This is a genomic window from Sphingomonas corticis (genome assembly GCF_012035195.1).
Taxonomy (GTDB): domain Bacteria; phylum Pseudomonadota; class Alphaproteobacteria; order Sphingomonadales; family Sphingomonadaceae; genus Sphingomonas; species Sphingomonas corticis.
The window spans coordinates 165,079-277,471 of the sequence record NZ_JAAVJH010000002.1; the positions used below are offsets into that span (position 1 = coordinate 165,079).

Genomic DNA, 112,393 nt, shown 5'->3' on the forward strand with positions numbered 1-112,393 from the left:
GCGGATAGGCGGGCCGCGCCACCATATCGGGCAGGCGATCGAGCGTCGCCCGCGACAGTCGCATCCCCTGCGTGTCCGCCATCTCCATGCGCCCGTCGCCCTCCCTCGCGTTGCGCTCGCCTATCATTTGTGCCAGCGCTGGCACAAGCCACATAGGATCGACCATGCGCCCGTTGCAGCTCCATCCCGATCGCCTGTTCCCCGCCGATCCGGCGACGCGCGACATCGCCCGCGCGCTGTACGCGCAGGTCGCCCACCTGCCGATCGTCAGCCCGCACGGCCACACCGACCCGGCATGGTTCGCCACCGACGAGAAGTGGACCAACGCCACCGCGCTGCTGCTGCAACCCGACCATTACGTCTTCCGCATGCTGTACAGCCAGGGCGTGGACCTGGACGCGCTGGCGATCCCGACGCGTACCGGCGTGCCCGCCACCGATCCGCGCGCGGCATGGCGTCTGTTCGCCGAACATTATCACCTGTTCCGCGGCACGCCGTCGCAGCTGTGGCTCGACCACGTCTTCGCCGAGGTGCTCGGGTTCGACGTGGCGCTCGATGGCGACAGCGCCGACCATTATTACGACGCCATCGGCGAGAGACTGGCGAGCGACGCCTTCCGCCCGCGCGCCCTGTTCGAGCGGTTCCGCATCGATTTCCTGGCGACGACCGAGGGCGCGCACGACGACCTTTCGCATCACCGCGCGATCCGCGAGTCGGGCTGGCACGGCCGCGTCGTCACCACCTATCGGCCCGACGGTGTGATCGACGTGGAACACGAGGCGTTCGCCGGCGCGATGGAGCGCTTCGCCGCGCTGACCGGCGAAGACGTGCACAGCTGGCGCGGCTATCTCGCCGCGCACCGCCGCCGCCGCGCCGACTTCCGCGCGCTTGGCGCGACCGCGACCGACCACGGCCATGCCAGCGCGGCCACGGCAAACCTGTCCACCGCTGAATGCGAGACGCTGTTCGCGCGCATCGTCGGCGGCACGTGGGACGCCGCCGACGCGGAACTGTTCCGTGCGCAGATGCTGACCGAGATGGCGAAGATGAGCGTGGAGGACGGCATGGTGATGCAGCTGCATCCCGGCTCCTACCGCAACCACAACGCCCGCCTCTTCGCCAGCCACGGCCGCGACAAGGGTGCGGACATTCCGCTGCCGATCGACTTCGTGCGCGCGCTGAAGCCGATGCTGGACGTGGTCGGCAACGAGCGCGACCTGACGATCATCCTCTTCACGCTGGACGAGGATACGTACACGCGCGAACTGGCGCCGCTGGCGGGCCACTATCCCTGCCTGCGGCTTGGCCCGGCATGGTGGTTCCACGATTCGCCCGAGGGGATGCGCCGCTATCGCGAGATGACGACGGAGACGGCGGGCTTCTACAACACCGTCGGCTTCAACGACGACACGCGCGCGTTCCTGTCGATCCCGGCGCGCCACGACGTCGCGCGCCGCGTCGACTGCGCGTTCCTGGCACGGCTGGTGGCGGAGCATCGGCTGGCCGACTGGGAGGCGGCGGACCTGGCGCAGGAGCTGACCAGCGGGCTGGTGCGCCGCGCCTATCGCGTCGATGCCGCCGCCTGACGCACCGCGCGGCCTCGCCACCATCGGCAACGCGACGATCGGTGACGTCGCGGCGCGCGCGGGCGTGTCGATCCGCACGGTCTCGCGCGTCATCAACGGCTCGCCCAAGGTGAATGCGGAAACGCGCGCGGGGGTGCAGGCGGTGATCGACTCGCTCGGCTTCGCGCCCAGCGCGCGCGCGCAGGCGCTGGCGTCGGGCCGGTCGCGGCTGATCGGGGTGATCCAGGGCGACGCGAACGCTCACGTCCTGTTCCAGGTGCAGAACGGCATCGTCGCCGCATGCGCGCCGTCGCGGCACGAACTGATCGTGCACCCCGCGGCTCTGTCGGGCGAGGCGCTGGTGGCGGACCTGACCGGCTTCGTCCGCCGATCGCGCGTCGACGGCGTGATCGTGCTGTCGCCCACGTCGGAGGACGAGGCGGTCGCCCCCGCGCTGGCGCGGCTGGGCGTGCCCGCGGTCGCGCTCGCCTCCGCCGCGGTACCGGGCTTCGCCGCCACGCTGGTGCCGCGTGACCGCGCGGGCGCCGCGGCGGTGGCGGAGCACCTCCACGCGCTCGGCCATCGCCGCATCGCGCTGGTCGGCGGCCCCGCGGCGCGGCTCTCCTCGCGCGAGCGGGTGGAGGGGTTCCGCGACGCGCTGGGGCGGCGCGGCGCGGCGCTCGACCCGGCGCTGGCGATCGAGGGCGATTACGGCTTCGCGTCCGGCGTGGCGGCGGCGGAGCGGCTGCTGGCCCTGCCCGAGCCGCCGAGCGCGATCTTCTGCTGCAACGACCTGATGGCGGCGGGCGCGCTGAAGGCGGCGGCTCGACGCGGCGTGGCGGTGCCGCGCGACCTCTCGATCGTCGGCTTCGACGGCACCGACCTCGCCGCGATGCTGACGCCCGGCCTCACCACCGTAGACCGCCCCGTCACCGCGATCGCGCGCCGCGCCACCGAGCTGCTGCTGCGGCTGATCGCGGGGGACGAAGTGCCCGCGATCGAGCATTTCGACGTCGCGCTGGTGATGCGCGAATCGACCGGACCGTTGATGCAGCACGACAGTTAACGCTATCACCTCGGTCCTGAGGTGATGGGAGAGCGACATGACGGTAGCGGCGCGACGGATCGGCATCGCCCTGGCGGCGCTCGTCCTGCCTGCGCTGACCGAGGCGCAGACCGCGCGGTTCGAGCGCTTCAGCTATCGCGGCCGCTCGATCGAGCGGGTCGCCGTGCGGCCGGGCGAGTATCGCAACCCGATCCTGTCCGGCTATCACCCCGATCCGTCGGTGATCCGCGTCCGCGACACCTACTATCTCGTCAACTCCTCCTTCGCGCACTTCCCCGGCATCCCGGTCTTCCGCTCGCGCGACCTCGTCTCGTGGGAGCAGATCGGGAACGCGATCGACCGGCCCGAACAGCTCGACTTCGCCGGGCTGCGCACGTCGCAGGCGGTGTTCGCGCCCGCCATTTCGCACCACGACGGCACCTTCTACATCGTCACCACCTGCGTCGGCTGCCGCGGCAATTTCGTCATCACGGCGAAGGATCCGGCGGGGCCGTGGTCGCAGCCGGTGTGGCTGCCGTTCGAGGGCATCGATCCGTCGATCTACTGGGAGGGTGACCGCGCCTTCATCGTCAACAATCGCGCTCCTGCGCAGCCGCCGCGCTACGACGGGCATCGCGCGATCTGGTTGCAGGAATACGACTGGCGCGCCGGGCGGATGACCGGCGAGAGCACGCAGCTGGTCGACGGGGGCGTCGACCTGTCGAAGAAGCCGGTCTGGATCGAGGGGCCGCACCTGCTGCGCCGCGACGGCTTCTACTATCTGACCGCCGCCGAAGGGGGCACCAGCGTCGACCACAGCCAGGTCGTCTTCCGGTCGCGCGCGCTGCGCGGTCCCTACGTGCCTTACGCGGGCAATCCGATCCTGACGCAGCGCGACCTGCCGGCGGACCGACCCAACCCCGTCAGCGCCGCCGGCCACGCGCAACTGGTGGAGACGCAGCGCGGCGACTGGTGGGCCACGTTCCTGGCGACGCGGCCCTATGCCGGGGACGCCTATACGATCGGGCGGGAGACCTTCCTGCTGCCCGTCACCTGGCGCGACGGCTGGCCGCACATTCTGGAGCGCGGGCGCGCGATCCCCTTCGCCCATGCCCGTCCCGCGCTGCCCGCCGCTCCGGCGCCACGGGTGCCGAACGCGGGCGACTTCTCCTACGTCGACGAGTTCGACGGCGCGCGGCTGGCGCGGCAGTGGATCGGCATCCGCACGCCGCGGCGTCCCTTCCACCGGCTGGCGGACGGCGTGCTCGAGCTGACGCCGGGCGCGCCGCTGGGCGACCTGACGGGCGTGCCGGCGTATCTCGCGCGGCGCCAGCAGCACCATGTCGCCACCCTCTCCACCCGCCTGCGCTTCACCCCCGCGACGGAGGGTGCGCGTGCGGGGCTCGCGGCGGTGCAGAGCGACGAATCGTACCTCGTCTTCGGCATCGCGCGCCTTCGCGGGCGCACGATGGTGGCGCTTCACGCGCGTGACAAAGGCGCGGAGACGCTGGTCGCCGCCGCGCCGGTTGCGCCGGACCGGGCGGTGACGCTGACGATCCGCGCCGACGCGGGCCGCTGGAGCTTCGACTATGAGGTCGACGGCCGCCGTCGCACGCTGAAGGCCGGCTTCGACGCCGCGCTGCTGACCACCGGGCGCGCCGGCGGCTTCGTCGGCACGACGATCGGACCCTACGCCGACGGCGGTAGGCGGTGACGCACGGGCGCGGACGTCTTGCCGCGCGGGCCGGCGAGTCGGTGGCGCGCGGGACGGCTTCGACGGTCGCGGGCCGGTTCGAACCCGGTGAAACAAACGAAGCGACCGGTAGACCGGTGGGGGCCGGATGCCTGCACGACTTTGTCCTTCAACCAAGGCGAAGAAAGCGGCCGGTCTTCAGGGAGGCGCGGCTGATACGGGTCGACGCCGCCACACCTCGCGTGAAACTACGCGTCGCGAAAAGTTCCATTACCGCCCACGAAAATCGTGCTTATCTCGTCGTGTGGTGCAAACGACCCATCTTGGGACAAAGATTTACATTTTGTAAATGAGGATGGACTTTCCGGATGGTGCGGTGCAGAAAACGAGCACGTCGATTTGGGTTCAGATTCGAACAGGGGTAAACGATATGCGTATGGGTGTTCTTGCCGCGATGGCGGTTGCGGCGACTGCGGTGCCGGCTGCGGCGGCTCCGGTTATCACGTTCCAGGGCGGCGTTGGGGGCAACGCGGCGGGCACAAAGGTCATCCAGAACTTCGACAGCCTGAAGGCCGGCAGCTCGATCGGCAATTTTGCCTTCGCCTATGGCAGCACCAACGAGAGGGGCATCCGTCCGGCCTTCGGCAGCACGGGCAATTTCGGCGCAGCGCTGGGTGGGGGTACCTACTCGATCAACTTCAATCCGGCGACCAACTTCTCGTTCGTGCTGGGCTCGCTGGACCAGTACAACCTGCTGATCCTGAAGCTAGAAGGCAACAAGGAAGTGCGGCTTTGGGGCAACCAGATCATCGGTGGCGCTGCGTACGTGATGGGTAGCGCCACGTCGCCGCTCAGCAATGGTCTGGTCAGCTTCAACGCCGGCAACGGGCCGCTGTTCGTCGGTGCCACGTTCATGTCGGAGACCAACTCGTTCGAGTTCGACAACATCGCCGCGGGCGTGCCCGAGCCGGCGACTTGGGCGCTGATGATCCTGGGCTTCGGCGCGATCGGTGGCGCGATGCGTCGCCGCAAGGCGCAGGGCTCGCTCGCGACCGCCTGATCGCTGTCGCTTCGATGCGATGAAGAGCCGTCGGCCGAGAGGCCGGCGGCTCTTTCGCATTACGGACGCTGTGCGCGGACCGTCTTTCGATGAGGGCCGGTGCGTCGCAGCGAGCGGATCCAGGCGGTCCGAATCGCCTCGTCGCTCTTTCGGCGAACCTCGTGGCTGAGCCCGTGCCGCGCTGCGGAACGATCGCGAGGATGTCGCACTCCGTCGCCGGAGTCCCGTCGGCCCGGCCCCGGCCCACGCCGACGCGCTTCGGCCCGGCCGAACCGCGTCTAGCCCGGTTGCATCGTTGACGATGGCCCTGCCGCCCCGCGCGCCGCGACGCGCCGGGAGGTGAAATGGTCGCGGATCTCGGCTTCGGGCAGCGCGTCATTCTTGACCGCGTGGATGATGCCGTAGCCGCGCCGCTCCAGTTCGTCCGGGGGGAAGGGGAGGCCGATGTACTTCACGCCGAACACGCCGCCCTCATCGACGTCGTCGAGGAAGCCGTGGCCGACCGCGCGGACGTGCAGCCCGTTCATGACGTCCTCGGGCAGGTCGATCGTCTGCCACAAGGCGGCGTGGTCGAGCCAACCGTCCGCCGCCATCGCGCGCAGCGTCCGCCCGGCGATGGCATAGCCGCCGCCGAGGCAATGCTCCCCGGCGACGTAACCGTGGCGGCGCGCGGCGCGAACGAGCGCGCGAACGTGCCGCATGGCGTCGGCCGGGGCGGGGGCGGGGCGGCGCAGCAGTGCGTGCAGGGCGGGATGGCGCGCCAGCGCACGGATCGGCCGCCCGTGATGCGACCAGTCGCGCCGCCCGCCGCCCGGCGAGCGCGCATAGGCCCCCGCCATCCCCACGTCCGGATGCCGTTCGAACAGCGCGGCGACGCGATCGGAGAAGGGCGCGATGACCAGCGAATCGGTGTCGAACTTCAGCGCGAAGCTGACGTCCAGGTGGCGCGCGACCCAGGCGAATCCCGTCATCACCGGCGCGCAGACGCCGATCCCCTTGCGGAACGTGCGCACGGCCGTGCGGCGGTGGGGCAGGACGACCGCGCGCAGCGTGTCGGGAACGGGCAGGTCCTCGACCCCGCGCGGCTCCGGCACGTCGTCGACGATCACCAGCGTGCCGCGGTGCGGTTCGTGATGGGCGAGCGCGTCGATCATGTCGCGCAGCCGCGCCACCTCGCGGTCACCGGGCCCGACCGGCATCACGGCGGCGAAGAGAGGGGCGTCGCGCATGGTGGGAACCCTGGAAAGTAAGCCGACAATGGCTCGGCGTATCAGGTAAGCCGATCCCGCGGCAGGCCCTTTCGCGGCGCTGGCACTCGGGTGCCGCCGGCGTTAGGAGGCGGCTCTCCCGTCCACAATCCGGCGATCCGCATGCAGCAGGCCCGCGTCGCGTGGTTCATCATGGTGCACCACAAGCCCGATCAGCTCGCCTGGCTGCTCAACGCGCTGTCCGACCCCGCGGACACGATCATCGTCCACGTCGACCTGAAGTCGCGACTCGGGTTGAAGCGCGACCGCCGGGGGTTGATGAAGGCGGTGCGGGCCCTCTGCGCGGGCCGTCCCAACGTCCGCTTCCTGCGCTCTCGCTTCACCAACTGGGGTGGCTGGTCGCTGTCGCGCACCCTGCTCGACGCGATGCGGCTGGCGCTGCGCGTCGACGCGGGGTGGACGCATTTCGTCAACCTCAGCGGACAATGCTATCCGCTGAAGCCGCTGGAGCGGATCCGCCGCGAAATGGCGGAGGCGCAGGACGCCGTGATGGTGGAGATGCGGCCGTTCGACAGCCTGCCGCCGGACGACTGGCACCTCAACTGGCACCCGATGCTGGAACTCCCGGTGCGGGCGCTGAAACTGCCCGGACGGCGGCGTCCGCCGCGCGATTTCGCGCTGACGCACAAGGGATCGCAGTGGGTGGTGCTGCCGCGCGCGTTCTGCACCTGGGCAGTGGACGCGCCGCTGACCCGGCGGGTGTCGGCCTATCTGCGCCACCTGCTGCTCAGCGACGAGCTGGTCGTGCAGGCGCTCGCGCTCAACGGGCCGTTCCGCGATCGCATCCGCCCGTACCGGCGCCACATCGTGTGGCCGGGCCCCAGGACGCTGACGCTGGAGGACCTGCCCGCGATCGAGGAGGGCGATGCCTGGTTCGGCCGCAAGTTCGACCTGTCGGTCGACGTGGGCGTGCTCGACGCGCTGGCGGCGGAGATCGGCGCACCTCCCGGTCCGCGTCCTGTCCCGGAACGGGACGATTCGCGCTAATCGGTTGAACCTGTTGCGGTAACGATAAGCGGACTAGGACGTTCAGGCGTGGAAGCGGCGGACGGGAGACCGATCCGCCCCCGGAACGACGAACGACGCTCAAACAGCGACAAGTCGATGCTGCATTGCAAAATATCGACTGTTACCCCATAAGGGTTTCTCGCTAAAGTGTGACAACGCTGGGGTGCCTCCGCATGAGGGGGCGGCCGATACAAGGGGCTGGCGAATGATCCACAGTGCCACGCGACGATGGACGGTGCCGGGTACGGTGGCGACGGCTGCCTCGTTCCGGACGGCCGGCACGGGCGATGTCGTGGCCGATCGTGGGCGCGGCAAGCGCGTGCTGGACGTGACGATCGCGGTGATTGCGCTCGTCCTCGTCCTGCCCGCGATGGCGTGCATCGCGCTGCTGGTGTGGATGCACGACCGCCACTCCCCCTTCTTCGCCCAGCAGCGGATCGGTCGCGGCGGCGCGATGTTCGCGTGCCTGAAGTTCCGCACCATGGTCGCCGATTCGGAGCGCGTCCTGCAGGAGCATCTCGCCGCGCATCCCGAGGCGATGGCGGAGTGGGTCGAGACGCGCAAGCTGCGCGACGATCCCCGCATCACCCCCATCGGCCGCTTCCTGCGCAAGTCCAGTCTGGACGAGCTGCCGCAGTTGTTCAACGTGATCGCCGGCACGATGAGCGTGGTCGGCCCGCGTCCGATCGTGGTGGACGAGATCAGCCGCTACGGGCGCTATTTCCACCATTATTGCAGCCTGCGTCCCGGCATCACCGGCCTGTGGCAGGTGAGCGGTCGCAACGACGTCAGCTATCGCCGGCGGGTGGTGCTGGACTATGTCTACAGCCGCTCGAAGTCGGTGCCGCTGGACCTTCTCATCATGTCGCGCACCGTGCCCAGCGTCCTGCTGCGCCGAGGCTCCTATTGATACGGTTCCCGGGGCGTCCGGCCACGGCCTGAAGGCGCTGCTGCTCGACCCCGCGCTGTTCACGGCGCCCTACGATGCTGCGCTGTCGCGCGGGCTGGAAGCCGCGGGCGTGCAGCCGCGCTGGCTGACGCGGCCGTTGCGCCGCGACGAGGAGCCGGCACTGCCGCCCCGGGCGGTTCGCCCCCTCTTCTACCGCATGACCGACGGGCCGCGCCGCCGCGTCGGTCGTCTCGCCAAGGTGGCCAAGGGCGTGGAGCATTGGCTCGGCCTCGCCGCTGCGGGTCGTGAGGCGCGATCGTGGCGGCCGGACGTGATCCACCTCCAGTGGCTCGTCCTGCCGCTCTTGGACGCACGCGGGGTGCGCCGGCTGCGTCGCGTGGCGCCAGTGGTGATGACGGTGCACGACGTCACGCCCTTCAACGGCAAGGACGTGAGCGCGCTCCAGCGGCGCGGTTTCGCCGAGGCGCTGGCGCTGGCGGACCGGCTGATCGTCCACACCGCGGGCTCGCGCGCGCAACTGGTGGAGGCGGGGCTGCCCGCCGCGCACATCGACGTGGTGCCGCACGGCCTGCTGGAGACGCCCGTCGGCAGCGCGGCGCCGGCGGTGGACGAGGCCGGGGACGCGCGCTGGCGGATCGTCCAGTTCGGCCGCATCCAGCATTACAAGGGCGTGGACCTGCTGATCGAGGCGCTGGGCCGGATCGCACCGGCGGATCGCGCGCGGATCGAGGTGGTCGTGGCGGGCGAGCCGCAGGTGGATACCGCGCCGCTGCTCGCGCGGGCGCGGGCGCTGGGGCTGGAGGACACCATCGACTTCCGCTTCGGATTCCTGTCCGAGCGCGCGATGGGCGACCTGCTCGCCTCCGCCGACGCGTTCGTCTTCCCCTATCGCACGATCGAGGCGAGCGGGGTGCTGCACCTGGTGGCGGGGCTGGAGCGGCTGATCGTGGCCAGCGACACCGGCGCCTTTCCCGACCTGATCGGGCGCGACGGGGCGGCGGGGACGCTGGTCGACCCGGCCGACCCGGACCGGCTGGCCGCCGCGCTGGTCGACACGATCGGGCGGCGGCCGACGCGCGGCATCGGCGACGCGGTGCCCGGGTGGGACGAGATCGGCCGGCGCACCCGCGCGGTGTACGAGCGGGCGCGGCGGCAATGGGCCGGGCGCGGGGCCGCGGGGTCGTGACGCGGCGCCTGCTCGCGCTGCACGACAGCGCCGACTTCGGCGGGCACGAGCGCATCCTGCTCGACCTGCTGCCCGCGATCCTCGACGGTCGCCGGTTCGACGAGGTCGTCTTCATCGTGCCCGAGGCGAACCAGCGCCTGCGCGATGCGCTGGCGGCGCTCGGCAGCGCGCGGCTGAGGGTGGAGACCTGGCCGTTCGTGAAGCGACGCGCGGAGCCCTATCTCCACCCGCTGCGGCGGCGCTACGCCGCGCGGGTGCGCGCGGCGATGGCGCGCGAGCGGCCGCACCTCGTCCTCCTCGTCCAGGGACGGATCGAGCATCTCGCCGTGGCGGCCAGGGCGCTGCCACGCGACGTGCCGGTCGTCAGCTTCCTACCGATGGCGCACCGGATGGTCGACATGGGGCGCAGCGGGACGCTGGGCGATCGGGTGCGGCGCCGGCTGTATCGCCGGCCCGACCTGTTCGTCGTGCCCGACGCGGCGGTCGCGCGGCAGGTCGCGCGCGCCGGCGGCACCGCGCCGGTGCGCGTGGTGGACAACGTGGTCGCGCCGGTCACCGCCACCAGGGAGGCGGCGCGCGCCGCGCTGAGCCTGTCGGCGGACGCGCGGATCGCGCTGTCGCTGGGCCGGATGGAGGCGGGGCAGAAGGGCACCGACCTGCTGCTCGACGCCATCGTGCGCGACGCACCCGCGCTGTCGGACACCACCTTCCTGTTCGTCGGCGACGGGCCGGCCGCGGCGCGGCTGGCGGCGGTGGCCACGGCGCATCCCGGCGTCGACATCCGTCATGCCGGGTGGAGCGATCGCCCCGACCTGTACCTCGCCGCGGCCGACGTGCTGCTGATGCCGTCGCGCTGGGAGGGATTGCCGCTGGTGATGCTGGAGGCGATGACCGCCGAGGTTCCGCTGCTCGCCTCGCCCATCGACGTGTTCGCGACCTACCTCCCCCCCGACAATCTCGCCGACTTTGCCACGGTGACGCTGAGCGAGGCGATCGCGCGCGTCACCGCGCCGCCGGCGCGCGCCGCCTATGCCGCGCGCGCGCGCGAGGTGCTGGCGCCGCGCACGCTGACCGCCTCGCGCGCCGCCTTCGCCGCGGCGCTCGAAGAGGCGGCGCGATGACCGCCGCCGTCGTCATCCCCACGCTGGACGAGGAAGCGCACATCGCCGCACTGCTGGCGCAATGCGCCGCCCTGCCCGCCGCGGCGGTGCGCGAGATCGTGGTGGCGGACGGCGGCAGCCGCGACGCGACCCGCGCGCTGGTGGCGGAGGCGGCGGCGCGCGACCCGCGCATCCGGCTGGTCGACAATCCCCGCCGGATCCAGTCCGCCGGCATCAACGACGCGGTCGCCACGCTGGACCCCGCGGTGACCGCCTTCGTGCGGATCGACGCGCACGCGGACTATGCCGACGATTACGTGCCCCGCGTGCTGGCGGAGCTGGCGCGCACCGGCGCCGACGTGCTGGCGACGCGGCTGCGCACGGAAGGACGCACGCCGATGCAGCGCGCCATCGCGGCGGCGCAGAACAGCTCGTTCGGCGCGGGCGGATCCGCGCACCGCCAAGGCGGCTATTCCGGCTGGGTCGATCACGGCCACCACGCCGGATTCGCCCGGGCCATGTTCGCGCGCCTCGGCGGTTACGACGCGACGTTCGTCGCCAACGAGGACGGGGAGTACGACGCGCGCGTCCGCCGCGCCGGCGGGCGCATCTGGTTGGCGGGGGAGATCGAGGTCGGCTATTACCCGCGCCGTACGCTGGCGGCACTGGCGCGGCAGTACCGGCGCTACGGCACGGGCCGGGCGGCCAATTCGCTGAAGCACCGCGAGATCCGCGTGCGCCAGTTGCTGCCGCCCGCGGTGGTCGGCGCGTCGATCGCGGGGCTGGTCGCGGCGCCGTGGTGGCCCTGGGCGCTCGTTCTGCCGCTCGGCTATCTGCTCGGCCTGGCGGCGGCCACCGCCTTGCTGGTCCGTCGCACCGGCCGTGCCGAAACGATGCTGGCGCTGCCCGCGCTCGCCACCATGCATCTTGCGTGGGGAGCGGGATTCCTTACCGAAACGATCCGCCACACACTGGACAGGTTCCGGAGCACCCGTGTTCGTGCCAAAAGGGGCTCGGGCGTGGCGAACAAGGGGTAGAGCGTATGAAGCGGCGAGTGGTGTTGGGCTTCGCGATCGCGATGCTCGCAGGATGCGCGGGCAACCAGGGCGTGGCGCCCGACGCGCCGCTGCCCACGCGGGAGATCCCGGTGTACCGCCTCGCCGCGGACGACAAGCTGAAGATCAGCGTCTTCGGCGAGGAGGGACTGAGCGGCGACTATACGATCGGCAGCGACGGGAACCTGGCCTATCCCCTGCTCGGCTCGATCCCGGCCAAGGGCCTGACCCTGGCGGAGCTGACGCAGCGGATCACCGCCGGACTCGCCTCCTCGATCCAGGCGCCGCGCGTGTCGGTCGACGTCACGCAATACCGTCCCTTCTTCATCCTGGGCGAGGTGAACCGGCCGGGCCAATATCCCTATCGCACCGGCATGACGCTCAACAGCGCGGTCGCGACGGCCGGGGGCTTCACCTATCGCGCCAATCAGAAGCAGGTGCTGATCCAGCATTTCGGCGAGGCGGGCGAGCGCCGCTACGACCTGACCGCGGACCTGCCGGTGCTGCCGGGCGACACGGTGCGGGTGCGCGAGCGGTTCTTCTGATGCGCCACCTCCTCGTCGTGGCGGCCCTGCTGGCGGGAGCCGCGCCCGCGGCCGCGCAGCTGATGCCGAACGACCAGAGCCTGGTCACCTTCAACCGCTACATCGCGGTGCGGGAACGGCGGGTGCCCGGCTTCGACAGCCCGGGCATCCCGCTGGGGTCGTTCACGCTCCAGCCCACGCTCGACGCCAACGTGCTCTACAACGACAACGTGCTGGCAACGCAGGACGATCGCGACGGCGACGTGATCGCGCGGATCACCCCGGCGCTCACCGCCAACTCCAACTGGTCGGACAGCCTGCTCTCGCTCAGCGCGATCGCCGACATCGACCGCTATGGCCGGCTGGGCACGGAGAACACGGTCAACACGAACCTGTCCGCCTACGGCTGGCACGACCTGTCGCGCGCCACCCGGTTCCGCAGCCTGGTGCGGTTCCAGTCGCTGCGCGAATCGCGCGAGTCGCAGGACGTCTTCGTGCTGACGCGGCGGCCGATCCGCTTTCGCACGCTGGAACTGGGCGTGGGCGCGCGGCATCGTTTCGCCAACACGCAGGTGTCGGTCGACGGCGGCGTGGTGAAGAGCGACTTCGACGATGCGGTGCGGCGCAGCGATAACGTCCTGATCGATCAGGATTTTCGCGACAGCGTGCTGAAGCGCGGCCGTGCGCGCGTGGAGTTCGGCCAGTCGCCCGCGGTCGCCTATTTCGTGCAGGGCACCTACGACCGGCGCACCTACCGGCTGCGCGCGCGCGACCCGCTGGCGAGCGCGCGCGAATCGGAGATCGTGGAGGCGCTGGGCGGCGTGCGGTTCGAGCTGCCCATCCTGGCCCGCGGCGAGGTGGGCGTGGGCTATACCCGCGGCAGCTATCGCGGGGTGCAGTTCACGCCCGTGTCCGGCCTCGCCATCCGGACCCAGGTCACCTTCTTCCCCACCCAACTGACCAACGTGACCGTGTCCGCCGAGCGGCGCGTGAGCGACACCGGCGTCCCCTCGTCGGGCGGCTTCGCCACGCTGTCCGGCTCGATCCGCGTGGATCACGAACTGCTGCGCCAGCTGGTGCTGGGTGCCAGCGCCGGGTTCCGCCGGGATTCGTTCAATGGCGCGGACCGCGACGACGAGCGGTTCGAGCTGGGAGCATCGGCCGACTATCGCCTGAACCGTCGTCTGTCGGCCCGTCTGAACCTCAGCCGGCTCGACCTGACGTCCAGCGGGACCGGCGCCTTCAAGTCCTTCGTGGCGAACCGCCTGCTGTTCGGCGTAGGGGTGCGGCCATGACGGAGACTTCTGACCAGGCCGCCCGGATGCCGCTGCCACGCTCGCGCGCGGTGGTGGCCGTGCCGAAGAGCGCGACGGGAAATGCCACGGACGCCGCGCGCCGCGCGCTGGCGGTGCTGCGACGCCGCTGGCTGCCGGCGCTGGCGGTGTTCCTGGCCGTGATCGGCGGTGTGATCTACTACACCTGGCGCCAGCCGCTGGCCTATACGGCGAGTGCCAGCCTCGTCGTGAACGCGCGCATCCTCGACGTCGTCTCGCCCGACAAGGGCGTGGTCCCCAAGGCGTCGGACAGCGACGCGGCGGTGAACACCGAGGTGCAGATCCTGCAATCGCGCGAGGTGGCGCAGCGCGTCGCCGCCACGCTGTCACAGCAGGAGCCCGGCTTCGCCGAGCGCGTGACCGAGCAGGCGCAGCCGCGCGCCGACCGGATCGTGGCCAACGTGCTGCAGAGCAAGCTGTCGGTCCGCCGGCCGGGCGACACGAACGTGCTGAGCGTGAGCTACACCGCGGCCGATCCCGAGCTCGCCGCCAAGGTGGCGAACGCCTTCGGCGCCGAGTATCTCGCGGTGAAGTCCGGCACCCGGCTCGGCGCCGCGCGCTCCGCCGATGCGGACATCTCCACGCAGATCGAGAGCATGCGCTCGCAGGTGGAACAGGCCGAGGCGGCGGTGGCCCGCTACAAGGCCGCGAACAACCTGCTGTCCGCGGAAGGATCGACGCTGACCGAGCAGGAGGTATCGCTCTACCGCCAGCAGGAGGCGACCGCCAACACCACCCTTGCCGAGGACCGCGCCCGGTTGAACACCGCGCGCGCGCAGCTGCGCGGCGGCTCGACCGGCGAGGACGTGGGCGAGGCGCTGGGGTCCTCCGTCATCGCCGGCCTGCGTCAGCAGCAGGCGCAGGCGGGAGCCCGCGTCGCCGAGCTGCGCACCCGCTACAAGGACGGCTATCCCGAGCTGGAGAAAGCCAAGCAGCAGCTCGCCGAGGTCAACCAGGCGATCCAGGCCGAGATCCGGCGCGTGATCTCCAACCTGGAGGCGCGCGTTTCCGTCTCGCAGCAGCGCGCCGCGACCGCGAGCGGCATCCTGGGCGGGGCGCGCGGCGAGCTGGCGTCGAACAACGCCGCGTCGGTCCGCCTGGGCGAGCTGGTGCGCCGCGCGGACGCGCTGAAGGCGACCTACCAGGCGATGATGGAGCGTCGCAACGCGGTGACCAGCGAGGCGATGATCGGCACCGCCGACGCGCGCGTGTTCTCGCCCGCGCAGGTGCCCGAGACGCCGTCCTCGCCCAATCGCAAGCTGAACCTCGTGATCGGCACGATGCTGGGCGTGCTGCTGGCCGGGATCGTCGTCGCGCTGTTGCAGATGTTCGATCGCCGCATCACCACCTCGCATGATGCGGAACGGCTGCTGGGCCTGCGGCATCTCGCCAACTGGCCGCTGCTGCGATCCATCGCCACGCGCGAGGAGCGCGGCATCGCCCCCGCGGACTTCGCGATGGAACGCCCGCTGTCGATGGTGGCGGAGGCGGCGCGCAACGTGCTGGTCGCGGTGGAACGCAGCGACGAACTGGGCGGCGGGCGCACCATCGCGGTCACCTCGTCCCGTCCGGAAGAGGGCAAGACCACGCTGGCGATCAGCCTCGCCCGCCTGTCCGCGCTGGGCGGACGGCGAACGGTGCTGGTCGACGGCGATATCCGCCGCGGCCGGGTCTGCCCGACGCTCGGCCTCACCCCGGTGGCCGGCGTGGTCGAGGTGATGCAGGGCAAGGCGACGCTGCGCGACGCGCTGTTGAAGGACGAGGCGAGCGGCTGTTCGGTGCTCCCCGCGCTGGTGCAGCGCTACGACGCCGGACAATTCGGCGCGGCGGATCGATTCGACAAGCTGCTGGAGATGCTGTCCCCGCTGTTCGACACGATCATCATCGACACGCCTCCCGTGCTGGCGGCTGCCGAATCGCGCGCCATCCTGCAGGACGTGGACGCGGTGGTGTTCGCGGTGCGGTGGAATACCACGCTGCTGCCGGTGATCCGCGCCGCGCTGAAGCGGCTGCGCGACGTCGACGTGGAGCCGGTGGGCGTGGTGCTGACGCTGGCGGACATGCGAGCGATCGCACGCTACGGCATCGACGACGTCGACTACAGCTACAAGGCCTATACCAATTATGGCTACAGCTGACCGATGGCGCGGCCCGGCGCCGATCGCCGCGGGACTCACCGGCGGGGAGGCCGCCGGTCGGATCAGGGCCGGTCGGATCAGGGCCGGTCGGATCAGGGCCGGTCAGATCAGGCGCAGCAGGATCGTCCAGGCGACGATGCCGAACGTCGCGGCGCCGGCCCAGTAGACCGGCACGATGCGGTGGGCGGGCCCGTCCGGTCCCCTTCCATGCCAGGAGGGCTGGCCGCCGGTCCACGACGACCCGCTCCAGGGCCCTGCATCACCCGCGACAGGGAAGATCGACATGCTATCGGTGGCCAACATGGCATTGATGCCATTATGCTCTTTCATACGACCCCCTCCCGTAGCGCGGCTTTTCGCCGTCGCTGCGCCTTGACGAAGCCGGTCTTGCCGGCGCGACATCCATCCCCCGAAAGATGCCGATGAGCGAAGTATTTCACACCTCATCGAACGATACAATCGTTTGGGCGCGCCAAGGTACCTCCATGGTCCGAAACGAGTATTCCGGGCGGGCGCGGTGACGAAGGCTGGCTCCTTCAACCCCCACGTCCACGGCGCCCGCGGCCTGTTCGCGGCGATGGTGTTCGTGTTCCACGTCGCCAATTCCGGGCTTCCCACCTTCTCGCCCGTCGCCTCAGGCCTGCCGTATCAGGCGGCGATGAGCCTCCAGTTCGGTGTCGAGCTGTTCTTCGGCATCAGCGGCTTCGTGATCGTCGGCGCGATTGCGCGCGCGCCGTCGGTGCGGGCGTTCCTGTGGGACCGCGCCACCCGCATCTATCCCGTCTTGTGGATCTCGCTGGTGGCGATCAGCATCGCGGCGCTCGCGCTCGATCGCTGGCGCCCGCCGCCGGGCGAGTGGATCCTGAATTTCGTCGCGCCGCCGCCCTTCATCCACATCGGCCAGATCAATCCGGCCGCGTGGTCGCTCGGTTACGAACTCACCTTCTACGCGCTGGTGGCGCTCGCCTGGTGGCTGCGCCCGCGCCTGCCCGGAACGTGGCTGTGGATCGCGGGCGTGCTGGGCGCGGTGCTGATCGTGCTGTTCCCGCGCGCGCTGCTGATCCCGGCGGGCATCCTCATCGCGCTGGGACGGGGAGAGTCGCGGCCGTGGCGCGCGCTGTCGGCGGTCCCGGGATGCTGGCTGGTGCTGTTCCTCGCGCTGTGGCGGTGGAGCGACGTGGCGAGCGGCAGCGTGCAGACCGCCAGTCCGGTCGTGCTGCCGTCGGCCATCTGGCTGGGCGTGCTGCCCGCGATGCTGGTGGCGGGCGTGTGCGGCGGGCTGGCGCTGAACGGCATCGCGGCGGGGCGCGGCACGATCGGGCGGCTTCTCTCGACGCGGGTCTTCCAGTGGCTGGGATCGGTCAGCTACAGCTTCTATCTGTGGCATCCGGTGGCGATGGCGACGGTGAAGGCGGTGATGGAGAAGATGGACGTGCCGGCCGCGCTCGGCCCCTGGTCGCAGCTGGCGTTCGGGGCGCTCAGCCTGCCCCCAACGCTGGTGGCGGCGCACGTCAGCCAGCGCTGGCTGGAAGTGGGCCTGACACGGTGGCTGCGCCGGCACGGCCCGCGCGAGGACGCCGGCCACGCGCCCGTCACCGCGCGCGCGGCGGACGGGGCGGGGAACGGCCCGGCATGACGATGGCCCTGGCCCGCGGCCTGCCCCGGCACGGCGGCGGCGACCACGCCGTCGCCGACGATCCGGGGCTTGCCGCCGCCGTCCCGATCCGCACCGATCTCGCCGCCCGGCTGTTCGTGCACGCCGGCTTCATCGGCGCGATCGTGCTCCAGCGCTTCTGCCTCTACGTCGGCGGCGGCGCCTTCTTCCTGGCGCAGATCCTCTTCATGGCCGCGATCGCCGCCATGGTGCTCACCGGGCGCGCGCGGGTGCGGCCGGTGGTGTCGCTGCTGCTGGCGGGGTTCGCGGCGCTGGCGCTGGTCAGCACCTTCGTCGCGGTGAACATGCCCGATCCGCGGATCACCTTCAGCATCGGGTCGATGCTGGTGCTGCTGCTGCTGTATGCGCTGCTGGCGGTCGGGCCGGACGCGCGCTTCGACGGGACGCGCACCTTCGCCATCTTCGTCGGCTACGTCCGGCTGTGCGCGGTGCTGGGCATCGCGCAATACGTCCTCCAGTTCGCCGGCCTGCGCTTCTTCTCGTTCATGCAGATGGCGCCGGCGCTGAAGCCCGTCCTGCTGGAACAGCTGTACAACCATCAGCCCTGGGTATCCTACGGCTCCAGCATCATGCGCTCCAACGGCTTCTTCCTGGTGGAGCCCAGCGTCTTCTCGCAGCTGCTGGTGCTGGCCGCGCTGGTCGACATCTTCGTGCGGCGCAGCTGGTGGGCGCTGCCGCTGTACGTGGTGGCGCACCTGCTGTCCTACTCGGGCACCGGGCTGCTGGCGCTGGCGGTCACGCTGCCGATCCTGGCGCTTGCGGACACGCGCTCGTCGGGGCGGATCCTGGCGCTGGTGGCGGGGCTGGCGGTGGTGGGCGTGATCGGCGCGATCGCGCTGCCCGACCAGGTCGCGGCCATCGCCGGGCGCGCGGACGAGCTGCAGTACAGCGGCAGCAGCGGCTATGCCCGCTACGTCGCGCCGTTCCACGTGATCGGCGCGGTGTGGGGGGAGACGCGCACGCTGATCGGCTACGGCCCGGGCGCGATGGAGCGCGCCAGCTTCTTCATGGCGGGAAGCGGCAACGCGCTGCTGAAGCTGTTCATCGACTATGGCCTGCTCGGCCTCATCGGGTTCGTGACCTTCCTGATCGCGTCGGTGTGGCGGCGCGATCTGGCGATCGTGTCGGTGTACGGCCTGGTGAACTTCCAGCTCGGCGGGGGTTTCCTGCTGTTCCCGCCCTTCGTCGTCATCATGGCGATCCTGTGCATCTGGTCCTCGCCCGCCGACACTGCGCGCGTGGGCGAGGAAGCGGACGACGCTGCGGAGCGGGCGGATGGCGGATCGCAGGCGAGAGGACGCGCATGAGGATCGCCGGCATCATCGCGGCGGGCGCCCTGGCGGCGGTCGGCTGCTCCGCGCCCACTCCGGCCAACCCGGCCCCGACCCCCGCCACGACCCCCGCCACGACCCCCGCCACGACGGCGACCGCCAAGCCGCGCCCGGTGAGGGTGCCGATGTTCGTCTATCGCGGCGCCGGCTGCACCGGGAAGGGGCGCATGGCCGCCTTCGAGAAGATGCTCGGCCGCCCTGCCGACGGGGTGGTGGAATTCAGCGAGCGCAGCGACTGGTCGCATATGCTCAGCTCGATCAACTGGGCGCTGGGCTGCTGGGACGGCACCTCCTATCGCCTGGCGCAGTCGGTGCCGATGCTGATGGACAAGGGCACCTCGCTCGCCGCGGGGGCGGACGGCGCCTACGATCGCCACTTCCGCGCGCTGGGCGAGCTGCTGGTCCGCAAGGGGCACGCCGATGCCTATCTGCGCATCGGGTGGGAGTTCAACGGCGGCTGGTATCCCTGGGCCGCCAAGCGCGATCCCGCCGCGTTCGTGCGCCTCTTCCGGCGCATCGTCACCGTCATGCGCGCGGTGCCGGGGCAGCGCTTCGTGATCGTGTGGAATCCCGCCCAGGGGGAGCAGCAGATCGCGCCCGACCGGGTGTGGCCCGGTGCGGCCTATGTCGACGTGGTGGCGCTCGACCTCTACAATCAATCGTGGAACCCGCTCGACCGGCTCAGTCCGCAGCGCCGGTGGACGACGCTGGTGGAGCAGCCCTACGGACTTTCCTGGGCGGCGCGCTTCGCCCGGGCGCAGGGCAAGCCGCTCGCGCTGCCCGAATGGGGCACGGGCACGCGCCCCGACGGCCACGGCTTCGGCGACGATCCGGTGTTCATCGCGGGCGTCGCCGATTTCGTACGACGGCACCGCGTCGCGTTCACCGGCTATTGGGACTATAACGCGGGCGACTACAATGCGGAGCTGTCCAATGGCCGCCAGCCCCGCGCCGCCGCCGCCTTCCGCACCCATTTCGGGCGCTGAGCGCGCGCGGCACTAGCCGCGGCGTTGACGCACGTAGCGCAACGGGTCTCCCGCCGCGGACCACGGGTCACCGGCGCGGCGCTCGCACGTCGTCCCCGACAACAGCTATCGCGAGATCGGCAGTCGCCTGGATGGCGGGCGGTGGGTTGGTGCAGCAGACTGTGCCACCGCCGCCCCAAGGCTGAGCGGAGTCTATTTCACCGGCGCGCCGTGGCGTCGCGCCATGCGCGCGCGAAGGGCGCGGAACACCGGCGCGCGGATCGCCCAGCGCGCCGCCATCTGCGGCAGCAGCGCGGCCGGCACCAGCGCCAGCCCGTCGGCCACCCGACCCCCCGCGGCCAGCCGCGCCCCCGTGCCGGTCAGACGTCGCACCTGAACCCCGCGCGCCGGCGCGGGAAGGTGCGCGAAGCCGCGGTCCACCACGCGGCGCACGAAGTCCACGTCGCCGCGATCGAGCTCGTAGGGGCGATAGCCGGTCAGTTCGAGCAGCTTGCCCGCGACCGCCTCCTCGAACGCGACGCGCTCGTCCGCGGCCATGCCGGCGGCCGCGATCTCCACCATCGGCGCGATCGCACCTGCCGCCTCCAGCTCGCGCTGCTGCGTCCTGGCGAACACCAGGTCGGTCCGCCCGGCGGCGCGCCGACGCGCGGAGAAGGCGGCGAGCTGCGATCCGATCGCGGCGACGCGGCCGTTGACGATCGACTTGCTCGTCACGCTTTCCGCATGCATCCGATAGTCGCCGAGCACGTCGGGAAGGTTGTGCAGCCGCCCCTCGCCGAGCAGCCGCCAGTAGAGATCGGCGTCCTCCGCGTGGTGCGCGTGGCGATAGCCGCCCACCCGCTCCACCGCATCGCGCCGCACCATCAGGAAGGGGTGGATGATATAGGGCTCGCGCGCGGGCACCGCGAACAGGTCCGCCTGGTCGGGCTGGAGGAGCCGCGCGCTGGTGCCCAGCGGCCGGTCGTCCGCGTCGATGTGGCGCGCCGCGGAGCCGACCGCGACCGCGTCGGGATTCGCGTCCAGCCACGCCTTCTGCACGGCGAAGCGGTGCGGATAGGCGAGGTCGTCGGCGTCGTGCCGCGCGATCAGCGGCGCGGTGCAGAAGGACAGGCCATGGTTCAGCGCGTCGACGATGCCGCCGTTGGCCTTGTGGTGCACGCGCAGCCGCGGCTCCTCCTGCGCCATGCCGGCGAGGACCGACGCGGTGTCGTCGGTGGACCCGTCGTCGACGACGTGGATCGCGATGTCGCGCACCGTCTGCGCGCGGATGCTGTCCACTGCCGAGCGGATCGTGCGGGCGGCATTGTAGGCCGGGATGAGGACGTCGATGCTCGCGGTCATGGCCCTTCCTTCCGGCGCCGTGCGTAGAGGCGCGCGACCTCCTGCCACAACGGGTGGTCCGATGCACGCAGCGCCACGATCCAGCCCGCTCCCCCCGCCGCGATGGCGCCGAGCACGACCGGCAGCGGCACCGCGGGCGACCAGCGCCACGCCGCCATGACCGCCGCGGCGGGCAGGATCGCGGGCAGGCTGGTCAGCGCGCTGGTGCGATAGATGCGCAGCAGCTCGGCCGGCGTCGTCTCCGTCAGGCGGTGGAGGTGGCGGCGGTACAGCCACTGCGCCACCAGCGCGTCGCCGACCCGCGCCAGCGCGGCCGCGGCCAGGCTGTGGAGGCAGCCGGCGACGAACAGCGCGAGGCCGACCGTCGTGCGTATCGCCTCCAGCCGCGCTTGGCGCTTCGTCTCGCCGGTGACCACAAAGACCTCGAACGTCATCGTGATCGAGGTCAGCAGTACGCCGGCGAGGCACAAGAAGCTGAGCGGGACCGCTGCTCCGTCCCATCGTGCGCCGTATACGATGCGAACCAACGGGCCCGCCAGGATGGCGAGACCAAGAAAGGCGGGCCACAACAGGCCGGTGATGGTGCTTACCACTTGAAGGTAGCGGTCGCGCAACGGAAGCCCGTCGCGACGACGGTTCGCAAAATCGACGAACAGCACGCGCGTCGCGATCATGTGAACGTTGTCCCACAGCATGTTGAAGTTGCCGGAGGCGCGTGTGTAGAGCCCGAGCGCTCCCAGGCCGACGAGCTTGCCCAGCGCGATGTCGGACAGGCGCTGCGCCATGCGGGTGATGCCCGACACGGCGAAGATCTGCGCGGCGAAGCGCGACACCGCCGGCCAGTGTTCCAGCGACAGGCGGAAGCGGACGTGGCGCCGCGCGACCGCCATCACCGTCAGGTTGGTGAGGAGCGTGGTCGCGATCTGGCTGTAGGCCAGGCTCATGTAGCGGAACCCGGCGAGCGCCAGCCCGACGGTCAGGATCAGCCCGGTCGCGGTGGAGCCGGTGCGGATCAGCGCCAGCGTGCGGAACTGCCCCTCGCGTTCCATCATGGCGTTGGGCAGGAACGACAGCGGGCCGAGCAGCGGCACGAGGGCGAGCACCAGCAGCACGTCGCGAACGCCGGGATCGCCGAAGAAAGCCCCGCCGAGCAGCGCAGCCAGCGCCACCAGCGCCGCCAGTACCAGCGACGCCAGCACGTTGACGGTGAAGGTTGTGGCGAGCAGGCCTGGCGACAGCGCGGGCTCGCGGATCAGGAAATTGTTGAGGCCCATTGCCTGGATGATGGCGAGCAGCCCGACCATCGCGGTGGCGATCGCGTATATGCCTGTGTCGTGGGGTGTGAGCAGGCGGGCAACCGCGACCGAGCCCAGGAAGGTGAGAATGAAATAGCTGACCTGCCCAAACCCGACCCAGGCGAGCGATCGGCGAATGGTTGGCGAGGGGGTGTCCGAAGCCACGGGCCTGCGATTATCCGATCTGCGAGAGAGATGCGCCGACTAGCAGGGTCGCGCTGCAGTGCAATATAAACTTGCCGCCACGGCAGGGCGTGGGTAGGTTGATGAAATGACTGATTTCGTAGCGGTTGTCACCATCAACTGGAACCGTTGGCGAATGACGCTCGATTGCGTCGAGGCGCTTCGTGCCACCCGAGGAGCGGCATGGCATCTCTACATCGTCGACAATGCGTCGAGCGACGACTCGGTGGATCGACTCCGCGGGATAGGCGGCGATGTGACGCTGATCGAGAACCCAGTGAACGAGGGTTGGACCGGCGGCAACAATCGCGGGATCGAGGCGGCCCTTGCCGATGGTCACGATCATGTCTTCATTTTGAATAATGACGCTTTGGTTGAGCCTGACACCCTGGCAACTCTGCTGAAGGCGAGGGGGGAAACGGGGACAGACGCCGTGCTCGGCCCGCTGCAGATCGGGGTCGATGATCCCGAAGCGGACTTCTTCGGTGCCTATCGGCACGAACGAACCGGGATGCCGGTCCAATACCGCAAGAACCCCGCGCCAAGCGATAGTACATACGCCAAGACCTATACGGTAAAGGGTGCAGCGATCTTCGCTCATCGTCGCCACTTCGACCGCGTCGGTCTTCTCGACGAGCGCTTCTACCTCAACTGCGACGACACCGACTGGTGCCTCCGTGCCGCAGCGGCCGGTTTTCCTCTCCTGATGGTCCAGCCGTCGAGCGTGCGGCACATCGGCTCAGCTTCGCTGGGCGATTACATGGCGCCTTTGCAAACCTACTTCCGCACACGCAACCGGCTTCTGCTTGCAGAAAAGCACGGCACGCGTCGCGAGCGACTGCGGCAATGGCGATCAACCGTCCGCCAAGTGATCGATCTCGCAGGGCAGAGTGCTCCAAAGAACAGCCGCGCCGCGGCTCGTCTCGGGGCTTTGCACTATCTTGTGCGGCGCTTCGGTGATTGCCCCGACATCGTTCGCAAATGGCACGCGGAAGCCCGCGCGCAGATTAGGCCATCCTGAAGGGTCAGCGGGAGCAGGTCCGTAGTCCAGGCCCCTTCGAAGAAGCCGTTCGTCAGCCAGCCAGGTGGGTCTGGTGTCGAGATGAGTCAAAGCTATGCTTCAGATCGCTTTCGATCAGCGACCAGAGGCGCCTCGTAGTGTGCGCCGCAGTCCGCTCGCGGCCGAATTCGCGAATGTGTTCCTCGCGAAACATGTGCCGGGTGTAGGCGAACCGACGAACACCGTCTGCGATGGTTTGCGGAGCCGGATCTGGAAGCAGGATACCCGTATGACCGTCCTCGATGGCGTCGCGGACGCCACCGGTGGCCACTGCGATTGATGGTACGCCGGCGCAGGCGGCCTCGACATAGACCATCCCGAAGCCTTCGACGTCGGTCGCCGTCGGCTTGACCGCAAGAACGAGCACGTTAGCCCGCGCAAGGTGGAGTCCGATCTCGCTGCGCGTGGCGTCACCGGTAAACGTGACCCGCCTGTCCAGGCCTTTCGCTTCTGCAAGCGCCCGCAGGCGCGGCAGATCGTCTCCGTCGCCGATCACGGTCAGGCTCACCGGAAGGTCGTCCATCAGAAGGGCCATGGCCTCGATCAGGCCGTCGACATTCTTGCGTCGTGCTGCTGGCTGCAGCCGCGCGATGGTCAGGATCTGCAAGCCTTCGGCGGGCTCACGCACGACCCTCAGATAGTCGGCATTCACGCCCGGATGCACGACATGCACCTTTGCCGGATCCACGGCTGCGAACTCGAGGGCAAGGTCGGCCGTGTAACGGCTGTTGGCGAATATCAATCGCGCTGATGCGAGCCCGTGGCGGACCTTGCGACGACGCCATGCGGGGGTGACCGATGTCGGCAAGCCCAGCCGCTTCAGCAGCCGATCCGCTTTATCGAGGGCGTCATTATACGGCATCCAGGGCTTAAGCGCATCGCTGCCGTGGACGTAGCCGTAAACGGGTGCATCGACATAGGGTGCCAGGGCGGTCAGCGGTGCGCTCAGCGCCAGCCAGGCGTCGACCTTCTCTGCCTGCATCATCTCGGCATCCCGGCGCAGTCGACCGGTAAGGCGATTGATGATGCGCCCGCGTCTCAGCGGGACATGCCGGTCCGGCCATGTCAGCACCGTGAGGTCCGCCATATCGTCGAGCGCTCGAACGAGTTCGCCCGCGTGCTCCTCCATGCCACCGCGTTGCGGCGGAAATTCGGACGCAAGAATTCCTAGGCGCAAGACGGTCCTCGAAACGGAGGTTGCCCAAACGCCCCTGGGTGACGGACGTCGTCCTGGGGCGAGCGATACTAACCATCGGCGCTTATCTCATTGCTGGTGCTGCGGCCAGCGCATTTGCCTTCCCTTGCGGTCCGGCCGCTGGACCTCCTAAGGACGCGAGCATCCGCCCCCACGCCGCGAAAGCGAATTGTGCGATCCTTGTTCGCGCTGGAGACTTGCAGATGAGATGGAAGGGTTCTGACGTCACCGTCGTCATTCCCACCTACAATCGCGCGGCGCTGCTGGAAAAGGCGATCGCCAGCGCGCTCGCGCAGACCGAGCCGGTGGGCGCGATCATCGTCGTCGACGACGGCTCCACCGACGACAGCCGGGAACGGGTGGCGGCGCTGGCCGCGCGCGATCCCCGCATCAGCCTGCGGACGCAGGCCAACGCCGGCGCCAACGTGGCGCGCAACACCGGCGTGGCGGCGGCCGCGACGGCGCTGGTCGGCTTCCTCGACTCGGACGATCGCTGGATGCCGGAGAAGATCGAGCGCCAGCTGGCGGCATGGCGGGCGCGTCCGGACGCGGTCGCCAGCTTCACCGGCATTCTGGCGGTGGACGGCGACCGGCCGCTCTACAGCTACGACATCCCCGTGGAGCTCACCATCGACGAGATCCGGCGCCACAACGTGCTGGGCAGCACCTCCTCGGCGCTGGTCCGCACGGACGTGCTGCGCGCCGTCGGCGGGTTCGATCCGGGGCTGCCCAGCTGCCAGGACTGGGACCTGTACCTGCGCCTTCGCCGTGCCGGCCCGTTCGCCACGGTGACGGACGACCTCGTCCTCTACGACGACGGGCCGCACGATCGCATCACGCACCAGTCCGGCAAGACCGTGGCCGGACACGAGGCGGTGTTCGCGCGCGCGCTGTCCGACGTGGACGACCCGCGCGAGCGGCGCCGCATCCGTGCCGCGCACGCCGAGGTGATGACGCGCCTCTACCTGCGCCATGGCGACTGGCGCGCCGCTCGCCGGCAGGCGATCCGCGCCGCGGTGCTCGATCCCAACCTGATCCATGTCAGGAAACTGGCGCGAATTGTCGTGCGGCGAGCGAAATCTTAACCCTTTAGTGACGCTTACGTACAAGCCACGGCACCAACGATGCTGTATTGCGTTCATCTTCGGGCAAGGTTTTCTTGTCGATCAAAAGGGAGAGACACATGCGATACGCGATCATGGCGGCCGTCGCGCTCGGCGCGGCGGCGGTCCCCGCCTCGGCGGCGCCGGTCATCACCTTCAACGGCGGACAGGGCGGCAACGCCGCCGGCACCACCGTATTCCAGAACTACGACTCGCTGACGAGCGGCAGCTCCATCGGCACGGATGCCTTCGTGTACAGCTCGTCGGGGAGCACGGCCTCGCGTCCCGGTTTCGGCAGCTCGGGCAATTTCGCCGCGGTCCTGGCGAACGGAAGCTACTCGGTGGCCTTCGCCGCCAGCAGCGTCTTCTCGTTCGTGCTGGGCTCGCTCGACACGTACAACACGCTCCTCCTGAGCTTCGAGGACGGCACGTCGCTCTCGCTCGCAGGCGGCGACATCAAGGGCGGCGGCGCCTTCACCAGCGGCAGCACCGGCTCCGCCACCAGCAACGGCCTCGTCACCTACAACGCGGGTACCGGTCCGCGCATGGTCGGCGCGACGTTCACCTCGACAGACAATTCGTTCGAGTTCGACAACCTGGCCGCCAACGGCGTGCCGGAGCCGGCCACCTGGGCGCTGATGATCCTGGGCTTCGGCGCGGTTGGCGGGGCGCTTCGCCGTCGCACCGGGCGTCTGGCTATTGCGACCGCCTGATGGTTTTCCCGACGGGACTGGGGGCCGCCGACCCTTGGTCGGCGGCCCCTTCTCTTTGTCCTTTTCCCTTTCCCGAAAGGAGTTTGTTCACCCTATTCCCGTATCCCTTTCCGAGTGGCGCTGCCGCGGCCCCGCAGTCCCGGCGTCCCGCACCCCTGCATCCAGCTCCTCGGAAACGTCATGCGCATGTCAGTTGATCTCGGAACCGGGACGGTCGATCGCGACCGCGGCTTCCCGCGCGATCCCTTTAACCCTATCGATGGGACTCCTGACCACGATCGGACGCGCGCGGCGCGCCGGAAAGGCCCGGCGCTGCTCCTCTCCCTCCTGTCCCTGGCGACCGCCGCGTGCGGCGCGGAGAGCGCGGAGAGCGCGGATGCGCCCGTCGCCGCGCCGCCGGTCGTGGTCGCCCCCACCGTGGCGCTCTCGCTCAACGCCGCCGAGGCGGTGACCGGCGCCCCCGCGACGCTGACTTGGACGTCCACCAACGCGAACTCCTGCACGGCGACGGGCGCGTGGAGCGGAAGCCGGGATGCCGCCGGCAGCGGCAGCGTGACGGCGGGCTCGCCGGGGAGCCACACCTACACCCTGACCTGCACCGGTGCGGGCGGCAGCGCGTCCGCGTCCGCGACGCTGCTGGTCAACGCGGTGGCCGCTTCGTCGCCCCTGCCCGGCAGCGGTGCGTGGCGCCCGCCCTACGGCCTGTACGTCGGCAACCCGCACGGCAACGATGCCACCGCCATGGCGCTGTTCCAGTCGCGCTGGGACGCGTCAGTGCGCCAGCTGCGCCGGCAGCCGCAGTTCTTCGGCACGTTCACCGATTTCAGCAAGGACTGGAAGGAATGGGCCGGCAACGCCAGCTGGTTCGCCTGGTCGTTCAACAAGTCGGAGCGGGTGGCGGGCATGAAGCCGGTGATCGGCATCAAGCTGTCGACCAACGCCTATTGGAACCGGCAGAACGACGCCTTCCGCGAGATCATCTCCGGCAAGCACGACCAGGTCTATCGCGACGTCGTCGCGGCGTGGCGCGACAACGGCTACAAGGAGCTTCGCTTCCGCATCTCCTACGAATTCAACGGCAATTTCATGCCCGATAATTTCGGCAAGGACGCGGAGACGCTGAACCTGTGGAAGCAGGCCTTCGCGCACGTCGCGGACGTCCTGCACGACGTGCCGGGCGTGAAGGTGCTGGTGGTGTGGAACCCCGCCAATATCAACTGGAACGGCAATTCGGTCATCGGGTCCTACCCGGGGGACGAGTATGTCGACGTGATCTCGTCGGACATCTACAGCACGATGTACCCGCTCAGCCTGGTCGACTGGTCGAACGGTCCAAAGGCCGCCAACCTGCTCGAATGGTCGAAGAACCCGGTCAACCGCATCCATTACTGGGATTTCCCCGGTGCGACCGAGTGGACCGCGCGGGGCAGCGGATGGGGCATGGTGCAGGCGCTCGAGTTCGCGCTGGCGCGGCGCAAGCCGTTCGCGATCAGCGAGACGGGCGTCGGCGGCGACAACGTGAAGACAGGGCCGGCCGACGATCCCGAATTCCCCGCCTACCTCGGCGCGCGGCTGGCCGATTTCGTTCGCCGCGGCGGGACGGTCGATCACGTCGTGATATGGGATTACGACGCAAGCGACGGCAAGTGGCGCTTCACCGACGTGCCCGCCAAGTCGGCGACCGCGGCGGCCTGGACCCGCTTCGTCAACCCCTGAGCCAGGGGGCCGCACCGGGGCAGGGGCGGCCCCCGCTCAGGAGCTGCGGCTCACCTGATAGGCGGGTGCCCCTTCCGGCTCGACGCGCAGTTGCGCGGTCCAGGCGCGGCGGCGGTCGCCGCCCAGGGTCGACGTCAGCAGGATCGTCGTCTCGCCCGGGCGCAGGCGGACGCTGCCGCGCTGGACGGTGCGGCTGCCCGCACTCGACACCTCCAGCGAGTAGCGCGCCGCTACGCCCGTGGCGGCACGCCCCACCACCTGCACCTTCACCCCCGTCGCGACCGCCTCCGTCACCAGCGTGATCGGCGCGTCGGGCGGCGGCGGGGGCGCCTGTTCCGCCGGGGCGGCGATGGCGCCCAGCGTGGCGGCGATCAATACCGACGGGTCCATGGCTCAGTCCTTCCGGTTGCGAACCCTCAGCGCGGGGGCGTCTGGTTCAGGATGGCGTCGATCACCACCAGCGCCTCGGGCGAGACCCCGGCGGGCAGCGCGCCCGGGGCGACGGCGGCCGCGGCGGCGGCATCGTCGTCGCGACGCACGATCGCGGCGACCGCCTGGGCCTGCGGACTGGCGGGATCCGCCTTCTCCGCGTCGTCCGGTCGCGGTGCGAAGGGACTGCCCGACGGCTGCCCGGCGCGCAGCCGCTGGTCGACCAGCAGCCGCTGCTCGGGCGACAGCACCAGCGGATCGGGTCGCGCATAGTCGCGGGCGCGGGTCTCGATCGGCCGGACGCAGACGGGGACGCCCGCGTTGCCGGCCGACGGATCGCAGCGGTCCTGTCCGACGACACGGGCGGTCGGCACGCCGCGCCCGTCCGCCGGGCGCGACAGCGGCTCGGACGCCTCGGCGCTGCGACCATCGCTCAGCTGACGGGTGGGCAGCGCGGAGCGCGGGCCGGTGCTGACTTGCGAGGCCGTCGTGGCGCGCGCGCCGGTGATGTCGGGAAGGATCTGGTCCGAGCGCACGTCGCGCGGCGCCGATGGCGGGGACAGTAGCGCGCGATCGACGTCGCGCTCGGCGGCCTGACCCGGCGCGGCGAGCAGCAGGAGAAGCGAAGCGAGCGTCACAGGCCGCCCGTCTGTGTGATCGACATGACCCCGGCGCCCTGCTGCACAATGCCCAGGTCGGGCAAGCCGTTGCCGTGCTGGGTCCAGATCAGACGGTTGCCGTTGCCCTCCTGCACCGGGTTCATCGTGTTGCGGTCGCCTTGCTGTGTCAGCACGGCGCGATTGTCGCTGCCCGTCTGCGCCAAGGACAGGCGATTGTCGGCGCCGGCCTGGGTGATGGCGGCGCCGTTGTAGAGCGCACCGGTCGTCGCCTGGTCGACCTTGGCGATATTGCCGGCGCCCGACTGGTCGAGCAGCAGCGTCGCGGGGGCGGTGCCGTCCTGCGCGATCGTCGCCTGCTGCGTCGTCCCCGTCTGCCGCACCCAGGCGTAGGCCGCGCCAGTGCCGCGTTGCGTCGCCTCGAGCACATGGCCGTGGCCGCGCTGCGTCGCGTCGACCCGCGCGCGCGCCGCCTGCTGCCGCACCGTGGCGGCGTTGTCGGTGCCGATCTGCGACACGTAGACGCTGCGCCCCTCGAAAGCAGGGGCAGGGACGGCGATATCGACGGGAAGAGATGCGCCGTGCTGCTGTGCGATGGCCGGCACGGCACCGGCGAGGGCGGCGGCCAGCGTGGCAAGGGCGGCGCCCGGGTTCAGGCGTTGGCGCATGGTGTCATGTCCCGCGAAAGAAAAAGGACGTGCCCGCATGTCGGACGATAGCATCGCGGCGCCGCGGCGTCACGATGGGTCGCGTCCCGAGATGCGGGCACGAGGCCGGGGGATCCCGTGAGGGACCGCCCCGGCACCGTCGCTTACTTGGTGCCCTGCGTCACGTTGGCGTAGTTGTTGTTGCCGTTCTGCGACACCCACGAGTTGTTGTTGCTGCTGCTCTGCAGCACCATCGCCTCGTTGCCGCGGCCGGCCTGCGAGACGCCGGAGATGTTGTCGCTGCCGGTCTGCTCGACCGACGCGTACTGACCGGTACCCAGCTGGACGATACCCGACTCGTTGCGGTCGCCGCTCTGGGAGACCTCGGCCTCGCTGTTGTTGCTCGTCTGCCCGACGTACGAGGTGTTGCGGAAGCCCTCCTGCGTGACGGTCGCCAGGTTGTTGGCGTTGGTGGCGCCGCCCTGCGACACGTCGGACGTGTTGCGATTGCCCGTTTGACGCACGTAGGCGGTCTGATAGGTCCCGATCTGCGCCACTACCGACTCGTTGTTGCGAGCGCCGTCCACCTGATCGACGAAGGCCCACTGGTCACGACCGGTCTGCTCGATCGTCGAGACGTTGCTGGTGCCGTCCTGGCGCACCTGCGCGTAGGTGCTGTCGTTGTCCGGATAGACGTCCGTGCTGCGGGCACCCTGGTTGACGTACGAGTCGTTGCTTGCTCCCGCCTGGCGCACGTCGGCGCGGACGTTGTTGCGGGTCTGGATGACCTGCGAGGACTGGCCCGAACCGCGCTGGTCGACGATGGCGCCGGTGTCGCTCGCGGTCTGCGCGATGTCGGAGGCGTTACCCGAGCCGATCTGATCGACGTCGGCGTCGTTGCGGGCGCCGGTCTGGACCACGTCCGACTGCTGGGAGTCGCCCGCCTGGTCGACGGCGGCCAGATTGTCGAAGCCGTTCTGCAGCAGCGCGCTGCGACCGAAGCGGCCGCCCTGCGTCACGTACGCCTGGTTGAAGCTGCTGCCCTGCTGCGTCACCGTGGAGGTATTGCCCCACGATCCGTCGGTCGCCGCCAGCGCCTTGTCGCCTTGCTTGACGACGGCAGTGTTGTCGCTGCTGGTCTGCAGGATGGTCGAGTTCTGGCCATCGTCATACTGCGTGGCGGACGCGAAGTTCCGCTCGCCCTGCTGCGTGATGGTCGAATTGGAGCGGAGCTGGAAGGTGGCGGTATCCTGCAGCACTTCCGCGTTGTTCTCGCTGCCGCCCTGATTCACCGTGGAGACGCTGATCGGTGCGCTGTCCAGGGCGCTGCCGTCGTCGGCCTGCTTGACCTGGACGTTGTTCTCGCTGCCGGTCTGCGACACGTCCGAACGCGAGCCGGTCTTGGCGCCGTTCTGGTCGATCGTGGCTTCGTTGCCGACCGCGCTCTGCGTGACGTTCGACACCGACTTGAAGCCGCCCTGCTCGACCGTGGCGTCGTTCGACGTGCCGGTCTGCGTCACGTTGGAGTTGTTGCGCTGCGCGGAGGCCGAGCCGGCGATCAGCAGCGCGGCTGCCGAGACGGAGGCGAAGAACGAAACATTTTTCATGGTTGTTAGTCCTAGCAAGAGGATTAGAAACCATGCCGCCCCTGCAAGGGCCAACATGGAACAGATGCACTCATTTCCTCGCGCCGGGCTCGCCCGGCGCGTCTTCTCTTCGCGGTCATTCCGATCGGCTCCGGCGCTGCAACGCCGCCTCCGACCGGGCTGGAACACTCACTTGCCGACTAGGCGCCCAGCCCGCCCGTCGATCTTCTTTCAGGATCCGCGCCCCGGGATGCGATCGTCCCGATGCGGTGCACGGAGCCTAATTCCCCTGTGTCACGTTCGCCGCCGACGGCGAGGCATCGCCGCCCCGGCCGCGGTCGGCGGCCAGCGCTAGGCGTGACGTGCTGCGCTCCGGCTTGGCCTCCGCCGCGCGGCGCATCGCCGCGACGACGTTCGCCGCCGGGACGCCGCCGTCCCGCTCGCGGTGATAGGCGTCGAGCAGCGCCTGGCCCCGCGCCGGGTCGGCGAAGTTCCACAGCTTCAGGTCGATCCCCTCCATGACGAGGCCGTAGAGCGCCTTCTCGATCGCCTGTTGCAGCGCGAGCTGGTCGGGTTCGTTGGTGGTGACGCCCAGTTCGGCCTCCAGGATCTCCTTGAAGGCGACGTAGGTGAAGGCGTTGGCGCCGAGCGAGCGCGAGGCGATCGTCTTCGACGCGGTGACGGTGGTCAGCACCTCGCCCGTGCGCACCGACACGGCGCGCAGGTACACGGTGACAGTGTCCTGGCGATATTGCGTACGCGCGCTGATTCCCAGCAGGCCGGCGCCCGCGCCCCCGGTGACGGTGTTGCTGTCGTAGCCGATCACGCCGCCTTCCAGCAGGACGCCGGCGAACAGCAGTGCAGGCAGCGCCTGGGCGTTCACCCCCGTCTCGCCCAGGTAGCGCTCGCGCATTTCGCGGATGATCTGGCGCTCCGACAACAGGTTCTTCAGCGATTCCCGCTCGATGATCGTGAACCATTGGCGCCGGCCGCTGTCCTGCAGCGCCTTGACGAGGATCGAGCCGCCGCCCTGCGACACCGCGCGGCTCAGCGTCTGTCCGGTCTCGCTGGGCTTGAACTGGCCGGTCTGGTCGGTGAAGCCGTAGACTGCCACCGCGACGGGACGCTGCGGCGCGGGCAGTGCCTCCAGCGCCAGCTGGGTCTGCGTCTTGCGCGGATAAACGGCGTTGGGCGAGGTCTCCGGCAGGTCCGCCAGACGCCCGACGGTGGTGCAGCCCGACAGCAGCAGCGCTCCGCCGAGAAGGAAAGCCAGCGCACGCACGTCAGTTCACCTTCAGGAAGATCGGCACGACGATCGTGGTGACCTGACCCGTCCCGTCGTTCGTGATCGTCAGCGTCACGTTCTCCAGGTCGCGGACGAAGTTGATCGTCTGCCCGCCGAAGCTGATCGTGCCGCTCTGCTGCGGGTTCTCGCCGAAGATCGCGTCGACGATCTGCGACGACAGGGCGGACAGGAGCCGCGACTGCAACTGGCGCGCGAAGACGTCCGCCTCGCTGTTGCTGCTGGTCGCGGTCGGATCCTTGCGATCGTTCTGCGCATTCGCCAGGCCCAGCAGGTGCGACGAGTTGAACGGATTGCCGCCGAACGTGGGATTGATCGGCTGGTACGTCATGTCCTGCGCCAGCGCGCCGACCGGAATGATGCCGACGGCGCATGGCGACATCGCCAGCATGGCGGCGCAGCATCGACGAAGTATGGACACGCTTCTCACGCCCGTCCGACCGTGTTCGCGCACGTTCTGAATCCCCCCCGGTGCGCGGACGTTGATTACCCCCCCCGGGCTGTCCGCGTTAACGCCCTATTCATGGCTTTCCACGGGCGGAGCAATCTGCTTTTTCTTACATAAATTGCTGGTTTCCCAAAAGGGTACATCGGAAACCTTCAGCTAACATCGTGCAAATACGGCCTTATCACAAAGGTTGGCGACGGCGCGTCGCAAAGGCGCCGGACCGAAACGGTGATAATGGCATGTCACACGCCCGTCACCGAAACCGCACGCCAGCGTAACAAACCCCCGCCAAGGCGCCGCAACGAACAGCCGGCGCCGCGAGCGTCGGCGTCACAGGGCTCACCGGGGGAGCACATCCATGAACGCCGCCACCTCATGCTTCCGCGCGCTCGCGGGGGCCTCGCTGATCGCACTCGCCGTCGCCACCGGCGCCGCCCCCGCGCGGGCCGACTCGGCGGATCCCGCCGACACGCCTGCGGCCGATGCGGCGCCCGTCACCGGACCCAGCGTCTCCGGCCGCCTGTACGACGCGACCGGCGCCGCGCTGCCCGGCGCGCGCATCGTCGTGGAGGCGACAGGGGCGAGCGCGACCACCAACCTGCAGGGCGAGTTCACCGTCGCCGCGCCGGACGCGGCGGGGGAGGTGGTGCTGACGATCGACTATCTCGGCCGCCCCCCGGCCACGCGCACCGTCGGCGCGGCGGAGCGCGGGCGCGCAGTGTCGATCACGCTGCCCGCCGCGGGCGCGTCCGACGGCGACATCGTCGTGACCGGTGCCTCGCTGCTCGACAACACCGCCCGCGCGCTGAATCAGCAGCGCCAGGCGGACAACACCGTCACCATCCTGTCGGCCGACGCGATCGGCCGCTTTCCCGATCCGAACATCGCCGAGGCGCTCCAGCGTGCGCCCGGCATCGCGATCGAGCGCGACCAGGGCGAGGGCCGCTACATCAACGTGCGCGGCGCGCCCGCGGAGTTCAGCGCGATCAGCGTGGACGGGGTGGAGATCGCGTCGGTCGACCCCACCACCCGCGCCGTCGATCTCGACACCCTGCCGTCGGACATCGTCGCCAACATCGAGGTGACGAAGTCGCTGCTGCCCTCGCAGGACGCCGATTCCATCTCCGGCGCGGTGAACATCACCACCCGCTCCGCCTTCGATCGCCGCGGGTTCGCGCTCACCGGCATGGCGGGGGCGAGCTACAACCAGTTCGGCGACACCAGCGACTATCGCGCCAGTGCCGCCGTCAGCGACCGCTTCGGCGCCGACCGCCAGTTCGGCCTGCTCCTCTCCGGCAGCTACTCGCGCACGCGGCGGATGCCCGACAACGTCGAGAACGGCTGGACCCGCGACGGCGACCGCTACCTCGTCGCCGAAACGCTGTTCAAGGATTACGACACCACGCGCGAGCGCATCGCCGGCACCGGCGCGGCGGAGTGGCGCCCGGCCGAGGGGCATCGCCTCTACGTCCGCGGCTCCTACGCGCGTTTTGAGGACGACGAGTATCGCAACCGCCTGGGCATCGTGTTCGAGGATGGCGCGGTGCGCGCTGGCGCGACCGACCGCGCCGCCACCTTCGATCGCGTCCGCCTGAACAAGCAGGTGCGCCACCGCACGCAGGTGAACGAGATCCTGTCCGTGGTCGGCGGAGGCGAGCATCGGCTTGGCGAGGGGCTGCTGAGCTACGACGTGGCCTACACGACTTCGGACCAGACCTATCCCAATCGCAACGAGCTGCTCTACCGCTCGACGCTTCGGCCGACCGTCTCGTACGATTTCGGCGGCGATGCGGACCTGCCGTCCTACTCGCTGTTCCAGACCGGCGAGCATCTTCAGGTCGACCGCTACGGCTTCTACGAGAACACCTTCCGCTCCAACACGACGCGGAACGACACGTTCATCGCGCAGCTGCGCGCCGACGTGCCGGCCGAGCTGGGCAGCGGCGAGGCGACGCTGAGCGTCGGCGGCAAGTATCGCGCCCGCACCGTCGACGCCGACGAGGAGCGCTTCCGCAACCGTGCCGCCGGCGCCGCGCCGGCGCAGCCGCTCTCCGCGCTGCTCAGCGGCGATCCCTCGCGCAACTTCGGCTACGACCTGGGCGAGACGATCGATCCCGACGCGGCCGACGCCTATTTCGACGCCGCCCGCCCCGGCTCCGCCCGGCGCCTGCCCGACAGCGTCATCGCCGACTATCGCGTGACGGAGAAGGTGCTGGCGACGTTCCTGCAGGGACGCTTCGTCTTCGATTCCACCACGATCGTCGCGGGCCTGCGCATGGAGAGCACCACCTTCCGCGGCACGACGCCCACCTACGACGCGGACGCCGACCGCTACGGCGAGGCGACGGCGAAGAGCGACTATGTCGAATTCTTCCCCAGCGTGACGCTGCGGCAGGCGTTCACGCCCAACCTGATCGGCCGGGTGGCGCTGACCCGCGGGCTGAACCGGCCCAATTTCGTCGACGTCGTGCCCCGCACCCTGGTCGAGGACGACGGCGTGCTGGTCGTCCAGTCCGGCAACCCCGCGCTGCGCCCCACGCTGTCGAACAACACCGACGCGGGGATCGAATATTATATCCGCCCGCTCGGCATCCTGGCCGTCAGCGCCTTCTACAAGGACCTGACCGACTATCGCTACACCGTCACCCGCGACGGGGCGGTCGACGGCCGCACCGCGCGGCTGACCCGGCCGGAGAACGCGCCCGACGGCAAGCTCTACGGCGTGGAGGTGAACTGGCAGCAGCAGTTCGGCTTCCTCCCCGGCCTGCTCGGCGGGTTCGGCGTGTTCGCCAATTACACCTACACCGACGGCGACGCGCGGCTGGCGCAGCCCTACGAAGGGCGGCAGACCTTCGCGCTGCCCGGACAGTCGAAGCACATGTGGAACGCCAGCCTGTTCTACGAGCGCGGGCCGGTGAACCTGCGCGTATCCTATACCAAGCGCTCCGACTATCTCGACGAGATCAACGCCGAGGACCCGACGCTCGACCTCTATTGGGAAGGGCGCGGCCAGCTCGACGTGACGGGCAGCGTGCAGCTGACGCCCGCGATCAACCTGTTCGCCGAGGGCAAGAACCTGACGAACACCGCCGGCGTACGCTACTACGGCATCAGGGAGCGGACATACGAGTATGAGAAGTTCGGCTACACGCTGTTCGGCGGCGTGCGGGTGAAGCTGTGAGGCGCACGCTCCCCCTTCTGCTGCTGGCCGGCTGCGCGAGCCTGCCCGCGCCGCCCCCTGCCGAGGCACCGAACGTCCCCGCCAGCGCGGAGACGGACCCCGTCGACACCGCGCAGGACGCCGCGGACGATCCCGCGATCTGGCGCAATCGCCGCGATCCGGCGCGCAGTCTGGTGATCGGCACCGACAAGAAGGCGGGGATCCACGTCCACGACCTGTCGGGCAGGCGGCTGTCCTTCACCCCCGCCGCGCGACTCAACAACGTGGACCTGCGCGAGGTGGGCGGGCGCGTGATCGTCGCGGCGAGCGACCGCGCGGACGTGGCGCAGGCGCATGTTGCGCTGTTCGCGCTCGACACCGCGGCGGCGCGGCTGGTGCCGCTCGGCCGCCATCCGGTCGGTTCGGGCGAGGCGTACGGGATGTGCCTGTGGACGCGCGCCAAGGACAAGGCGCTGTTCGGCTTCGTCGTGATGAAGGACGGCCGGATCGACCAGGTCGCGATCGACACGGCCGCGGCGACGCCGCGGGTGACGACGGTGCGCAGCCTGAAGCTGGGGACGCAGGCCGAGGGTTGCGTCGTCGACGACCGTACCGGCCTCCTCTACGTCGCGGAGGAGGACGTCGGCCTGTGGCGCTTCGCCGCGGACCCGGGCGCGCCGGCTTCCACTCCCGCCGGGGCGACGCCGGTCGCCCGCGTGGACGGTCGCACCCTCGTCGCCGACGCCGAGGGGCTGGCGCTGGCGCCCAAGGGTCGCGACGGCGGCTATCTGGTCGTCTCCAGCCAGGGCGACAACGCCTATACGCTCTATCGCCTGCCCGCGGTCACCTACGCTGGCCGCTTCCGCATCGCGGGCGGGGCAATCGACGGGACCGGCGAGACCGACGGCATCGAACTGGCGCTCGGTGATTTCGGCCCGGCCTATCCCCAGGGGCTGTTCGTGGCGCAGGATGGCGACAACGCGCCCGACACGCAGAACTTCAAGTACGTGAGCTGGGCGAAGGTGCGGAAGGCGCTGGGGCTGCGGTAGCCGGCGCGCCCGTCGCGACCGTGATGGAACGGCTGACGATCTGAGGCTTTGTGACACTGACAAGTCATCGACACGAGAGCCGGTGGCATAACGGTGCCGTAGGGATCATGTCCTCATAAGGATCGATGCGGCACGGGAGAGGGCGCGTATGCGCGAACCGAGCCGAATGCCGATCGCCGCCAAGGACGGCCTGTTGCGCGGGATGATGGTCGCCGCACCGTTCAGCGCCTGTCTCTGGCTGGCGCTGGTGCAGGTCTTGCTGAAGCTGTGACCCGATCATAGAACGGCGCCCCGTTGTAGGGGGCGTACATGTCGATCAGGTGCCGGTTGGGCCTTCACCGCCTGGTGAAGAAGGCCACGTTCCGCGAGGGAACCTTCGTCCATCGCTGCACGCGGTGCGCCATGGTAAAGGTGAAACATCGGCGAAAGACCGCGCCATCGGTCTGATCCGCTGGCCCGGGCCCGAATGGTCGCGGGTGGGTTGCGGGGTCCGCTGCCGCCCGGCGGGCGGAAACCATCAGTCGGTAATACGACCGTCGCTCATCATCACGGACATCGTGTTCCGCCGACGGCAGTCGCCGATGAACCGGTTCAGCCCTTGGCGCGTCCGCGAGAAGGACGGACGATCGGGAGCCCCCGCGCCTGACCCGGGGGGGGGGCAGACCGGCAGGCGACGCCGCTGCCGTCGGCCTCATTCGGCGATGATCAGCCTCACCCCGGCCTTCTCGATCATCGCCGCGTCGCGATCCCCGATGGCCGCGTCCGTGATGAGCGTGTCGATCTCCTCCAGGTCGCAGACGACGTTCCCCGACGAGGTCGCGAACTTGGAGCTGTCGACGAGGACGATCACCTCGTCCGCGCGATCGACCAGCCGTCGCTCGGCCGCGACGAGGATGACGTCGGCCTGCATCACGCCCTGCGCGCCGATCGATGCCGCACCCATGAAGAGCTTGGGAGCGTGGAACCGGGGCATGCTGTCCTCGCCGGCGGGAGCGAGGATGATGTTCTGCTCCCTGAACACCGCGCCGGAGGGCACCAGGATCCTGGTGCCCTGCTGCGGCAGGAGAGCGGACACGATGTGCAGCGAGTTGGTCAGCACCTGAAGGCCCAGGCTCTCGAGATGCGGGCACATCTGGAAGGTCGTGGTCCCCCCGTCGATCATGACGCCCTCGCCGGGGCGGCAGAGCGCGGCGGCGGCCCGCCCGATCGCCCGCTTCTGCTCGGTGTTCTGGCCGATCGACTGCTCGAACGGTGTGCCGAGGAGCGCGGCCGAGGGAGCGGGCGGAGCGACCGGGAGATCATCCTGCGCCAGCTTCGCGCCGCCGCGCACGCGCTCGATGCGTCCCTCGCCCTCGAGGCGCGCCAGGTCGCGCCGGATGGTGGCGGGCGAAGCGGACAGCCGCGCCTCGAGCGCCCGGTAGGCGATGAAGCCGTTGTCGGCCATCGCTGCCAGGATCAGGCGTTCGCGTTCCTCCGCATGCATGAAGCCGTCGCCGTCCCGATCAGTGGTCGTCCTGATCTTCTCGGCTGTCGGTTGCACCGGATCAAGCAACTTCGATCATCCGGCCGCCAGCATGTTGCCGGATCCGATCACGACCGTCGACATGACGAGCGTCCCTATGCCCGTCCAGACGGTGCGGCGGGTGCGCGACGACGCGCTGGCCCATTCCCGCAACGCGAACCCCCACAGGGTGGAGAACAGGATGATCGACGCCATGTGGAGCGTCCAGCTGGAGAAGCCGAACCGTCCCATCTGGCTTTCGCCCATCGTGTAGAAGAAGAACTGAAAATACCAGAGCGTGCCGCCGAGGGCGGCGAGGAGGTAGTTCCGGAGCAGCGGGATCCTGGCGGCCGGGAATGCGGCCGCAGCGTCCGCCCGGGCAGCCGGCCTGCCGGCGAGCTCCCCGACGCTGCGGTTGCGCGCGATGAGGTAGGCGCACCAGACCAGATTGGTGGTGAGGCCTCCGGCCAGGACGACGCAGAGCACCGGAAGTCCCTGCCACAGGGGCGCGGTGCCGGCGGCGACGGTCAGATCGCGAATGGGCTGCCCCGCATCGAGCCCCCAGGCGAAGCAGCCGGACAGGACGCCCGAGAAGATGGCGATGCCGAAGCCCTTCTTCAGGTCGAACTCCGCGACGCCGGCGTCGGCGCCGCCGTCATCCGCTTCCCGCTCCTTCATCCGCCCCGCATGGGCGACGATCGCGATCCCGAGGAGGGTGACGAGGATGCCGAGGAGGGTCACACGGCCGCTGCCGGTCGAGGCGAGCTCCCCGAAGGTGCCACGGAAGATGGGCGGTCCCAGCGTTCCGATGACGGTGGTGAGGCCCAGCGCGACGGCCATGCCGAGCGACAACCCCAGGTAGCGCATGGTCAGGCCGAACGTGAGGCCGCCCAGGCCCCACATCGCTCCCCAGAAATAGCACCAGCCCAGCGTGTCGCCGGGCGTGCGGGACAATACGCCGGCCAGATCGCGGGTCTGCAGGGAGGCGAACAGCCATGGCGCCACGACCCACGAGAAGATCCCGCCGACGATCCAGAAGATCTCCCAGGACCAACCGCGGATGCGCTTGTAGGGGACGTAGAAGCTGGCGGAGGACAGTCCGCCCAGCCAGTGGAAGACGACGCCCAGTAGCGGATTGCCCATCACTGCCCCCTCCGGTCGGCATCCTTGACCAGGATGTCCGTTGTGATTCCGTCGATGCTGGTCGCACCCGTGAGCGCCATGGCGACGCGCATCTCCGCCTCGACCAGCGCGAGCATGTGCCGGACGCCGCGTTCCCCGCCGCCGGCGAGCGCGTAGGCCCAGGCGCGCCCGAGCAGCACGGTGCGCGCGCCGAGCGCGAGCATGCGAACCACGTCCAGGCCCGACCGCACCCCGCCGTCGGCGAGGACGGCGAGCGCGTCGCCGACCGCGTCCACGATGGGGGGCAGGGCCCGCACGGTCGAGGGCACGCCGTCGAGCTGACGTCCGCCATGGTTGGAGACGACGATGCCGTCGGCGCCCAGGGCGGCGGCCTGGCGCGCGTCCTCGGCGTCGAGGATGCCCTTGATGACGAGCGGCCCGCTCCACTCCGCCCGGATGAAGTCCAGGTCCCGCCACGACACGGTGGGATCGAAGTTGTTTCGCATCCAGGCGAAGAAGTCCTCGAGCCCGCTGTTCCGGCCGAGTACGGGGGCCACGTTGCCCAGGCTGTGCGGGCGTCCCCGGACTCCGACGTCCCAGGCCCAGGAAGGACGGATCGCGGCCTGGAATGCCCGCCGCAATGAGCCGAGAAGACCCGATGCTCCGGCCAGCCCGGACCGGTAGTCGCGATACCGCGATCCGGGCACCGGCATGTCCACCGTGAACACCAGCGCCGAGCATCCCGCTTCGCGCGCCTGCGCGAGCAGCGCCCGCATGAAGCCGCGATCCCGGATCATGTAGAGCTGGAACCAGAAGGGGTCGGCGACCGCTGCCGCCACCTCGTCGAGCGGGCACGCCGACACCGTCGACAGGCAGAACGGGACGCCGGCGTCGCGCGCCGCGCGTGCCGCCTGCACCTCGCCCCGCCGGGCATTCATGCCCGCCAGGCCGATCGGCGCCAGCGCCACCGGCATCGACAGCCTGCTGCCGAAGAGTTGGGTGGTGAGATCGAGCCGGGAGACGTCGTTCAGCACCCGCTGCCTGAGCGCGATGTCGGCGAGATCCGCGACGTTCCGCCTCAGCGTCTGCTCGGCGTAGCTGCCGCCGTCGATGTACTCGAAGAGGAAACGCGGAAGCCGTCGCCTCGCGAGTTCGCGGTAGTCAAGCGTCGACGCGGCCTTCATGCGGCCACCTCCATCCGGTCGATCGCGGCTCGCCAGCCGGCCCTATAGCCGTCGAGATCGCCCGCGAGCGGCCGGACGGGCTCGAGCGCTCCGGCCGGTCGCAGCGCAGGGGCCAGCAATCGCAGGGCGCCGAACGACACGTCGTTATGGGCGTTGGCACGGTAGACCGCGTCTCCCGGCCTCAGCGCCGCCAGCGCGCGGACGAACACCTCGGCCTCGGCGAATCGTCCCTCCACGAGGATGCGGTCGCACGCGCCGATCAGGTCGAGAGACGCGTCCGCGACGAGCGCGGCGTAGAGGGATACGGCCGCCCGTTTCGCGAACGCGTCGTCGGGTTCGCACATCCACCGGCCGCGATGGTGCGGAAACGGGCCGACGCCCGCCGCGAAGGTCGGCAGCAGCGTTGCGCCGCTCTCGACGACGCCCGGAACGGCCGCGAGCAGCTCGGGCTGATCGGGCTTGATGTCGATGCGCCGGGTGTCGAGGCCGATGAGCTGCTCGATCTCGCGCCCGCCCATGAAACGGGCGCTCGGCACGAGCTGGCCGTAGGCGTCGATGTTGACGAGGCAGTCGCGGGCCCCGGACATTTCTTCCGGCAGACCGCTGCCCGGGGCCGGAGACCGCATCGCGACGAACCACGTACCCGTCGACAGCACGGTCGACTCCCCGCCGGCCAGCTCGGGAAAGGCGCGCGCGGCGAGCAGCGCGGCGTTCGAATCGTGCAGGCCGCAGTGTATCGCCGTGTCGGCAGGCAGGCTGCAGCGCTCGCGCCACTCGACGCCGATCGTTCCCAAGACGTCGGCGGCGCTCCGCAGCGGCGGAAGAGCCTCCGCCCAGCCCAGCGCGCGGGTCAGGCGCGACGGGCCGCCATCGAAGAGATTCCAGAGGTCGGTGTGGCAGCCCAGGCTGGTCACCTCCGAGGCGGCGACGCCGCACAGGCGCCAGGCCCAGTATTGCGGCCAAAGCAGGATCCGGGATCCGCCCGTGAGCAGGTCGGGCTCCAGCCGCGAGAGCGCGTAGAGCTGCGCGCCCAGATTGAGCCCGTCGGGCAGCGCGGGCGATCCCGTCTCGCAGAACGGTGCGCGAAGGCGGTCGTATTCCGCACGGATCGAGGGATCGATCGCATGCTCGTAGTCCATCGGTGCCATGACGATGGACCCGTCGCGCACGACGACGGCGGCGGCACCGTGCCCGACGGGCACGATCGCACCGATCCTGCCCATGGTCGCGAACTGGCCGAGCGCGCCGTAGAGCCAGGTCTCGATCCCCTCGACGTCGAGCGTGGCATAGCCATCGGTCCTGGGCCGATCGTTGGCCCGGGTTTCGCGAGCCACCAGCTCTCCCGCTCTCGTCCACAGCGTCAGCTTGGCCATCGTCTTGCCGATGTCGAGCACCGCTACGAGACTGCCGTCCACGACCCCTCCTTACGTGATTATGATTGCTTGTTATCGAAACTGATTGAATTATGCCAGTCCTCGCGGTAGCGGGCGATCAAATTCCACCGGAGAGGTTCATCGTGCAGGACGTGCTCGACCAGTCCAGTTCCACGGCTGCGGATGCGGCCATTCCCTTCGCCATCCCCGAGAGCCGCTGGGACGAGGCCGAGGCGTCGTCCCTGACGCCCGAGCGCCTGCTGCTCTACCGCTCGAACCTGCTCGGATCGGACCTGACGATCACCAACTTCGGCGGTGGGAACACGTCGGCCAAGCTGGACGAGATCGACCCGCTGACGGGCGAGACCGTGAAGGTCCTCTGGGTCAAGGGATCGGGCGGCGACATCGGCTCGATGAAGCTCGACGGCTTCGCGACGCTCTACCTCGACAAGTTCCGCGCGACCGAGCGGCTCTACCGGGGCGTGGAGCACGAGGACGACATGGTCGACCTTCTTCCCCACTGCACCTTCAACCTCAACTCGCGCGCGTCCTCGATCGACACGCCGCTGCACGGCCTGCTGCCCTTCAAGCATGTGGACCACGTCCACCCCGACGCGGTGATCGCGCTCGCCGCTTCCTCCGAGGGCGAGGCTGCGACGCGCGAGATCTGGGGCGACGCCGTCGGGTGGATCCCGTGGAAGCGCCCCGGCTTCGAGCTGGGCGTGATGATCCGCGACTATGTCGCCGCCAATCCTCAATCGCGTGGCGCCATCCTCGCCGGTCACGGCCTGATCTGCTGGGCGGACGAGGGCCGCGCCTGCTACGAGAACACGATCGGCCTGATCGCCGACGCCGCCCGCTACCTGAACGGCAAGCTGGCCGGTCGCCCGGCGTTCGGCGGTCGCGCCGTCGCGGCGCGCCCTGCCGACGAGAGGGCCGCCGTCGCCGCGGCGCTCATGCCGCGCCTGCGCGGGCTGCTGACCGGTCGCGGCAAGGTCGGCCACTTCGACGACCGGGCGGAGACGCTCGAGTTCGTCGGATCGGCGGACGTCGCGAGGCTGGCGCCGATCGGGACCTCCTGCCCGGATCACTTCCTTCGCACCAAGATCGCGCCACTGACGCTCGACCCCGCCCGCCTCGAGGACGACGCCTACCTCGCTGGCCGGGTGTCGGACTACCGCGCCGGCTACGCCGGCTATTACACCCGCTGCGCGCGTCCCACCGATCCTGCGCAGCGCGACGCGAACCCGGTCGTCATCCTCGTGCCGGGCATCGGCATGATCACCTTTGCCGCCGACAAGACCACGGCGCGGCTCGCTTCCGAATTCTACGGCAACGCCATCAACGTGATGCGGGGCGCCGAGGCGATCGGCACCTACCAGGGACTGCCCGAGCAGGAGGCGTTCGACATCGAGTACTGGGCGCTCGAGGAGGCAAAGCTGCAGCGCATGCCCAAGCCCAAGCCTCTCGCCGGCCGCATCGCCGTCGTGACCGGCGGCGCCGGCGGGATCGGCTTCGCCACGGCCGAGCGCATGCTGCGCGACGGTGCCTGCGTGGTCCTGCTCGACCAGGCCGGCGATCTGCTCGATCAGAAGCACGTCGAACTCGCCGGCGGGTTCGGCCGGGACGTGGTGCGGTCCGCCGTCTGCGACGTGACCGACGAGGCGGAGATCGCGGAGGCATTCGCGACCGCCGCGCGCGAGTTCGGCGGCGTCGACATCCTGGTGGCGAACGCCGGCATCGCTTCCTCGGCACCGATCGAGGAGACGACCGTCGAGCTCTGGCGCCGAAACTACGACGTCCTGGCGGAAGGATACTTCCTCACCGCCAAGGCGGCGTTCCCGATAATGAAGCTGCAGAACGGCGGCGCCATCGTGTTCATCGGCTCGAAGAACGGCATCGCCGCGGCGACGAACGCGTCGGCCTACGCCTCGGCCAAGGCGGCATCGCTCCACCTGGCGCGCTGCCTTGCGCTCGAGGGCGCTCCGCACGGCATCCGAGTGAATACCGTCAACCCGGATGCCGTGATCCGCGGCTCCCGGATCTGGGATGGTGACTGGCGACAGGAGCGCGCCGGGGCGCACGGCATCGACGCAGGGGCCGAGCTGGAGGAGCATTATCGCAAGCGCTCCATGCTGAAGCGCGACGTGCTTCCGCAGGACGTCGCCGAGGCGGTCTACTTCCTCGCGTCGGATGCGTCGGCGAAGTCGACCGGGAACATGATCAACGTCGACGCCGGGAACGCCCAGGCGTTCACGCGCTGACGGTGTAAGGGGGGGGCTCGGGCGTCGTTCGCGGTGCCCGACGCCTCCCGGCTCAGGAGAGGGGAAGAAGGATGGCGACCAAGCCGCCGCTGTCGGCCGATCAGATCGCCGACCTCAATGCGAAACACGTCAACGATCTGGACCGCGACTACGACCATCTGTGCCGGCAACTGGCCCGGCGAGGCGTCGACGCCGAGGCGGCTGTCGCGAAAGTGGCCGCCTTCTCCGTCGCGATCCCGACCTGGGGTGCGGGCCGCGGGGGCACGCGCTTCGCCAAGTTCCCGCTGGCGGGGGAGCCGACCAACATCCACGAGAAGCTGCAGGACTGCGCCGTCGTCCAGCAGCTCGCGACCGTTACCCCGCGGGTGAGCCCGCACCTCCCGTGGGACACGGTCGACGACTACGTGGGACTGCGTGAGGAGGCCGCGGAGCTCGGTCTCGGGTTCGATGCGATCAACTCGAACACCTTCCAGGACCAGGCGGGTCAGCCGCACAGCTATGCGACGGGTTCGTTGACCTCGTCCGACGCAGCGGTGCGCGCCCAGGCCGTTGAGCACAACGTCGAATGCATCGAGATCGGCCGCAAGCTGGGCAGCCGCGATCTCACGGTGTGGATCGGCGACGGCACCAACTTCCCCGGCCAGCAGGACCTGGGGCGGCAGTTCGACCGCTATCTCGACTCCGCGTCGGGGATCTACGCCGCCCTTCCCGACGACTGGCGGATGCTGCTCGAGCACAAGATGTACGAGCCGGCCTTCTACTCGACCGTCATCCAGGACTGGGGAACGTCGATCCTCGCCGCGCAGGAGCTCGGGCCCAAGGCCAAGTGCCTGGTCGATCTGGGTCATCACGCGCCGAACGTGAACATCGAGCAGATCGTCTCCCGGCTCCACCGGTTCGGGAAGCTCGGCGGCTTCCACTTCAACGACAGCAAGTACGGCGACGACGACCTGGATTCGGGTTCGATCAACCCGCACCAGCTCTTCCTCGTCTTCAACGAGCTGATCGAGGCGGAACGCAATCCGCGTGACGGGTTCGACCCGGCCTACATGATCGACCAGTCGCACAACGTCACCGATCCGATCGAGAGCATGCTCGTCTCGGCCGAGGCGATCGTCCAATGCTACGCCAAGGCTCTGCTGGTCGATCGCGACGCACTGCACGACGCGCAGGACCGTGACGACGTGACGATGGCGTTCCAGGCGCTGCGCCGCGCGTACACCGTCGACGTGACGCCGATCGTGGCGAAGGCGCGGGTCGAGGCGGGAGGCGCCTGCGACGTCATCGCGGCCTATCGCGCATCCGGATGGCGCGACCGCAAGGCGCAGGAGCGCAAGCCGGTCGGTCTGGGCGCCGGCATCGTGTAGTGATCTTCGGGCGCGCGCCCTTGTCGCAAGCACAGGTCTTGCAACCACAAAGTCGAGACCAGGTGAGTGACACTGCCTGGTACGGGCCGAGAAGAGAGGCTGGTGGGTCCGCCGGGGCTCGAACCCGGGACCTCTCGATTAAAAGTCGCTTGCTCTACCGACTGAGCTACGGACCCATGCGGCGGCGCCTAGGCCGTGTCAGGCGCGCAAGCAAGTGCCGCACGCGACGCCCCGTCACCGGATCGCGCCACGCCGGCGCCACCGCGGCGAGCGGCGCGAGCACGAAGCCGCGGTCGCGGAAGGCGGGATGCGGGATGGTCAGGCCCGGCGACGACCAGGCGCCGCCGCTCCACAGCACGAGGTCCAGATCGATGACGCGCGCCCCCCAGCGGCGGCCCGTCCGGCGGCCGAACGCCCGCTCGATCGCCTTCACCCGCGCCAGCATGGCGGGAGGATCGAGCGGGCTCGCCACCAGCGTCACCGCATTGGCGAAGGTGCGCGAGGAGGGGCCCACCGGCGCGGAGGAGAAGATCGGCGAGGCGAGGCCGCCGAGACGCTCCAGCGCCGCCGCCACTTCCGCGCGCGGCGCGCCGTGCCGCCCGCGCCGGTTGGAGCCGACGGCGACGACGTAGACGCGGGAAGGCTGGGAAACGGCCACGCGGCCACCCATTAAGGCGAGGTGACGTATTTCGCACCCTCTCCCATCATCGCCACCGAACCGCCGCGCGACTGCCCGCGCTGCCCGCGGCTGGTGACGCTTCGCGACGAACTGCGCGCCCAGCATCCCGACTGGTGGAACGCGCCCGTCAACGCCTTCGGCGATCCCGCCGCGTGGCTGGCGATCGTCGGTCTGGCGCCCGGCAAGCACGGCGCCAACCGCACCGGGCGGCCGTTCACCGGGGACTATTCGGGCGACCTGCTGTTCTCCACGCTGCGCCGCTACGGGCTGGCGCGCGGCAGCTACGCGGGGACGCCCGAGGACGACCTGGCGCTCGACGGCGCGATCATCATCAACGCGGTGAAATGCCTGCCACCTGCGAACAAGCCGACGCCGGAGGAGATCCGCAACTGCCGCCCGTTCCTGGCCGGGCAGGCGGGGGTATTGCCCCACGCGCGGGTGTTCGTGGCCCTGGGACAGATCGCGCACCAGTCGATCGTGAAGGTGCTGGGCGGACGGCTGCCCAAGGCGAAGTTCGGCCACCTCGCCGAGCACCGCCTGCCCGACGGGCGCGTGCTGATCGATAGCTACCATTGCAGCCGCTACAACCAGAACACCGGTCGGCTGACGACGGCGATGTTCGAGGCGGTGTTCGCGCGCGCGCTGGCCGTGCGCGACGGCCTTGCCGGGGAGGCTGTGCCGGCTACAGTCAGCGAATGATCTCCAGCGTGATTTCGGCCCTCCTGCTCGCCGCGGCGAGCCCCGCCGCCCCGACCCTCTCCGCCGAGCGGATCAAGGCCGACGTCAAGGTGCTGTCGAGCGACGGCTACAAGGGACGCGGCCCGGCGCAGTCGGGCGAAGCGCCGACGCTGGCCTATCTGGAGAAGCGGTTCCGCGACCTGGGGCTGAAGGTGGAGCGGCAGGCGGTGCCGCTGGTACGGCTGACGCGGACCGACGCCAGCTTCCGGCTCAACGGCAGGCCGCTGACGCCCGGGCGGGAGATCGCCGCCACGTCGGGCATCGTCGGCGCGACGCGGCTGGCGCCCACGCCGGTCGTCTTCGCCGGCTACGGCATCGCCGCGCAGGGCTACGATCCCTATGCCGGGGTCGACGTGAAGGGGAAGGTGGTCGTCGTGCTGGTCGGCGATCCCGATGGCGAGGCGGGGCGCGACCTGGGCTTCGGCGGGCGTGCGCTGACGCTGGCGGGGCGGACCAAGGCGGCGGAGGCGTGGAAGCGCGGCGCGGCGGCGGTGCTGACCATTCACGAGGATTTCGCCGCCAGCTATCCCTGGCTGCAACGCGCCAGCAGCGACCCCGCACCCGCCTATCGGCTGGACGACGGCAAGGCGGCGCCCGCGCTCGGCATTCGCGGCTCGCTGCGCGAGGATGTCGGCCGCGCGCTGCTGAAGGACGCCGGGCTTGACCTCGATCGCGAGAAGCTGGCGGCGCGCGACCCGGCGTGGCGGGCGAAGCCGCTCGCCGGCGTCACCTTCGCGGGCGAGGTGGAGACGCGCGAGGATCGCGTCGTCAGCCACAATGTCGTCGCGGTGCTGCCGGGCAGCGAACCCGCCGCGGGCAGCATCCTCTACGGCGCGCATTGGGACGCCTATGGCGAGAATGCGTTCGACCCGCCGGCGGACCGCATCCGCAACGGCGCGGTGGACAACGCCACCGGCACCGCGACGCTGCTGGAGGTGGCGCGCGCCTTCGCGAAGGGGCCGCGACCGCGGCGCTCGGTGGTGTTCGGCCTGTGGACCGCCGAGGAAAAGGGGTTGCTGGGTGCCTATCACTACGCCGCGCACCCGGTGCTGCCGCTGGCGACGACGGCGGCGCAGTTCAACCTCGATCCGCACGTCGTCTTCCCCGCGGTGCGCACGATCGAGCTGATCGGCGGCGGGCGCACCCCGCTGGAGGCGGAGCTGACCCGCGTCGCCGCGGCGCAGGGACTGAAACTGGTGCCGGAGGAGAACAGCGAGGCGGGCTGGTACTTCCGGTCGGACCACCTGCCCTTCGCGGAGAAGGGCGTGCCGGGCGTCTACTTCCGCGCCGGGCGCGAGCTGGCCCGCGGCGGTCGGGCGGCGGGGGAGGCGTGGCGCGCGCGCTACAACGCACGCTGCTATCACCAGACCTGCGACGCGTTCGATCCGGCCTGGGACATGACGGGCGCGGCACAGGAAGGAAGCGTGGCGCTGGCGCTGGGCCGGGAGATCGCCGGATCGACGGCGTGGCCGGGGTGGAACGCGGATGTGTCCTATGCCGCGGTGCGCGCCGCGAGCGCGGGCGAGCGGCGCTGACTATCCTCCCCGGTACGGGGAGGTCAGATATCCTCGACCAGCCGTCCGTACAGGTCCGGCCGGCGATCGCGGAAGAAGCCGAAGGCGGCACGGTGGCGCTTCACGCGGGCGAGGTCGAAGGTGGCGGTGATGACGCCCTCCTCCTCCCGGCCCAGCTCCGCCAGGATGTCGCCGCGCTCGTCCGCGATGAAGCTGGTGCCGTAGAAGGTCTGGCCGTGCTCGGTCCCGACCCGGTTCGAGGCGACGATCGGAACCACGTTCGACACCGCGTGGCCGACCATCGCGCGCCGCCACAGCCGCGCGGTGTCGAGCGACGTGTCGTGCGGCTCGCTGCCGATCGCGGTGGGATAGAACAGCACGTCCGACCCCATCAGCATCAGCGCGCGGGCGGTTTCCGGATACCATTGGTCCCAGCAGACGCCGACGCCCAGCGTCGTGCGCTCCGGCCCCTTCCACACCTTGAACCCGGTGTTCCCCGGGCGGAAGTAGAACTTCTCCTCGTATCCCGGCCCGTCGGGGATGTGGCTCTTGCGATAGACGCCCTGAATCTCGCCGTCTGGCCCGATCATCGCCAGGCTGTTGTAATGGTGCGGCCCGTCGAGTTCGAAGAAGCTGGTCGGAATATAGACCTGCAGCGCCTCCGCCAGCGCCTGCATCGCGAGCACCGCCTTGTGCCCGCCGACCGGCGCGGCGTTGGCGAACAGGCCCTCGTCCTCGACACGGCAGAAATACTCGCCCTCGAACAGCTCGGGCGGCAGGATCACCTTCGCCCCCTTTCCATGCGCTTCGCGCACGGCGTCGGAGACCTTGGCGATGTTGGCGTCGATGTCGCCGGAGAAGGCGAGCTGGATCGCGGCGACGGTGATCTCGGTCATGCGCGCGCATGTAGGCCCGCGAACCGCCGAGGGCCAGAGCGGGTAGCGTCGAACGTGCGACGCCCTCGCCCCGCAGACGCGCGCGTGCTACACGCCCCCGCCACAGCAAGAGGAGGCGACCATGACCCACCATCGCGATCCGTTCGACCTGCCCTGCTTTCGAGCGCTCGTCTAAGCGCCGCAAGGGCTTCCCGTCCGAGACCCGGGTGAAGCGCGGGCTGCGCTTCGTCCACGGGGACAAGGAACTGGTCGAGAAGCTCGGCCGCGAGGATCCGTGTCCTTGCCGGTCCGGGAGGAGATTTCAAGCGCTGCTGCCTCGCCGCCGGCGGATTTCGACGGCAGCGAACGGCATGATTACTGGCGCGATTGAGCGCCGCAGGGGCCGGCAGTGGCCGGCCCCGTTCACGCGATCAGCAAGCCCGCCAGCGCCGCGCTCATCAGGTTGGCGAGGCTGCCCGCCGCCAGCGCGCGCAGGCCGAGGCGCGCGATCGTGGGGCGCTGGTTGGGCGCCAGGCTGCCCGTCACCGCCATCTGGATCGCGATCGACGAGAAATTGGCGAAGCCGCACAGCGCGAAGGTGACGATGGCGACGGTGCGCGGGGACAGCTGCGCCGCCTGCTTGCCGAGGTCGATATAGGCGACGAACTCGTTCAGCACGATCTTCTCGCCGAACAGGCCGCCCGCGATCCCCGCCTCGTTCCACGGGATGTTGAGGAGGAACATCACTGGCTGGAAAATGTAGCCGAGCAGCCCCTGAAAGCTGAGCTCGGGATGGCCGAACCAGCCGCCGACGCCGCCGAGCAGCCCGTTGGCCAGCGCCACCAGCGCGACGAAGGCGAGCACCATCGCGCCCACCGCCACCGCCAGCTTCACGCCGGTCTGCGCGCCCTGCGCCGCGGCCATGATGAGGTTCGCGGGCTTCTCCTCGTCGTGCGTGGCATCGGGCAGCGGCTCGCCCGGCGTGCCCTCCGGCAGCAGCGCGGCGGGACCGCGGCCGGAGACGCGCCCTTCGGCCAGCGCGATCTCCCGGTCGGGATCCGGCGCGTCGCCCAGCGGCAGCTCGCCCTCGGGCGTGACGCTGCGGTCGGGCATGACGATCTTCGCCATCAGGATGCCGCCCGGCGCCGCCATGAAGCTGGCGGCGAGCAGATAGTCGATGCTGATCCCCATCGAGGCGTAGGCGGCCAGGATCGTGCCCGCCACGCCCGCCATCCCGCTGGTCATCACGGTGAACACCTGCGGCGGCGTCAGCCCGGCGAGATAGGGACGGATGACGAGCGGCGATTCGCTCTGCCCGACGAAGATGTTCGCGGCGGCGCACAGCGATTCGACCTTGCTGGTGCCGATCACCCGCTCGATCGCGCCGCCGATCCAGCGCACGACCAGCTGCATGACGCCGAGATAGTAGAGGATCGACACCAGGCTGGCGAAGAAGATGATGACGGGCAGCGCGGCGATGGCGAAGCTGGTGCCGCCCACCGCGGGACTGGCGAGATTGCCGAACAGGAATTCCGTCCCCTTCTGCGAATAGCCGAGCAGCGCCGCCACCCCCGCCGACGCTCCCGCCAGCGCGGCGCGCCCCGGCGTCCAGTACAGGACGATCACGGCGATCAGCGCCTGTAGCGCGAAGGCGCTGGCCACCACGCGCGGGCGAATGGCGCGGCGATCGGTGGAGAGCAGCAGCGCGAGGAGGAGGATAACGGCGATGCCGGCGATGCCGATGAGGATGCGCTGCATGGGTGATCCGCGAGAGTGAAAACGGCCGCGGCCCCCCGCGTGCGGCGCGCACCCTTACACGCTGCGGCGGAACGGGGAAGGGATCGTGCCATCCCACGCCGCGGTAAGCCCCTGGGAATTGACCCCGTCGCCCAAGCGTCTAGCGTCGCGGCGATGGATACGCCTCCGTCGCGGCTCTCGCCGCCCGCGCTTTTCGCCTTCTCGATCTTCTACGGCGGCATGGTCTGCATCGCGGGGGTTCTGGGCAACAAGCAGGTCGCCCTCGGCCCGCTGGCGGTCGAGGCAGGGATCTTCGCCTTCCTGCTGCTGGTCGTCACCTCCAGTGCGATCGCCGAACTTTATGGCCGCACGATCGCCAACCGGCTGGTGCAGATCGGCTTCGTGCCGCTGGTCGTGTCGATGCTGCTGACGTTCGTCGTGCTCGCCGTCCCCGCCTCGCCGGAGATGCAGCCCGACCGGCTGGGCGCGTTCGAGCTGATGATGGGCGCCACGCCCCGCATCTGGCTGGGCGGCATCGTCGCCTATGGCATTTCGCAGACGCTGAACGTCACGATCTTTGCCCAATTGAGGGAGATGGGGTTGAAGGGGCGGGAGGGGGCGGGGCTGCTCTGGTTCCGCGCCGGCCTCGCCAGCGTGCTGAGCCAGGTGGTCGACACGCTGCTGTTCGTCACCATCGCCTTCTACGGCGAGTTCCCGATCGGGCCGCTGCTGGTCGGGCAGATGCTGGCGAAGGTGGTGCTGTCCGCCGTGCTGGTGCCGCCGCTGATCTACCTGTTCGTCGGGCTGGGCCGGCGGCTCGATCGCTGAGCCGCCGGCCACGCGCTCACTTGTCCGGCCGCGCGGCGGCGTCGGCCATGGCGACGGCGGTGCCGCTCATCGGACGGATGTGGAACCACTCCTGCTTCTCGATCACGGTCAGGAACGCCAGCGCGCAGATGCCGAAGGCGAGCGCGAACAGCGAGGACCACAGGGTTTCGTTCGACCGGTTCATGCTGACTCCATTGATTGCGGGGCGGGAGATAGGAGTGCGGTTTCTCGCTCGTCTTAATCTGCCGTAACGATTTCTTGCTGCGTTGCAGCGTGTGGCTGGACGGCGGCAGGCGGTGCGGCTTCCGTGACGGGCGGCGTGCCGCTATGCGCCGGGCACGATGACCGATCCCACCCTTTCCCCCGCGCTGAAGGCAGAGACGCTGGTCGAGGCGCTGCCGTACCTGCAACGCTATGCCGGGCAGACCTTCGTCGTGAAATACGGCGGCCACGCGATGGGCGATCCCGAGGCGCAGGCCGATTTCGCCGAGGATGTGGTGCTGCTGAAGGCGGTGGGCATCAACCCCGTGGTCGTCCACGGCGGCGGCCCGCAGATCGGCGCGATGCTGAAGCGGCTGGGCGTCGAATCGCGCTTCGTCGACGGCTTGCGCGTGACCGACGCGGAGACCGCGCAGATCGCGGAGATGGTCCTCGCCGGATCGATCAACAAGGAGATCGTCGCCTGGATCGGCCGCGCCGGCGGGCGAGCGGTCGGCATCAGCGGCAAGGACGCGGGGCTCGTCCAGGCGGAGAAGGTGGGCGGACGCGACGCCGATCCGAACCAGGGGATCGAGCGCAAGGTGGACCTGGGCTTCGTCGGCGAGCCGGTGGCGGTGGACCGCCGCATCATCGATTCGCTGGTGCGCGACGGCATCATCCCGGTCATCGCACCGATCGGCATCGGCGCGGACGGCCACACGTACAACATCAACGCCGACACGATGGCGGGCGCCATCGCCGCCGCGCTGGGCGCGAAACGCTTCTTCCTGCTGACCGACGTGAAGGGCGTGCTCGACAAGCAGGGGGAGCTGCTGTCCGACCTGGCGCCGCAGGACGTGCGACGGCTGCGCGAGGACGGGACGATCAGCGGCGGCATGATCCCCAAGCTGGAGACCTGCGTCGCCGCGGTGGAGGCCGGGGTCGACGCCGCCGTGGTGCTGGACGGCCGCGTGCCGCACGCGATGCTGCTGGAAATCTTCACCAGGCGCGGCGCGGGCACGCTGATCCGGCGGGGGTAGGAAGGAGGCCTCACACAAAGGCACGAAGGCACGAAGAAGGGATCAAGCGCGGTTTGCGCGCAGCAGGTTTTCGCGACGTCGATGTCGCATCGTTCAGGTTATGATGCCGCAATCCTCCCTTCTTCCTTCGTGGCTTCGTGCCTTTGTGTGAGCGCCCCCACCCGTTCACCGCGCACGCCACGCCCCAGGGAGGAACGCCTTTCCGATCCGGTCCCATTTGCCCTACACCACGTTGCGGCGCGCCCCGCGTGCCCTATATCGGTGATACACCCTGTTCGGAGACCGTCTTGCTCTCGCTGACCATCATCCAGATCCTCCAGGTGCTGCTGAACGTGGTCTGGTGGGTCATCGTCATCCAGTTCGTGCTGTCGCTGCTGATCGTCTTCAACGTCATCAACACCGGCAGCCCGTTCATCCGCTCGCTCCACGACGGGCTCGACCGGCTGACCGAGCCGCTTTACCGGCCGATCCGCCGCATCCTTCCGAACACCGGCGGCATGGATTTCGCGCCCGCGGTGGTGCTGGTGCTGATGGCGATCCTCAACATCATCCTGAACAACGTGGCCGCCAGCATCCTGGCGGGCGGCGCGGTCTGAGGCCGCGGGCCTAGCCTATCGGCCCGCCGCGCATTATGCGGCGGGCATGACGGCACGGATCATCGACGGAAAGGCGTTCGCGGCCGGGCTGCGCGCGCGAGTGGGCGAGGGCGCGGCGGGGTTCGCGCGCGCGGCGGGGCGAAAGCCCGGCCTCGCCGTCGTGCTGGTGGGCGAGGATCCCGCCTCCTCGGTCTATGTCCGCTCCAAGGGAAAAGCGACGCTGGCCGCGGGCATGGAGTCGTTCGAGCATCGCCTGCCTGCCGACACCGACTCGGCGACGCTGCTGGCACTGGTCGACCGGCTGAACGCGGACGATGCGGTCGACGGCATCCTGGTCCAGCTGCCGCTGCCCGCGCACATCGACGAGCGCGCGGTGATCGCGCGGATCGACCCCGCCAAGGACGTGGACGGCTTCCACCCGGTCAACGCGGGCCGGCTGGCCACGGGGCTGGACGCGCTGGTGCCGTGCACCCCGCTCGGCTGCCTGATGCTGCTGAAGGACGCGCATCCGCATCTCGCCGGACTGGAGGCGGTGGTGATCGGCCGGTCGAACATCGTCGGCAAGCCGATGGGGCAGCTTCTCCTGCGCGAGAGCTGCACGGTGACGATGACGCACAGCCGCACCCGTGACATCTTCGCGCACGTGCGCCAGGCCGACATCCTGGTCGCCGCGGTCGGCATCCCCGGCTTCGTGCAAAAGGAATGGATCAAGCCCGGCGCGACGGTGATCGACGTCGGCATCAACCGCACCGACGCCGGGCTGGTCGGCGACGTGGCGGCGGACGCGGCGGAGGTGGCGGGCGCGATCACGCCGGTGCCGGGCGGCGTGGGGCCGATGACCATCGCCGTGCTGCTGCGCAACACCTTGGTCGCCGCCGGCCGGCGCGCGGGCGTGGCGGTGGACGAGTCCGCGCTTTGATCGAGCTCTTCGTCTCCGCCTTCGTCACCTTCTTCGTCGTCATCGACCCACCCGGCTGCGCGCCGATCTTCGCCTCGCTGACGGCGGGGACGACCGCCGCGCACCGCCGCGCCATGGCGGTGCGCGCCGTGATGGTGGCGGCGGCGATCCTGCTGGTCTTCGCGCTGGCGGGCGAGCCGCTGCTGCACGGCCTGGGCATCGAGCTCGCCTCGTTCCGCATCGCGGGCGGGATCATGCTGTTCCTGATCGCGCTGGAGATGGTGTTCGAGAAGCGGACGCAGCGGCGCGAGGATCGCGCGGCGAAGGTGACGCCGGACGAGGCGGAGGACGTCTCGATCTTTCCCATGGCGATGCCGATGATCGCCGGGCCGGGATCGATCGCGACGGTCATGCTGCTGGTCAGCCGCGCCGACGGCGTCGAGCGGACGTTCACCGTGCTGATGGCGCTGGCGGCGAACCTGGCGCTGATGCTGGTCGCGCTGCTGGCCGCCGGGCCGCTGATGCGGATCCTGGGGGCGAAGATCGAAGCGGTCATCACCCGACTGCTGGGCGTGCTGCTCGCCGCGCTGGCGGTGCAGTTCGTGATCGACGGGGTGCAGAGCCAGTTCGGCCTCGCCGTCAGCTGATCCGGAAGGCGCGGAAAGGCGATCCCTTCTTCAGCGGCACCGGCGCCAGCCAGTCGAACGTCTCCCCCTTTGCCAGCCGTGCGTAGAATCCCGCGGGGGAGCGCGCGCGGTAATTGGTCGATTCGGCCATGTTGGGGCAGACCAGCAAAAGCGTCGCGCCATGCGCCTTCATGATCGCGCGCGCCTGCGCCGGTGAGCGCTCGAAGGCGTGGTGAACGTCGAGGATGGCGTCGCCGTTGCGGTGATAGGGGCCGGCGATGGCGTCATGATGTGTCAGCGTGATGAGCCGCGGGCCCAGGTCGACGAAGGTGAAGACGGTCTGCCGCGGCAGTCGGTTCAGCGGCGCCATCGCCGGCAGCGTCAGGCAGCGGCCGGTGGAGCGATTGACGCGCCGCATGTACTTGCTCGTCGGATCGACGTTGAACCAGCCGATCGCCAGCCCGGCGAACTGGCCCGACACGAGCGTGAACAGCGCCACCGCGGCGAGCAGCTTGGCCGGCCACCAGCGCGGCGCCAGCAGCCACGGCACCGCCGCCCAGGCGAGCGCCGCCGCGCCGGGCACCGCCAGCAGCTGCGCCGCCGGCCCGGCGCGCGCCTGCCACAACAGCATCAGCGCGGCGAAGGCGGCGAACAGCGTCACCGCCGCCCACCCGCGCAACGCCGCCCCGCCCCGCGCCCGCCAGGTCGCGACCATTGCGCCGATCAGGCCGATCACCGGCAGCGCGACGATGGGCGCCGCGACGCGGAAGGCGTGCTTGTAGATCGGCTTCGCCTCCCGCACGTTCTTGAGCCAGCTCTCGTAGAGTTCGGGCGAGACCTGCTCGGGCCGCCCCAGGCAGTGCGGGAAGGCGAGCACGAAGAACGCCCCCACGGCCGCACCGGCGACCGCCGCCAGCGCCAGCCGCACGCCGGCGTGGCGCGGCGAGACGAGCGCCAGCGCCAGCAGCAGTCCCGCGGCCAGCACCACGGTCGACAGCCATACCGGCGTCAAGGCGTCGCAGCGCGGCACGCGGTTGGCGTAGGAGGCGAAGGTGGCGAACCCCGCCGCCGTGCCGCCGCCCAGCGCCAGCGCATAGGCAGCCAGCCGGTCGCGCTCGCGCGCGTCCGCGATCCAGGCGAGCGCGACGATGCCGCCCGCCATCGCGGCGTAGGGCAGCAACTCCAGGCCGATCGTCAGCGACACGGCGGTCGCGATGCCGACCGTCGCGCCCCCCCGTGCCGCGCGGGGATCGCACAGGCCGGCGACGGTCAGCGCCAGCATCGCCAGCTGCCAGCCGTGATGGTCGATCCGGTCGGGCATGAACATGCCGAGCGCGACCGTGGTCGCCAGGAACAGCGCGATGGCCAACGGCCAGGCGAGCGGCGCCACCAGCCGGCGCACGGTGGCACCCAGCGCGGCGAGCACGATCGCCATCGGCAGCAGCGGCGCGATCCCCGCGGCCAGCTTCTCCGCCGCAAAGGCGCCCGTGATCGGGCGGAAGATCAGCACCAGCGCGGCGATCGGCAGGTCGACCAGCCGCGACCAGTGGATGTCGAACCCCTTGGGCGGGTTCAGGCGATAGTTGGTGAGGTCGAACCAGCCCTGCCCGGCGAGCCACGCGCGGACCTGCATCATCCGCATGTTGTCGTCGGTATCGCCCAGGCTGAAATACTGGATCGCGGTCCACTTCTGCCACACGTACCAGGCGGCGACGGCGAACCAGACAAGCCACGTCAGGTCGAGCCAGTAGCGGTCGAGAAAGCGCGACAGGCGGCGCAGGCGCGATCCGGTCATGCCGGCGCGCGCCCGGGGCGATCGGCGTCGCATCGCCGGGGGGCGGACACGGCCGTTGCCACTTCTATCGCCACGACCTAGACGCCCGAACCATCACGCGCCCGCCCTAATGCGGTGCGCGCAAAGGGCAAGGTTCGTGGCGGCGCTCGATATCGGTCGACAAGGTGAGGCACGCGCCATGTTCTGGCAGCTGGTACGCTTCGGCATCGCGGGCGGGATCACCACGCTGATCTACTGCGTCGTGTACCTGCCGCTCACCGCCTGGGTGCTGCCGCACGCGCAGGCGGTCTATGCCGTGCCGCCGTCCTTCGCCGTGGCGGTGACGTGCGGCTTCTTCCTGCACAGCCGCTTCAGCTTTCGCGGCCACGGCACGCGCGCGCCCGGCCTGTCCCAGCAGGCGAAGTTCGTCGCGGTGCAGGCGACCGGCATGGCGCTGAACGCGATCGTCACCTGGGTCGGCACGGCGAAGCTGGGCCTGGCGCCGTGGGTACCGCTGTTGCCCGCGATCGTGCTGGCGACGATGCTCACCTTCCTGCTCAACCGCTATCTGGTGTTCAAATAGATGGATCGCCGCGTCTACGACCGCATGGCGGAGCATGATTCCACCCATTGGTGGTATCGCGCGCGCCGCGACATCCTGTCCGACTATCTCGCGCGCTACGGCGGGCTGCCGGGCGATGCGCGCATCCTGGAGATCGGCTGCGGCACCGGGCACAACCTGCCGATGCTGAGCGGCTTCGGCACCGTCGACGCGATCGAGATCGATCCCGCCGCGCGCGCGATCGCCAGCGCGCGGCTCGGCCGGCCGGTGGGCGACGCGCCGCTGCCCGCGCTGCCGGGGGTGGAGCGCGGCGCCTATGATCTGGTCGCGGTGCTGGACGTGGTGGAGCATATCGAAGACGACGTCGCCGCGCTGGCCGCGATGCGCGCCTGCCTCGCCCCCGGCGGCAAGGTGCTGATCGCCGTTCCCGCGCACCAGTGGATGTGGAGCGCGCACGATGTGGTGAACCATCACCACCGCCGCTATTCCAAGGCGACGCTGGTGAAGGCGATCCGCGCGGCGGGGCTGCGCGAGCGCAAGCTCGGCTATTTCAACTCGCTGCTGTTCCCGCTGGCGGCCGCGGCGCGGGTGGCGGGGCGGATCACCGGCCGCGACGACAGCGACGATTCGCCTCCGGCCGCCCCGGTCAACGCGCTGTTCGAGCGCATCTTCCGCGTGGAGCGGCATCTCGTCGGGCGGGTACCGATGCCGATCGGCGTGTCGATCGTGACGCTGGCGGAGCCGGTTTGAGAGCAGCAGGCTCGGGCGAAGGCACGAAGCCACGAAGAAGGAAGATCGTCGCGCGGAGGCGCGGAGGCGCAGAGAGGTTTCGCCATCGGTGGTCTCCTCGCGTCAGCGAGAACCCTATCCGCGCGGCAGCCATGACTTGGATCCGCCTGCGGCGGCTAGGAAACGGGCCGCGAGCGCAACTCTCCGCGTCTCTGCGCCTCCGCGCGAACAAACCTTCTTCTGTCTTCCTTCTCAGACGCGCTCCTCGCTTGCCACCAGCGCATCGGGAATGCGCGTGCCCTCCGCCTGGAAGCCCAGCGTCGCGCGCCCATGGACCTGGCCGGCGATGTCGGCGACCAGGTACAAAGGGCGCCGCTTCGCCTCGATGTACAGGCGGCCGAGATACTCGCCGATCATGCCCAGCACGAACATCTGGATCGACGAGAGGACGACGACGACCAGCATGGTCGAGGTCCATCCCTGCACCCGCTCGCCGCTGAAATACCCCCACGCGATGTAGAACAGCAGCAGCAGCGAGCAGGCGGCGAGCACCACGGACAGGTGGCTCGCCCAGCGTAGCGGCGCGGTGGAGAAACCGGTGACGGCGTCGAGCGCGAGGCGCACCATCTTGCCAAGGGGATAGTTGGTCTCGCCCGCGTGCCGCTCCGCGCGGTCGTAGGCGAAGGGGATCTGCCGGAAGCCGACCCACGCCACCATGCCGCGGATGAAGCGCGCCTGTTCGGGCAGCGCCAACAGCGCGTCGAGCGCGCGGCGCGTCATCAGCCGGAAGTCGCCGGTGTCCAGCGGGATCGGCGTGTCCGTCACCCGGTCGAGCACGCGGTAGAACAGCGCCGCCGTCGCCTTCTTGAACCAGGTCTCGCCATCGCGCTTGCGGCGCACGGCGTAGACCACGTCCGCGCCCTCGCGCGCCATCGCCGCGCGCATGTCGGCCAGCAGTTCGGGCGGGTCCTGCAGGTCGGCGTCGATGACCAGGATCTGCTGGCCCGAGCACAGGTCCAGCCCGGCGGTCAGCGCCAGCTGGTGCCCGTGGTTGCGCGACAGGTTGATCGCGACGACGCGGCGGTCGGCGGCGGACAGCGCCTGCATCGCCGCCCAGCTGCCGTCGCGCGAGCCGTCGTTGACCAGCACGATCTCGTGGTCGTCGCCCACCGCCGCGCGCGCCGCCGCGGAGACGCGGGCGTGGAGCAGCGGCAGCGTCGCTTCCTCGTTGTAGCAGGGGACGACGACGGAAAGCGCGGGGCGGTGCATGGCGCCCCGCCGTTACCCCGTGGTGACGACCTTGACCAGCATTCCGGCGCGCAGCGGCTGGTCGTCCTCCAGCGCGTTCAGCGTGACGAACCGCTCGCGCTTGAAATCGGGATAGGCCATCTGCCGCGCGAAGGTGTCGATCGTCTCGCCCGCCCTCACCGTGCGGATGCGGATGCGTCGCCCGCTCTCCGCGGCGTCGAAGCGCAGCCCGTCGAGCCGGCGCAGGAAGGCGGTGTCCTGCGGCGGCTCGGTCATCGGGCGGCCGGCCTCCTCCGCCAGCCGGGCGGCGCGGCGCACGCGATCCGGGCCGTTGGGGTGGGTCGACGCCCAGCTCGGCAGGCGGCCCTGCTGCCCGCCCTTGATCTCCGCGTTCAGGCTGGTCGACGCGTCGAGCTGCGCCAGCATGTCCGCGGCGGCATAGGGATCGTATCCCGCCTTGGTGATGTAGCGGACGCCCAGCCCGTCGGCGGCATATTCCTGGTCGCGGCCGTATTTCAGCGAGTAGAGCTGCGCCGCCCCGCTCGCCGCGCGCCCGGCGAGCTGGCCCGCGGTGCTGTTCCCCGCCGCCGCTCCGACCACCGCGGCCAGCACGCTTCCGATCGTGCTGGTGCGGTTGCGCGAGCTGGAGTGGCGCGCCGCGACGTGGCCGACCTCATGCCCCATCACGCTCGCCAGCTCCGCCTCCGAATTCATGATGCCGAGCAGCTGCCGCGTGACGTAGATGTAGCCGCCGGGAATGGCGAAGGCGTTCTCCACCGGCGAATCCAGCAGCGCGACGGTGAAGTCGCTCTGCGCGTTGGACAGGCCGGACTGCACGGCGACGCGCTTGCCCACCTGCTCGACATAGGCCGCCTGCGGCCCGGCGTACTTGCCGCCGAACTCGGCCAGCAGCTGCGGGTTGGCCCGCGCGCCCAGCTGCTTGTCGGCGGCGGAAATGGCCTGCACCTCTTGCGCCGCGGCCGGCGCGGCGATGGCGAGAACGCTGGCGAGCAGCAGCGGCTTGAGCATCGACTTTCCTCCCGTTTCGGCCACGTAATGCGGGAGGGAGGCGATGGGTTGCACGCGGTTCGCGCGTTCACCCTCACCCTTCCGCGGCTTCGCCGCTCCCTCCCGCTCCCATCGGGAGAGGGAACGGGCCCGCTCGGCGCAGCCGAGTGGGAAGGGTGAGGGCGACTGTATCTACCGTCCCACCGCCAGGTCCTTGAACGCCGCGTCCTTGTCCGTGCGGATCTCGCCCGGCAGGCCCAGGACGCGCTCGGCGATGATGTTCTTCAGGATCTCGTCGGTGCCGCCGGCGATGCGCAGGCCGGGCGCGTTGAGCGTCGCCGACTGGAACAGGCCCTTCAGCGGCGCCAGCGCGGGATCGGCGATGATGCCGTATTGGTCCATCGCCTCCACGGCGGAATTGCCGATGTCCTGCAGCTGGTTGGCGGCGATCACCTTGCCAATCGAGCTCTCCGGCCCGGGCGTCTGCCCGCGGCTGAGCGCGGTGATGGTACGCATCCGCGTGTTGCGCAGCCCCTCCGCCTGCACCCACCAGTCGGCCAGCTTCTGCCGGAAGGCTGGATCGTGGAGCAGCTTGCCCTCTCCGGCATCGACCTCGCGCGCCAGCTTCAGGATTTCCTTGGGTCCCGCGCCGCCGCCGCCGCCGACCGCCAGCCGCTCGTTCATCAGCGTCACCAGCGCCACCTTCCAGCCGTCGTCCACGCGCCCCAGCCGCTGCGCGTCGGGAATGCGGACGTCGGTGAAATACACCTCGTTGAAGTTCGACCCGCCCGACATCTGGTGGATCGGCCGGATCTCCACGCCGGGCGAGCGCAGGTCCAGCCAGAACATGGTCAGGCCCTTGTGCTTGGGCACGTCGGTGTTCGTGCGGACGAGGACGATGCCATAGTCGCTGTAGTGCGCGCCGGAGGTCCACACCTTCTGCCCGTTGACGACCCAGTCGTCGCCGTCCCGCACCGCGCGGGTGCGGATCGCGGCCACGTCGGAACCGCCCGCCGGCTCGCTGAACAATTGCGACCAGATCTCCTCGCCGCGCAGCGCCGGGCCGACGAAGCGCTGCTTGGTCGCATCGTCGGCGAAGGCCATGACGGTGGGCACGCACATCCCCAGGCCGATGGTGAAATAGCCGTACTGGACGGGATGCTTCGCCTCTTCCTGGCCGAAGATCACCGACTGGATCGGCGTGCCGCCGCCGCCGCCCCACTCCTTCGGCCAGGTGATCTGCGCGTAGCCTGCCGCGGCCTTGCGCGCCTGCCACGCGCGGGCGGCGGCCATGTCGTCGGCGTGGGACGCGGCCTTGTGCTCGGCGACGTTGGCGGCGAGCCAGTCACGCGCGGCGGCGCGATAGGCGGCTTCCTCGGGTGTGTCGTTGAAGTCCATGTCACTTGCCTTCCGTTCGTGCCGAGCCTGTCGAGGCACGTGCCCCGCACACGCCCTTCGACAAGCTCAGGGCGAACGGGGAGGGGGATCGTCTTTACGCCGCGTTGCGCGTCTCCAGCTGGCCCACCAGCCGTTCCTTCCACGTCGCCGGCGCTCCCGCCACCAGCGACAGCTGGCGCGAGCGGCGATAGTAGAGCTGGGGATCGGCCTCCCAGGTGAAGCCGATGCCGCCGTGGGTCTGGATGTTCTCCTTCGACGCGAACCAGAACGCCTCCGACGCGGCGACCCGCGCGGTGGCGGCGGCGAGGGGGAGTTCGGCGGCCGAGGTGTTGAGCGCCCATGCGCCGTAATAGGCGTTGGACCGGGCCACCTCGTTCTTCACGTAGATGTCGGCCAGCTTGTGCTTGATCGCCTGATAGCCGCCGATCTGCCGGCCGAAGGCGTAGCGGTCGAGGGCGTAGCCCTTCGCCATTTCCAGGCACTTGTCCGCGCCGCCCAGCTGCTCGAACGCGAGCAGCACCGCGGCGCGATCCAGCACCGCCTGCATCGCCGCCACGCCGTCCTCGTCGCCCAATCGCTCGGCCGCATGGTCGAAGGTGACGCGGGCGGCGGGGCGCGTGGGGTCCAGCGTCTGCAACACCTGCGCCTCTGCCCGTCCCTCGACCAGATAGAGGCCATCCTCGGCGAGGACGACGAAGAGGTCGGCGATGTTGCCGTCGGTGACGGGAATCTTGGTGCCCGTCAGCCGCCCGTCGACGACCCGCGTGCGGATGGCTCCGATCGGGCCCGGTCCCTCCGACGTGGCGAAGGCGCCGATCACCTCGCCCGCGGCGATCCGCGGCAGCCACGCCGCCTTCTGCGCGTCCGAGCCGAACAGCATCAGCGCCTCGGCGACGAAATAGACCGTGGAGGCGAAGGGGATCGGCGCGCAGGCGCGGCCCAGCTCCTCGGCGAGGCCGCAGAGCTCGACATGGCCGAGGCCGAGGCCGCCATGCTCCTCCGGAATGGCGGCACCCAGCCAGCCCTGCTCCGCCACCGCGCGCCACAGCGCCTCGTCATAGTGGCGATCGTCATGGTCGAGCACGCCGCGCACGACGGCCACGTCGCAGCGCGCCGCGAGGAACCTGCGCGCCTCGTCCTTGAGCATCTTTTGATCGTCGGAATAGTCGAAGTTCATCTCTCTCCCTCTCCCCGACCCTCTCCCCGCGAGCGGAGAGAGGGAGAAATCACCGCGGCTGCATCCGGATCGCGCCGTCCAGCCGCACGTCCTCCCCGTTGAAATAGCTGTTGCGGATCATCTCCAGCGCCAGCCGCGCATATTCTTCCGGCATGCCCAGCCGCTTGGGGAAGGGCACCATGGCGGACAGCGCCGCCTTCACCTGCGGCTTGGCGCGGCCCAGCAGGGGCGTGTCGAAGATGCCCGGGAGGATGGTGTTGCACCGGATGCCCTCCGCGGCCAGGTCGCGCGCGACGTTCAGCGTCATGCCGACGATGCCCGCCTTCGCGCTGGTATAGGCGACCTGCCCGATCTGCCCGTCCTCCGCTGCGACGCTGGCGGTGTTGACGATGGCGCCGCGGTCGCCGTCGTCGGTCGGCGGCAGCGTCATCATCCCCGCCGCGCTGCCGACGATGCAGCGGAAGCTGCCGATCAGGTTCAGCTCGATCGTCCTCACGTAATTCTCGATCGGATAGGGTGTGATCGCCCCATCCTCCTTCGAGCGCGCGACCGTCTTGTTCGGCCCGCCGAAACCGCCGCCGGCGCAGTTGACGAGGATGCGCTCCTGCCCGTTGGCGGCGCGTGCCGCGGCGAAGCCGGAGTCGACCGAGGCCTGGTCCATCACGTCGACTTCGACGTAGGTCGCGCCGATCTCCTGCGCGACTCCCGGGCCGACCTGAGCGTTCCTGTCGAACAGCGCGACCTTCACGCCCTCGGAAATCAACGCCCTGGCCGTCGCCAGTCCCAGACCCGACGCGCCGCCGGTCACGATCGCTGCGATTGGCGGTCCGAGTTTCATGCCCTCTCCTCTTTCCGGCGTAACATCTGTTATGCCGGGAAGAGGGTCAAGCGCTTTATCCTCCGGCCACGATGCGCACCGGCACCGATTTCGCCGCGGGAACGTGGCTCTCCTCGGCGTGGTGGGCGAGCGCGATCAGCGGGTTGCACTCGGGATAATAGCCGACGACGCAGCCGGGGGGCACGTCGTAGGCGACCGCCATCAACCCGGCCACGCGGCGGTCCATGTTGTCGTCGGCGTCGCCCGCCAGCGTCACCTTCTGCCCCTGCGTCACGCCCAGCGCGTCCATGTCGGCGCGGTTCATCAGCACCACCTGGCGCGTGCCGTTGATGCCGCGGAAGCGGTCGGAATAGCCGTAGACGGTCGTGTTGAACTGGTCGTTCGACCGCACCGTCAGCAACCGGAACCGCCCGCCCGCGTCGGCGAAGCCCGTCGCGTTCAGCACGTCGGGAATCACGAACTCCGCCTTGCCGGTCGGCGTGTCCCACTCGCGGTTCGCCGCCTTGTTGCCCTTCCAGAACCCGCCCGGCTCCTTCAATCGCTCGTTGAAGCGCGCGAAGAAGTGCGGAAACACCGCCGCGATCTCGTCGCGCACCAGCGCATAGTCGCCGACCCATTCATCCCACGGCACTGCGGGATTGGGCGGCAGCGTCGCCTTGGCGATGCCGGCGACGATCGCGGGCTCGGACAGCAGGTAGGGACTGGCGGGATCCACCTTGCCGACCGAGGGGTGGATGACGCTGGTGGAATCCTCCACCGTCACCATCTGCGCGCCCGCGGCCTGCAGGTCGCGCTCGATCCGGCCCAGACAGGGCAGCAGCCACGTCTCGCCCGCGGCGGGGATCAGATGGCTGCGGTTCAGCTTGGTCGCGATCTGCACGGAAAGGTCCAGCCCGGCCCAGCCCTCCTCCAGCAGCCGCGTCTCCGGCGCGGCGCGGACGAAATTGCCGCCCAGCGACACGAACGCCTTCACCGTGCCGTCGATCACGCCGCCGCACGCCTCCACCGTGTCGAGACCCTTCTGGGTCGGCGGCTCGAAGCCGTAGCGCTCCTTCAGCTTGTCGACGGGGGCGAGCTCGGTCTTCTCCGTGATGCCCACGGTGCGCTGGCCCTGCACGTTGCTGTGCCCGCGCACCGGGCAGGGCCCGGCACCCGGCTTGCCGATGTTGCCGCGCAGCAGCAGCAGGTTGACCAGCATGCGGACGTTGTCGACGCCCTTCACGTGCTGCGTCAGGCCCATGCCGTAGATCGCCATCGCCGCCTTCGCGCCGGCGTAGGTCTCCGCCGCCCGCTCGATCTCGGCGCGGGCCAGGCCCGATTCGCGCTCGATCTCGTCCCACCCCGTCGCGCGCGCCTTCGCGGCGAAGGCATCATAGTCGTGCGTGTGCTCGGCGATGAAGGCGGCGTCGACCCGATCGTGCTCGATCAGCCACTTGGCCATGCCCATCATCGCCGCCAGGTCGCCGCCCGCCTTCACCTGGAGATATTGCGTGGCGATCTGCGTCTCCTTGCCGGTCGCCATCTCGATCGGGTTCTGCGGATCGGTGAACCGTTCCAGCCCGCGCTCCTTCAGCGGGTTGAAGACGATGATCGGCACGTCGCGCTTGCGCACCGAGCGTAGCTGGTGGAGCATCCGCGGCGAGTTGGTGGCGACGTTCTGCCCGAAGTGCAGGATGCAGTCGGTGGTGTCGAAATCGTCCAGCCGCGTGGTGCCCACCGGCACGCCGATCGCGGCCTTCAGCCCGACCGACGTCGATTCGTGGCACATGTTCGAACTGTCGGGCAGGTTCTGGTTGCCGTACATCCGCGCCATCAGCTGGTAGAGGTACGACGTCTCCAGGCTGGCGCGGCCGGAGGCGTAGAAGACCACCTGCCGCGGGTCGTAGCCCTTCAGCTTCGCGCCGATCGCGGCGAACGCCTCGTCCCAGGTGGCGGTGACATATTTGTCCGTCGCGCGGTCGTAGCGCATCGGGTGGGTCAGCCGGCCCGCCTCCTCCAGCCGATAGTCGCTCCACTCGCGCAGCGCCGTCAGCGTGTGCGCGCGGAAGAAATCGGGGGTGACGCGCTGGCTGGTGATTTCCCACGCGGTCGCCTTCGCGCCGTTCTCGCAGAACTCCGCCGGGTGCGGCGGATGCGGCTTGGCCCAGGCGCAGCTGACGCAGGCGAAGCCGTCATGCTTGTTCTGCCGGAGCAGCTCCTTGCCCGTTTCGACCGGGTTCTTCTCGCGCGGGATGATGTCGGCGAGCGATTTCACCGATCCCCATCCGCCGGACGGACCGGGGTAGGGCGTGAAGTCGGGGCGATCGTCGTGCTGGGTGGCCATGCGCGTCAAACGTCCGTCGGGCTGAAAAGCACCGCATCGTCGCGCGCGAGGTGGACCAGCGCCAGCCCCGCCTGTCGCGCGCGCGCGACGGCAAGGTCGGTGGCGGCGGAAACGGTGACCAGCATCGGGCAACGCGCCAGCGCCGCCTTCTCGACCAGTTCGTAGGAGCAGCGCGAGGAGAGGAGGGCAAAGCCGCCGTCCCAGCCGAGCCCCTGCCGCGCCATCGCGCCGATCACCTTGTCGAAGGCATTGTGCCGGCCGACGTCCTCCCGCGCCAGCCGGACGGTGCCGTCCGCGGCGCACAGCAGCGCGGCGTGTGCGGCCCCGGTGGCGCGGGTCAGCGGCTGGTGCGCGCGCATCGCCCCCAGCGCGCGGAAGATCGCGGGAGGATCGACGCGGGCGGGGGGCACGCGCGGCAGCGGTCGATGGACCGCGTCGAGATTGTCCATGCCGCACAGCCCGCACGAACTGTCAGACGTCCGCCGCCGCGCACGGGCCGCGATCGCCGCGGCGCGGTCCGGCCCGACGGTGAGCCGCGCGATCGTGCCTTGCGGCGTTTCGTGCAGGTCGAGCGCGATCAGGTCCGCCGCGTGATCGACGATGCGTTCGGCCAACGCGAAGCCCGTAACGAAATCCTGGAGGTCCGCCGGGGTCGCCATCATCACCGCATGGCCGATCCCGTTCACTTCGATGGCGATCGGTGATTCGCCGATCAGGTCGCGGTCGACTTCGGTGATGGCGCCGTCGGCGGCGAGGCGGTGGAAACGCGGCATGGCTATGCTTGTGGGCTGCTCCGCACGCAACGTCACTCCCCTGTCATGCCGCGCTTGTCACGGCATCCACCGCCACCGTACCGACCGATGGAGCGGCGTAAATTTGCACCATAACAATCGTTATGCCACGATCGGCCGCGAAGAGGAGAGGACGATGGGCGAGACGCTGACGATCGAGCGGCGCGGCGAGGTCGACTGGGTGACGATGAACCGGCCCGACCGGCTCAACGCGCTGGACGACGCGATGGTGGAGGAGCTGTCCTCCTATTTCGGTGCCCTGGCGACCGACCGCGACGTGCGCGTCGTCGTATTGCGCGGCGCGAGCCGCGCCTATTGCGCGGGGCTGGACCTGAAGGCGGGTGGAGGGCGCGAGGGGTGGGACACGATCGACCGGCTCCGCCACCAGCGCAGCATCGCGGAGCTCGTGATGCGGATGCGCTACGCCCCGCAGCCGATCGTCAGCCTGGTCCACGGCCCGGCGTGCGGCGGCGGCTTCGCGATGGCGCTGGCGAGCGACATTCGCATCGCCGGGGAGAGCGCGCGAATGAACGCGGCTTTCGTGCGCATCGGCCTCAGCGCCTGCGACATCGGCGTCAGCTACTTCCTGCCGCGACTGGTGGGCGCCAGCCTCGCCGCCGAGCTGATGCTGACCGGCGACTTCATCGACGCGCCCCGCGCGCTCGCCTGCGGGCTGGTGAGCCGGGTGGTCGCCGACGACGCGCTGGAGGCCGCGGCCGGGCCGCTGATCGACCGGATGCTGACCACGGCGCCGCTCGGCCTCAGGCTGACCAAGGAATGCCTGCGGATGAGCCTGGACGCGCCCAGCCTGGAGGCGGCGATCGCGATGGAGGACCGCAATCAGATCCTCGCCGCCACCTCGCCCGATTTCGGCGAGGGCATCGCCGCCTTCCTGGAGAAGCGGCGGCCCGACTATGCGGGAACGCGCGCATGAACGGGCTGGCGGGACGGGTCGCGCTCGTCACCGGAGCCTCCCGCGGGATCGGCCGCGCCATCGCGCTGCGGCTGGCGGCGGACGGTGCCGACGTGGCGGTCAACTATCGCCGCGACGCCGACGCGGCGGCGGAGACGGTAACCGCGGTGGAGGCGGCGGGACGAAGGGCGCGCGCCTATGCCGCCTCGGTGGACGACGCGCAGGCGGTGGCGGCGATGGTGGACGCGGTGATCGCCGACTTCAGCGGCGTCGACATCCTGGTCAACAATGCCGGCATCGCCAGTCGGGGCCGTGCGGTGGCAGACACGGATGCCGCGGAGCTGGAGCGCGTGATCCGCACCCACGCGCTGGCGCCGCACCAATTGTCGCGGCTGGTGCTGCCGTCGATGCGCGCGCGGGCACGAGACACGGGGCGCGGCGACATCGTGATGATCTCCTCGGTCGCGACGCTGCGCCACGCCGCCAACGGCGCGCCCTACAACATGGGCAAGGCGGCGCTGGAGGCGCTGGCACTGACGCTGGCGAAGGAGGAGCGCCGGCACGGCATCCGCACCAACATCGTCGCGCCGGGGCTGACCGTTACCGATATGGGCGAGCGGCTGGCGAAGGCCACGATGGGCGTCGGCGACATCGCCGAACTGGACGCCCGCTCGCCGTTCGGTCGCGTCTCGACGCCGGAGGACGTGGCGGCGGCGGTGGCGTATCTCGTCTCCGCCGACGCGGCATACGTGAACGGGCAGAAGATCAATCTGGACGGGGGCGGGTAAAGGAAACACACGGCTTTCGACAGGCTCGGCCCGAACGGGAGAGGGGCGCTCGGTGCGCGTTCACGCTGAGCTTGTCGAAGCGCCCTCGTTATTCGCCGCCTCAATCGATGCGATAGTGGATCGGTTTGAAGCTGCCCCCGTTCGACGCGGGGGCGGAACAGGCGGTGAGGCCGATGACGAGGTCCATGCGCGCCTCGAACGTGATGTGGTCGCCCGCGGCGCTGGTCGGCGGCAGCACCTCCAGCTTGCCGCTCGCGCCGTCCACCGGCACGTTCATGAAGCAGTTGAACGCGACGGGAATCATGTCCTCGGTCACGCCCCAGGGCGCCAGCGCCTCGGCCAGGTTGCCGAAGCAGCCGCGGTGCGGCGGCAGGTCGGGATAGAAATGATGGAACGTGTCGTAGGAGCAGGGCGTCAGCAGGAAATCGTGCCGGCCCACCGTATCCTCGACGATCTCCAGCATCGGCCGCGAGCGGTTGGAATAGAGGAGGTGGCCCGTCGTCAGCCGGATCGTCTCCGCATAGTCGAGCGTGCGGCCCGACGAGATCACCTCGCGCACGTCGTCGCGGCTGTACGCGAGCAGGTCGGACACCTGGCAGCCGCGCGGGTCGATCACCGTCAGCCGGCGGCCGGCGTCCAGCGTGAACCCCGCCCCGCTGCGGACCGGGATCTCGTGCACCTCACCCATCGGCGCGTTCTTCCGCGCCGGTGTAGTGGAACGGGCAGCGCCAGGCGCCGTCCACCGCGCGGCCGCTGTACTGCCGCGCCTCGCTCGCCTCACCGTGGCGCGCCAGCATCGGATTGCGGCTGCCGGCGACCGCCTCATCGCGCACCATGATCGCCTCGCGCATCGTCTCGTAGCGCCCGTCGGCGCGCAGCGTCTCGAACTGATCGTGCAGGTTGAAGACCATCGTCGGCCGAGCGAAGCGGCGCGCGGGGCGCGAGGCGTGCGGGTGCAGGCCGACGACGAAGAACGCTTCGCCGCCGAAGCTGAGCGAGAAATGCGGGCTGTCCGGATCGGCGCTGACGCGGCTGTCATAGCTCTGTCCGCGCCACACGTCCTTGTCGGAGAGCGACTGCAACCGCCGCCACAGCGCCGCCTCGAACGCCGCCTCGTCCAGCGTGTCCGGCCCCGCGAACACGACCGCCAGGCTGCGGAACAGCGACGGCGCGGCGCGATAGTCGGCGGCGAACTTCATCAGCGCGTCGTGAATGCGCACATCGTCCCACGCGCTGTCCACGCGATCGCACGCGAGTACCGCCAGCGTGCCCTTGCCCAGCGCCGCCTTCGCGCCGACGCAGGGAAAGTCGCGCGCGGCGACGTGGGACGTCAGCGCCGATTCCAGGCTGTGCTGGTCGGCGTGGGTCCAGGGGAACAGCGGGGTGGCGGGAGAGGGCATAGGGGCCGTCGATACGGCCCGGCAGGATGAATCGTTCCGCACAAACAGGCTGATACGGATCAACCGGGATCAACCGCAGGCGCTAACGTGGGTGAGCGGCGCCCGCTTCGTCGACGATCGCATGGGGCACGTAGCGCGCGAGGTCGCGCGTGATCGGGCCGTCGTCCTCGCGCACCGACAGCGCCACCGGGTCGTCGCCGACGATCCACGATCCCACCACGGCGTGGAGGCCGCCGAAGACCGGCAGCGGCGCGAACGCCTGCACGATGTGGCCTTCCTCGCCGTATCCGCCCGCCGGCCCATGCGCGCTGTCCGCGCCGGCGACCAGTTCCACGTCCCAGCCCTCGCGCGAGAACAGGGGCTTGCGCACGTGGCGGGAGCCGATCGATGCCAGCCCGGCGGGATCGTCGGCGAAGGCGGCGGGGAGCAGATTGGGATGGCCCGGGTGACGTTGCCACAGCAGCGGCAGGATGCCCTTGTTGCTGAGGATCGCCTTCCACGCCGGTTCGAGGAACAGCGTCGCCGATCCGGGAAGGTGGCGGGCATAGGGCTCGCGCAGCATGTCCTCCCACGGGTAGAGCTTGAACAGCGCGGCGATCAGCACCGCCTCCTCGTCCACGAAGCGGCCGTCGGCGTCGACGCCGATCCGGTCGACCGCGACGAACGCGGGGTCCAGCTTCGCCTGACGCGCCACGTCCTCCAGATAGCGGACGGTCTGCCGGTCCTCGACATGGGCAGCGTCGCTGGCGAAATGGACGAGGCTGCCGGGGGTGAACAGCGCGGCGAAGCGGTCGCGCAGCGCGTCGTGCAGGCGGTTGTACTGGTCGGCGTCCGCGGGAAGGTCGCCCGCGGCGATGCGGTCTTCCAGCCACTGCCACTGGAACAGGGCAGTCTCGAAGATGCTGGTCGGCGTGTCGGCGTTGTATTCCAGCAGCTTCGCGGGGCCCGTACCGTCGAACGCGAAGTCGAACCGGCCGTAGAGCGACGGTGCGCCTGCCCGCCACGACGCAGCGACGAGGTCGCGCATCGCGTCGGGAATGGCGAGCCGCGCCATCAGCGCCTCGCTGCCCACCGCCTCCTCGACGAGCGCGAGGCACATCTGGTGAAGCTCCGCGCTCGGTGCCTCGATCCCCTGCTCCACCTCGTCCAGGGTGAAGCGGTAGTATGCCGCCTCCTCCCAGTATTTCTGTCCGTCCTGGTGGTGAAAGGTGAAGCCCATGTCCCGGGCGACGTCCTGCCAGTCGGCGCGGGGGGCGAGGGGGAGGCGGATCATCGGAGCCAAAGCCCGTTCGTGCTGAGGAGCCGCTGAGCCTGTCGAAGCGGTGTCTCGAAGCAGCGGCACGTCGAGACGGGCCTGCGGCCCTCCTCCGTGCGAACGGGGAAGAAGGTGGTGGGCATCAGTCCCGCTGGTCGGTCAGCTTGCGCGGCTCCTGCGCGGGCGGCGCGGCGAGCCGGGCGAGGATGTCGTCGGCGCTGGACGATCCCGGCAGCAGCCCGGCGTCGCGCAGCTTGGCGTCGAGGTCGGCGCCGGTGCGCATGTCCTCCAGCTCCGCGGCGGCGCGGAACTTCTCCTCGCGCACCGCCTGCCGCTCCTTCAGGCGGGCGAGGCTGTCGGCGGCGGAGCCCAGCTGCGACATCGCGCCGCCCTGGCTGCTCGCCACCGCGGCCTGCGCCTTCTGCACGCTCTCGTTGGCGCGCACCACGTCCACCTCGCGGCGCAGCGCCTCGATCTTGCCGTCGCTCTGCTTGATGATGCCGCGCATCCGGTCCTCGGCGGCGCGCATGTCGGCGATCTGCGGATCCTTGGCGGTGACGTCCGCCTCGATCGCGGCCAGCCGCTCGGCCACCTGCCGCGCGAGGTCCATGTCGCCGCGCTGCATCGCCGCGCGGGCGGACGCCTCGTAGCGGGTGCGCTGCTCGACCAGGCCCTCCACTTCCTTCTCGATCATCCGCCGCCGCGCCGTCAGCGTGGCAAGGTCGTCGCGCGCCTTGCCCTGCGCGGTGCCGGCGTCGCGGATCTGCTGGTCCAGGATCGTCAGCGCCTTCGCGTCGGCGATCGACTGCCCCGCCTCGTGCGCGGTGCCGCGGACCAGGGTGACGAGCTGCTTCCACATCGACATATTTGGCTCCTCAGGCCGCGAATTCGGCGCGCAGGTCGGACGCGGCGTCGATGGCGTTCTGCGCCAGCACCGTCAGCTCGATCTCCACCGCGCGCAGCGGCGATTCGATCGACAGTTCGCCGATCAGTTCGTACCAGTCGCGGCCGTCCACCTCGGTGATCGCGAAATTGCTGAGCGGGACCAGCTTCTGCGCCTTCAGGAGGAAGCGGTTGAACGCGTCCGCGTCCGCCTGCTCGTCCACCGGCCACAGCAGCGTCGAACAGACGATCTGCTCCCCCGCCACGCTGAGGAAGATGGAAAGGTCGCCGTGCGCGTGCATGGTGACGCGCAGCACGGGATCGGCGGCGGCGATCCGCTCCACGCTGATCTCGCCCGCGCGATCGCCCCCGGATAGCGCATCGGCCAGCGCCGCCGTGGTCCAGGCCCGTGGTATCGCGTCGCTCACCGCTCGTCCTCTCGTTGCTCCGGCCGCTCCTTAGCGGAGGTGGGGAAAGGCGGAAAGATGCTCGCCGCTACCGCGCGCGGCGGAACGCCCAGGAGAGGCTCGCTCCGCCCGCCGCGGCGGTGCCGGCGACCACGATCTGCTGCGTCGGCACGAAGCGGCCCTCGCCGTCGATCCACACGCTCTCCTCCACCGCCAGCGTCTCCGCGCGGGTGCGGAACTGCCAGATCGCGCCCGACGGGGTACGCAGGATCGCCGCCTGCCCGTCGGCGGTGCGCACCGCCTCCACCCCGGCGCCCAGGTGAAAGCGCAGCGCGAACGGCGTCGCTCGCTCGACGCGGCGCGCGCGGCCGGTGGGCAGCAGCGCGTCCTCGCCGCGCAGCTCGCGCCCGTCGGCGGTCAACACCAGCTGGCGGCGGTGGGTGAAGCCGAAGCGGCGGGCGTAGCCGTCGTGGCTCGCCTCGATCCGGCTGGCGACGTCGCTCTCCTGCCGTGCCAGCTCCACGCCCGAGACGCCGCGGCCGAGCGAGCCGTCGGCGTGGATCGCCGTGGAGTTCGTGTCGGCCACCACCAGCGTCGAATGCGCCGCGGTGGAGCGCAAACCGCGCGCGAAGGCGGCGGGAACGGGCGTCGCCGCCGCCCGCGCGCCGCCGCAATTGACGACCAGCCGGTCCGGCCCCTCGGCATATTCGAACGCCAGCGTGGAGGCGCAGCCGCCGCCCTGGCCGCCGCCGTCGCGGACCGGGGCGGCGGGGGGCGGCGCGGCGTCGACCACCACCACCGCGCGCCCGCCGATCAGCCGCTGATAGCCCCAACCCTTCGCCTGGCGCAGCGGGCGCGGGTGCAGGCCGGCGGCGTCGAGCACGTCCGACAATCGCTCCGACGGCGTCGGCCCGCCGCCCTGCCAGCTCGACAGCGCCCCGTCGCTCATCACCGTGCCCGCCAGTGCGGCGCCCATCCGCACCAGCGTCGCGCCGACCTCCTCCGGCAGGTCGCGGCGGCGCGTCTGGTAGCAGGCGCGCAGCATCGCCAGCAGCGCGATGGCCTCCACCAGCGCGGCCGGGGAGCGGCTGGCGATGCCGCCGTCCTCGCCGATCGTCGCCGCCAGCGCGCGCGCCAGCCCGCCCTCGCCATAGGCCAGCCGCGCCTCGCCGCCGGGCAGCAGCAGCCCGGCGGTGACGACGCCGCACCACGCCGCCAGCCGCTCCGGCCCCGCCCCCGCCTTGTCCGCGGCGCGATCGAGGTGACGGGCGGTGCGCGCGATGGCGTTCAGCACGCGGCTGCGGAAGACGATGTCGCCCGAGGACAGGATCAGCGGCGCGTAGCAGGCGATCATCGTCAGCCGCCGTGCCGCAATTTCCGGCCGCCAGGCGGGATCGCGCACGCGCTCGCCATGCGCGTCGAGCCAACGCGCGGTCAGCGCCTCCGCCACCGGCACGGCCCGCGCGCGGTCTCGCGTGGCGGCGAGGTTGCGCAGCCAGGTGAAGCCGTGGAGGTGATCGAGCAGCGCCTCGCCGTGCCTCGTCGACCCCAGGTCGAGCGTCGCGACCTCGTACGCGCTACCCCCTGCCAGCAGCGTGCCGTCGAGCAGCGCCAGCCCCGCGTCGGCATCGCCCGGCAGCGGGTCGACCGGAACGGCCAGCAGGCGCAGCGGATGCCGCCCCTTCAGCCGCATGTCGTGGAGCGGGGTGCGCCAGGTCAGCCGTTCGAGATACTGGCCGAGCCGCTGACTGAGCGACTGCGCCGCGGCGGGATCGGCACGGACGAGGCGGCGACCGCTCTCGATCCCGTCCGCCGTCTTCTCCTCGCCGCCGTCCCCCGCCATCAGCCGCGCAGGCCTGCGATGTTGGCGGCGTAGCAGTCCGGCCCGCCGCGGAAGGTGGCGGTGCCCGCGACCAGCGCGTCCGCCCCCGCGTCGATCGCCGCCCGGGCGGTGGTGGCGTCGATGCCGCCGTCCACCTCCAGGTCGATGGCGCGGCCGGTGGCGTCGATCATCCTGCGGATGGCGGCGATCTTCCTCAGCTGGCTGTCGAGGAAATGCTGCCCGCCGAAGCCGGGATTGACGCTCATGACCAGCACCAGGTCGACCATGTCGATCAGGTAATCGAGCATCTTCGCCGGCGTGGCCGGGTTCAGCACGACGCCGGCGCGCTTGCCCAGCGACTTGATGTGCTGGATCGAGCGGTGCACGTGCGGCCCCGCCTCGGGATGGACGGTGATCGTGTCCGCCCCCGCCTCGGCGAAGGCGTCGAGATAGGCGTCCACGGGGGAGATCATCAGGTGAACGTCGAACGGCTTGTCCGTGTGCGGACGCAGCGCCTTCACCACCGCCGGGCCGATGGTGATGTTGGGCACGAAGTGGCCGTCCATCACGTCGATGTGGATCCAGTCCGCGCCCGCGGCGTCGATCGCGCGCACCTCCTCGCCCAGCTTGGCGAAATCGGCGGACAGGATCGACGGGGCGATACGGACGGGATGGGACATGGACGCGACCGTTAGCGCGCGTTCACGCCTTGCGGAAGCGCGCGATGAAGAAGCCGTCGCATCCGCCCGCCGCAGCCAGCGTCCCGGGCAGGGTGCGCACGAAGCCCTCCGCGGTCGGTGCGATGCCGGCGGGCAGTTCCTCCTCGCGCGCGGGCGCGACGGCGAAGTCGTCGTGGTCGCTGAGGAACCGCGCCGCCTGCTCCTCGCCCTCGGCAGGTTCCAGCGAGCAGGTGGCGTAGACCAGCGTGCCGCCCGGCTTCACCCATGCCGCGGCGCGGTCGAGGATGCGCGTTTGCAGCGCGGCCATCTCCTCCACCACCCGCGGGTGCGCGCGATAGAGGACGTCGGGATGGCGGCGGAAGATGCCGGTGGCGCTGCACGGCGCGTCGACCAGCACGCCGTCGGCCGGCGCGGGCGGCGACCAGTCGAGCACGTCGGCGACCGCCACGTCGAAGGCGAGGCGCGTCCGCTCGCGGTTCTCGAAAAGTCGCGCGGCGCGACTTTTCGATGCGTCGATCGCCGTGACGCGGTGGCCCGCGGCGGCGAGCTGGAGCGTCTTGCCGCCCGGCGCCGCGCACAGGTCCAGCACGTCGCCCGCGGGCAGGGGCAGCAGCCGCGCGGGCAGCGACGCGGCGAGGTCCTGCACCCACCACGCGCCCTCGGCATAGCCGGGCAGCTCCGCGATCGGCGCGGGATCGACGAGGCGGACGTGGCCGCGGGCGAGACTGGTGCCGCCCAGCCGCTCCGCCCAGCCCGCCGTCTCCGCCGGGTCGCGCAGCGTCAGGTCGACCGGCGGCGGCGCGGCGATGGCGCGGGCGGCACCGGCCACCGCCTCCTCGCCCCATGCCGCCTGCCAGCGCTCCGCCACGGCGGCCGGAAGGGCGGGCAACTCCGGCAGGGTCGCGCCGCCGCGGACCAGCGTGCCGAACACGCCGTGGACCAGCCGCTTCGGCCCGCCGTCCACCAGCGGCAGGACGGTGGCGATGGCGGCGTGCGGCGGCGTGCCGAGCGCCAGCACCTGCACCAGCGCGACGCGCAGCGCCGATCGCGCCTTGACGTCGTCCGCCAGCCGGTTGCGCGTCGCCGAATCGATCAGCGCGTCGAGATCGGTCAGCCGGCGCAGCGTCTCCGCCGCGATGGCGTGCGCAAGCCCGCGGTCCGGCCCGCCGGGCAGCGCGCGCGTCGCCTGCGCCAGCGCGGCCTCCAGCGGCTCGCCGCGCCGCAGCACGGCGTCCAGCAGCCGGAGCGCGGCACGGCGCGCGGCGGTGCCGAGCGGTTCGGGCGGATTGCGAAGGGCCATGCCCGCGCCTACCTGTTTTGACCTTGCAGGAGCAATCCCATGGGCAAGCGCCCCGACCACGTCACCCCGCCCGACTATCTGACGCCGAACACGCCCGTGCCCGAACCCGCGGAAGGCACGCGGCAGCAGGACGACCCGCTCGGCCGCGACCCGGTGCGCTTCGGCGACTGGGAACTGAAGGGCGTGGCGGTCGATTTCTGAGCCGCGCTCGATGGGGTGCGCGGGTCACTCCCCTCGCAGCGGTCGTGCCAGCAGGTCGCCGATCACCGTCTCCACCGCCGCGCCGTCCAGCAGGCGGCACACCGCGTCCGTGATCGGCATGTCGACGCCCGCCGCCGCCGCGACCTCGCGCAGCACGGGGGCGGTGAAGGCGCCCTCCGCCACGGTGCGGCGGTTCGCCATCAGGTCCGCCGCCGCCTCGCCGCGACCGATGCCGGCGCCCAACGAGAAGTTGCGCGAGGCGGTGGAGGAGCAGGTGAGGACGAGGTCGCCGAGACCCGACAGCCCCGCCAGCGTCTCCGCGCGCGCGCCCTTGGCGAGGCCGAACCGCGTCATCTCGGCGAAACCGCGCGCGATCAGCGCGGCGCGCGCATTCTGGCCCAGCCCCGCGCCCTCGACGACGCCGCAGGCGATCGCGAGCACGTTCTTCACCGCGCCGCCGATCTCCGCGCCGACCACGTCGGTGGCGGCATAGGGCCGGAACGCGCGGTTCGCGAGCCGGGCGGCCAGCGCGTCGCGCAGCGCCGCGTCCTCGCAGGCGAGCGTGACGGCGGTGGGCAGGCCCTTCGCCACTTCGTGCGCGAAGGTGGGGCCGGAGAGGACCGCGATCGGCGCGGCCGGGCAGGCGGCGCGCGCCACCTCGCCCACCAGCCGGCCGGTGCCCGCCTCGATCCCCTTGGCGCACAGCACCAGCGGCGTGGCGCCGACCGGCGCCTCCGCCAGCACGCGGCCGACATGCTGCGCCGGCGCGACCACCAGCAGCGCGTCGCAGGCGGAAAGGTCGGCGAGGTCGCCGGTGGCGCGGATCGACGCGGAGAGCGACACGCCGGGCAGGAATGCGTGGTTGACGTGATCGGCGTTGACGCCGTCGACCACCTCCGCCTCGCGCGCCCACAACGTGACGGGCTGCCCCCCGTCCGCGGCCACCTGCGCCAGCGCGGTGCCCCAGGCGCCGCCGCCGATCACGCCGATCCTCATGCCTTCACTCCCGCCCCGCGCACCGCCTCCGCCGAGGGGTCGAGTGGCCAGCGCGGGCGCGCCGGCGTGTCGAGCGGATCGGTGAGGCCCGCCGCGAACCGCTCCGCGCCGGCCCAGGCAATCATCGCCGCGTTGTCGGTGCACAGCCACAGCGGCGGCGCGATGAAGGGCAGGCCGTGCCGCGCCGCCAGCGCCTGCAGCGCGGCGCGCACCGCGCCGTTGGCCGCGACCCCGCCGGCGACGACGAGCGCGGTCGCGCCGTGGCTGCGCTGCAGCGCGCGCTCGGTGCGGTCGAGCAGGCAGTCGACCACCGCCGCCTGGAACGAGGCGGCGAGGTCCGCCGCCGCATGGTCGGGCGCGGCGCGCATGACGGCGGCCTTCAGCCCGGCGAAGGAGAAATGCGGCTCCTTCGATCCCTTCAGCGGACGCGGCAGCGGCACCGCGCGCGGATCGCCCAGCGCCGCGGCACGCTCCACCGCCGGACCGCCGGGGAAGCCCAGCTTCAGCACCTTGGCAGTCTTGTCGAACGCCTCGCCAGCGGCATCGTCGATCGTCGTCGCCAGTCGGCGATAGGCGCCGACCCCTTCGACCAGCAGCAACTGGCAATGCCCGCCGGAGACGAGCAGCAGCAGATAGGGGAAATGGAGGTCCGGCTCGGTCAGCCGGGGGCTCAGCGCATGACCCTCCAGATGGTTGACCGCCACGAACGGCTTGCCCGCGGCGTGCGCCAGCGCCTTGCCGGTGACCAGCCCCACCATCACCCCGCCGATCAGCCCCGGCCCCGCGGTGGCGGCGACCGCGTCGACCTCGGCCAGCGCCACCCCCGCATCCGCCAGCGCGCCCGCGACCAGCGGCTCCAGCGCCTCGACGTGCGCCCGCGCCGCGATCTCCGGCACGACGCCGCCATAGGGCCGGTGCGCCGCTTCCTGTCCGGCGAGGCGATGCGCCAGCACCTGCCGGTCGCCGGTGACGAGCGCGGCGGCAGTCTCGTCGCAGGAGGATTCGAGGCCCAGGATCAGCATGGCGGCTATGTAGGGGGTCGGCGGGGGGGGCGTCGAGGGGGGCTCGCGGCAGAGGGTGGAGTTCACGCGAAGGCGCGAAGAGGAAGCATGAAGGTTTGTTCGCGCGGAGGCGCGGAGGCGCGGAGGCGCAGAGAGGGCGCCTGCGGTGCCCGTCTCGCGTCAGCGAGACCTTCATCTCCGCTTCGCCGAAGAGTGAGCCGCCGGTGGCGGCTCGGGACAGTGCCGCCAACGTAACTCTCCGCGTCTCTGCACCTCCGCGCGAACAAACCTTCCTTCTTCTTCGCGTCGTCGCGCCTTCGCGTGAAGCTTCAGCGGTTGCCGCCCGAGCGACGACGCGGCAAGGACGCGGGCATGTTTCGATTGGGCACCCGCGGTTCCCCCCTCGCGCTGACGCAGGCCGGCATGGTCCGCGACGCGCTGATGGCCGCGCACGGGTGGGACGAGGTCGAGATCGTCGTCATCCGCACCACCGGCGACCGCGTGCAGGACCGCGCGCTGGCGGAGATCGGCGGCAAGGCGCTGTGGACCAAGGAGCTGGACCGCGCGCTGGTGGCGGGCGAGGTCGACGCCTGCGTCCACTCGATGAAGGACGTGGAGACGTTCCGGCCGGAGGCGATCGCCATCGCCGCGATGCTGCCGCGCGCCGACGTCCGCGACCGGCTGATCGGCGCCGACAGCGTCGCCGCGCTGCCCCGCGGCGCGACCGTGGGGACCAGCAGCCCGCGCCGCGCGGCGCAGCTGGCGCGGCTGCGACCCGACCTTTCCACCACATTGTTCCGCGGCAACGTCGACACGCGGCTGGGGAAGCTGGCGGCGGGGGAGGTGGACGCGACCCTGCTCGCCGCCGCGGGGCTCGACCGGCTGGGCCGGCACGACACCGGCGCGCCGATCCCGCTGGAGACGATGCTTCCCGCCCCGGCGCAGGGGGCGGTGGGGATCGAGACGCTGGCGGACGGCCCCGCCCGCGCGCTGGTGGCGGCGATCGACGACGTCGACACGCATCGGGCGGTGCGGGCGGAGCGGGCGCTGCTGGCGGGGCTGCGCGCCGACTGCCACTCGCCGGTGGCGGCGCTGGCCTTCCCGAAGGACGGCGGGTTGCTCCTCTCCGCGCAATTGCTGACCGAGAATGGCGCGGAGGCGGTCGAAGGGCAGATGGCGGGCGCGGAGCCGGTCGCGCTCGGCACCGCGCTGGCGCAGGATCTGCTCGCCCGCGCGCCTGCGTCGGTGCGGCGGCTGTTCGCCGGGTGAGACGCGCGCTGGTGCTGCGGCCGGAGCCGGGCGCGACCGCGACGGTCGCGCGGCTCGCCGCCGCCGGCGTGATCGCGACGGCGGTGCCGCTGTTCCGGGTGGTACCCGTCGACTGGCAGCGCCCGGCGGGCGAATTCGACGCCTTGCTGCTGACCAGCGCCAATGCGGTGCGCCACGGCGGCGCCGGGCTGGCCGCGGTGCGTGACCTGCCGGTGGTGGCGGTCGGCGAGGCGACGGCGGCGACGGCACGCGCGGCGGGCTTCGCCGTGATCGCGGCCGGCGCGGGCGATGCCGCCGCGGCGGTCCAAGCGGCGGAGGGGCGCCGCCTGCTCCATCTCGCCGGACGCGACCGCGTGGCGGCGCCCGCCGTGACCGCGGTGACGGTCTACGCCAGCGAGGCGATCGACCCGCCCGCCGGCGCCCTCGACGCGGCGGCCGACGGCCTCGTGCTGCTCCACTCCGCGCGCGCCGCCACGCGCTTCGCCGCGATCGTGCCGGTTGAGCGCGAGCGGGTGCGGATCGCCGCGATCAGCGCGGCGGTGGCGGTGGCGGCGGGGTTCGGCTGGGCGAGGGTGGCCGTCGCCGAACGGCCCGCCGACGCGGCGCTGGTCGCGACCGCCGCATCGCTGGCGATTGACCCGTGACGCGCGCCCGCGGATAAGCGGCGGCGATGAGTGACGCAGGCTTCACCGAGCGGCCCCGCCCGCGTCCGCGGCTCGGCCCGGTGGTGGTGATCGCGCTGATCGCCTTCCTCGTCGGCCTGGGGCTGATGGTCTTCGCCATCCGCAACACGCCGGGCTGGCTGTCCGGTGCCGCATCGCCCGCGCCGGCCGCGCCCGCGCGCGCCGCCGCGACACCGGCGCCCGCCGCGGCCACCGCCCCCGCCGTGCCGGGCATCGACCCGGTCACCCTGGCGACGCGCGAGGCGGCGCTCGGCGCGCAGCTCGCCAGCCTGGAGGCGCGCGCCGCGACCATCGCCGCGGACAGCAGCGCCGCCGCCGGCCGCGCCTCGCGCGCGGAGGGGATCCTCGTCGCCTTCGCCGCGCGGCGCGCGATCGATCGGGGCATGGGGCTCGGCTATCTCGAGGAGCAGCTGCGCCAGCGCTTCGGCGGCGCCGTCCCGCGCGAGACCGAGTTGGTGATCCGCGCCGCGCGCGCGCCGGTGACGGTGGAGGACCTGCGCATCGCGCTCGACGCCGCGCAGCCGACGCTGCTGGCGGGCGAGGACGATTGGTGGGCGGGCATCGGCAGCGAGTTGCGCAACCTGGTGGTCATCCACCGCACCGGCACGCCGTCCCCGCTGCCCGCCGACCGCATCGCGCGCGCACGCCGGATGCTGGACGCGGGCAACGTGGAGGCCGCGCTGGGCGAGATCGGCCGCCTGCCCGGCGCCGCCCGCGCGCAGAACTGGAGCGCGGCGGCGACGCGCTACGTCGAGGCGCACCGCGCGCTCGACACGCTGGAGGCCGCGGCGATCACCGGGGCGGTGGCGCAGCCGGGGGCAACTGCGACCTACCCCTGACCGCCGGCGACGCCCGCTAATCGGATCGATTATCGAGCGGCGCGGCCGACCGCGCTGATCCCCGTCCGGTTTCCAGCACCGGAAGGTCCTCATGGTCGGCACCAACCCCGTCGGGCGGAGCGCCCCCGTCGCCATCGACGCGGCGAGCCACGCCGCCACGCCACCGGCCGGTGCGGCGCCCCGTCAAGGCCGCGCCGACGTGGCACTGGACGTGACGCAGGTGGCGCTCGACATCGTGGGCATCTTCGAACCCACTTCGTTCGCCGACCTTGCCAACACCGGCATCTCGATCTGGCGCGGCGACGGCTGGGGCGCGCTGGCGTCCTTCGTGGGCGTCATCCCCTATGTCGGCGACGCGGCGAAGCTGGGGAAGCTCGGCCATTGGGCGCGGACGATCGGCAATGCGGTCGATCTCGCACGGCGTGATCCGGGCTTCGCGCAGGCGGTGCGGCCCGCGCTGCAGAAGGTGCAGGACGCGATCCACGCGATTCCGCAGGGGGCGCTGGACGCGCTGCCGGCCTCGGCGCGGCAGCATCTCGCGCGGACCGGGCGCGAGGTGGACGGGGTGCTGGGCACAGGAACCCGCGCACCGTCCTTCATCCCGTCGCGTACCGCGCCGACCAATTCCGTCGGCGGGGTGCCCGGGGGGCAGCGCGCGACCAACGCGCCCGATGCGGCACCGGACTTCAAGCGCGGCATCGCGCGGGAGAACGAATCGGCGGATATCCTCACCGGACGGGGCTACAAGGTGGAGCAGAACCCGCACCTGACCGACGCGGACCGCGCCGCCGCGGGGATCGCGCCGGGCAAGAACCCCGACTATCGCATCGTGGCATCTTCGATGGCTATTCGCCGCAATCGCCGACGGCGGGCGGCGTCTATGCCGGGATCGCGGACAAGGTGGGGAAGGGGCAGGCGCATCGCATCGTCCTGAACCTGGGCGACAGCCCTGTCCGCCCCGGCGACATCCAGCAGGCACTGCGCGACAATCCGATCCAGGGACTTCAGGAAGTCGTCCTGATTGACAGGAACGGCGCGGTCCACAAGACCTTCCCCAACGGACCCCGGCGGAAGGACGCGCCCGAGTGGCGATTGATTATCAGCTGAAGTTCGCTGAGGACGTCGCCCCGTCTGCGCTGGCCGGGTGGCTGCGCACCGCCGGCCTCGCAGACACGGACAGCCCCGCCACGTTCGTGGCGCCCGCGCTGACCGCCACGATCGGCGATGCGCGCGATATCGGCAGGCGCTGGGCCGCGCTGGGCTTTGCGCCGCACGTCGAGATCTTCTTCACGCAGGACAAGTTCGCCCCCTACGAGGAAGGGATCGCCCGGCTGGTGGAAACGGTCGCGCTGTTGCTGCGCGAGGTGCCGGCCGATGCCGCACTGGCGAGCAACAACGACGTCGTGCTGGCGCTGCGGCTGCGCGGCGACCTGGTGCTGACCAGTCGCGACGACTGGTGGATCCGCCCCACGTTCGCGCCCGGCCTGGCCGACCGCCTGGGCGCACCCTACCGGCTGGAGCCGCTGCCGATCATCTGATCGTCACCCGTGACCCAGCCGCCGCAGCAGTGCCATCGCCGCGGCGGGCGCGCGCACCTTGGCGCCGTTGATCATGAACACGAAGGTGTCGCGCGGTCGCGCCGGCGCCGCGTCGGCGACGTAGGGCAGACCCGCCGGCGCCACGCCCGCGGCCCACTCGCGCGCCCTGGCGGCGAGCGCGTCGAGGTCGGCGGCGGCGAACCCCTCCGGCTCCTCCTCGCGCGCGTCCTCGATCCGGACATAGGCGAAGTCGCCCGATAGGTCGGCGAGCGACGGATAGTCGTCGGAGCGGGCGTGGACGATCGCGACCTTCGCCGCGCGGCACAGTGCGACGAACTCGGGCACGGCGAAGCTCTCGTGCCGGACATGGATGGCGTGGCGCAGCGCGACCCCCTGGTGCGCGTCGGGCAGCAGCGCCAGGAAGGCGGCGAAATCCTCGGCGTCGAACTTCCGCGTGGCGGCGAACTGCCACAGGATCGGGCCCAGCTTCTCGCCGAGCTCGACGATTCCCTGGCCGACGAAGCGCGCGATCGATTCGCCCGCCTCCGCCAGCACCTTGCGCGTGACGCAATAGCGCGACGCCTTCAGCGCGAAGACGAAGCCGTCGGGCGCGGTGTCGCGCCAGTTGGCGAAGGTGGCGGGCTTGAAGCCGGAATAGAAGGTGCCGTTCACCTCGACGGCGGTGACATGGCGGCTGGCATATTCCAGCTCGCGCTTCGCCGGCCATTTCGGCGGATAGAAGGCGCCGTCCTTCCATGGTTCGTAGGTCCAGCCGCCGATGCCCACGCGGATCGTGCCCGTCATTCGCCCCTCCTGCGAAAACACTGCGGCTCATGATCGTCGATCACGCCCGTCGCCTGCAACCAGGCATGGACGATCACCGGGCCGACGAACTTGAACCCGCGCGCCTTCAGCGCCACGGACAGTGCGTCCCCGGGTGGGGAGCGGACCATCGAGCCCGTGCCGCGCCACGGCACCCCGTCGACGAACGACCAGACGAAGGGCGCGAACGCCTCCCCGGCGTCGCGCATCGCCAGGTACGCGTGCGCGTGGCCGATCGCCGCGGCGATCTTCGCGCGCGAGCGCACGATGCCCGCGTCCGCCATCAGCCGCTCGACGTCCCCTTCGCCCCAGCCGGCGATCCGTTCCGGTACGAAGCCGTCGAAGGCGGCGCGAAAGGAGTCACGCTTCTTCAAGATGGTGATCCAGGCGAGCCCGGCCTGGAAGCCGTCGAGGATCAGCTTCTCGAACAGCGCGCGCGAGTCGCGCTCGGGCACGCCCCACTCGGCATCGTGATAGGCGGTGAGCAGAGGGTGCCCTTCCGCCCAGCGGCAGCGCACGGTCACGACGCCTCCCGCTCGATCAGCGCGCGCTTGCGCGCCACGCCCCAGCGATAGCCGGAGAGCGCGCCGTCGCTCCTGACGACGCGGTGGCACGGAATGGCCACCGCATGCGCGTTGGCGGCGCAGGCACCCGCCACCGCACGCACCGCGGCGGGGGCGCCGATGCGGCGCGCGACGTCGGCGTAGCTGGCGGTCTCGCCCGGCGGAATGGCGCGCAGCGCGTCCCACACCCGCTGCTGGAACGCGGTGCCGCGCACGTCGAGCGGCAGGTCGTGGCCGATCGCGGGCGCCTCCACCAGCGCGACCACGCGCGCGACCAGCGCCTCGTAGCCCGCGTCCGCGCCGATCAGCTCGGCGTTCGGGAAGCGGTCCTGCACCTCGCGCAGCAGTGCCGCCGCGTCGTCGCCGAGCAGGATTGCCGCCACGCCGCGCGCGCTGGACGCGACGAGGATCGCGCCGAGCGAGGTCGCGCCGATCGCGAAACGCAGCGTCTCCCGCGCGCCGCCGTCGCGATAGCGTGCGGGCGCCATGCCCAGCATCGCCGGCGCGCCCGCGTAGAAGCGGCTGCTGGAGCCGTAGCCCGCGTCGTGCAGCGCGGTGGTGACCGGAGTGCCCGCAGCCAGCCGCTCGCGCACCCGCGCGGCACGATGGGCGGCGGCGTAGCCGCGAGGCGTCAGGCCCGTCTGCGCCTTGAACAGGCGGTGGAAGTGCGCGGGGCTGAGCCCGGCGGCGGCGGCCAGCGCGGCGAGCGCGGGCGTCTCCTCCGCCCGCTCGATCAGGCGGCACGCCCGCGCGACCAGCGCGGCGCGACGCTCTGTCGGGGAAGCGCCGTCGGGCCAGCAGCGGCGGCACGCGCGGAAGCCCGTGGCACGCGCCTCCGCCAGCGTGGCGTGGATCGCGACGTGCTCCGGCCGCGCCGCGCGAGAGGGGCAGGACGGGCGGCAGTAGATGCCGGTGGTCGCGACCGAGTAGAAGAACGCTCCGTCCGCGCTGGCGTCGCGGGCGAGGATGCGGGGCCAGCGGGGGTCGCTGGCGGTGTCGGGCTGGTGGGTCATGGTCGCCGGTATCGCCGTTGACGGGAGGATAGGCGTTCCGGTTCTTGCGGTCGAATCGGCAATCGTGCGCGCGGGTCGGGACCGCTGCACACGCGCTTTCGTCATGCCGGGCGTGCCCCGGCATCCACCGTGCCGCAAATCTGCAAGCCGTTGTGAGCGCGACGACGGACCCCGGCAGGGGGCCGGGATGACGGGGGAGGGCGGCTTGCGGCGGGCGCGCCGCTCGCAAACGAGGTGGCGGGCATGGAAGAACAGTGAAGCCGCGTCGTCAATCGCCGCTTCGCGCCGCTGGCCGCGCCGTCTTCGAGAAGCTGATCGAGCCTCGCTAGATCAGCGAGGCGGCTGGAGCGGGCGAAGGGATTCGAACCCTCGACCCCAACCTTGGCAAGGTTGTGCTCTACCCCTGAGCTACGCCCGCTCTGGCGCCGATGCCCGGAAAACTGCGCTTCCAGGCGGGTGAGGCGGGGCCATTAGCAGCGGCTTTTCGGCTCCGCAAGCGGCTTGATCGACGAAATCGGCGTGGGCGCCCGATTTGACCCGCATCGGCCCCGGCTCTACCTGCGCGAAACATGACCGCACCCACCATCCTCCTCGTCGAGGACGACCCGTCGCTCCGGATGCTCACCGCGCGCGCGTTGCAGGAGAACGGCTTCCTCGTCCGCCCCGCCTCCGCCGCGCCCGAGATGTGGCTGGCGCTGGATTCCGGACCCGTCGATCTCGTCCTGCTTGACATCATGCTGCCCGGCACCAGCGGCATCGACCTGTGCCGGGCACTGCGGCAGAAGAGCGACGTGCCGATCATCTTCATGTCGGCGCGCGCCAGCGAGACCGACCGAGTCGTCGGGCTGGAGCTGGGCGCGGACGATTACATCGCCAAGCCGTTCGGCACGCGCGAGCTGGTGGCACGGGTGCGCGCGGTGCTGCGCCGCCCGCCGCTGGATCGCACCACCGGCGCGGGCGACCAGGGGATGCTCACCTTCGACGGGTGGACGGTGAACCTGCCGCGGCGCGAGCTGACCTCGCCCACCGGGGCGATCGTCGACCTGACCGGCGCGGAGTTCGACCTGCTGACCGTGCTGGCCGACCACGCGCAGCGCGTGATCGCGCGCGAGCGGCTGATCGAGCTGTCGCGCACGCGGCTGGGCGACAGTTCGGACCGCTCGATCGACGTGCTGGTCAGCCGGTTGCGCCGCAAGCTGGGCGGGGCGGGGCACACCGCGCCCATCGTGACGGTGCGCGGCGTCGGCTACATGCTGAACGCGCCGGTGGAGCGGCATTGAAGCGGTTCCATCGCCCGGCCATCGGCCTGCTCGGCCAGGTGCTGGCGATCCTGCTGCTGACGATCATCATCGAGTTCGGCGCCAGCACGCTGCTGTACGAGCGCGCCAGCCGCTACGCCGTGCAGGACGACGAGGCCAACCGCCTGGCCGAGCACCTCGTCATCAGCCGCCGGCTGGTGGCCGAGCGCCCCGCCGCCGGGCGCCCCGGCATGGCGGCGGAGCTGAGCACCGACCGCTACCTGGTGCAGTGGCGCGACGCCTTGCCCTCGCCCCCGCCGGTCGCGCCGTCGCTGGACGCGATGCGGCAGCAGGTGATCGCGTGGGAGCCGTCGCTGGCGAAGACCGACCTGCGGCTGCGGCTGGTGTCGCCGGGGCGCAGCTCCGCGGTGTCGGGCGGGTTGCGGCTGGACGACGGCAGCTGGCTGTATTTCCAGACGCTGGAGCCGGTGGCGGCGATCAACCTGGCGTTCGAGCGGGTGGCGCTGGCCATGGTGCCCGCGATCGCGCTGATGGTGCTGGGCGCGGTGGTGCTGCGCCAGCTGCTGCTGCCGCTGCGCCGGCTCGCCTCCGCGGCGGAGCGGGTGGGGCACGGCGACGCGGTGCCGCTGGAGGCGGACGGCCCGGGAGAGGTGCGGCGGGTGATCCTGGCCTTCAACGCCATGCAGGATCGCATCGCCTCGCTGATCGCGGGGCGGACGCAGGCACTGGCCGCGGTGGGCCACGACCTGCGCACGCCGCTGGCGCGGCTGCACCTGCGGACCGAGGCGCTGGCGGACGCGAACACGCGCGACGCGATCGCGCACGACGTGGCGGAGATGGAGGCGATGATCGCCTCGCTGCTCGCGTTCCTGGGAGGCGAGGCGGAGCCGGAGCGGCCCTCGCGCGTCGATCTCGCCGTCATGTGCGCGACGATCGCCGACGACGCGCAGGACCGCGGCCGCGATGCCGACTATGTCGGGCCGGACCATTGCGAGCGCGTGCTGCGCCGTTCCGCCGTCAAGCGGGCGATCGTCAACCTGGTCGACAATGCGCTTCACTACGGCGAGCGGGTGTGGATCACGCTGGAGCCGCGCGACGACGGCCTGTCGGTGCGCGTGGAGGACGACGGCCCCGGCATTCCGGAGGAGAAGCTGGCGAGTGCGGTGGAGCCGTTCGTGCGGCTCGACCCCGCACGGCGCCGCGACACGGTGGGCTTCGGTTTGGGCCTCGCGATCGTGAAGGAGGCGGTTACCGCGGAAGGGGGACGGCTGATCCTGTCCAATCGCGCCGCCGGCGGGCTTTGTGCCGAAGTGTTGCTGCCGCCGGCGGAAACGAAATAACACAAAGGCGCCGCGCCGCGGCAAATGACGCGCCGTAGACCCGTCGGTCATGATACTGACAGGAGTAGTCCCGGTGAACGAGGTGATCGGCCGCGTCTTCAGCTTCGAGAAGCAGACTTATCCCGATGCGCGAGGACTTTACAACAAGCTCGCGACCGATGGCCAAAGTCCCAAGGCCCTCATCATCAGCTGCGCCGATTCTCGCATCGTGCCCGAGCACATCGTGCAGGCGGCGCCGGGCGACCTGTTCGTCTGCCGCAACGCGGGCAACATCGTGCCGCCCTATTCGACGCAGAACGGCGGCGTCACGTCGACGGTGGAATATGCCGTCGCGGCGCTCGGTATCCGCGACATCATCGTCTGCGGCCATTCCGATTGCGGCGCGATGAAGGGCCTGGCGGGCGATCCGGCCAAGCTGGAATCGATGCCCAACGTCCTCGCCTGGCTGCGCCACGGCAGCGCCGCGCGGCAGGTGGTGGACCAGAGCTACCCCGAGCTGGACGAGACCGCGCGCGTCCGCGCGCTGAGCCTGGAGAACGTGGTGGCGCAGCTGGCCCACCTGCGCACGCATCCGTCGGTCGCCGCCGGCCTCGCCCGCGGCGAGATCGCGCTGCACGGCTGGTTCGTGGACATCCACAACGGCACGATCCTGGCGCTGGACGGCGAGACCGGCCGCTTCGCGCAGATCAGCGAGGATCGCCCGCTGCCCGTCGCCCAGCCCGCCGAGAAGCGGCTGGCCGCCGACTTCATCGCAGAGGCGGCTGAGTAATGAAGCACGAAGCGATCGCGACGCCGGGGGTCTCCGTCCCCCGGCTCCAGTTCCTCGGGCGCGACTTCACCGCGTCCATCGTCGTGTTCCTGGTCGCCATGCCGCTGTGCATGGGGATCGCGATCGCTTCGGGCGTTCCGCCGGAAAAGGGCCTCATCACCGGGATCATCGGCGGCATCATCGTCGGCGCGCTCGCCGGCTCGCCGCTGCAGGTCAGCGGCCCCGCCGCGGGTCTGGCCGTCATCGTCTACGAGCTCGTGCGCGACCATGGCCTCAGCGCGCTCGGCCCCATCCTCGTCCTCGCCGGCGCGATCCAGTTCGCTGCCGGCGTCTTCCGCCTGGGCGGCTGGTTCAAGGCGATCTCTCCCGCGGTCGTCCACGGAATGCTCGCCGGGATTGGCGTGCTGATCGTGATCGGCCAGTTCCACGTGCTGTTCGACGAGCGTCCGCTGTCGAGCGGACCGGAGAATTTGGCCGCCATGCCGGCGCGCCTGCTGGGCCTGTCCACCGACATCCAGGCGACGGAGATCGCCTTCGGCGTCGCGCTGCTGACGATCGCGGCGATGCTGGGGTGGGAGAAGTGGCGGCCCGCGTCGCTGCGGCTGATGCCGGGCGCGCTGGTCGGCGTGCTGGCAGGCACCATCGCCGCCTTCGCGCTGGGGCTGGAGGTCGCGCGGGTCGAGGTGCCGGCGAGCATCACCGCCGCCATCTCGCTGCCCGGCGACGGCTTCCTCGGCGCCTATGCCAATTTCGGCATCGTCGCGACCGCGCTCGCCATCGCCTTCATCGCCTCGGCGGAGACGCTGCTGTCCGCCGCCGCGGTGGACAAGATGCACGACGGGGTGCGCACCGACTACAACAAGGAACTGCGCGCGCAGGGCGTCGGCAACCTGTTGTGCGGCGTGGCCGGCTCGCTGCCGATGACGGGCGTGATCGTGCGCTCCTCGGCCAACGTGCAGGCGGGCGCGATCACCCGCGCCTCCGCGATCATGCACGGCGTCTGGATCCTCGGCTTCGTCGCGGCGCTGCCGTGGCTGCTGCGCGAGATCCCGATGGCGGCACTGGGCGCGATCCTGGTCGTCACCGGCTGGCGGCTGGTCAGCCTGAAGCACGCCTCGCACCTGTATCGCGACTATGGCGTGCTGCCGGTCGTGATCTGGGCGACGACGCTCATCATGGTGGTGGCGACCGACCTGCTCACCGGCGTGCTGATCGGCATCGCGCTCACCGTGCTGGAACTGGTGCCGCACCTGCGCCGCCTGCGCCTGCGCGTGTTCGAGGCGAGCGAGGATGGTGCCCATGCCATCACGCTGGACGGCGCGGCGACCTTCGTCTCGCTGCCCCGCCTTGCCGAGACGCTGGACCGCGTGCCCCACGGCACCAACGTGCGCATCGACGCCAGCCGGCTGGACGCGGTGGACCATACCAGCGCGGAGATGCTGCGCGACTGGTTCACCCGCCGCCGCGCCTCCGGCGCCTCGGTGGAAGTGACGGGCGGACGTGGCAAGTTCGCCACACTGGCCGGGGGCTGATCCAGCGGAAACGTTTTGACATAGACGGGACATATTGCTGCAACGCAGCGCGAATACCTCGGGAGGGTGGCCAGTAGCCGCCCTCCCGTTCTCGTTGACGGGGGAGAGCGGCGCGGACCGCAGCAGGAGGAGCCTCTACCACTCAGGAGGTTCCATGAAGACGCTTCTTACGCTTTCCGCCGCCCTCTTCGGTGCGCTGGCCGCGGTTCCCGCCGCCGCGCAGGATGCCGAGCCGCCCAAGGCGTTCACCGTGTCCGGCTCCGCCGCGCTGGTCAGCGACTATCGCTTCCGCGGCGTGTCGCAGACCAACGAGGATTTCGCCGTCCAGGGCGGCCTGACGCTGGCGCACGAGAGCGGCTTCTACATCGGCACCTGGGGCTCGAACCTCGCGGGCTGGGGCACGTTCGGCGGCTCGAACATGGAGCTGGACCTGATCGGCGGCTTCAAGAAGGATTTCAACGGCACCGCGCTCGACATCGGCGTCACCACCTACGTCTATCCCGGCGGCGCGACCAAGACGACGGTGGTGGAGCCCTATGCCAAGGTGTCGGGCACCTTCGGCCCCGCCGCGCTGACCGCGGGCGTCGCCTACGCCCCGGCGCAGGAGTCGCTCGGCAACTGGTCCAACACGCCGGAGAGCCGCGCCGGCGACAAGGAGGACAACCTCTACCTGTGGGTCGATGCCGCCGGCGCCATTCCCGACACCGGACTGACGGTGAAGGGGCATATCGGCTTTTCCGACGGCAACCCGGGCCTGGGCCCCAACGGCACCAGCCTGGCGCCCACGGGCAAATATGCGGACTGGCTGGTGGGTGTCGATTATGTCGTCCCGGGCACGCCGCTGACGCTGGGGGTCGCCTATGTCGACACCAACATCGGCGCGGCCGAATCGGCGTACCTGCAGAACCTGATCGTGCAGAAGGCCGGCAGCAAGTTCGGCGACCAGATCGCCGATTCGCAGGTCGTCTTCTCGATCAGCGCCGCCTTCTGACGACGCGGGCGGCAATGTCGGCGGGGGTGGGGGTTTGTATCCCCCGCCCCCGTCTTACATAAGGGCCTGCGTCAGGAGGAGCGGGCTTTGGCAACGTTGGGCATGTCGGCGGCGGAGAAGGAAGCGGTTCAGACCTTCCGTGCGGAGGTGGTCGAGCCGTCGATGACGAAGCTGGTCATCATCGACTTCTGGGCGGAATGGTGCGGGCCGTGCAAGGCGCTGACCCCGGTGCTGGAGAAGGTGGCGGCCGATTACGCCGACAAGGGCGTCGTGCTGGCCAAGGTCGACACCGACAAGAACCAGTTCATTGCCGCGCAATTCCAGATCCGATCCATCCCCACCGTCTACGCGATGTTCCAGGGACAGCTGGTCGCCGATCTGACGAGCGCGCGCACCGAATCGCAGCTGAAGGCGATGCTGGACCAGCTGCTGCGCCAGCTGCCGATTGAGGGCGAGGCGCAGGCGCAGGAGGCGGAGCTGGAGCCGCTGATCGCGATGGGCGAGGAGGTGCTGGCCGCGGGCGACGCGACGCGCGCGCTGGCGATCTTCGACCAGCTGGCGGAGATGGCGCCGGACCATCCCGCGGTCGCGTCCGGCCGCATCCGCGCGCTGGTGGCGGCGGGACAGGCGGAGGAGGCGGAAGCCGCCGTCGCCGCGCTGCCGCCCGAGCTGGCGAAGCTGCCCGAGGTGGAGCGCGCGCGCGCGTCGCTGGAGCTGGCGCGATCGGCTCCGGCGGTGGACGACCTCGCCCCGCTGGAAGCGGCGGTTGCGCGCGATGCCGGCGACCTCCAGGCGCGCTACGATCTCGCCAACGCGCACATGGCGGCGGGCGATCGCGACGCCGCGGCGGACGGGTTCCTGGCCATCGTCGCGGCGGAGCGCGACTGGAACGACGGGCAGGCGCGCCAGCAGCTGCTGAAGCTGTTCGACGTGGTCGGGCTGGAGGATCCCTGGGTCTCGGCGCAGCGGCGACGCCTGTCGGCGATCCTGTTCGGATGAGCAGCCGGGAAGACGGGGCGATCACGCGGCTGTCGGTGTTCCCGCTGCCCGGCGCGCTGCTGTTCCCCGGCCTGCACCTGCCGTTGCACATCTTCGAGCCGCGCTACCGCGCCATGGTGTCCGACGCGATGGCGCGCGACCGCCGCATCGCGATGATCCAGCCGCGGCCGGGCGCCGAGGAAGGCGGCCCGCCCGCGCTGTTCGAGATCGGCTGCGTCGGCCGCATCGCCGAGGTGGAGGCGCTGGACGACGGGCGCTACAACATCGTGCTGGAAGGGCTGGCGCTGTTCCGCGTGGTGCGCGAACTGGAGGTGACCACCCCGTTCCGCCAGGTGGAGGCCGCGCTGCTGCCGCCGATGCCGGACGAGGCGCTCTCGCTGGGCGCGCGCGCGTCGCTGGAGATGGAATCGAAGCGGTTCGCCTCGGCGCAGGGCTATGCGGTCGACTGGGACGCGGTGGGGCGGCTGGACGACACCAGCCTGGTCAACGGGATCGCGCAGATCGCCCCCTTCGACGTCGCCGCCAAGCAGGCGCTGCTGGAGGCGCCCGACATCGCCACCCGATGCGAGCTGATCGTCCAGCTGATGCGCTTCTTCGGCCGCCACGACGGCGAGGAGCGGGTGACGTTGCAGTGAGCGCGGGCGCAGTGACGATCGACCCGTGGCTGCTCGAGCGGCTGGTCTGTCCCGCGACGCGCACCCCGCTGCGCTGGGACGGGACGACGGGGGAGTTGGTGTCCGATGCGGCCGGCCTCGCCTATCCGGTGCGCGACGGCGTGCCGGTGCTGCTGGTCGAGGCGGCGCGGCGCGTGAATGGTGTGGAGGGCGTGCGTTCCGCCTAGAACCCCGCTCGTGCTGAGGAGAGGCTGAGCTTGTCGAAGCCTCGTCTCAAAGCATCATGGCCTTCGAGACGCCATTTCAACAGGCTCGATGGCTCCTCGGGACGAGCGGGGATCATGCCGCCCGCGCCAAGCCCGTCAGATCAGCGCCAGTTCCGCCAGCCGCCCGACCAGCGCCGGGGGCATGGTCGCGATCCCGTCCGCCGCGTCGCCGCCCAGGTCCGCGGGCGCGTCGGCGTGTTCGAGGTAGCGCCAGCCCTGGTGCGCGCGGCGTGCCCGCGCCTGGACCAGCCGCAGCGCGGGGTCGAGGAGGATCGACACGCGCCCGCCCTCCGCCTCGCCGAACGCCAGGATCGGCGAGCGCGCGACCAGCTGGTGCTTGATGATCCAGTAGAGCGAGCCCTGTCCGACGACCTCCTCGTGCCGCTTCGGCAGGTAGCGCGTCGTCAGCAGCACCGGCCCGTCGAGCGCGCGCGCCTTCAGCCGCTCGGCGAGCAGGTCGACGCTCGCCGCGCCGAACGCGACTTTGGTGAGGTGAAGCGGCATGGACGCGTTGATGTGGGGACGCCGTGCCCGGCGCTCAAGGCGTCAGCCGGTCAGCCCCGCCGCGGTGGCGAGGCCCAGGAAGGCGAGGAAGCCGATCGAATCGGTCGTCATCGTGACGAAGATGGAGGAGGCCACCGCCGGGTCGGCGCGCATCCGTTCCAGCGCCACCGGCACCGCCACGCCGGCGAGGCCGGCGATGACGATGTTGGTCATCATCGCCGCCGCGATCACCGCGCCCAACGCGCCGTTGGCGAAGACGACCGAGACGCCGACGCCGATGATCGCCGCGATCGTCCCGCCGTTCAGCAGCGCGACGCGGATCTCGCGCCAGATCGCGCGCGCGGTGTTCGATTGCGTCAGCTGGTTGGTCGCCATCGCGCGGACTGTCACCGCCAGCGTCTGCGTGCCCGCGTTGCCGCCCACGCCTGCGACGATCGGCATCAGCGTGGCGAGCGCCACCATGCGCTGGATCGTCCCCTCGAACGCCGCGATGATCGAGCTGGCGACCAGTGCGGTGAACAGGTTCGCCACCAGCCAGCGCACGCGCGCCTTGTAGCTCTCGACGACGGGCTCGTTGATGTCGCCGTCGCCCGCACCCGACAGCAGCAGCGTGTCCTCACCCGCCTCCTCCTGGATGATGTGAACGACGTCGTCGACGGTAATCATGCCCACGAGGCGTCCCGACGCGTCGGTAACCGCGGCGGAGATGAGCGCGTATTTCTGGAAGCGGAGCGCCACCTCCTCCTGGTCCATGTCGACCGGGATCAGCGTCTGCTCGCGCTTCATGACGTCGCCGATGGCGATGCGGCGCGGCGTGCGCAGGATCCACGAGAGCGCGCACGTGCCGACCGGGCGATGCGCCGGATCGACGACGAAGATTTCCCAGAAATCGGTCGCCAGTTCCTCGTCGCCGCGCAGATAGTCGAGCACATCGCCAACGGTCCAATGCTCGGGCACCGCGACCAGGTCGCGCTGCATCAGGCGGCCGGCGGATTCCTCGGGATAGGACAGAGCCTCCTCGATCGCGGCGCGATCGTCCGGCTCCATCGCGCGCAGCACCTCGCGCTGGTCGTCGGCGTCCAGGTCCTCGATGATGGCGACGGCGTCGTCGGTGTCGAGCTCGCTGGCGATGTCGGCCACCTGCCGCGCGTCCAGCGCGTCGATCAGGTCCTCGCGTACATAGTCGTTCAGCTCGGCGAAGACGTCGGCGTCGACCAGGTCGCCGATCGCGGCCGCCAGTTCCCTGCGGCGGTCCTCGGGCGTCAGTTCGAACAGGTCGGCGATGTCGGCCGGGTGGAGCGGCGCGACCAGATCGTGCGCGGTCTCGACGTCGCCGTCCTCCACCGCGGCGAGCACGGCGTCGACGAAGGCGGGCTTCAGCCGGTCGTCGCGGTCGAGCTGGCTGTCGGCGGCCTCGTGCGCGGCGTCGTCGGCAAGCGGCAGTTCGGTGTCGTTCATCAGCCGCCCTTCCGCCCGTCGCTGCCCTGCCCGCGCCTTATCTCCCGCGCGCGGCATTTGCCAGCGGGGCGAGGGCACACTACCTGCCGACCATCCCCATTCGAAAAGGACTTTCCATGGCCGATACTGCGACCACGCTCGTCATGACGCTCGACGGCGGCGACGTGACCATCCGCCTGCGGCCCGACCTGGCGCCCGAGCACGTGAAGCGGATCGTCGAGCTGGCCGACGAGGGCTTCTACGACGGCGTTCCGTTCCACCGCGTCATCCCCGGCTTCATGGCGCAGGGCGGCGACGGCGGGCGCGGCGACGGCACCGGCGGATCGACCAAGCCGAACCTGAAGCAGGAGTTCAGCAAGGAGCCGCACGTGCGCGGCGTGTGCTCCATGGCGCGCACGATGGACCCGAACAGCGCCAACTCCCAGTTCTTCATCTGCTTCGACGACGCGCGCTTCCTCGACGGCCAGTACACCGTCTGGGGCGAGGTGACCGACGGCATGGAGCTGATCGACGCGCTGCCCAAGGGCGAGCCCCCGGCGAACCCGGGCAAGATCGTGACGATGCGCTCGGCGGCGTGAGACGTCTTAGAGCACCGGGTGGGAAATTCCGGCACAGCCTCCGTTCGGCCTGAGCGAAGTCGAAGGCCACGGGCGAAGGTGGCTGTGCTTCGACTTCGCTCAGCACGAACGGATGGGGATCGACCCCCGGCGCTCTGGCCCTCTCCCCGTCGGGAGAGGGCTCACTCCCGCAGCGTCGCGATCAGCCAGTCGCGGAACAGCCGCACCGGCTTCGTCTGCAAGGCGCGCGGGCGGCAGGCGAACCAATAGCTGTACGGGCTCGTCACCTCGATATCGAACAGCTTCACCAGCCGCGGGTCGTTGGCGTCGACGAAGTGGCTCTCGTGCATGAACGCGACGCCCAGCCCCTGCGCCGCCGCTTCCAGCATCAGCGCGCCCGAATCGAAATGGTCGATCGCCAGCGGTTCGATGTCGGTCAGGCCCGCGGCGTGGCGCCACGCCACGAACGTGTCGATCATGTCGCGGTGGACCAGCACGCTGTGCTGCGCCAGCTGTTCCGGACGGAGCAGCGGGTTCGCGCCCTCCACCAGCGAGCGCGCGGCGATGGGATAGACGGTGTTGCGGTCCAGCCGCTCGGCGTGGAGCAGCGGGTCGATCTCGCGCGCCAGCACGATCACGGCGTCCAGCCCCTCGCCCAGGCGGGCGATGGCGTTGCCCGCGGTGTCGATATCGAGGTGCAGTTCGGGATGCTGCGCGCGTAGCTGCGCCAGCCGGGGGAACAGCCGCTGCGACGCGAACAGCGGCAGCACGCCCAGCCGCAGCCGCAGCACCTCGCCGTCCGTGGTCATCGTCTCCACCGCGTCGGACAGGCTGTCGATCGCGGGCGCGATGGCGGCCAGCAGCCGCTCCCCGTCCGCGTTCAAGGCCATCGCCTGGTGGCGGCGGTCGAACAGCGGGCGCGACAGGAACCGCTCCAGCGTCTGTATCCGGCGGCTGAGCGCGGGGGCGGACAGCGCCAGTTCCTGCGCCGCGGCCTTGATCGAGCCCAGGCGCGCGACCGCGACGAACGCCTCGATGGCGGTCAGCGGGGGAAGGCGGCGCATGATCGGGCGGTCCGTGCCATGGTGCAGCGCATCATGACGCGCGGGACGCCGGGCGCAAGGGTGCTACCGCTAACAAGTGCAGGATATGCATCCGCAAATCACGCTTTTCGCACTTGCACAAAGACGTGCCGCACCGCACATAGAGCAGGCCTTTCAGGCATCCTCTCCTAAAAACTTTCATGGGCCGGCCTTTCGAGGCTGGCCCTTTTTTCGTGTGCGTTTCCTGCCGTGGGTCGCGATCGCTGGCAATCGGGAACCGCGCCCCCATCTCCTGCGCTCCACCCCCTCCGCGCTCGTGGCGTTCGGCCAAGGCGTTGGAATCGATCAGGAGCGACAATGGCGGACGGCGAGGATCGGATCACGCGGATCCAGGTGGCGAACGCGCGGCCGGAGGACAGCGGGCGCGGCATCGCGCACCTGCCCCGCGCTGTGATGGCGCGGCTGGGCCTCGGCGACGGCGACGTGGTGGAGATCGTCGGCAAGAAGACGACGCCTGCCCGCGCGGTCGGCCCCTATGCCGAGGATGAGGGCCTGGAGATCGTGCGGCTGGACGGGCTGCAGCGCGTCAACGCCGGCGTCGGCTCGGGCGACTTCGTCGAACTGCGCCGTGGCGAATCGAAGGCGGCGACCCGCGTCGTCTTCGCGCCAGCGCAGCAGAACCTGCGGCTGCAGGGATCGACCAACGCGCTGAAGCGCACCTTCTTCAACCGGCCCTTGTGCCAGGGCGACGTGGTGGCCACCGCCGGGCACCAGCGCGTGCAGAACATGCCGCCCGGCATGGAGCGCTACGTGAACGCGCCCGCCTATGCCTTGCAGGAGATCCGGCTGACCGTCGTCTCCGCCAGTCCCAAGGGCATCGTCCACATCGACGAGAACACTGACGTCGAATTGCGCGCCGAGTACGAGGAACCGGATGCGGCCCGGCGCGCGGACGTCACCTACGACGACATCGGCGGCATGGCGGCGACGATCGACCAGCTGCGCGAGATGGTGGAGCTGCCGCTGCGCTATCCCGAGCTGTTCCAGCGGCTGGGTGTTGACCCGCCCAAGGGCGTGCTGCTCCACGGTCCGCCCGGCACCGGCAAGACGCGGCTGGCGCGCGCGGTGGCGAACGAGAGCGACGCGCAGTTCTTCCTCATCAACGGGCCCGAGATCATGGGCTCGGCCTATGGCGAATCGGAGCAGCGGCTGCGCCAGGTGTTCGAGGAAGCGACCAAGGCCGCGCCCTCGATCGTGTTCATCGACGAGATCGATTCGATTGCGCCCAAGCGCGGTCAGGTGTCGGGCGAGGCGGAGAAGCGGTTGGTGGCGCAGCTGCTGACGCTGATGGACGGGCTGGAGGCGCGAGCCAACCTGGTCGTGATCGCCGCGACCAACCGGCCCGAGGCGATCGACGAGGCGCTGCGCCGCCCCGGCCGGTTCGACCGCGAGATCATCGTCGGCGTGCCGGACGAGCGCGGGCGGCGCGAGATCCTGGGCATCCACACCCGCGGCATGCCGCTGGGCGAGAAGGTGGACCTCGGCGAACTGGCACGCACCACCTTCGGCTTCGTCGGCGCCGATCTCGCCGCGCTGACCCGCGAGGCGGCGATCGAGACCGTGCGGCGAATGATGCCGAAGCTGAACCTGGAGGATCGCACGATCCCGGCGGACGTGCTCGACACTCTGGCGGTGACGCGCGAGGATTTCATGGAGGCGCTGAAGCGCGTCCAGCCGAGCGCGATGCGCGAGGTGATGGTGCAGGCGCCGACGACGAAGTGGAGCGACGTCGGCGGGCTGGACGACGCGCAGGTTCGGCTGAAGGAGGGCGTCGAACTGCCGCTGAAGGATCCCGACGCCTTCCGGCGGCTGGGTATCCGTCCGGCCAAGGGCTTTCTGCTGTACGGTCCGCCCGGCACCGGCAAGACGCTGCTGGCGAAGGCGGTGGCGCGCGAGGCGGAGGCGAACTTCATCGCTACCAAGTCGAGCGACCTGCTGTCGAAATGGTATGGCGAGAGCGAGCAGCAGATCGCCCGGCTGTTCCAGCGCGCGCGTCAGGTGGCGCCGACCGTCATCTTCATCGACGAGCTCGACAGCCTCGTGCCCGCGCGCGGCGGTGGCCTGGGCGAGCCGCAGGTGACCGAGCGGGTGGTGAATACCATCCTCGCCGAGATGGACGGGCTGGAGGAATTGCAGTCGGTGGTCGTCATCGGCGCCACCAACCGCCCCAATCTGGTCGATCCGGCGCTGCTGCGGCCGGGTCGGTTCGACGAGTTGGTCTACGTCGGCGTGCCGAGTGCCGAAGGCCGGCGGCGCATCCTGGCCATACAGACGCAGAAGATGCCGCTGGCCGACGACGTCGACCTGGACGCGGTGGCGCGCCGGACCGAGCGGTTCACCGGCGCGGACCTGGAGGACGTGGTGCGCCGCGCCGGCCTGTTCGCGCTTCGCGAATCGCTCGACACGCGCGAGGTGACGCAGGCGCATTTCGAGCGCGCGCTCGACGACAGCCGCGCCAGCGTGACGCCGGAGGTGGAGCGCGAGTACGAGCAGATGGCGGCGCGGCTGAAGCAGGAGGTGAACGCGATCCAGCCGCTCGGCTTCATCGCGCCGGGCCAGTTGACGCCGCGCGGACCCAAGGGAGCCGATTGATCCCCCTTCGTGCTCCCGCGCAGGCGGGAGCCCAAGGGAGCAAGCGGCGCGTTTGCGGCTCCAGGCTCCCGCTTCCGCGGGAGCGCCCTGGATCAGACGCGCGGCTTCGGATTCCGCGCCGCGACGCGCGTCACGCCGCCACGGCAAGCCGCACTGACGACGGGGTAGGACAGGTCCGTGTTGCGCATCAGCGCCGCGGGCATTGCCGCCTGGCATTGCCGCATCGTGGCAAACCGCGCCGGCTCCACCCGAGCCTCCGCGCAGGAGGTCGCCGCATCGCCGCAGCCCATGATTGCGAGTACGAAAAAGACCGGTTCCATTCCCTGCCTCCTCGCCGCCGAAAACGGGTAAATCGCGACGACGGTTCCGCCTTTCGCTCTTTGTAACCAAGTGCCATAGTCCACTAATACGCGGCAGGAGAGACGAGGCGTGACCATCTTGAAGACGGTGTTGGCGGCGGGACTGGCGGCGGCGGCCGGGTCCGCCACGGCGCAGGACGTGCCGCTGATCGAGCGCGCGAAGCTGTTCGGCAACCCGAGCAAGGTCGGTGGCCAGCTGTCGCCCGACGGCCGGTGGATCAGCTTCATCGCGCCGCGCGACGGCGTGATGAACATCTACGTCGCGCCGGCGAACGATCCCGCCGCCGCGAGGCCGCTGACCGCGGAGAAGACGCGCCCGATCCGGCAGACCTTCTGGTCGCCCGATTCGAAGCAGGTGCTGTTCGTCAACGATCACGGCGGAGACGAGAACTTCCTGCTCTACGGCGTCGACGTGGCGACTGCGGCGCAGAAGACGCTGACCCCGTTCGAGAAGACGCGCGCGATGGTGATCGGCGCGTCGCAGACGATCAAGGACCGCATCCTCGTCGGCATCAACAACCGCGATCCGCGCTGGCACGACGTGTACGAGCTGAACCTGTCGGCCGGCGCGCTGACCAAGGTGTTCGAGAACACGGGCTACGCCGGCTTCGTCGCCGACGACGCGCTGAAGGTGCGGCTGGCGGAGAAGGCGCGCGACGACGGCGGCACCGACTATTTCCGCGTGAACGGCACGACGGTGGAGGCGACGCCTTTCGCCACCGTCACCTACGAGGATGCGGGCAACACCACGCCGCTCGGCTTCACCACCGACGGCCGCACGCTCTACTGGGCGGATTCGCGCGGGCGCGACACCGCCGCGCTGGTGGCGCAGGACGTCGCGAGCGGGCGGACGACGATCGTCGGGCAGGACGCGAAGGCCGATATCGGCGGCGGCCTGTTCAACCCGAGGACCGGGCAGGTGGAGGCCTATGGCGTCAACTACCTGAAGAACGAGTACGTGCCGGTCGGCGGCGCGATCGCCGCCGACCTCGCCTTCCTGAAGGCGCAGAACAAGGGGCAGTTCTTCGTCGGCACGCGTACGGACGCGGACGACAAGTGGCTCGTCACCTTCGACGGCGTGTCCACGCCGTCGGCGACGTACCTCTACGATCGCAAGGCGAAGACGCTCAAGGAGCTGTACGTCAGCCGGCCCGAGCTGGTCGGCGCGCCGCTGGTGCCGATGTTCCCGGTCGAGATCCCGACGCGCGACGGGTTGACGATGGTCAGCTACCTGACGCTGCCCAAGGGTGCCGATGCCAACGGCGACGGCACCGCGGACCGCCCGGTGCCGATGGTGCTGTGGGTGCACGGCGGGCCGTGGGGCCGCGACAATTACGGCTACAACGGCTACCATCAATGGTTCGCCAATCGCGGCTACGCGGTGCTGAGCGTCAATTACCGCGCCTCCACCGGGTTCGGAAAGAAGTTCGTGTCCGCCGGCGACCTGCAATGGGGCCGCAAGATGCACGACGACCTGATCGACGCGGTCGAGTGGGCCGTGAAGCGCGGCGTGACACGCAAGGACAAGGTCGCGATCGGCGGCGGCAGCTACGGCGGTTACGCCACGCTCGCCGGCGTGACGATGACGCCCGACGCCTTCGCCTGCGGCGTCGACATCGTCGGCCCGTCGAACCTCAACACGCTGCTGGCGACGATCCCGCCCTATTGGGAAGCGGGCAAGCAGCAGATGTACCGCCGCATGGGCGATCCCACGACCGCGGCGGGCAAGGCGCTGCTGAAGGAACGCAGCCCGCTGACGTACGCCGACCGGATCAGGAAGCCGCTGCTGATCGGCCAGGGCGCCAACGATCCGCGCGTCAACGTGGCGGAGAGCGACCAGATCGTCGCCGCGATGCAGGCCAAGAACATCCCCGTCACCTACGTCGTGTTTCCCGACGAGGGGCACGGCTTCGCCCGCCCGGTAAACGCCATCGCCTTCAACGCGGTGGCGGAGAACTTCCTGGCCAAGTGCCTGGGCGGCCGCGCCGAACCGATCGGCACCGCGCTGCAGGGATCGACCGCGCAGGTGAAGGCGGGCGCGGGCAACGTGGAAGGGCTGGGGACGACGGCGGGCAACTGATCCTATCCTCCCCGCTAGCGGGGAGGATACTTGACGCCCGCCGCCCGCGCCCCGACCTAAAAGCGGTCCATGCCGCCTCAACGCCCCGCTTCCACCGTCGACCGCCCGCTGTGGCCGACGCTCCGCCGCTTCCTGCCCGATCTGTGGCCGAGCGACGCGCCGGGGATGCGCGCGCGCGTGGCGGGCGCGATGGCGCTCGTCGTCTGCTCGAAGCTGGTGCAGGTCTACGGCGCGCCGTTCGCGCTGCAGGCGGCGGTGGACGGCATGGCGGTGCCGACGACGCCGGTGTCGCTGATCGTGCTGCTCGTCGTCGGCTATGCCGCCGCCCGCTTCGGATCGACGCTGTTCGACAACCTGCGCAATACCGTGTTCGAGCGGGTGGGGCAGGAGGCGACGCGGCGGCTGGCCGCGCGCGTGTTCCGCCACCTCCACCGCCTGTCGCTGCGCTTCCACCTGGAACGCCGCACCGGCGCGGTGACGAAGGTGATCGAGCGCGGGACGAAGAGCATCGACACGATGCTCTACTTCCTCCTCTTCAACATCGCGCCGACGGTGCTGGAGCTGACGCTGGTGCTCGGCATCTTCTACGTGAAGTTCGGCTGGCCGCTGGTCGCCGCCACGGTGGCGATGGTCGCCGTGTACATCTGGTTCACCCGCGCCGTCACCGACTGGCGCGCGTCGTTGCGCGAGCGGATGAACGATCTCGACACCGGAGCGGTGGCGCACGCGGTCGATTCGCTGCTCAACTTCGAGACGGTGAAGTATTTCGGCGCGGAGGAGCGCGAGGCGCAGCGTTACGACCGCGCGGTGCGCGCCTATGCCGATGCCGCGGTGAAGAGCGAGAACAGCCTCGCCTGGCTCAACATCGGCCAGGCGGCGATCACCAATCTGATGATGGGCGCCGGCATGGCCTATGTCGCCTGGGGATGGAGCCAGGGGCGGTTCACCGCGGGCAATGTGGTGCTGGTGTCCACGCTGCTGGCGCAATTGTTCCGGCCGCTCGATCTCCTCGGCATGGTCTATCGCACGATCCGCCAGGGCGTGATCGACATGGGATCGATGTTCGACCTGATCGACACGCCCAGCGAGGTGGTCGACGTGCCCGGCGCCCGCCCGCTGGCGGTGGTGCGCGGGCACGTGCGGTTCGAGAAGGTCGTCTTCGGCTACGACGACGCCACCATCCTGAAGGGCATCGATCTGGACGTGCCGGCGGGCACGACGCTGGCGGTGGTGGGGCCGTCGGGCGCGGGGAAGTCGACGCTCGCGCGGTTGATGTACCGCTTCTACGACCTGGACGCGGGCCGGATCACGATCGACGGACAGGACATCGCGCAGGTGACGCAGGACAGCCTGCGTGCCGCGATCGGCATCGTGCCGCAGGACACCGTGCTGTTCAACGACACCATCGGCTACAACATCGCCTATGGCCGCGAGGACGCGAGCGAGGCGGAGATCGAGGCGGCGGCGCGCGGCGCGGCGATCGCGCCGTTCATCGAGCGCCAGCCGGATCGCTACGCCACCCGCGTCGGCGAGCGCGGGCTGAAGCTGTCGGGCGGCGAGAAGCAGCGCGTCGCGATCGCGCGCACGCTGCTGAAGGATCCGCCGGTGCTGATCCTGGACGAGGCGACCAGCGCGCTGGACAGCCGGACCGAGGGCGAAATCATGCAGACGCTGGAGGCGATCGAGCGCGGCCGCACCACGATCGTCATCGCGCACCGCCTGTCGACCATCGTCCACGCCGACCGCATCGTGGTGCTGGAGGCGGGGCAGGTGGTGGAGCAGGGCCGCCACGCCGAGCTGCTGGCGGCGGGCGGGGTCTACGCGGAGATGTGGCAGCGCCAGGCACAGGAGCGCGACGAGGCGCTGGCGGCGGCATAAGGGAGGGCGGCGGCGTGATCCGCTACCGCCCGATCGCCCCGCTGCGGATCAGCGCCTCGCGCCGGCGTCTCATGAACTCGACGATGTAGCGCGGGATCCCCAGTTGCTCGTCGGTGGCGACCGGCGGCGCGATCGAGCGATCGACGCGGTACAGCGCGCTGTTGCTGTACGGCGACCGCCAGACGAGCGTCAGGTCCGGCATGAAGCGCGGGTCGAAGCGCGGCGGGCGGATCAACCAGACATAGTCGAACGCCGCGCGCGGGAAGCGGGCCAGCGCGTAGTTCACCGGGCGCCACCACTCGCCGCGGCAGCGCCCCGGCGTCACCAACTGCGTCGGATCGTGCGCGAACCCGCCCGCCGCCTCGTAGCGGGTCGTCAGCAGCTGCCCGCCCGCCATCGACCATTGGTCGTCGGTATAGGCCAGTCGCCGCTCCAGCGCGAGCGCGGGCAGGTGCTCCAGCCGCGACATCTTCCAGGTGTTGCGGCAATTGTGCCCGACGAAGCTGAGCAGCCGCGCGCCGACCGGCACGTGGTCCAGCGCGGCCAGCTCGACCTTGTAGTCCCGGTCGAAGCGCGCGTAGCTGACGGTCTGCGCGCCGATGCGGACGAGGAAGAAGGCGAGCCCCAGCGTCGCCCAGATGGCGGCGTGGCGGATCGTCGCGCCCATCCGCGGGCGGATCGCGATGATCGCGAAGGCGAGCAGGAACGGCGCCAGCCGCATGTCGGCATAGGCCGAGCCGAAGACGATCCGCGGCAGCAGGATGTAGACGGCCAGGATGAACAACGCGGAGAGGCCGAGGTGGCGCGAATAGGCGATCCGCGGGTCACGCGCCGCCTTGAACAGGACGAGGTAGATCACCGCCATGCTGGCGACGTCGAACCACAGCCAGCGGTCGCGCAGCGCCATCAGCACCCAGGCGATCTTCGTGCGCCAGTAGAAGAAGTCGGCGGTCTGCCCCGTCACGTCCGCGCCGCTGCGCCACGCGACCATCAGCACCATCGGCAGCGCCAGCGGCACGCAGCCCAGGCCCGCGCGCACCCAGCTCTCGATCCAGTGCCCGCTCTCGCGCGTCTTGCGCCGGTCGTGCTGCCGGATCATCTCCGCGGAGAAGGCGAGCACGCCCAGCACCCCCCAGCCGAAGGTGTGGACGACCCACAACAGGCAGGACAGCGGCACGAAGACGATCGCCCGCGCCACGATCGCGCCGCGCCGCGCCATGCGCAGCCACAGCGCGAACAGGCACAGCGCGAGCGCCATCGACAGCGCGAAATTGACGAAGCCGAACTGGAACGGGTAGCCGTAGGCGAGCGGCAGCGCGAACAACGCGGTTGGCGGCACGCGGCCATGCACCTCCCGCGCGATCAGCAGCAGCCCGGCCACGGTGAGCGCCGGAATCGCCGTCACGATCAGCTTCACCGCGGGTTCCAGCCCGATCAGCGGCGCCAGCGGCTCGATCAGCAGGTCGACGCCCAGATTGCCGATCAGCGACCATTCGAACTTGTACCAGTCGGCCAGCCACGGATGCGCGCCGCGATCCAGCTGCACGCGATAGCGACCCATGTGCCCCGGCAGGTCGACGATCGGCGCGATGTCGGGGTACAGCAGTGGCACGCAGGCGATCAGCGTGGCGAGTGCCACGAACCAGCGTGTCTGCCACCAATGGATCGGCTCGCTCGCCCCCTGCATGGCGCCCGCCCCTACGGGCGAACGGGCCGTGTTCGCAAGCGATTGTGCCGGTCGGCGGCGAGGCGGTCTAATCGATAGACGGCGGCGTCGCCGCGCGCCACGGGCACCAGCCACGATGGCGGCGCCCCGCGCGCCAGCGCCGCCGCCAGCGATCCCGGCGCCACCGCGCTGCCCAGCGCGGCACGCGGCGTGCCGCACCACAGGACGTAGACGGGCGCCGGCAGCGCGGTGAGATCCGGCGCGCGCGCCGCCGGTGCGTGGAAGACGCGCAGGGCCAGCAGGTTGCCCGCGCCGTTGCGGTGATAGGGCGCGGCGAGGACGCGGTGCGGCGTGTCGAGCAGCGCGCGCGCGCCGACGTCCACCGGCGCGATCAGCACGCCCGGCGGGAGCCCCGCCGCCGCCCGCGCGCTCGCCGCATCGCAGCCGGTTGCTGCCGAGGACGGCGCGCCGGATCGCTCGACCAGCCGTCCCGCCAGGGCATAGGCCAGCCCCGCGGACAGCAGCCACGCGGCCGCCGTCGGCGCCGCCCCGCGCCGTCGCGCCGCCGCGATCGCCGCGGCGAGGGCCGGGGCGGCGAGCAGCGCGCCGGCATAGGCACCACGCAGCTGGACCAGCGTCAGCGCCAGCGCGGTCGCCAGCAGCGCGACCATCGTCCACCACGGCGCCCGCCGCCGCCGCCAGGCCAGTATCGCCGCGGCGAGGAGCCCCGCGAGCAGGACGCCGGCATAGCCGATCGCGTCCGCCGCACTCGCCTGGAGCAGCGGCTGCGCCTCCGCCACCTGCGCCAGCCACACGCGGGCAAGCAGCGGATCGACCCGGCCGTAGGGGCGAAGGCAGTCGGGTGAGACAAGCGCCGCGACCACCCCCGCCGCCAGTGCGGCGGCCGCCGCCGCCGCGGCGCGCCGGCGCGCGGTGGCGAGCGGGCGGTCGAGCAGCGCGAGCAGCAGCGGTACCGCCGCCGCCACCTGCGCCCCGCGCCACATCTCCCGCGTGAAGCCGTCGCAGGCGGGATAGGTCCAGCCGCCCGTCCGCAGCGCCCCCGCCGCCAGCAGCAGCCCGGCGGACAGCCCCGCCGCGTACCCCGCCAGCCGCGGTCGCGCCGCCGTCCCGTCGATCACCCAGCCCAGCGCGATCGCCGCCGCGCCGATGGCGAGCAGCGGCGCGGTCTCGATCCCCACCGCCAGCGCGGCGGCGCTCGCCAGGCCCCCGGCGAGGCCCCAGCGCCACTCGGCCCCGGTCGCGACCGCCGCGCGCACCAGCACCAGCAGCAGCACCATCTGCAATCCGTGGTGATCGATCCGTCCGGGCACGAACAGCGTCGTCGCCGGATAGCCGAGCGCGGCGACGATGGCGGCGGTCGCGCCGTCGACACGCAGCGCCCGCGCGATGGAGGCGACCAGCACCAGTGCCGCGGCGAACAGCAGCAGCGGCGCCAGCACCACCGCCAGGATCGTCGCCGCGGGCGCGCCCAGAAGCGGCGTCGCCGCCAGGATCAGCGCGGCCGCAAGCAGGTCGGCGAGCCGCGACCAGTGCATCTCCAGCCCGCGGCCCAGCCCCAGCCCCAGCCCCAGCCGATGCTGCGCCACGTCGGCGAAGCCTTGCCCGTGCAGCCAGTCGCGGACCTGTTGCAGGCGGACGGCGTCGTCGGTGTCGGGCAGGCGCAGCGCCGAGAGCGCGTTCCAGTCGCGCGCGGTCCAGGCGAGCCCCAGGACCGCGGCGAGCAGCAACGCGGCCAGGGTGTCGCGGCGGGCTGCGCGTGCTGGCGTCACCGATCCATCCTTTCCCCCGCGCGGAACCGGTGCTGTGCCCGGTCGCGGTTGAGGCCGCGTTAACGGTATGAAGGAACCGAGGTGGCATCGGCGCGGCGGGCTGTTCTATACGCGGCGACGATGCGCCGGCTCCTTCGCTTCCTCGCCCCCCTCGCCGTTCTTCTCGCCGCGCCCGCGGCGGCGCAGGGCACGTTCGACCTCGCCGGCCCCGCGCTGGTGATGACGGTGGAGCGCGGCGGCACCACCCTGCCGATCGCGCAGGTGCCCGCACTGGCGGAAGGCGACCGGCTGACACTGGCGGCGGACCTGCCGGCGGACCAGTCGGCGCACTACCTCCTCGTCCTCGGCTTCCTGCGCGGCGCGACCAACCCGCCGCCGAAGAACTGGTTCGCCGTCGCCGAGACGTGGAAGCCGAAGAAGGCGCGCCTGTCGCTGGCGGTGCCCAAGGGCGCGACCCAGGCGATCGCCTTCCTCGCGCCCGATACCGGCGGCGGCAAGGACGCGCTGATCGACGCGGTGCGCAACAAGCCCGGCGTGTTCGTGCGCGCCTCGCAGGACCTGTTTCAGGCGTCGCTCGATCGCGCGCGGCTGGAGACGTTCGTCGGCGGCGTGGCGCGGATCGAGGAATCCGCGCCCGAGCGGCTGGCCGCGGTCTCGCCCCGGCTGGCGGGGGCGCTGGCGATCCGGCTCAACACCGACTGCCTGGCCCGCCCGCGCGCGCTCCAGGCGGCGTGCCTGACGCAGAACCGCGAGGCGCTGGTGCTGCAGACGGGCGGCACCACTTCGCTCGCGGACACGCTGACGGGCACGCCGACGCAGGTCGCCTACTCGATCGCGGCGACGCGCGAGGGCGGGGCGGGTTTCTACAGCCCGTATATCGGGCTGGCGCGCGACATCGCGCGGCTGTTCGGCGCGTTCCGCACGGCGAACTACCAGTATATCCCGGCGCTGGGCGTCGGTGCGGGCGACCGGCTGAAGCTGCAGCTGAACACCGCGCCTTCCTTTCAGAACCCCAAGTCGGTGCTGGTCGTCCCGCTGCCGCCGATCGGCGGGGAGCGGACGCCGGGGGTGCGCGCGAAAGGCGACATGGCGTGCCTGACGCGGCCCGACTTGGTGCTGGCGATGGAGGACGCCCCGCTGCTGTTCGCGACAGGTTTCGCGCGCGACCTGAAGCTTCACGTCGTCACCGCCGAGGGCAAGGCGCTGGATCTGCCGCTGGTGGCCGATGCGGAGCGCGGCGGGCTGGTGCTGACGGCGAGCGCGGCGGGCGCGATCGGCACCGCCGCGATCCAGCAGGCGGTGCTGACCGGTGCGTGGGGCTTCGACCGGTTCAGCGGGCCGCGCTTCGCGCTCCAGAACGGCGCGGCCGAGGCATGGACGCCGCGGCCCGACAACAACGTGATCGTCGGGCGCGACCACCCGCTGACGCTGACCGGCGGGGCGGCGACCTGCGTCGACCAGATCGGCCTGCGCGACGCCGCGGGCGCGGTGCGGCCGGTGGCGTTCAAGGCCGCGGGCAGCGACGAGATCGCCGCCACGCTGCCGCTCGCCCGCGCGAAGCCCGGCGACCTGGCGCTGGTGGTGACGCCGTTCGGCGGGGCTCCCGCCACGCTGCCGCTGGTCGCGCGGACGGAGGCGAGCCGGCTGGAGAGCTTCACCCTCCACGTCGGCGAGACCAGCGGCGAGCTGGCCGGCGCGCGGCTCGACCAGGTGACCGAGCTGACCGTGGCGGGGCTCCGCTTCGCGCCCGGCGCGCTCGCCCGGCGCGACGATTCGGACCGGCTGACGATGACGCTGAAGCCCGCGGGCGACGCGAAGGAGATCGACCCCGCCGCCACCGCAGCGCTGGAGGCGGGGGCGGAGCTGGCGGGCAAGGTGCGGCTGCGCGACGGGCGCGGCGCGAACGTGGCGGTCGCCGTCGTCCCGCCGCGGCCCAAAGTGGCGCTGGTCAGCCGCAACGTCGAGGCGCCGGCGGCGGGCGGCAAGGTGGCGCTGCACCTGCCGGAGACGATGCTGCCGATGGGCGGGCGCATCACCTTCTCGCTGCGTGCCGCCAACGCCCGGCTCGATGCCGCCGACAAGGTGGAGGTGGCGGCGAACGACGGCGGCGCGACCGCCACGCTGACCGCCGCCGCGGGCAATCTTCAAATCGTCGGCGACGATATCGCGGTTGCCACGCTCACCCCTCAGGCGGCGCTGGGCGCGGGCGGCACCGGGCCGATCCGCGCGCGGCTGGTGATCGACGGCGTGGCGGGCGAGTGGTTGCCCGTCGCCGACGTGGTGCGGCTGCCCGCGATCGAGGCGCTGTCGTGCGGCAGGAAGGGCGCCTGCACGCTGGCGGGCGAGCGGCTGTTCCTGATCGCCGCCGTCGCGCCCGCCGCCGACTTCGCCGGCGCGAAGCCGGTGCCGCCGGGCTATGTCGAGACGAAGCTGGAGGTGCCGGCGCCGAGCGGCGACACGCTGTACCTCAAGCTCCACGACGCGCCCGACGCGGTGATCCGCGTGACGGCGAAGCCCTGACGCTTGCGATCCCGAACTCCAGCGCCGCTTGTTCCTCTCCGCCGCATCGCCTAGCGCCGGGGGCATGAAGCGCCTCGCTGTCTATTGCGGCTCCGCCACCCCCGCCGATCCCGCCTATCTCGATCTCGCCCGCGACGTCGGCGCCGGCCTCGCGCAGCGCGGCATCGGCGTCGTCTACGGTGGCGGGCGGCTGGGCCTGATGGGAGCGATCGCCGACAGCGCGCTCGCCGCCGGGGGCGAGGTGATCGGCGTGATACCGCAGGCGCTGGTCGATGCGGAGGTCGCGCACCGCGGCCTCACCGAACTGCACGTCGTGCCGGGGATGCACGAGCGCAAGAAGGCGTTCACCGACCTCGCCGACGGCTTCGTGACGATCCCGGGCGGCACCGGCACGATGGACGAATTGTGGGAGGCGCTGTCCTGGGCGCAGCTGGGCTACCACGCCGACCCCGTCGGGCTGCTCAACGCCTTTGGCTATTACGACGACCTCGTCGCCTTCTGGGCGAAGATGGCCGATGTCGGCTTCCTGCGCCCGCAGCACCACGACCTGCTGATCGTCGGCGCGACGCTGGACGCGCTGCTCGACCGCATGGCGGCGCACGTGCCGACGCAGCCGATCGTCAGGATGGCGGCGTCGGACCTGTGATTCGCGCAACGACGCGAAGGCGCGAAGAAGGGGGTTTCCGCGCAGAGGCGCAGAGGCGCAGAGAGGGCGTCCGGACGGCTTTCGACTCGCGCCAGCGAGAGCTGAAACCTGCGTCGCAACGATCGCGATCCTGGCCGCTCGCGCGGCCGGGACGTCACTCGCGCACGCTCCCTGCGTCTCCGCGCCTCCGCGCGAACATCTTCCTTCTTCGCGTCCTCGCGCCTTCGCGTGAACCGACATGACCCGCGCCGACCTCGTCGCCGCCGCGCACGAATCGATCGCGAAGGGATCGAAGAGCTTCGCCGCCGCCTCCACGCTGTTCGCACCCGACGTGCGCGAGCGGGCCTGGCTGCTCTACGCCTGGTGTCGGCGCTGCGACGACATGGTCGACGGGCAGGACCACGGCCACGGCATGACGCGCGTCGCCGATCCGATGGCGCGGGTGGAGGAGGCGCGGGCGCTGACGCTGGCGGCGCTGGCGGGGCGGACCACGGGCGATCCGGCGTTCGACGCGCTGGGCGTGGTCGCCGCGGAATGCGCGCTGCCGCCGCGCTTCGCGATCGACCTGATCGACGGCTTCCGCCTCGACGCGCAGGAGTGGCAGCCGCGCAGCGAGGCGGACCTCTACCGCTACTGCTACCACGTCGCCGGGGCGGTCGGCTGCATGATGGCGATCGTGATGGGCGTGCCGGCGGAGGACGAGGACACGCTGGACCGCGCCTGCGACCTGGGCCTCGCCTTCCAGCTCGCCAACATCGCGCGCGACGTGGAGGAGGACGACCGCGTCGGCCGCTGCTACCTGCCGCACGAGTGGCTGGCGGAGATGGACGTGCCGCCGGGCCAGCACATGAAGCCGCCGTTCCGCGACCGTCTGGTGGTGCTCGCCCGCCGCCTCGCCGCGCGCGCCGCGCTGCACGAGGCGAGCGCGCGGGTGGGGGCGAAGCGGCTGGACCGGCGCTCCGCCTGGGCGGTGCTGGCGGCGGCGGG

General features: G+C 70.8%; 104 protein-coding genes and 2 tRNA genes (2 of these 106 running past the window's edge). 57 read left to right on the forward strand and 49 right to left on the reverse strand.

Features of this window, described 5'->3' with window-relative positions:
• On the reverse strand, positions 1-127 hold the beginning of the coding sequence (locus tag HBH26_RS03540; protein ID WP_239024542.1) for a mannitol dehydrogenase family protein. 1,373 nt of this gene lie to the left of the window's left edge; 127 of the gene's 1,500 nt are visible here — the first part of the coding sequence; the start codon lies at positions 125-127; its stop codon lies off the left edge, out of view.
• A gap of 37 nt (positions 128-164) precedes the next feature.
• Here HBH26_RS03540 and uxaC point away from each other — a divergent pair, with 37 nt between their 5' ends.
• From uxaC to HBH26_RS03560, 4 genes are all read left to right on the forward strand, one after another.
• Positions 165-1,586, forward strand: coding sequence for a glucuronate isomerase (uxaC, locus tag HBH26_RS03545; RefSeq protein ID WP_168133224.1), 1,422 nt, complete (start codon positions 165-167; stop codon positions 1,584-1,586).
• Positions 1,573-2,631 (forward strand): LacI family DNA-binding transcriptional regulator, encoded by a 1,059-nt coding sequence (locus tag HBH26_RS03550; RefSeq protein WP_168133225.1) that lies wholly within the window; start codon positions 1,573-1,575, stop codon positions 2,629-2,631. Before uxaC ends, HBH26_RS03550 begins: the two co-directional genes overlap by 14 nt.
• A 37-nt stretch (positions 2,632-2,668) precedes the next feature.
• Positions 2,669-4,324 carry a glycoside hydrolase family 43 protein gene (locus HBH26_RS03555; RefSeq protein WP_168133226.1) on the forward strand — a complete coding sequence of 552 codons (1,656 nt, stop codon included), beginning with the start codon at positions 2,669-2,671 and terminating at the stop codon, positions 4,322-4,324.
• Between the two features lie 328 nt (positions 4,325-4,652).
• Complete coding sequence (locus HBH26_RS03560) at positions 4,653-5,363, forward strand: PEPxxWA-CTERM sorting domain-containing protein (RefSeq protein ID WP_239024543.1); 711 nt, start codon at positions 4,653-4,655, stop codon at positions 5,361-5,363.
• Between the two features lie 278 nt (positions 5,364-5,641).
• On the opposite strand, the gene HBH26_RS03565 is transcribed toward HBH26_RS03560, so the two are convergent.
• The gene (locus tag HBH26_RS03565; RefSeq protein WP_168133227.1) at positions 5,642-6,592 is read right to left on the reverse strand and encodes a hypothetical protein; all 951 of its coding nucleotides are present in this window, start codon (positions 6,590-6,592) and stop codon (positions 5,642-5,644) included.
• Between the two features lie 141 nt (positions 6,593-6,733).
• Here HBH26_RS03565 and HBH26_RS03570 point away from each other — a divergent pair, with 141 nt between their 5' ends.
• The 8 genes from HBH26_RS03570 (at position 6,734) to HBH26_RS03605 (ending at position 15,886) form a co-directional block, all read left to right on the forward strand.
• Positions 6,734-7,618, forward strand: coding sequence for a beta-1,6-N-acetylglucosaminyltransferase (locus HBH26_RS03570; protein ID WP_168133228.1), 885 nt, complete (start codon positions 6,734-6,736; stop codon positions 7,616-7,618).
• A 226-nt stretch (positions 7,619-7,844) separates the two neighbouring features.
• Positions 7,845-8,549, forward strand: a complete 705-nt coding sequence (locus HBH26_RS03575; RefSeq protein WP_168133229.1) for a sugar transferase — start codon at positions 7,845-7,847, stop codon at positions 8,547-8,549.
• Positions 8,458-9,735 (forward strand): glycosyltransferase, encoded by a 1,278-nt coding sequence (locus HBH26_RS03580; RefSeq protein ID WP_239024544.1) that lies wholly within the window; start codon positions 8,458-8,460, stop codon positions 9,733-9,735. The genes HBH26_RS03575 and HBH26_RS03580 overlap by 92 nt, the downstream gene beginning before the upstream one ends.
• On the forward strand, positions 9,732-10,856 hold the full coding sequence (locus HBH26_RS21135) for a glycosyltransferase (RefSeq protein WP_168133231.1): 1,125 nt from the start codon (positions 9,732-9,734) through the stop codon (positions 10,854-10,856). The genes HBH26_RS03580 and HBH26_RS21135 overlap by 4 nt, the downstream gene beginning before the upstream one ends.
• Entirely contained in the window at positions 10,853-11,872 is a 1,020-nt protein-coding gene (locus HBH26_RS03590) for a glycosyltransferase family 2 protein (RefSeq protein ID WP_168133232.1), read from the forward strand. Before HBH26_RS21135 ends, HBH26_RS03590 begins: the two co-directional genes overlap by 4 nt.
• Before the next feature lie 5 nt (positions 11,873-11,877).
• Positions 11,878-12,435 carry a polysaccharide biosynthesis/export family protein gene (locus tag HBH26_RS03595; protein WP_168133233.1) on the forward strand — a complete coding sequence of 186 codons (558 nt, stop codon included), beginning with the start codon at positions 11,878-11,880 and terminating at the stop codon, positions 12,433-12,435.
• Positions 12,435-13,709, forward strand: coding sequence for an outer membrane beta-barrel protein (locus HBH26_RS03600; RefSeq protein WP_168133234.1), 1,275 nt, complete (start codon positions 12,435-12,437; stop codon positions 13,707-13,709). The genes HBH26_RS03595 and HBH26_RS03600 overlap by 1 nt, the downstream gene beginning before the upstream one ends.
• Positions 13,706-15,886 carry a GumC family protein gene (locus HBH26_RS03605; protein WP_168133235.1) on the forward strand — a complete coding sequence of 727 codons (2,181 nt, stop codon included), beginning with the start codon at positions 13,706-13,708 and terminating at the stop codon, positions 15,884-15,886. The genes HBH26_RS03600 and HBH26_RS03605 overlap by 4 nt, the downstream gene beginning before the upstream one ends.
• 102 nt (positions 15,887-15,988) lie before the next feature.
• Here HBH26_RS03605 and HBH26_RS03610 read toward each other — a convergent pair whose 3' ends face one another.
• Positions 15,989-16,189 carry a hypothetical protein gene (locus HBH26_RS03610; RefSeq protein WP_168133236.1) on the reverse strand — a complete coding sequence of 67 codons (201 nt, stop codon included), beginning with the start codon at positions 16,187-16,189 and terminating at the stop codon, positions 15,989-15,991.
• Positions 16,190-16,403: 214 nt separating this feature from the next.
• On the opposite strand from HBH26_RS03610, the gene HBH26_RS03615 reads away from it, so the two are divergent.
• Genes HBH26_RS03615 through HBH26_RS03625 form a run of 3 tightly spaced genes read left to right on the forward strand, consistent with a single transcriptional unit; the run spans position 16,404 to position 19,878 of the window.
• Positions 16,404-17,522 (forward strand): acyltransferase family protein, encoded by a 1,119-nt coding sequence (locus HBH26_RS03615; protein WP_168133237.1) that lies wholly within the window; start codon positions 16,404-16,406, stop codon positions 17,520-17,522.
• Positions 17,519-18,868, forward strand: a complete 1,350-nt coding sequence (locus HBH26_RS03620; RefSeq protein WP_239024545.1) for a hypothetical protein — start codon at positions 17,519-17,521, stop codon at positions 18,866-18,868. Before HBH26_RS03615 ends, HBH26_RS03620 begins: the two co-directional genes overlap by 4 nt.
• The gene (locus HBH26_RS03625; RefSeq protein WP_239024546.1) at positions 18,865-19,878 is read left to right on the forward strand and encodes a glycoside hydrolase family 26 protein; all 1,014 of its coding nucleotides are present in this window, start codon (positions 18,865-18,867) and stop codon (positions 19,876-19,878) included. The genes HBH26_RS03620 and HBH26_RS03625 overlap by 4 nt, the downstream gene beginning before the upstream one ends.
• A 192-nt stretch (positions 19,879-20,070) precedes the next feature.
• Here the strand turns inward: HBH26_RS03625 and HBH26_RS03630 are convergent, their stop codons facing one another.
• Together HBH26_RS03630 and HBH26_RS03635 are read right to left on the reverse strand one after the other, a co-directional pair.
• Positions 20,071-21,219, reverse strand: coding sequence for a glycosyltransferase family 2 protein (locus HBH26_RS03630; RefSeq protein ID WP_168133238.1), 1,149 nt, complete (start codon positions 21,217-21,219; stop codon positions 20,071-20,073).
• The gene (locus HBH26_RS03635) at positions 21,216-22,679 is read right to left on the reverse strand and encodes an oligosaccharide flippase family protein (protein ID WP_168133239.1); all 1,464 of its coding nucleotides are present in this window, start codon (positions 22,677-22,679) and stop codon (positions 21,216-21,218) included. Before HBH26_RS03635 ends, HBH26_RS03630 begins: the two co-directional genes overlap by 4 nt.
• Before the next feature lie 106 nt (positions 22,680-22,785).
• On the opposite strand from HBH26_RS03635, the gene HBH26_RS03640 reads away from it, so the two are divergent.
• Positions 22,786-23,718 carry a glycosyltransferase family 2 protein gene (locus tag HBH26_RS03640; protein ID WP_168133240.1) on the forward strand — a complete coding sequence of 311 codons (933 nt, stop codon included), beginning with the start codon at positions 22,786-22,788 and terminating at the stop codon, positions 23,716-23,718.
• Positions 23,719-23,770: 52 nt separating this feature from the next.
• Here HBH26_RS03640 and HBH26_RS03645 read toward each other — a convergent pair whose 3' ends face one another.
• Positions 23,771-24,886, reverse strand: coding sequence for a glycosyltransferase (locus HBH26_RS03645; protein WP_168133241.1), 1,116 nt, complete (start codon positions 24,884-24,886; stop codon positions 23,771-23,773).
• A 269-nt stretch (positions 24,887-25,155) separates the two neighbouring features.
• On the opposite strand from HBH26_RS03645, the gene HBH26_RS03650 reads away from it, so the two are divergent.
• From HBH26_RS03650 to HBH26_RS03660, 3 genes are all read left to right on the forward strand, one after another.
• Complete coding sequence (locus HBH26_RS03650; RefSeq protein ID WP_168133242.1) at positions 25,156-26,037, forward strand: glycosyltransferase family 2 protein; 882 nt, start codon at positions 25,156-25,158, stop codon at positions 26,035-26,037.
• A 98-nt stretch (positions 26,038-26,135) separates the two neighbouring features.
• Positions 26,136-26,768 carry a PEPxxWA-CTERM sorting domain-containing protein gene (locus tag HBH26_RS20580; protein WP_168133243.1) on the forward strand — a complete coding sequence of 211 codons (633 nt, stop codon included), beginning with the start codon at positions 26,136-26,138 and terminating at the stop codon, positions 26,766-26,768.
• A gap of 186 nt (positions 26,769-26,954) precedes the next feature.
• Positions 26,955-28,484, forward strand: a complete 1,530-nt coding sequence (locus tag HBH26_RS03660; RefSeq protein ID WP_168133244.1) for a glycosyl hydrolase — start codon at positions 26,955-26,957, stop codon at positions 28,482-28,484.
• Between the two features lie 36 nt (positions 28,485-28,520).
• Here HBH26_RS03660 and csgH read toward each other — a convergent pair whose 3' ends face one another.
• From csgH to HBH26_RS03690, 6 genes are all read right to left on the reverse strand, one after another.
• Complete coding sequence (csgH, locus tag HBH26_RS03665) at positions 28,521-28,874, reverse strand: curli-like amyloid fiber formation chaperone CsgH (RefSeq protein WP_168133245.1); 354 nt, start codon at positions 28,872-28,874, stop codon at positions 28,521-28,523.
• Between the two features lie 26 nt (positions 28,875-28,900).
• Complete coding sequence (locus HBH26_RS03670; protein ID WP_168133246.1) at positions 28,901-29,551, reverse strand: hypothetical protein; 651 nt, start codon at positions 29,549-29,551, stop codon at positions 28,901-28,903.
• Positions 29,548-30,198 (reverse strand): hypothetical protein, encoded by a 651-nt coding sequence (locus HBH26_RS03675; RefSeq protein ID WP_168133247.1) that lies wholly within the window; start codon positions 30,196-30,198, stop codon positions 29,548-29,550. The genes HBH26_RS03670 and HBH26_RS03675 overlap by 4 nt, the downstream gene beginning before the upstream one ends.
• A gap of 143 nt (positions 30,199-30,341) precedes the next feature.
• Positions 30,342-31,784 (reverse strand): hypothetical protein, encoded by a 1,443-nt coding sequence (locus HBH26_RS03680; RefSeq protein ID WP_168133248.1) that lies wholly within the window; start codon positions 31,782-31,784, stop codon positions 30,342-30,344.
• 259 nt (positions 31,785-32,043) lie between these two features.
• Complete coding sequence (locus HBH26_RS03685; protein ID WP_168133249.1) at positions 32,044-33,045, reverse strand: CsgG/HfaB family protein; 1,002 nt, start codon at positions 33,043-33,045, stop codon at positions 32,044-32,046.
• Position 33,046: 1 nt separating this feature from the next.
• Complete coding sequence (locus HBH26_RS03690) at positions 33,047-33,487, reverse strand: curli assembly protein CsgF (protein ID WP_338057225.1); 441 nt, start codon at positions 33,485-33,487, stop codon at positions 33,047-33,049.
• 385 nt (positions 33,488-33,872) lie between these two features.
• Here HBH26_RS03690 and HBH26_RS03695 point away from each other — a divergent pair, with 385 nt between their 5' ends.
• From HBH26_RS03695 to HBH26_RS21000, 3 genes are all read left to right on the forward strand, one after another.
• Positions 33,873-36,695 carry a TonB-dependent receptor gene (locus HBH26_RS03695; RefSeq protein ID WP_168133250.1) on the forward strand — a complete coding sequence of 941 codons (2,823 nt, stop codon included), beginning with the start codon at positions 33,873-33,875 and terminating at the stop codon, positions 36,693-36,695.
• Positions 36,692-37,723, forward strand: a complete 1,032-nt coding sequence (locus HBH26_RS03700; RefSeq protein ID WP_168133251.1) for a phytase — start codon at positions 36,692-36,694, stop codon at positions 37,721-37,723. The genes HBH26_RS03695 and HBH26_RS03700 overlap by 4 nt, the downstream gene beginning before the upstream one ends.
• Positions 37,724-37,871: 148 nt before the next feature.
• A complete protein-coding gene (locus tag HBH26_RS21000; protein WP_275402933.1) occupies positions 37,872-37,994 on the forward strand; it encodes a hypothetical protein in 123 nt (40 codons plus the stop codon).
• 420 nt (positions 37,995-38,414) lie between these two features.
• Here HBH26_RS21000 and HBH26_RS03705 read toward each other — a convergent pair whose 3' ends face one another.
• From HBH26_RS03705 to HBH26_RS03720, 4 genes are all read right to left on the reverse strand, one after another.
• Positions 38,415-39,206 (reverse strand): DeoR/GlpR family DNA-binding transcription regulator, encoded by a 792-nt coding sequence (locus HBH26_RS03705; RefSeq protein ID WP_168133252.1) that lies wholly within the window; start codon positions 39,204-39,206, stop codon positions 38,415-38,417.
• 75 nt (positions 39,207-39,281) lie between these two features.
• The gene (rhaT, locus tag HBH26_RS03710) at positions 39,282-40,370 is read right to left on the reverse strand and encodes an L-rhamnose/proton symporter RhaT (RefSeq protein ID WP_168133253.1); all 1,089 of its coding nucleotides are present in this window, start codon (positions 40,368-40,370) and stop codon (positions 39,282-39,284) included.
• Positions 40,367-41,530, reverse strand: coding sequence for an FMN-dependent L-lactate dehydrogenase LldD (lldD, locus tag HBH26_RS03715; RefSeq protein ID WP_168133254.1), 1,164 nt, complete (start codon positions 41,528-41,530; stop codon positions 40,367-40,369). The genes rhaT and lldD overlap by 4 nt, the downstream gene beginning before the upstream one ends.
• Positions 41,527-42,945 carry an FGGY-family carbohydrate kinase gene (locus tag HBH26_RS03720; RefSeq protein WP_338057226.1) on the reverse strand — a complete coding sequence of 473 codons (1,419 nt, stop codon included), beginning with the start codon at positions 42,943-42,945 and terminating at the stop codon, positions 41,527-41,529. The genes lldD and HBH26_RS03720 overlap by 4 nt, the downstream gene beginning before the upstream one ends.
• A 50-nt stretch (positions 42,946-42,995) precedes the next feature.
• On the opposite strand from HBH26_RS03720, the gene HBH26_RS03725 reads away from it, so the two are divergent.
• The gene (locus HBH26_RS03725; RefSeq protein WP_168133255.1) at positions 42,996-45,167 is read left to right on the forward strand and encodes a bifunctional rhamnulose-1-phosphate aldolase/short-chain dehydrogenase; all 2,172 of its coding nucleotides are present in this window, start codon (positions 42,996-42,998) and stop codon (positions 45,165-45,167) included.
• A 71-nt stretch (positions 45,168-45,238) separates the two neighbouring features.
• Complete coding sequence (locus HBH26_RS03730) at positions 45,239-46,534, forward strand: sugar isomerase (RefSeq protein WP_168133256.1); 1,296 nt, start codon at positions 45,239-45,241, stop codon at positions 46,532-46,534.
• A gap of 100 nt (positions 46,535-46,634) precedes the next feature.
• Here HBH26_RS03730 and HBH26_RS03735 read toward each other — a convergent pair.
• Positions 46,635-46,710 (reverse strand) — tRNA-Lys (locus tag HBH26_RS03735).
• Entirely contained in the window at positions 46,701-47,192 is a 492-nt protein-coding gene (gene folK, locus HBH26_RS03740) for a 2-amino-4-hydroxy-6-hydroxymethyldihydropteridine diphosphokinase (protein ID WP_420824973.1), read from the reverse strand. The genes HBH26_RS03735 and folK overlap by 10 nt, the downstream gene beginning before the upstream one ends.
• Positions 47,193-47,213: 21 nt before the next feature.
• Here folK and HBH26_RS03745 point away from each other — a divergent pair, with 21 nt between their 5' ends.
• On the forward strand, positions 47,214-47,912 hold the full coding sequence (locus HBH26_RS03745) for a uracil-DNA glycosylase family protein (protein ID WP_168133258.1): 699 nt from the start codon (positions 47,214-47,216) through the stop codon (positions 47,910-47,912).
• Positions 47,909-49,486, forward strand: a complete 1,578-nt coding sequence (locus HBH26_RS03750; RefSeq protein ID WP_168133259.1) for a M28 family peptidase — start codon at positions 47,909-47,911, stop codon at positions 49,484-49,486. The genes HBH26_RS03745 and HBH26_RS03750 overlap by 4 nt, the downstream gene beginning before the upstream one ends.
• 23 nt (positions 49,487-49,509) lie before the next feature.
• Here HBH26_RS03750 and aguB read toward each other — a convergent pair whose 3' ends face one another.
• Positions 49,510-50,361 (reverse strand): N-carbamoylputrescine amidase, encoded by an 852-nt coding sequence (gene aguB, locus HBH26_RS03755; RefSeq protein ID WP_168133260.1) that lies wholly within the window; start codon positions 50,359-50,361, stop codon positions 49,510-49,512.
• Between the two features lie 402 nt (positions 50,362-50,763).
• Positions 50,764-52,098, reverse strand: coding sequence for a NupC/NupG family nucleoside CNT transporter (locus tag HBH26_RS03760; RefSeq protein ID WP_168133261.1), 1,335 nt, complete (start codon positions 52,096-52,098; stop codon positions 50,764-50,766).
• Between the two features lie 153 nt (positions 52,099-52,251).
• On the opposite strand from HBH26_RS03760, the gene HBH26_RS03765 reads away from it, so the two are divergent.
• On the forward strand, positions 52,252-52,905 hold the full coding sequence (locus HBH26_RS03765) for a queuosine precursor transporter (protein ID WP_168133262.1): 654 nt from the start codon (positions 52,252-52,254) through the stop codon (positions 52,903-52,905).
• A 16-nt stretch (positions 52,906-52,921) separates the two neighbouring features.
• Here the strand turns inward: HBH26_RS03765 and HBH26_RS03770 are convergent, their stop codons facing one another.
• Entirely contained in the window at positions 52,922-53,089 is a 168-nt protein-coding gene (locus tag HBH26_RS03770) for a hypothetical protein (RefSeq protein WP_168133263.1), read from the reverse strand.
• A 157-nt stretch (positions 53,090-53,246) separates the two neighbouring features.
• Between HBH26_RS03770 and argB the strand changes: the two genes are divergently transcribed.
• From argB to HBH26_RS03790, 4 genes are all read left to right on the forward strand, one after another.
• A complete protein-coding gene (argB, locus tag HBH26_RS03775) occupies positions 53,247-54,143 on the forward strand; it encodes an acetylglutamate kinase (protein ID WP_168133264.1) in 897 nt (298 codons plus the stop codon).
• A 287-nt stretch (positions 54,144-54,430) separates the two neighbouring features.
• Positions 54,431-54,739: a YggT family protein gene (locus HBH26_RS03780; protein WP_168133265.1), complete on the forward strand. Its 309-nt coding sequence runs from the start codon at positions 54,431-54,433 to the stop codon at positions 54,737-54,739.
• A gap of 46 nt (positions 54,740-54,785) precedes the next feature.
• The gene (gene folD / locus HBH26_RS03785; protein WP_168133266.1) at positions 54,786-55,658 is read left to right on the forward strand and encodes a bifunctional methylenetetrahydrofolate dehydrogenase/methenyltetrahydrofolate cyclohydrolase FolD; all 873 of its coding nucleotides are present in this window, start codon (positions 54,786-54,788) and stop codon (positions 55,656-55,658) included.
• Positions 55,655-56,284, forward strand: a complete 630-nt coding sequence (locus HBH26_RS03790; protein ID WP_168133267.1) for a MarC family protein — start codon at positions 55,655-55,657, stop codon at positions 56,282-56,284. The genes folD and HBH26_RS03790 overlap by 4 nt, the downstream gene beginning before the upstream one ends.
• On the opposite strand, the gene HBH26_RS03795 is transcribed toward HBH26_RS03790, so the two are convergent.
• The gene (locus HBH26_RS03795) at positions 56,277-58,058 is read right to left on the reverse strand and encodes an AcrB/AcrD/AcrF family protein (protein ID WP_168133268.1); all 1,782 of its coding nucleotides are present in this window, start codon (positions 58,056-58,058) and stop codon (positions 56,277-56,279) included. The genes HBH26_RS03790 and HBH26_RS03795 overlap by 8 nt on opposite strands.
• A 136-nt stretch (positions 58,059-58,194) precedes the next feature.
• Between HBH26_RS03795 and HBH26_RS03800 the strand changes: the two genes are divergently transcribed.
• Positions 58,195-58,620, forward strand: coding sequence for a GtrA family protein (locus tag HBH26_RS03800; RefSeq protein ID WP_338057227.1), 426 nt, complete (start codon positions 58,195-58,197; stop codon positions 58,618-58,620).
• Complete coding sequence (locus HBH26_RS03805) at positions 58,621-59,349, forward strand: class I SAM-dependent methyltransferase (protein ID WP_168133269.1); 729 nt, start codon at positions 58,621-58,623, stop codon at positions 59,347-59,349. It begins immediately after the preceding gene.
• Between the two features lie 231 nt (positions 59,350-59,580).
• Here HBH26_RS03805 and HBH26_RS03810 read toward each other — a convergent pair whose 3' ends face one another.
• The 7 genes from HBH26_RS03810 to fdhD all read right to left on the reverse strand — a co-directional run bounded on the left by HBH26_RS03810 (position 59,581) and on the right by fdhD (position 68,093).
• Complete coding sequence (locus HBH26_RS03810; RefSeq protein WP_168133270.1) at positions 59,581-60,597, reverse strand: glycosyltransferase family 2 protein; 1,017 nt, start codon at positions 60,595-60,597, stop codon at positions 59,581-59,583.
• 12 nt (positions 60,598-60,609) lie between these two features.
• Entirely contained in the window at positions 60,610-61,605 is a 996-nt protein-coding gene (locus tag HBH26_RS03815; protein WP_168133271.1) for a M48 family metalloprotease, read from the reverse strand.
• A 171-nt stretch (positions 61,606-61,776) separates the two neighbouring features.
• The gene (locus tag HBH26_RS03820; protein ID WP_168133272.1) at positions 61,777-62,982 is read right to left on the reverse strand and encodes an acyl-CoA dehydrogenase family protein; all 1,206 of its coding nucleotides are present in this window, start codon (positions 62,980-62,982) and stop codon (positions 61,777-61,779) included.
• A gap of 94 nt (positions 62,983-63,076) precedes the next feature.
• On the reverse strand, positions 63,077-64,159 hold the full coding sequence (locus HBH26_RS03825) for an acyl-CoA dehydrogenase family protein (protein ID WP_168133273.1): 1,083 nt from the start codon (positions 64,157-64,159) through the stop codon (positions 63,077-63,079).
• A 49-nt stretch (positions 64,160-64,208) separates the two neighbouring features.
• Positions 64,209-64,997 (reverse strand): SDR family NAD(P)-dependent oxidoreductase, encoded by a 789-nt coding sequence (locus tag HBH26_RS03830; RefSeq protein WP_168133274.1) that lies wholly within the window; start codon positions 64,995-64,997, stop codon positions 64,209-64,211.
• Between the two features lie 55 nt (positions 64,998-65,052).
• The gene (locus tag HBH26_RS03835) at positions 65,053-67,320 is read right to left on the reverse strand and encodes an FdhF/YdeP family oxidoreductase (RefSeq protein WP_168133275.1); all 2,268 of its coding nucleotides are present in this window, start codon (positions 67,318-67,320) and stop codon (positions 65,053-65,055) included.
• Positions 67,321-67,325: 5 nt separating this feature from the next.
• Positions 67,326-68,093 carry a formate dehydrogenase accessory sulfurtransferase FdhD gene (fdhD, locus tag HBH26_RS03840; protein WP_168133276.1) on the reverse strand — a complete coding sequence of 256 codons (768 nt, stop codon included), beginning with the start codon at positions 68,091-68,093 and terminating at the stop codon, positions 67,326-67,328.
• Between the two features lie 154 nt (positions 68,094-68,247).
• Here fdhD and HBH26_RS03845 point away from each other — a divergent pair, with 154 nt between their 5' ends.
• Complete coding sequence (locus HBH26_RS03845; protein ID WP_168133277.1) at positions 68,248-69,045, forward strand: enoyl-CoA hydratase/isomerase family protein; 798 nt, start codon at positions 68,248-68,250, stop codon at positions 69,043-69,045.
• Entirely contained in the window at positions 69,042-69,812 is a 771-nt protein-coding gene (locus HBH26_RS03850) for an SDR family NAD(P)-dependent oxidoreductase (protein WP_168133278.1), read from the forward strand. Before HBH26_RS03845 ends, HBH26_RS03850 begins: the two co-directional genes overlap by 4 nt.
• Positions 69,813-69,912: 100 nt before the next feature.
• Here the strand turns inward: HBH26_RS03850 and HBH26_RS03855 are convergent, their stop codons facing one another.
• From HBH26_RS03855 to HBH26_RS03890, 8 genes are all read right to left on the reverse strand, one after another.
• Positions 69,913-70,500, reverse strand: coding sequence for a DUF1989 domain-containing protein (locus HBH26_RS03855; protein WP_168133279.1), 588 nt, complete (start codon positions 70,498-70,500; stop codon positions 69,913-69,915).
• Positions 70,493-71,212, reverse strand: coding sequence for a guanitoxin biosynthesis heme-dependent pre-guanitoxin N-hydroxylase GntA (gntA, locus tag HBH26_RS03860; protein ID WP_168133280.1), 720 nt, complete (start codon positions 71,210-71,212; stop codon positions 70,493-70,495). Before gntA ends, HBH26_RS03855 begins: the two co-directional genes overlap by 8 nt.
• Positions 71,213-71,294: 82 nt before the next feature.
• Positions 71,295-72,485, reverse strand: coding sequence for a glutathionylspermidine synthase family protein (locus tag HBH26_RS03865; RefSeq protein WP_168133281.1), 1,191 nt, complete (start codon positions 72,483-72,485; stop codon positions 71,295-71,297).
• 124 nt (positions 72,486-72,609) lie between these two features.
• Positions 72,610-73,332 (reverse strand): PspA/IM30 family protein, encoded by a 723-nt coding sequence (locus HBH26_RS03870; protein WP_168133282.1) that lies wholly within the window; start codon positions 73,330-73,332, stop codon positions 72,610-72,612.
• A 10-nt stretch (positions 73,333-73,342) separates the two neighbouring features.
• Positions 73,343-73,777 (reverse strand): YjfI family protein, encoded by a 435-nt coding sequence (locus tag HBH26_RS03875; protein ID WP_338057228.1) that lies wholly within the window; start codon positions 73,775-73,777, stop codon positions 73,343-73,345.
• Positions 73,778-73,844: 67 nt separating this feature from the next.
• A complete protein-coding gene (locus HBH26_RS03880) occupies positions 73,845-75,599 on the reverse strand; it encodes a heparinase II/III family protein (protein ID WP_168133283.1) in 1,755 nt (584 codons plus the stop codon).
• Entirely contained in the window at positions 75,599-76,258 is a 660-nt protein-coding gene (gene rpe / locus HBH26_RS03885; protein ID WP_168133284.1) for a ribulose-phosphate 3-epimerase, read from the reverse strand. Before rpe ends, HBH26_RS03880 begins: the two co-directional genes overlap by 1 nt.
• Before the next feature lie 22 nt (positions 76,259-76,280).
• Positions 76,281-77,558, reverse strand: a complete 1,278-nt coding sequence (locus HBH26_RS03890; protein WP_168133285.1) for an RsmB/NOP family class I SAM-dependent RNA methyltransferase — start codon at positions 77,556-77,558, stop codon at positions 76,281-76,283.
• A gap of 39 nt (positions 77,559-77,597) precedes the next feature.
• On the opposite strand from HBH26_RS03890, the gene HBH26_RS03895 reads away from it, so the two are divergent.
• Positions 77,598-77,759 (forward strand): DUF1674 domain-containing protein, encoded by a 162-nt coding sequence (locus HBH26_RS03895; protein WP_168133286.1) that lies wholly within the window; start codon positions 77,598-77,600, stop codon positions 77,757-77,759.
• 24 nt (positions 77,760-77,783) lie between these two features.
• On the opposite strand, the gene HBH26_RS03900 is transcribed toward HBH26_RS03895, so the two are convergent.
• Positions 77,784-78,755 carry an NAD(P)H-dependent glycerol-3-phosphate dehydrogenase gene (locus HBH26_RS03900; RefSeq protein WP_168133287.1) on the reverse strand — a complete coding sequence of 324 codons (972 nt, stop codon included), beginning with the start codon at positions 78,753-78,755 and terminating at the stop codon, positions 77,784-77,786.
• Positions 78,752-79,777, reverse strand: coding sequence for a tRNA (adenosine(37)-N6)-threonylcarbamoyltransferase complex transferase subunit TsaD (gene tsaD, locus HBH26_RS03905; RefSeq protein WP_168133288.1), 1,026 nt, complete (start codon positions 79,775-79,777; stop codon positions 78,752-78,754). Before tsaD ends, HBH26_RS03900 begins: the two co-directional genes overlap by 4 nt.
• 351 nt (positions 79,778-80,128) lie before the next feature.
• On the opposite strand from tsaD, the gene hemC reads away from it, so the two are divergent.
• The 6 genes from hemC to HBH26_RS03930 all read left to right on the forward strand — a co-directional run bounded on the left by hemC (position 80,129) and on the right by HBH26_RS03930 (position 84,085).
• A complete protein-coding gene (gene hemC / locus HBH26_RS03910) occupies positions 80,129-81,025 on the forward strand; it encodes a hydroxymethylbilane synthase (RefSeq protein ID WP_168133289.1) in 897 nt (298 codons plus the stop codon).
• Entirely contained in the window at positions 81,022-81,669 is a 648-nt protein-coding gene (locus tag HBH26_RS03915; protein ID WP_168133290.1) for a uroporphyrinogen-III synthase, read from the forward strand. The genes hemC and HBH26_RS03915 overlap by 4 nt, the downstream gene beginning before the upstream one ends.
• A 26-nt stretch (positions 81,670-81,695) precedes the next feature.
• Positions 81,696-82,547, forward strand: coding sequence for an MICOS complex subunit MIC60 (locus HBH26_RS03920; RefSeq protein ID WP_168133291.1), 852 nt, complete (start codon positions 81,696-81,698; stop codon positions 82,545-82,547).
• Between the two features lie 91 nt (positions 82,548-82,638).
• Positions 82,639-83,481 (forward strand): hypothetical protein, encoded by an 843-nt coding sequence (locus HBH26_RS20370; RefSeq protein ID WP_209308306.1) that lies wholly within the window; start codon positions 82,639-82,641, stop codon positions 83,479-83,481.
• Positions 83,436-83,654 (forward strand): CdiA C-terminal domain-containing protein, encoded by a 219-nt coding sequence (locus HBH26_RS03925; RefSeq protein ID WP_338057246.1) that lies wholly within the window; start codon positions 83,436-83,438, stop codon positions 83,652-83,654. Before HBH26_RS20370 ends, HBH26_RS03925 begins: the two co-directional genes overlap by 46 nt.
• Positions 83,633-84,085, forward strand: coding sequence for a SitI3 family protein (locus HBH26_RS03930; RefSeq protein ID WP_168133292.1), 453 nt, complete (start codon positions 83,633-83,635; stop codon positions 84,083-84,085). The genes HBH26_RS03925 and HBH26_RS03930 overlap by 22 nt, the downstream gene beginning before the upstream one ends.
• Positions 84,086-84,088: 3 nt before the next feature.
• Here HBH26_RS03930 and HBH26_RS03935 read toward each other — a convergent pair whose 3' ends face one another.
• The 4 genes from HBH26_RS03935 to HBH26_RS03950 form a co-directional block, all read right to left on the reverse strand.
• Positions 84,089-84,889 (reverse strand): DUF72 domain-containing protein, encoded by an 801-nt coding sequence (locus HBH26_RS03935; RefSeq protein WP_168133293.1) that lies wholly within the window; start codon positions 84,887-84,889, stop codon positions 84,089-84,091.
• On the reverse strand, positions 84,886-85,431 hold the full coding sequence (locus tag HBH26_RS03940) for a DNA-3-methyladenine glycosylase I (protein WP_168133294.1): 546 nt from the start codon (positions 85,429-85,431) through the stop codon (positions 84,886-84,888). Before HBH26_RS03940 ends, HBH26_RS03935 begins: the two co-directional genes overlap by 4 nt.
• Entirely contained in the window at positions 85,428-86,483 is a 1,056-nt protein-coding gene (gene ada, locus HBH26_RS03945) for a bifunctional DNA-binding transcriptional regulator/O6-methylguanine-DNA methyltransferase Ada (RefSeq protein WP_209308307.1), read from the reverse strand. Before ada ends, HBH26_RS03940 begins: the two co-directional genes overlap by 4 nt.
• Positions 86,484-86,826: 343 nt before the next feature.
• A tRNA-Gly gene (locus tag HBH26_RS03950) sits at positions 86,827-86,901 on the reverse strand.
• 151 nt (positions 86,902-87,052) lie between these two features.
• On the opposite strand from HBH26_RS03950, the gene HBH26_RS03955 reads away from it, so the two are divergent.
• The 8 genes from HBH26_RS03955 to HBH26_RS20585 all read left to right on the forward strand — a co-directional run bounded on the left by HBH26_RS03955 (position 87,053) and on the right by HBH26_RS20585 (position 94,214).
• Entirely contained in the window at positions 87,053-87,763 is a 711-nt protein-coding gene (locus tag HBH26_RS03955; RefSeq protein WP_168133296.1) for a response regulator transcription factor, read from the forward strand.
• Complete coding sequence (locus tag HBH26_RS03960) at positions 87,760-89,082, forward strand: ATP-binding protein (protein ID WP_168133297.1); 1,323 nt, start codon at positions 87,760-87,762, stop codon at positions 89,080-89,082. The genes HBH26_RS03955 and HBH26_RS03960 overlap by 4 nt, the downstream gene beginning before the upstream one ends.
• Positions 89,083-89,155: 73 nt before the next feature.
• Positions 89,156-89,851, forward strand: a complete 696-nt coding sequence (locus HBH26_RS03965) for a carbonic anhydrase (RefSeq protein WP_168133298.1) — start codon at positions 89,156-89,158, stop codon at positions 89,849-89,851.
• Positions 89,851-91,383 (forward strand): SulP family inorganic anion transporter, encoded by a 1,533-nt coding sequence (locus HBH26_RS03970; RefSeq protein WP_168133299.1) that lies wholly within the window; start codon positions 89,851-89,853, stop codon positions 91,381-91,383. The genes HBH26_RS03965 and HBH26_RS03970 overlap by 1 nt, the downstream gene beginning before the upstream one ends.
• A gap of 154 nt (positions 91,384-91,537) precedes the next feature.
• Positions 91,538-92,374 (forward strand): TorF family putative porin, encoded by an 837-nt coding sequence (locus tag HBH26_RS03975; protein WP_168133300.1) that lies wholly within the window; start codon positions 91,538-91,540, stop codon positions 92,372-92,374.
• Between the two features lie 102 nt (positions 92,375-92,476).
• The gene (locus tag HBH26_RS03980) at positions 92,477-93,373 is read left to right on the forward strand and encodes a tetratricopeptide repeat protein (protein WP_168133499.1); all 897 of its coding nucleotides are present in this window, start codon (positions 92,477-92,479) and stop codon (positions 93,371-93,373) included.
• Positions 93,370-94,008: an LON peptidase substrate-binding domain-containing protein gene (locus tag HBH26_RS03985; protein WP_168133301.1), complete on the forward strand. Its 639-nt coding sequence runs from the start codon at positions 93,370-93,372 to the stop codon at positions 94,006-94,008. The genes HBH26_RS03980 and HBH26_RS03985 overlap by 4 nt, the downstream gene beginning before the upstream one ends.
• A complete protein-coding gene (locus HBH26_RS20585) occupies positions 94,005-94,214 on the forward strand; it encodes a Trm112 family protein (RefSeq protein ID WP_338057229.1) in 210 nt (69 codons plus the stop codon). The genes HBH26_RS03985 and HBH26_RS20585 overlap by 4 nt, the downstream gene beginning before the upstream one ends.
• A gap of 135 nt (positions 94,215-94,349) precedes the next feature.
• Here the strand turns inward: HBH26_RS20585 and HBH26_RS03995 are convergent, their stop codons facing one another.
• On the reverse strand, positions 94,350-94,757 hold the full coding sequence (locus tag HBH26_RS03995; RefSeq protein WP_168133303.1) for a DUF1489 family protein: 408 nt from the start codon (positions 94,755-94,757) through the stop codon (positions 94,350-94,352).
• Positions 94,758-94,799: 42 nt separating this feature from the next.
• Positions 94,800-96,215 carry a magnesium transporter gene (gene mgtE / locus HBH26_RS04000; protein ID WP_168133304.1) on the reverse strand — a complete coding sequence of 472 codons (1,416 nt, stop codon included), beginning with the start codon at positions 96,213-96,215 and terminating at the stop codon, positions 94,800-94,802.
• A 116-nt stretch (positions 96,216-96,331) separates the two neighbouring features.
• Between mgtE and HBH26_RS04005 the strand changes: the two genes are divergently transcribed.
• A complete protein-coding gene (locus HBH26_RS04005; RefSeq protein WP_168133305.1) occupies positions 96,332-96,793 on the forward strand; it encodes a peptidylprolyl isomerase in 462 nt (153 codons plus the stop codon).
• A 161-nt stretch (positions 96,794-96,954) separates the two neighbouring features.
• Here the strand turns inward: HBH26_RS04005 and HBH26_RS04010 are convergent, their stop codons facing one another.
• The gene (locus tag HBH26_RS04010; RefSeq protein ID WP_168133306.1) at positions 96,955-97,836 is read right to left on the reverse strand and encodes a LysR substrate-binding domain-containing protein; all 882 of its coding nucleotides are present in this window, start codon (positions 97,834-97,836) and stop codon (positions 96,955-96,957) included.
• 336 nt (positions 97,837-98,172) lie between these two features.
• On the opposite strand from HBH26_RS04010, the gene HBH26_RS04015 reads away from it, so the two are divergent.
• Complete coding sequence (locus tag HBH26_RS04015; RefSeq protein WP_168133307.1) at positions 98,173-100,467, forward strand: CDC48 family AAA ATPase; 2,295 nt, start codon at positions 98,173-98,175, stop codon at positions 100,465-100,467.
• Between the two features lie 92 nt (positions 100,468-100,559).
• On the opposite strand, the gene HBH26_RS04020 is transcribed toward HBH26_RS04015, so the two are convergent.
• Entirely contained in the window at positions 100,560-100,787 is a 228-nt protein-coding gene (locus tag HBH26_RS04020; RefSeq protein WP_168133308.1) for a hypothetical protein, read from the reverse strand.
• Positions 100,788-100,896: 109 nt separating this feature from the next.
• Here HBH26_RS04020 and HBH26_RS04025 point away from each other — a divergent pair, with 109 nt between their 5' ends.
• Both HBH26_RS04025 and HBH26_RS04030 read left to right on the forward strand, forming a co-directional pair.
• Positions 100,897-102,906 carry an alpha/beta fold hydrolase gene (locus HBH26_RS04025; protein ID WP_168133309.1) on the forward strand — a complete coding sequence of 670 codons (2,010 nt, stop codon included), beginning with the start codon at positions 100,897-100,899 and terminating at the stop codon, positions 102,904-102,906.
• Between the two features lie 69 nt (positions 102,907-102,975).
• Complete coding sequence (locus HBH26_RS04030) at positions 102,976-104,784, forward strand: ABCB family ABC transporter ATP-binding protein/permease (RefSeq protein WP_168133310.1); 1,809 nt, start codon at positions 102,976-102,978, stop codon at positions 104,782-104,784.
• Between the two features lie 22 nt (positions 104,785-104,806).
• Here HBH26_RS04030 and HBH26_RS04035 read toward each other — a convergent pair whose 3' ends face one another.
• Positions 104,807-106,471 carry a hypothetical protein gene (locus HBH26_RS04035; protein ID WP_168133311.1) on the reverse strand — a complete coding sequence of 555 codons (1,665 nt, stop codon included), beginning with the start codon at positions 106,469-106,471 and terminating at the stop codon, positions 104,807-104,809.
• A gap of 11 nt (positions 106,472-106,482) precedes the next feature.
• Positions 106,483-108,240: a hypothetical protein gene (locus HBH26_RS04040; RefSeq protein ID WP_168133312.1), complete on the reverse strand. Its 1,758-nt coding sequence runs from the start codon at positions 108,238-108,240 to the stop codon at positions 106,483-106,485.
• A 120-nt stretch (positions 108,241-108,360) separates the two neighbouring features.
• On the opposite strand from HBH26_RS04040, the gene HBH26_RS04045 reads away from it, so the two are divergent.
• The 3 genes from HBH26_RS04045 to HBH26_RS04055 all read left to right on the forward strand — a co-directional run.
• Entirely contained in the window at positions 108,361-110,760 is a 2,400-nt protein-coding gene (locus HBH26_RS04045; RefSeq protein ID WP_168133313.1) for a hypothetical protein, read from the forward strand.
• Between the two features lie 64 nt (positions 110,761-110,824).
• Positions 110,825-111,406 carry an LOG family protein gene (locus HBH26_RS04050; protein WP_168133314.1) on the forward strand — a complete coding sequence of 194 codons (582 nt, stop codon included), beginning with the start codon at positions 110,825-110,827 and terminating at the stop codon, positions 111,404-111,406.
• A 238-nt stretch (positions 111,407-111,644) separates the two neighbouring features.
• On the forward strand, positions 111,645-112,393 hold the 5' portion of the coding sequence (locus tag HBH26_RS04055) for a phytoene/squalene synthase family protein (RefSeq protein WP_168133315.1). The gene runs 184 nt beyond the window's last position; 749 of the gene's 933 nt are visible here — the first part of the coding sequence; the start codon lies at positions 111,645-111,647; its stop codon lies beyond the right edge, outside the window.

Excerpts from the sequence above, each read along its gene's own strand:
- HBH26_RS21000 (WP_275402933.1), top strand. The coding sequence starts at position 37,872 with ATGCGCGAACCGAGCCGAATGCCGATCGCCGCCAAGGACGGCCTGTTG.
- HBH26_RS03680 (WP_168133248.1), bottom strand. The coding sequence starts at position 31,784 with ATGAAAAATGTTTCGTTCTTCGCCTCCGTCTCGGCAGCCGCGCTGCTG.
- HBH26_RS03795 (WP_168133268.1), bottom strand. The coding sequence starts at position 58,058 with ATGACCGGATCGCGCCTGCGCCGCCTGTCGCGCTTTCTCGACCGCTAC.
- HBH26_RS03610 (WP_168133236.1), bottom strand. The coding sequence starts at position 16,189 with ATGTTGGCCACCGATAGCATGTCGATCTTCCCTGTCGCGGGTGATGCA.
- HBH26_RS03830 (WP_168133274.1), bottom strand. The coding sequence starts at position 64,997 with ATGAAACTCGGACCGCCAATCGCAGCGATCGTGACCGGCGGCGCGTCG.
- folD (WP_168133266.1), top strand. The coding sequence starts at position 54,786 with ATGACGGCACGGATCATCGACGGAAAGGCGTTCGCGGCCGGGCTGCGC.
- lldD (WP_168133254.1), bottom strand. The coding sequence starts at position 41,530 with ATGAAGGCCGCGTCGACGCTTGACTACCGCGAACTCGCGAGGCGACGG.
- HBH26_RS04015 (WP_168133307.1), top strand. The coding sequence starts at position 98,173 with ATGGCGGACGGCGAGGATCGGATCACGCGGATCCAGGTGGCGAACGCG.
- HBH26_RS03575 (WP_168133229.1), top strand. The coding sequence starts at position 7,845 with ATGATCCACAGTGCCACGCGACGATGGACGGTGCCGGGTACGGTGGCG.
- HBH26_RS03760 (WP_168133261.1), bottom strand. The coding sequence starts at position 52,098 with ATGCAGCGCATCCTCATCGGCATCGCCGGCATCGCCGTTATCCTCCTC.
- HBH26_RS03695 (WP_168133250.1), top strand. The coding sequence starts at position 33,873 with ATGAACGCCGCCACCTCATGCTTCCGCGCGCTCGCGGGGGCCTCGCTG.
- HBH26_RS03900 (WP_168133287.1), bottom strand. The coding sequence starts at position 78,755 with ATGAGGATCGGCGTGATCGGCGGCGGCGCCTGGGGCACCGCGCTGGCG.
- HBH26_RS04050 (WP_168133314.1), top strand. The coding sequence starts at position 110,825 with ATGAAGCGCCTCGCTGTCTATTGCGGCTCCGCCACCCCCGCCGATCCC.
- HBH26_RS03645 (WP_168133241.1), bottom strand. The coding sequence starts at position 24,886 with ATGGAGGAGCACGCGGGCGAACTCGTTCGAGCGCTCGACGATATGGCG.
- HBH26_RS04020 (WP_168133308.1), bottom strand. The coding sequence starts at position 100,787 with ATGGAACCGGTCTTTTTCGTACTCGCAATCATGGGCTGCGGCGATGCG.
- HBH26_RS03750 (WP_168133259.1), top strand. The coding sequence starts at position 47,909 with ATGATCTCCAGCGTGATTTCGGCCCTCCTGCTCGCCGCGGCGAGCCCC.
- HBH26_RS04010 (WP_168133306.1), bottom strand. The coding sequence starts at position 97,836 with ATGCGCCGCCTTCCCCCGCTGACCGCCATCGAGGCGTTCGTCGCGGTC.
- HBH26_RS20370 (WP_209308306.1), top strand. The coding sequence starts at position 82,639 with ATGGTCGGCACCAACCCCGTCGGGCGGAGCGCCCCCGTCGCCATCGAC.
- HBH26_RS03955 (WP_168133296.1), top strand. The coding sequence starts at position 87,053 with ATGACCGCACCCACCATCCTCCTCGTCGAGGACGACCCGTCGCTCCGG.
- HBH26_RS03980 (WP_168133499.1), top strand. The coding sequence starts at position 92,477 with ATGTCGGCGGCGGAGAAGGAAGCGGTTCAGACCTTCCGTGCGGAGGTG.
- HBH26_RS03995 (WP_168133303.1), bottom strand. The coding sequence starts at position 94,757 with ATGCCGCTTCACCTCACCAAAGTCGCGTTCGGCGCGGCGAGCGTCGAC.
- HBH26_RS03625 (WP_239024546.1), top strand. The coding sequence starts at position 18,865 with ATGAGGATCGCCGGCATCATCGCGGCGGGCGCCCTGGCGGCGGTCGGC.
- HBH26_RS20580 (WP_168133243.1), top strand. The coding sequence starts at position 26,136 with ATGCGATACGCGATCATGGCGGCCGTCGCGCTCGGCGCGGCGGCGGTC.
- HBH26_RS03675 (WP_168133247.1), bottom strand. The coding sequence starts at position 30,198 with ATGCGCCAACGCCTGAACCCGGGCGCCGCCCTTGCCACGCTGGCCGCC.
- aguB (WP_168133260.1), bottom strand. The coding sequence starts at position 50,361 with ATGACCGAGATCACCGTCGCCGCGATCCAGCTCGCCTTCTCCGGCGAC.
- HBH26_RS03975 (WP_168133300.1), top strand. The coding sequence starts at position 91,538 with ATGAAGACGCTTCTTACGCTTTCCGCCGCCCTCTTCGGTGCGCTGGCC.
- HBH26_RS03820 (WP_168133272.1), bottom strand. The coding sequence starts at position 62,982 with ATGGACTTCAACGACACACCCGAGGAAGCCGCCTATCGCGCCGCCGCG.
- HBH26_RS03810 (WP_168133270.1), bottom strand. The coding sequence starts at position 60,597 with ATGCACCGCCCCGCGCTTTCCGTCGTCGTCCCCTGCTACAACGAGGAA.
- HBH26_RS03855 (WP_168133279.1), bottom strand. The coding sequence starts at position 70,500 with ATGGGTGAGGTGCACGAGATCCCGGTCCGCAGCGGGGCGGGGTTCACG.
- HBH26_RS03770 (WP_168133263.1), bottom strand. The coding sequence starts at position 53,089 with ATGAACCGGTCGAACGAAACCCTGTGGTCCTCGCTGTTCGCGCTCGCC.
- HBH26_RS03620 (WP_239024545.1), top strand. The coding sequence starts at position 17,519 with ATGACGATGGCCCTGGCCCGCGGCCTGCCCCGGCACGGCGGCGGCGAC.
- rpe (WP_168133284.1), bottom strand. The coding sequence starts at position 76,258 with ATGTCCCATCCCGTCCGTATCGCCCCGTCGATCCTGTCCGCCGATTTC.
- HBH26_RS03895 (WP_168133286.1), top strand. The coding sequence starts at position 77,598 with ATGGGCAAGCGCCCCGACCACGTCACCCCGCCCGACTATCTGACGCCG.
- HBH26_RS03550 (WP_168133225.1), top strand. The coding sequence starts at position 1,573 with ATGCCGCCGCCTGACGCACCGCGCGGCCTCGCCACCATCGGCAACGCG.
- HBH26_RS03845 (WP_168133277.1), top strand. The coding sequence starts at position 68,248 with ATGGGCGAGACGCTGACGATCGAGCGGCGCGGCGAGGTCGACTGGGTG.
- argB (WP_168133264.1), top strand. The coding sequence starts at position 53,247 with ATGACCGATCCCACCCTTTCCCCCGCGCTGAAGGCAGAGACGCTGGTC.
- HBH26_RS03850 (WP_168133278.1), top strand. The coding sequence starts at position 69,042 with ATGAACGGGCTGGCGGGACGGGTCGCGCTCGTCACCGGAGCCTCCCGC.
- HBH26_RS03920 (WP_168133291.1), top strand. The coding sequence starts at position 81,696 with ATGAGTGACGCAGGCTTCACCGAGCGGCCCCGCCCGCGTCCGCGGCTC.
- HBH26_RS04035 (WP_168133311.1), bottom strand. The coding sequence starts at position 106,471 with ATGCAGGGGGCGAGCGAGCCGATCCATTGGTGGCAGACACGCTGGTTC.
- HBH26_RS03560 (WP_239024543.1), top strand. The coding sequence starts at position 4,653 with ATGAGGATGGACTTTCCGGATGGTGCGGTGCAGAAAACGAGCACGTCG.
- HBH26_RS03805 (WP_168133269.1), top strand. The coding sequence starts at position 58,621 with ATGGATCGCCGCGTCTACGACCGCATGGCGGAGCATGATTCCACCCAT.
- HBH26_RS03985 (WP_168133301.1), top strand. The coding sequence starts at position 93,370 with ATGAGCAGCCGGGAAGACGGGGCGATCACGCGGCTGTCGGTGTTCCCG.
- HBH26_RS03825 (WP_168133273.1), bottom strand. The coding sequence starts at position 64,159 with ATGAACTTCGACTATTCCGACGATCAAAAGATGCTCAAGGACGAGGCG.
- HBH26_RS03595 (WP_168133233.1), top strand. The coding sequence starts at position 11,878 with ATGAAGCGGCGAGTGGTGTTGGGCTTCGCGATCGCGATGCTCGCAGGA.
- HBH26_RS03815 (WP_168133271.1), bottom strand. The coding sequence starts at position 61,605 with ATGCTCAAGCCGCTGCTGCTCGCCAGCGTTCTCGCCATCGCCGCGCCG.
- HBH26_RS03630 (WP_168133238.1), bottom strand. The coding sequence starts at position 21,219 with ATGACCGCGAGCATCGACGTCCTCATCCCGGCCTACAATGCCGCCCGC.
- HBH26_RS03935 (WP_168133293.1), bottom strand. The coding sequence starts at position 84,889 with ATGACGGGCACGATCCGCGTGGGCATCGGCGGCTGGACCTACGAACCA.
- HBH26_RS03555 (WP_168133226.1), top strand. The coding sequence starts at position 2,669 with ATGACGGTAGCGGCGCGACGGATCGGCATCGCCCTGGCGGCGCTCGTC.
- HBH26_RS03580 (WP_239024544.1), top strand. The coding sequence starts at position 8,458 with ATGTCTACAGCCGCTCGAAGTCGGTGCCGCTGGACCTTCTCATCATGT.
- HBH26_RS03765 (WP_168133262.1), top strand. The coding sequence starts at position 52,252 with ATGGATACGCCTCCGTCGCGGCTCTCGCCGCCCGCGCTTTTCGCCTTC.
- HBH26_RS04005 (WP_168133305.1), top strand. The coding sequence starts at position 96,332 with ATGGCCGATACTGCGACCACGCTCGTCATGACGCTCGACGGCGGCGAC.
- mgtE (WP_168133304.1), bottom strand. The coding sequence starts at position 96,215 with ATGAACGACACCGAACTGCCGCTTGCCGACGACGCCGCGCACGAGGCC.
- HBH26_RS04045 (WP_168133313.1), top strand. The coding sequence starts at position 108,361 with ATGCGCCGGCTCCTTCGCTTCCTCGCCCCCCTCGCCGTTCTTCTCGCC.
- HBH26_RS03835 (WP_168133275.1), bottom strand. The coding sequence starts at position 67,320 with ATGGCCACCCAGCACGACGATCGCCCCGACTTCACGCCCTACCCCGGT.
- HBH26_RS03730 (WP_168133256.1), top strand. The coding sequence starts at position 45,239 with ATGGCGACCAAGCCGCCGCTGTCGGCCGATCAGATCGCCGACCTCAAT.
- HBH26_RS03660 (WP_168133244.1), top strand. The coding sequence starts at position 26,955 with ATGTCAGTTGATCTCGGAACCGGGACGGTCGATCGCGACCGCGGCTTC.
- tsaD (WP_168133288.1), bottom strand. The coding sequence starts at position 79,777 with ATGCTGATCCTGGGCCTCGAATCCTCCTGCGACGAGACTGCCGCCGCG.
- fdhD (WP_168133276.1), bottom strand. The coding sequence starts at position 68,093 with ATGCCGCGTTTCCACCGCCTCGCCGCCGACGGCGCCATCACCGAAGTC.
- HBH26_RS03640 (WP_168133240.1), top strand. The coding sequence starts at position 22,786 with ATGACTGATTTCGTAGCGGTTGTCACCATCAACTGGAACCGTTGGCGA.
- HBH26_RS03880 (WP_168133283.1), bottom strand. The coding sequence starts at position 75,599 with ATGGCGGGGGACGGCGGCGAGGAGAAGACGGCGGACGGGATCGAGAGC.
- HBH26_RS04030 (WP_168133310.1), top strand. The coding sequence starts at position 102,976 with ATGCCGCCTCAACGCCCCGCTTCCACCGTCGACCGCCCGCTGTGGCCG.
- HBH26_RS03600 (WP_168133234.1), top strand. The coding sequence starts at position 12,435 with ATGCGCCACCTCCTCGTCGTGGCGGCCCTGCTGGCGGGAGCCGCGCCC.
- HBH26_RS03590 (WP_168133232.1), top strand. The coding sequence starts at position 10,853 with ATGACCGCCGCCGTCGTCATCCCCACGCTGGACGAGGAAGCGCACATC.
- HBH26_RS03705 (WP_168133252.1), bottom strand. The coding sequence starts at position 39,206 with ATGCATGCGGAGGAACGCGAACGCCTGATCCTGGCAGCGATGGCCGAC.
- ada (WP_209308307.1), bottom strand. The coding sequence starts at position 86,483 with ATGACCCACCAGCCCGACACCGCCAGCGACCCCCGCTGGCCCCGCATC.
- HBH26_RS03725 (WP_168133255.1), top strand. The coding sequence starts at position 42,996 with ATGCCAGTCCTCGCGGTAGCGGGCGATCAAATTCCACCGGAGAGGTTC.
- HBH26_RS03970 (WP_168133299.1), top strand. The coding sequence starts at position 89,851 with ATGAAGCACGAAGCGATCGCGACGCCGGGGGTCTCCGTCCCCCGGCTC.
- HBH26_RS03890 (WP_168133285.1), bottom strand. The coding sequence starts at position 77,558 with ATGGCCCTTCGCAATCCGCCCGAACCGCTCGGCACCGCCGCGCGCCGT.
- uxaC (WP_168133224.1), top strand. The coding sequence starts at position 165 with ATGCGCCCGTTGCAGCTCCATCCCGATCGCCTGTTCCCCGCCGATCCG.
- HBH26_RS03865 (WP_168133281.1), bottom strand. The coding sequence starts at position 72,485 with ATGATCCGCCTCCCCCTCGCCCCCCGCGCCGACTGGCAGGACGTCGCC.
- HBH26_RS03605 (WP_168133235.1), top strand. The coding sequence starts at position 13,706 with ATGACGGAGACTTCTGACCAGGCCGCCCGGATGCCGCTGCCACGCTCG.
- csgH (WP_168133245.1), bottom strand. The coding sequence starts at position 28,874 with ATGGACCCGTCGGTATTGATCGCCGCCACGCTGGGCGCCATCGCCGCC.
- HBH26_RS03565 (WP_168133227.1), bottom strand. The coding sequence starts at position 6,592 with ATGCGCGACGCCCCTCTCTTCGCCGCCGTGATGCCGGTCGGGCCCGGT.
- hemC (WP_168133289.1), top strand. The coding sequence starts at position 80,129 with ATGTTTCGATTGGGCACCCGCGGTTCCCCCCTCGCGCTGACGCAGGCC.
- gntA (WP_168133280.1), bottom strand. The coding sequence starts at position 71,212 with ATGCCCTCTCCCGCCACCCCGCTGTTCCCCTGGACCCACGCCGACCAG.
- HBH26_RS03650 (WP_168133242.1), top strand. The coding sequence starts at position 25,156 with ATGAGATGGAAGGGTTCTGACGTCACCGTCGTCATTCCCACCTACAAT.
- HBH26_RS03870 (WP_168133282.1), bottom strand. The coding sequence starts at position 73,332 with ATGTCGATGTGGAAGCAGCTCGTCACCCTGGTCCGCGGCACCGCGCAC.
- HBH26_RS03570 (WP_168133228.1), top strand. The coding sequence starts at position 6,734 with ATGCAGCAGGCCCGCGTCGCGTGGTTCATCATGGTGCACCACAAGCCC.